Source organism: Actinomadura xylanilytica (assembly GCF_030283145.1).
In the GTDB taxonomy this organism is placed as follows: Bacteria; Actinomycetota; Actinomycetes; order Streptosporangiales; family Streptosporangiaceae; genus Spirillospora; species Spirillospora xylanilytica.
On the sequence record NZ_JASNWE010000001.1, the window covers coordinates 991,751 to 1,104,335 of the forward strand.

A 112,585-nucleotide genomic window follows, 5' to 3' on the forward strand; every position below is an offset into this window, starting at 1 on the left:
CGCTCCGGCGTTCGCCGGGGGCTCCGGCGTCCGTGCGGGAGCCGGTGCCCGCCCCTCGCGGGGTCAGGCGGAGAAGACCTCGTCGCGGGCCTGCTCCAGGGCGGCGTGCAGGGCGCCGCGCAGCACGGGGTTGCCCTCGACCTCGGTGACCGCGACGGTCGGGCGGGTCGGGCTGATGCGGCCCACGGCACGCTCTATCCGGGTCGCCAGCGGACGTCCACCGGCCCGGCCGAGCTGGCCCGACAGCACCACCAGGCCCGGGTCGAGCACGATGTTCACCGAGGTCACGCCGTAGGAGATCCGGTTGGCCAGCTCATCGAGGAACGGGCCGCCGCGGTCCTCGTCCGCGGCGGCGTCCTGGACGCACGCGACGGCGCTCGGCCCGGCGATGCCGTACTCGTGCGCCAGCGCGCGCACGGCGTCGGCGCCGACCAGTGACCCGTAGCCGCCGGCCAGGGCCGGCTTGCCCCAGGTGGTCGACTCGGTGAACCCCTCGTCCTCGGGTCCGCGGCGGGCCGCCGCCAGCGGGAGGGGCGCCCCCGGCACGGGCAGGTAGCCGATCTCCCCGGCGCCCCCGGACCGGCCGCGGTGCAGCCGGCCGCCGAGCATCACCGACAGGCCCATGCCGCGGTCGAACCACATGAGCGCGAAGTCCTCGGCGTCGCGGGCGGCGCCGTAGGCCCGCTCGGCCAGCGCCGCCAGGTTGACGTCGTTCTCGATCGTCACCGGCCGGCGCAGGTCGGTCTTGAGCGCGGCGAGCACGCCTTCATGCCAGGCCGGGAGGTCGAAGGAGAACTGGACGTCGCCGGAGCGCGGGTCGACGACGCCGGGGGTCCCGATGACGAAGGCGCTGAGCCTGGAGACCGCGACCTTGGCCGAGCGGCACGCCTTCACCACCGCGTTGTGCACCATTTTCACCGGATCGTCCGCGCCGTTAGGATCGACCGTGACCTGGGCGGCGATACAGCCCGTGATGTCGGCGACGCCGGCGGTGACCCCGTCCGGCCCCACCTCCAGGCCCGCGACGTAGGCACTCGACGGCACCACCCCGTAGAGCGCCGCGTTCGGGCCGCGGCCCCCCGCCTGCTCCCCGACGACCTCGACCAGCCCGCGCTCCTCGAGCCTGGACAGCAACTGGGAGGCGGTGACCTTCGACAACCCGGTGTGCTCGCCGATCTGGGCGCGGGTCAGCGGGCCCTGCCCGAGCAGCAGGTCCAGCGCCGACCGGTCGTTCAGCTCACGGAGCAGCCGCGGTGTTCCCGGGCGTCTGGCCATGATGCGCCCCCTCGATGTCTCAATCCGCTAACGAGCGGTTTTGTTTAGGAAAGTTTCTTGTTAGTTTACCCCCAGCGCCCCGGCCCCCACCCCGGGACGGGGGGCGCACGCAGAGCGCCGACTGGCGAGCAGGGCGCCCGCGGCCGGTGCGAGGAGGAGCCGGGCATGGCTGGACCCTAAAGGGTGCGGCCCGGCTCCGACCGCACCGCGGCCGGACGGCCACGCGAGGCGATGCCGGAAAGGATCCCCCAGTGAAGTACATCAAGATTGCGGCCGCGACGGCCGCGATCGCCCTGGCCGCCACGGCCTGCGGCGGCGGCGACGATGACGGCGACGCGGGCTCGGGCAAGGACCCCGCGCAGCTCAAGGTGTGGATGATGGGCGACGGGACCCCGGAGCAGACCAAGTTCCTGGACGGCGTCGAGACCGAGTTCAAGCAGAAGCACCCGGGCACCGACGTCCAGATCAAGTACGTGCCGTGGCCGCAGGTCGCCACCACCTTCCAGAAGGCCGCCGCCGGCGGCGAGGGCCCGGACGTGACCGAGATCGGCAACACCGACGTGCAGTCGCACGTCGAGCAGGGCAGCCTCGCCGACATCAGCGACCTGATCTCCGGATGGGCCGACGCCAAGACCCTCAACAAGGCGGCGCTGCAGAACGACCAGTCGGGCGGCAAGACCTACGCGATGCCCTGGTACGGCGGCGTCCGCGGCGTCTGGTATCGGACCGACTGGTTCCAGGACGCCGGCATCCAGCAGCCGAAGACGTGGGCCGACCTGTCCGCCGCGGCCAAGAAGCTCCAGGACGCCAAGAAGATCCCCGGGATCGGCGCGCCCAGCGACCAGACCAACGCGCTCCTCAGCTTCATCTGGGGCAACGGCGGCGAGGTGGCCTCCAAGGACGGCGGCACGTGGGCGGGCAAGCTCGACCAGCCGCAGGCCGTCGAGGCCGTGAACTTCTACACCGGCCTGGTCACCAAGGAGAAGGTCGCCCCGCAGAAGTACATCGGCAAGAACGAGCTGGAGGGCCCGCAGCGCGACTTCGCGCTCGGCAAGCTCGGGATGTACATCGACGGGAGCTGGGCGCTGAAGGAGATGAAGAAGATCTCCGCGAAGGACGCCGACAAGTGGGCGGTGTTCCCGATCCCGGCCAAGACCGGCGGCAACGCGCCGGTGATGGCGGGCGGCTCGGACGTGGCGGTCTGGAAGGACACCAAGGCCAAGAGCGCCGCGTTCGACTACATGACGGTGCTGAACAACGCCAAGAACGCCAAGGCGTGGGCCGACTACAGCGGCTTCTCGTCGATGCGCGGGGACGTGAAGTTCAGCGACCCCAAGCTGGAGATCTTCACCGAGATCGCCGGCAGCACCAAGTTCCCGCCGATCACCGCGGGCTGGGCCGAGTTCGAGCAGGCCAAGAAGGTGCTGCCGAACACGGTCAAGGCGATCATGCAGGGCAAGGCGGCCGACGGCGAGCTGAAGAAGGCCAACGAGCAGGCCAACACGCTGCTCAACCCGTGACCGCGCGGTCCGCGCCGCCCCGTACCCGCTGATCGGACTGGAGTCCATGCTCGACACCGCTCCCGCGGCGCGGAAGGCGCCGGGCCGGAGATCCTCCGGCCCGGCGCGTCCCCGCCGCCGCCCCCGCATGGGGCCGTACCTGCTGATCGCGCCGACCGTCGTCGTCATCGCCGTGCTGATGTTCTGGCCGGTGATCCAGATCGGCGTCATGGCGTTCCAGAAGGTCGGCAACCGCCAGCTTCGCGGCGAGCCCGCCGAGCAGGTGGGCACCGAGAACTTCGCCACGATCTTCAAGGACCCGTTCTTCTGGCAGACCCTGCGGCACACCGTGCTGTTCGCGCTCGTGGCGGTCTCGCTCACCCTCGTCGTCGGCACCCTGATCGGCCTGCTGCTCAACAAGCTCGGCCGGCGGATGTCCGGCTTCGTCGCCAGCGGCGTGATGGTGGCCTGGGCCACCCCGCCGGTCACCGCGGCGATCATCTTCTCCTGGCTGTTCGGCACCACCGGCGGCGTGGTCGACTGGCTGCTCGCACTGCTGCCCGACTGGCTCGTCGGCGGCGGCTGGGACGACTACAACTGGTTCGCCACGCCGCTGTCGGCCTACACGGTGCTGACGGTCTGCGTGGTCTGGCAGGCGTGCCCGTTCGTCGCGGTGTCGGTGCTGGCCGGGCTCAAGAGCATGCCGAGCGAGCTGTACGAGGCCGCGCGGGTGGACGGCTCGGGGCCCTGGCGCACGTTCTGGAGCATCACCGTGCCGATCCTCAAGCCGATCTTCCTGGTGCTGGTGGTCATGTCGATCATCTGGGACTTCAAGGTCTTCACCCAGCTGTTCGTGATGGCCGGGCTGGCCAACCGCGACTCGTTCAACCTGTCGCTGTACGCCTACTCCGAGGCGTTCGGATCGCTCAATCCCAAGCTCGGCATGGGTTCGGCGATCGCGATGGTGCTGACGGTGGTGCTGCTCATCGTCACGGCCCTGTACGTGCGGGTCATGGTGCGTCAGGGGGAGACCCGATGAGATCGCGCAGGCTCCGCAAGATCACCCTGAACGGGACCGGCGTCCTGGTCTTCCTGGCCTCGATCTTCCCGGTCTTCTGGATGGCCTCGACCGCGTTCAAGCCCAACAACGAGATCTTCAGCAGCACGCCCAAGCCGCTGCCCGCGCACCCGACCCTGGAGCACTTCGACCTGGTGCTCAACGGCGGCATCGCGGAGGTGTCGTTCTGGGCCTACTTCCGCAACAGCGCGATCCTGGCGATCGTCACCGTGCTGGTGTCGGGCCTGATGGCGCTGCTCGCGGCGACGGCGGTGGCACGGTTCCGGTTCCGGTTCCGCACCACCTTTCTGATCATGCTGCTGGTGGTGCAGATGGTGCCGTGCGAGGCGCTGGTCATCCCGCTGTTCCTGGACCTGAAGCGGCTGGAGCTGCTCGACAGCCTGCCCGGCCTGGCGATCGTCTACATCGGGTTCGCGGCGCCGTTCGCGATCTGGATGCTGCGCGGCTTCGTGGCCGCGGTCCCGAAGGAACTGGAGGAGGCGGCGGCGATCGACGGCGCCGGCCCGATCCGGACGTTCTTCACGGTGCTGCTGCCGCTGGTCGCGCCCGGCCTGGTCGCCACCAGCATCTTCTCCTTCATCACCGCGTGGAACGAGTTCATCTTCGCCTTCACCTTCCTGGACGACCAGGACAAGTACACCTTGCCGATCATGCTGCAGTTCTTCTTCGGACGCAGCGGCAACGCATGGGGGCCCATCATGGCGGCGTCGACGCTGCTGACCATTCCCGTCATCGTCTTCTTCCTGCTCGTCCAGCGCCGCATGGTGTCGGGCCTCACCGCCGGGGCGGTGAAGGGATGACCGGCGGCGAGATCTCCCGGCTGGCGCGCGGCACGCTGCTCCCCGGCTTCTCCGGCTCCACCGTCCCCCGCTGGCTCCGCGACGAGCTGGAGCAGGGCCTCGGCGGCGTCACGGTGTTCGCGCTGAACGGCAACGTGCCGAGCCCCGAGGGGCTGGCCGGGCTCACCGCCGAGATGCGCAAGTCCGGCGACCCGTTCGTCACCATCGACGAGGAGGGCGGCGACGTCACCCGCCTCGGCGGGCACCTGACCGGCAGCCCCTATCCGGGCAACGCCGCGCTCGGCGCGGTGGACGACCCGGAGCTGACCCGCCGCGTCTACCGCTCGCTCGGCGCCGAGCTGGCCGAGGTCGGGGTGAACCTCAACTTCGCCCCGTCGGTGGACGTCAACACCGCCGCCGACAACCCGGTGATCGGCACCCGCTCGTTCGGGCCGGACGCCGCGCTGGTGGCCCGGCACGCGGCGGCGGCCGTGGCCGGCACCCAGGAGGCGGGCGTGGCGGCGTGCGCCAAGCACTTCCCCGGGCACGGCGCCACCGTCGAGGACTCCCACCTCGGCGTCCCGATCGTCGACGCCGACCTGGCGCTGCTGGACCGGCGCGAGCTGGTCCCGTTCCGGGCGGCGATCGAGGCCGGCACCCGGGCGGTGATGACCGGGCACCTCAACCTGCCCCAGATCACCCACGGGGTGCCGGCCACCCTCTCCCCCGAGGCGATCACCGGGCTGCTCCGCGAGCGGCTAGGCCACCAGGGGGTGATCGTCACCGACGCGCTGGACATGCGCGGCGCGAGCGGGGCGATCGGGATCCCCGAGGCGTCGGTGCGCGCCCTGATCGCCGGGGCCGACCTGCTGTGCCTCGGCCCGCACGAGCACGCCGACACCGTCCGCGCGACGTTCGCGGCGATCGACGAGGCCGTGCGCACCGGCCGGCTCGCCCCGGAACGGCTGGCGGACGCCGCCGAGCGGACCCGGCGGCTCAAGGAGTGGCTCGCCGGGCACGGCGCCGCCAGGGTCGACCGCGCCGCCGGCCTGGACGCGGCGCGGCGCGCGCTGCGGGTGTCGGGGGCCCTGCCCGGCTGGGACGGGTCGCCCCTGGTCGTCGGGCTGGCCTCGACCGGCAACATCGCCGTCGGCCCGACCCCTTGGGGCCTGGCCCCCTGGGCGTCCGACGCCGTGCACGCCGCGGGGACGGTGGAGGAGGCGCCCGGTCTGCTGGAGCGTGCCAAGGGCCGGGGGCTGGTCATCGTGCTCCGCGACGCGCACCGGCACTCGGGCCAGCGGGCCCTGACGACGGCCCTGCTGACCGCCCGTCCGGACGCCGTCGTGGTGGAGATGGGGCTGCCCGTGTGGCGGCCCGAAGCCGCCGTCCACCTCGCGACGTACGGCGCCGCGCAGGCCAACGCCCAGGCTGCGGCGGAACTGCTCGGCCTGGCCGGGCCCGGCGGCGCGGGGGCCTGACGGGCCGGCGGCCACGGCGGCGGCCCGGAGGTTCTCGGGCCGCCGCCGTGGCGGGTTTCCGGTCATGGGGCACCCCTAAAGCCCGACCAGTCCGATCGGCAAGGGATAATAGGCGCATGCGATTGTCCGCCCGGGTCGACTACGCGCTGCGTGCCTCCGCGGAGCTGGCGGTGGCCGGAAGTCATCCGGTCACCGCGGTCCAGCTCGCCGAGGCCCAGCAGATCCCGCCCAAGTTCCTGGAGAACATCCTCGGCCAGCTGCGTCGCTCCGGGATCATCCGCAGCCAGCGCGGCCCGGAGGGGGGTTACTGGCTCGCCAAGCCGGCCGAGCAGATCTCCATGGCCGACATCATCCGCGCGATCGACGGCCCGCTGCTCGGCGTGCGGGGCGAACGGCCCGAGCATGTCGGGTACGAAGGCCCCGCGCGCTCGCTCCAGGAGGTCTGGATCGCGCTGCGCGCCAGCGAGCGCGCGATCCTCGAGCGGGTGAGCCTCGCGCACATCGCCGCGGGCGAGCTGCCCGAGCCGGTCCGCAAGCTCACCGAGGACCCCGCCGCCTGGGAAAGCCCCTCCTTCATCTGACATGCCCGAGGGCGATGTCGTCTGGCTGGCCGCCCGGCGCCTGCACGAGGCGCTCGCCGGGCGGCCCCTGACGCGTTCGGACTTCCGCGTACCGCGGCTCGCCGCCACCGACCTGCGCGGCCGGACGGTCCGCGAGGCGGTGCCGCGCGGCAAGCACCTCCTGGTGCGGGTCGAGGGCGGGTTCACCGTGCACACGCACCTGCTCATGGAGGGCCGCTGGCAGATCCGCCGGGCCGGGCCGCCGCCGCGCGACCACCGCGTCCGGCTGATCCTCGCCAACGCCGAGTGGCAGGCGGTCGGCTACTCCCTCGGCGTGGTCGAGCTGCTGCGCACCGCCGACGAGGCCGCGGCGGTCGGGCATCTCGGCCCCGACCTGCTCGACCCCGGCTGGGGGCCCGCCCTCGCCGCCGAGGCCGTGCGGAGGCTGGGCGAGCGGCCCGGCCGCGCGGTCGGCGAGGCCCTGCTCGACCAGTCCGGGCTGGCGGGCATCGGCAACGTCTACAAGGCCGAGATCCTCTTCCTGCGCGGCGTCCACCCGTGGACGCCGGTGGGCGAGGTGAACGGCCTGCCCGACCTGGTCGAGCTGTCCCACCGGCTGCTGGACGCCAACAAGGAACGCCACGGGCACGTCACCACCGGCGACCTGCGGCGCGGCCACACGCACTGGGTGTACGGACGGGCCGGACGCCCCTGCCGCCGCTGCGGCACTCCGATCCAGCGGGCCGGGCAGCCCTCCGACGCGGGCGAGCGCGTCACCTACTGGTGCCCCCGCTGCCAGCCCGCCCCCTGATCAGGCCCGCCGCCCGGCACGACCACCGCCCGTCCGCGCAGCTCGCCCTTGTCGAGCCTGGCGTAGGCGTCCTGCACCCGGTCGAGCGGGAAGAGCTCGACCTCGTTGCGGACCACGCCGCGCTCGGCGAGCGCCACGACCTCCTGGACGTCGGCGATCGTCGAGCCCTGGAAGGTGAACACCTCACCGTCGCGCGGCAGCCCGCCGAACCAGGGCCGGTCGAACGTCCCGCCGGACGCGCCGACCAGCCCGTACGCCCCGCCCGGCCGCACCGCGGCGAGCCCGGCGCGAATCGTGGCGTCGGCGCCCGCGAAGTCGAGCACCGCGTCGGCGCCGCGCCCGCCGGTCAGCTCCCGGATCTCGGCCGCGGTGGTGTCGCCGGCCCCCTCGAGCGCCTCGTCGGCGCCGAGCTCGCGGGCGAACTCCAGCCGCGCGGGGACGGGGTCGACCGCGATCACGCGCGCGGCGGTGAGGGCGCGCAGGAACTGCACGGCGAACGCGCCGAGGCCGCCCGCCCCGATCACCACCGCGACGCCGTCCGGCAGGACGCGCGGCAGGACGCGCCGCACCGCGTGATAGGCCGTCGCGCCCGCGTCGGTCAGCGGGCCGGCCGTGCGCGGGTCGAGGGTGCGCAGCGGGACGAGGTCGCGGGCGCCATCGACCAGGACGTACTCGGCCAGCCCGCCGTCGCGCCCGTACCCGCGTCCCGCGAGACCGTTCGGGCATGAGCCGTCCTGCCCGCGCACGCAGTACCAGCACGTGCCGCACGACGCGGGCGAGACGAGCGCGACCGGGTCGCCGAGCGCGAGCGGCGGCGCGCCCGTGCCGGTGCCCGTGCCCGTACCGGTGCCGATGGCCGCGATGCGGCCCGCGGTCTCGTGGCCCAGCGTGAACGGCGCGTGCCAGCCGAGGGCCCCGCCGACCTCGGCCGGCATGCCCATCATCGTGAAGTCGGAGTGGCACAGCCCGCAGCCGGCGACCTCGACCAGGATCTGGCCCGGTCCCGGCTCGGGGTCGGGCACCTCCACCAGCCGCGGTGGCCGCTGCCACTCCTCGATCCGAAACGCGCGCATCGGCCCCGCCCCTCCGGCGCGGGCCCGCCCGCGCTCTCGACCGTCGTCCCGACGGGTCGAGTATCGCGCTCAGCCGGCGGCCGGCGCCAGGACCGCCCGACCGAGGCCGGCCAGCAGGCCGGCCAGCTCGGCGAACTCCGCGGGGGCCACCGAGTAGCAGATCTGGGTGCCGTGCCGGCGGGTGGTCACCAGCCCGGCCTCGCGGAGCACCTTGAGGTGCTGGCTGATCGTCGGCTGGCTCACCCCGAACACCGCGGTGAAGTCGCAGGCGCAGGTCTCCGGCTCGACGGCGAGCCGCTGCACGATGCCGAGCCGCACGGGGTGCCCCAGGGCCCGCAGCATCGCCACGTGCCGCGCGTCGCTCTCGATCATGTTGACACTCTATCGCCCTCTCTCTATATAGTCGAAATCCTAAATAGTGAATCCCCTATATAGGAGCGGCGATGCCCGAACCAGCCGAGGGTCCGACCACGGCACCGCCCGACTCCGCCGAGGCGGCCCCCACCGAGACGGTGCTGTCCCCCCGCCACCGGGCCCTGACCATCGGCCTCACCCTCTCGGTCACGGTGGTGGCGTTCCTGTGGCTGGGCGTCACCACGGTCCTGCCGAAGGTCGCGTCCGAGCTGGACGGCCTGTCCCTGTTCGGCTGGGCCTTCACCGGCTTCATGCTGGCCAACATGGTCGGGACCGTGCTGGCGGGCCGGCTGGCCGACAGGACCGGCGCCGTCCGCCCCTATCTGATCGCGTTCGCGGTGTTCACCGCTGGGTGCGCGGCCGCCGCGGTGGCGCCGAACTGGCCGGTCCTGCTCGCGGCGCGGGCCGCCCAGGGGTTCGGCGTGGGCGGGGTGCTCACGCTGGTCTACCTCAGCGTGGGGCGCGCCTACCCCGAGCGGCTGCGGGCCAAGATGCTCGCGCTGGTGGCCTCCTGCTGGACGCTCCCGGCGCTGATCGGGCCGGTGCTGCTCGGCCGGCTGGCCGACTCCACCGACTGGCGGATCGTGTTCGCCGTCTTCATCCCGGCGGTCCCGATCGCCGCCGTCCTGACCCTGCCCGGCCTGCGCGGCCTCGGCCCGAGCGGGGCGGGCGCGGACGGCGCGGACGGCGCGGACGGCGCGGACGGCGCGGACGGCGCGGACGGCGCGGACGGCGGCCCGTCCGGCGGGGGGCGGCTGTGGGCGACGCTCGCCCTCGCCATCGGCGTCGGCGCGCTGATGGCCGGACTCGACGCGCGCGAGCCGCTCTACCTCGTCCCGCTGGTGCTGGTGGGCCTGGCGATCACGATCCCGGTGCTGCGCCGCCTGCTCCCGCCGGGCACGCTGCGGCTCCGCCGCGGCCTGCCGAGCGCGGTGGCGGTGCGCGGCCTGGTGAGCGTCGCCTACTACGGCAGCGAGGCGTTCTTCCCCCTGACGATGACCACGGTGTACGGGCTGTCCAGCACCCAGGCGGGCCTCGCCCTCGCGGTCGGCGCCATCACCTGGGTGGGCGGCGCATGGCTCCAGGCCCGCTTCGACGAGCGCGGCGGCGACCGGGGACGGCGGATGCGGGTGATGGCCGGCTTCGTGCTGCTCGTCGCGGGCCTCGGCCTGCTCGTGGCGACCGTCGCGGTGCATCCGGCGCTGCCGGTGGCGCTGGCCGCGGTCGGCTGGGGCGTCGGCGGCCTCGGCATGGGCCTGGTCTACCCGTCGGTGACCACCCTCGCGCTCGGCCAGGCCAAGGCCGGCGAGGAGGGCGCGGCCAGCGCGGGCCTCCAGCTTTCGGAGACGCTCTCGGTGGCGCTGATGACCGGACTGAGCGGCGCCGTGCTCGCCTTCGGCGTCTCGGCCGGCTGGGAGGAGGCCACCTCGTTCGCCGCGGTGTTCGGCATCGCCGTCCTGGCCTCGCTCGCCGGCATCGGCACCGGGGCGCGGACCTTGGCCGCCAAGGCGGGCTGAACGCGCCAGGGCATCTGCCCGGGCGGTCGACGCCCGTCCGGGCAGATGCCCTGGCGCCCAGGTCCCCCGGACCCGGACGGGTCGCCGCCTTGCCGGGTCGCCGGATCCTGCGCCCGTACGCCGATCCTGCGACGGCTCGCCACCCAAGTCAATTCTCGGCTTTCCTTGATGAGACCCAAGCAATACCTTGGCCGGTATGACCTTGGACGATCTACGCGTGTTCGTCGCCGTCTGCGAGTCCGGCAACCTGAGCGCCGTGGCCCGCGACCTGTCCTGTAGCCAGTCGGCCGTCAGCCAGCACGTGAAGCGGCTCGAGCGCGAGACCGGGCTCCCCCTCCTCGAACGGCTCCCCCGGGGTGTCGCCCCGACCGGGGCGGGCCGGATCCTGCACCGCGCGGCGGCCGACGGCATCGCCGGGATCGGCACCGCGCTCCGCCGGCTGGACGACCTGCGCCGGGGCGTCGGCGGCACGGTCCGGATCGCCACCGGCGCCACCACCGTCCGGCACTTCATGGCCGGGGGCGTGGCCGGCTTCCGGACCCGCCATCCCGACGCCGCGCTCCAGTTCGAGACCGCCGGGTCCAGCCGCCGCTGCCTGGAGTCCGTCCGGGCGCACGACACCGATCTGGCCTGGGTCACGATCGGCCCGCCGTTCGACGGGGTGGAGCAGCGGCCCTCCTGCGAGCTGCCGTGGGTGCTCGCCGCGCGCACCGACGACCCCATCTCGCACCGCCCGTCGATCGCGCTGGAGGACCTCGCGGGCATCCGGCACATCGAGCTGCCCCCGCACTCCACCTCGCGCCTGCACCTGGAACGGCACCTGGACCTGCACGGCGTGCGGCTCGCGTCCAGCACCAGCGTCGCCGACTGGGACACCGCCCTGCTCCTGGCCGAGCTCGGCCTCGGCCACGCGATCCTGCCCGCCCTGCCGGGCTGGAATCTCGGCATGGGCGCGGTGGTGCGGCTGGTCCCGATCCCCGGCCTCCCGCCGCTCACCGCCGGCTGGGCGGCCCGCCAGTGGGACGCGCTCACGCCCCTGGCCAGGGAGTTCGCCGACACCGTCCTCGAGCATCTCACCGGGCGGCCCGGCCGACTCGCCGACCCCGCACGTTGAGTCCCCGGCGCCCCCCGCGCAGAGTGGGGGGATGACCACCGAGGCGCCCGGGGACCTGCGCGACCGCGTCGACCGGCTGGCGGACGCGCTCGCGCGGGCCGGGCGGCTGACCGACGAGCGGTGGCGCGCGGCGCTGCACGCGGTCCCCCGGCACCTGTTCGCGCCGCCGTCGGCCCTGGTGGTGCCGGACCGGCCGCGGTACGAGAGCTTCGCGATCGACCGAGACGCCGATCCGGACGCCTGGTGGGACGCGGTCTACTCCGACGCCGCGATCGCCGCGCAGGTGGACGACGGCGCGGCGGACGGGGCCGGCACCTGGACCAGCTCGTGCTCCTCGCCGAGCGTCGTGGTGATCTTCCTGCACGCGCTGCGCCCGCTCGACCACCACCGGGTACTGGAGATCGGCACCGGGACCGGCTGGACCGCCGGGCTGCTGGCCTGGCGGCTCGGCGCGCCGAACGTGACCTCGGTGGAGATCGACGGGGCGCTGAGCGCCCGCGCCGCCGCCAACCTGGAGGCCGCGGGCTTGTCGCCGCGGCTGCTGGCGGGCGACGGCGCGGACGGCGCCCCGGACGGCGCGCCGTACGACCGGGTGCACGTGACCTGCGGGGTCGAGCGCGTCCCCGACGCGTGGGCCGGGCAGTCCAGGCCGGGCGGGGTGCTGGTGTTCCCGTGGTCGCCCGGTTGGGGCATGGGGCACGTCGCGCGGCTCACCGTCACCGGTGACGCGACGGCCACCGGACGGCTGACCGGCGCGGCGGGGTTCATGATGCTGCGCTCGCAGCGCCGCCCGTCCGGCGTGCCCGGGCCGTCCGCGGACGCCGACGCCTCGACCACCCGCCTGGACCCGCGGGCGACGCTGAGCGACTCCGCCGGCGCCGAGGTCGCGATCGCGGCGCAGGTACCGGGGGTCCGGTCGCAGATCGCGACGGCGCCGGACGGCTCGTGCCGGATCTGGGCGATCGAGAACCAGGGCGCCGACCCCGCCTGGGCCGCGGCCGACTTCGTGCCGGGCGATGGTGACCACACCGTCCTCCAGTACGGGGCCCGGCGTCTGTGGGACGAGGTGGAGGCCGCCTACTTCGCCTGGGTGTCCTGGGGACGGCCGTGCCGCGAGCGCTTCGGCCTGACGGCGGGTCCGGCCGGCCAGGCGGTCTGGCTCGACCGTCCCGCCCAGATCGTCAGGCCGCCCTAGCCGGGCGCGCGCCGGGCGGCGGGATCAGGACGGGATCAGCGGGCTCGGGCGGGACCCGTCAGGTCTGCGCCTGGAACATCCAGTGCTGCTTCTCCAGGCCGGCGGTGAGGCCGATCAGCAGGTCCTGGGTGACCGGGTCGGGCTCGTCGGTCGCCGCGATCCGCTCGCGGAACCGGCCGATGATCTGCGCGAGGGTGTCGGTGACCGCTGCGACGACCTTGTCGTCGGCGAGGTAGCCCGCCTCGAGCTGCGGCAGCGCCGTGCGGTCGGCGACCGTGCGGGCGCGGCCGTCGGGGTTGACCCCGATCGCCACGGCGCGCTCGGCCACGTCGTCGGCGCCCTGCCGGGCCAGGTCGACCACCTCGTCGAGGTGCTCGTGCACCACCTTGAAGTTGCGCCCGGTCAGGTTCCAGTGCGCCTGCTTGGCCACCAGAGAGAGGTCGATCAGGTCGACGAGGGCGCCCTGGAGCGCCTCGCCCGTGGTCTTGCGCGCCGCCTCGGTGAGCGTGCTCTTGACCGCCGCCATCAGGGGCTCCTTCCGCGTCGTTCCGGTGTGACCGTTACAACGGAGAAGGATCCCCTCCTATGCCGACCTCACTCGTGAGCCCGCGCACACCCGCGGTCTCTTTTGGGTCAAATGAGAGTCTTCGGGTCAAATGAGCGTCAGGCCGCCACCATGTCGGGCCGGAGTTCGCCGGTGATCTCCTCGGGGGTGGCCGGAATGCTCTCGGTGGTGATGCGCTCATGCTCGGGTGGCGCGCCCGCCATGACGGGCTCGTGCTGAAGCTCGGCGAGCGCCAATGAGTCGGCGACCCCGCGCAGAACGTGCGACAGCGGCACTCCCAGGGCCTTGCAGATCGAGGCGAGCAACTCCGAAGACGCCTCTTTCTGACCCCGCTCTACCTCGGAGAGATAGCCGAGGGAAACCCGTGCCGCCGCGGACACTTCACGGAGGGTGCGTCCCTGGCGCAGCCGCAGCTGCCGCAGTACGTCACCGAGCAGCTGGCGAAGCAGGACCATCGTCTCGCTCCCTCCCTCAGTTCGGACCATCTGCCGGTTCCACCGTACCCGGCCGGGCGGTGGGCGCGGCAGACCGTTGATTTCGTGTTCGCTCGGAACGTAACGCTGTAATCAGCCCGTCTCTTCCCGAACGCCTCGACCCTCGCGCGCCGCGTCGTCCACGTCAAGACCCAGCAGAGTCCGTCTAAGCAGCTCAAGGGCGTGCACGACGGTCATTCTGCGGATCACCGGGCGGATCTCGGGCCCGGCCCCGGGCACGGGGAGTCGCGGCATGGTCACCGTCAGCAGACCTCCCGGTCCGGCCACACTGGCATAAACCGTCCCAACCGAATGCCCGTCCTGGGGCTCGGGACCCGCCACACCGGTCACCGCGAGCCCGTAGGCGGCCCCGAGACGGTCCCGCACGCCCTCGGCCATGGCGGCGGCCACCTCCGGGTGCACGGCGCCGTGCTCGGCCAGCAGGGCCTCGGGGACGCCCAGCAGCCGGTGCTTCAGCTCCGTCGCGTAGGCGACCACGCCGCCCGCGTAGGTCGCCGACGAGCCGGGCATGGCGGTCAGCTCGGCGCCGATGAGCCCGCCGGTCAGCGACTCGGCCACGGCGACCGTCGCCGACCGCTCGGCCAGCAGCCGGTGCACCACCCGGTCGAGGCCCTCGGCCCCCTCCCCGTAGACCGCGTCGCCGAGGGCCGCGTGCACGCCCGCCTCAGCGTCCGCGAGGAGGGTCCGGGCGTCCGGGCCGACGGCGGTGATCCGGATCCTCACCTCGGCCGGGTCGGGCAGGTAGGCCAGCTTGACGCCGGGCATCGCCTCCACCGGCGCCAGCCGGGTGGCGATCATCGACTCCCACAGCCGGGCGGTGCGCAGCGTGCGCCGCGCGACCTCCGGCCGGCCCGCGCGGGCGGCCAGCTCCGGCAGCACCACCTCGTCCATGATGGTCCGCATCTCGAACGGGACGCCGGGCAGCGCGTAGACCACCCCGCCGGGCAGCTCCACCCGCAGCCCCGGGGCGCTGCCCGCCGTATTGCGGAGCAGGCCCGCCCCCTCGGGGACCTCGGCCATCCGCAGGGCCATCGGCTCCAACTCCAGGCCGGACGCGGCGGCCCGCTCACGCAGCCGCCGCTCCAGCGCGGCGTCGCGGATCAGCGGTACCCCGGCCGCCTTGGCCAGCGCGTCGCGGGTGAGGTCGTCGTAGGTGGGCCCGAGCCCGCCGGTGGTGATCACGGCGTCGGCCCGCTCCAGCGCGGCCCCGGCGGCTTGGACGATCACGTCCGTCTCGTCGCCGACGACCACGCTGCGGGTCACCTCGACGCCGTGATCGGCCAGCCGCCGGCCCAGCCACGCCGCGTTCCCGTTGATCGTGTCGCCGAGCAGCAGCTCGTCGCCGACGGTGAGCAGTTCGACCCGCACCGCGCCCCCTCCATCCGAACCGCCAGGACGCCGCCGAATCTACCGCTCCCGCCCCGGGCGGGAGGGGTGCTCCTCGGGCGGCCGGCGCCGCTCAGGCCGCCGGACGGTCCCGGCGGGCGCCGCGCAGGCGCCATGCCTGGACGAGGTAGTCGACGCCGGTCACGATCGTGACGACGAGCGCGGCGGCCATCAGGGCCCAGCGGACCGGGTCGAGCGGGCCGGGCAGGATGAAGAAGCCGATCGCGAAGACCTGGAGCGCCGTCTTCAGCTTGCCGCCCTTGCTGGCCGGGATCACCCCGTGCCGGATCACCACCAGGCGCAGCAGCGTGATCCCGACCTCGCGGACCAGGATCACCGCGGTCACCCACCACCACAGCTCGCCGAGGACCGACAGGCTGATCAGCGCGCCGCCGGTCAGCGCCTTGTCGGCGATCGGGTCGGCGATCTTGCCGAAGTCGGTGACCAGCCCGCGGCTGCGGGCCAGATCACCGTCAATCTTGTCGGTGATCGAGGCGATCGCGAACACCACGAACGCGGCCAGCCGCATCGCGGTGCCGTCGAGGAACAGCAGCCACACGAACACCGGGACCAGCGCGATCCGGATCAGGGTGAGGGCGTTGGCGATGTTGTAGACGCTGGGCGGGGCGGGGTGCGGGGACGGATCGGGCGGACCGGCGGCGGAGTCGGGGGTGCCGGCGGTCATGACACGTCCGCAACCAGGTCCACGCCGTCGTTGCCGGTCACCCTCGCCGTAACGATGTCGCCCAGGGCGAGCCCCTCCCCGTGCACCGTGACGGTGCCGTCGACCTCCGGGGCCTGGTGCTCGGCGCGTCCCTCGAAGCCGCCGTCCTCGCCCTTCTCCTCCAGCAGGACGCGGACCTCGGTGCCGATCCGGTCCTCGGCGCGCTGGGCGGACAGCTCCTCGGCGAGCGCGGTCAGCTCCTCGACGCGGGCGGCGACATCGGCCGGGTCGACCTTGCCGTCCAGGTGGGCGGCCTCGGTACCGTCCTCGTCGGAGTAGCCGAAGACGCCGATCGCGTCGAGCCGGGCGTCGGTGAGGAACGCGGCGAGCTCGTCGAAGTCGGCCTCGGACTCGCCCGGGAACCCCACGATGAAGTTGGACCGCACGCCCGCCTCGGGTGCCTGGGCGCGGATCTGGTCGAGCAGCTGGAGGAACCGCTCGCGGTCGCCGAACCGCCGCATCGAGCGCAGCACCGGGCCGCTGGCGTGCTGGAACGACAGGTCGAAGTAGGGCGCGACGCCGGGCGTCGCGCAGATCGCCTCGATCAGGCCCGGCCGCGTCTCGGCGGGCTGGAGGTAGCTGACCCGCACCCGCTCGATGCCGTCGACGCCCGCGAGGCCGGGGAGCAGCTTCTCCAAGGCGCGCAGGTCGCCCAGGTCCTTGCCGTAGGAGGTGGAGTTCTCGCTGACCAGCACCAGCTCGCGGACGCCGTGCCCGGCGAGCCAGCGGGCCTCCTCCAGCACCTCCGCCGGGGGCCGCGACACGTAGGCGCCGCGGAACGCGGGGATGGCGCAGAAGGTGCACCGGCGGTCGCAGCCGGACGCCAGCTTCAGCGGGGCGACCGGGCCGCCGCCGAGCCGTCGCCGCAGCACCCGCGGGCCGCTCGCCGGCGACCTCCCCTCGGGGAGGTCGCCGTGGCCGGAAACCTCGCCGTGGCCGGGAATGGACACCTGCGGCGCCGACGCGGACCGCTCGGCCGGGCTGATCGGCAGCAGGGTGCGGCGGTCGCGCGGGACGTGCGGCCGGTGCTCGCGGCCCGCCATCACGTCGTCGAGGCGGTCGCCGATCGTGCCGTAGTCGTCGAAGCTGAGCACGGCGTCGGCCTCGGGCAGCGCCTCGGCCAGCTCGGCCCCGTACCGCTCGGCCATGCAGCCTGCGGCGACGACCTTGGCGCCCGAGTCGTGCGCGGCCAGCAGCGTGTCGATGGAGTCCTTCTTGGCCGCCTCGATGAAGCCGCAGGTGTTGACCACCACCACGTCGGCGCCCTCGGAGCTGGCCGTCAGGTCCCAGCCGGCGCCCTCGATGCGGGCGGCGAGCTCTTCGGAGTCGACCTCGTTGCGGGCGCATCCGAGCGTGACGAGGGAGACCTTGCGGCGTGCAGACATGCCCCTAAGGTAATGGTCCCGGCGTCCCGGACCGACCGTGGGCCACGCCTTCGCGGCGGGTTTCAGGCGGGTTCGGGCTGGTTCAGGCGGTCTCGGGGTCGCGCGGGGTGAAGCTCAGCCGCAGCACCCGGCCGCCCTTGCCGGGCGAACCGATGTCCTTGCCGTTGACGGTGACCTTCATGCCGCCGCCGCTGCCCATCAGGATGATGAGCTTCTTGCGGGCCTTCCACTTCCGGGCGTCGCCCCGGCGGATGGTGCCGCTGAACAACGTCCGGCCCTTGTCGCCGCGCACGTTGACCCAGGTGGCGCGCTTGGCCTTGAGGCGCACCTCGACGTTCTTGCGCGGCGCCTCGACCACCGGGTCGTTCTTCTTCGGCGCGGGCGCCACGGGGTTGGCGGCGCCCGCCGGGCCCGGGGTGCCGGCCACCTGCCGGGCGGTGCGCCGCTCGGGCCCGCCTCCACCGCCGAACACCTGGACGACCCCGTAGATGACCACCAGCGCGAACGCGAGGGCCATCGCCGCGCTCCAGTTCGGCGAGCGGCGCTCGCGGAACGCGACCGGATGCTCGGGCTCGAGCGCCGAGACGGGCTGCGGCGCGCCGCCGTGCGACTCGTCGAAGTCGCGGACCAGCGGCTCGGGGTCGATGCCGATCATCCGGGAGATGTTGCGGATGTGGCCGCGGGCGTAGAAGTTGCCGCCGCACACGGAGAAGTCGTCGTTCTCCATCCCGCGGATGACGGTCTCGCGGACCCTGGTCTGAAGGCTCACCTGGGTGACCGTGAGACCGGCCCGCCGTCGCTCTCTCGCCAAGGTCTCACCGATGCTCACGCCGAGCCTCCCTTGAGAGCGACCATGCCCAACCCCACACTCCAGCGACACCAGTCTAGAAACCGCAATGCCCGCTGAGCGACAGACAACACGTTCGAAACAGGGCAAGATTGCGCATCATTCCACCATGCCCGATCCGGTCCCGCTCCGCCACGGCGGCGCGGAACGCCCCAGGTCGACCGGTACGACCGGGCGCCGCCGCGGACCGTCCAGGGGGCTCAGGAGCCGCCGCGGAGCTCGGCCAGGACCCCCGGGAGGTCGTCGGGCTTGGCGAGCACGTCGCGCGCCTTGGAGCCCTCGCTCGGCCCGACGATGTCGCGGCTCTCCATCAGGTCCATCAGCCGGCCGGCCTTGGCGAACCCCACCCGCAGCTTGCGCTGGAGCATCGAGGTGGACCCGAACTGGGTGCTGACGACCAGCTCGATCGCCTGGACGAGCAGGTCCATGTCGTCGCCGATGTCGCCGTCGATCTCCTTCTTCGGACCGGCGACGTCGGTGACGTCCTCGCGGTAGGCCGCCTCCATCTGCCCCTTGCAGTGGCCGACGATCCCGCTGATCTCCTTCTCGGCGACGAACGCGTTCTGCAACCGCATCGGCTTGCTGGCGCCCATCGGCAGGAACAGGGCGTCACCCTGCCCGACCAGCTTCTCGGCGCCGGGCTGGTCGAGGATGACCCGGCTGTCGGCCAGCGAGGACGTCGCGAACGCCAGCCGGGACGGCACGTTGGCCTTGATCAGGCCGGTCACCACGTCGACGCTCGGGCGCTGGGTGGCCAGCACCAGGTGGATGCCGGCGGCGCGGGCGAGCTGGGTGATCCGCACCACCGAGTCCTCGACGTCGCGCGGCGCGACCATCATCAGGTCGGCGAGCTCGTCGACGATCACCAGCATGTACGGGTAGGGGGTGTAGACCCGCTCGCTGCCGGGGGGCGCGGTGAGCTTGCCCGCCTGCACCGCCTTGTTGAAGTCGTCGATGTGCCGGAACCCCGAGGCGGCCAGGTCGTCGTAGCGCCGGTCCATCTCGCCGACGACCCACTCCAGCGCCTCGGCGGCCTTCTTGGGATTGGTGATGATCGGGGTGATCAGGTGCGGGATGCCCTGGTACATGGTCAGCTCGACCCGCTTGGGGTCGACCAGGATCATCCGCACCTCGTCCGGGGTGGCCCGCATCAGCACCGAGGTGATCAGGCCGTTGATGCAGGTGGACTTGCCCGCGCCGGTCGCGCCGGCGATCAGGATGTGCGGCATCTTGGCCAGGTTGGCCACCACCGTGCGGCCCTCGACGTCCTTGCCCAGCCCGACGATCATCGGGTGGTGCTCGCTGGTCGCGGCGGGCGAGCGCAGCACGTCGCCGAGGCTGACGATGTCCTTGTCGACGTTGGGGATCTCCACCCCGATCGCGGACTTGCCGGGGATCGGGGAGATGATCCGCACGTCGGCGCTCTTGACCGCGTAGGCGATGTTCTTGGTCAGCGCGGTGACCTTCTCGACCTTGACCGCCGGGCCCAGCTCGATCTCGTACCGGGTGATGGTCGGACCCCGGGTGAACCCGGTGACCTGCGCGTCGATGTCGAACTGCTCCAGCACCGCGGTGAGCGCGTTGACCACCGTGTCGTTGCCCTTGGTGCGGGCCTTGGAGACGCTGCCGGGACGCAGCATCGCCGGGTCGGGCAGCTCGTAGATCTCGCCGGACGACGACAGCGGGAGCTGCTCGGTGCGGGCCGGCGCCGGGGTCGGGTCGGGCACCTCGTGCTCGAGGTCGGGCTCGGGCTCGGGCGGCGGCGGGAAGTCGTCCTCGTCCTCCAGCGCGGTGGCCTGCGGCGGGATCTCGGCGAACGGCTCGGGGTCGAAGAGGTCGTCGGCGAGGTCGCGCTGGGGCTTGGCGCGCTTCTTCGGCCCGTCCTTCAGCAGCGGGGTGTCGTACGGCTTGGAGTGCTCGCCGACCTCCAGCCCGTCCTCGTCGCGCGGCTCGTCGCCGCCCTTGCCCCCACCCTTGCCGCGGCCCTTGCGGCGCGGTTTGGGGGCGGCGCCGGCGGCGAGCGCGTCGGGACGGTCCGGACGGCCCTGCAACGTCGCCACGGCCCACAGGTCGGTCATCCGCTCGGGGACCTTGGCGATCGGCGTCGCGGTGACGACCAGCACGCCGAAGCCCGACAGCAGGAGCAGCAGCGGCACCGCCACCCAGCCGCTGAGCGCCGCGTCGAGCGGCGCGGCGACCAGCCAGCCGATGACGCCGCCCGCGTGCCGGACCCCGTCCATGTCCTTGGCCGGGGTGGGCAGGCCCGCGGCGACGTGCAGGATGCCGAGCACGCCGACGCCGAGGGCGGTGATGCCGATGACGACGCGTCCGGTGTCCTCGTGGTGCTCGGGATGGCGCAGCGTCCGCCAGGCCAGCAGCGCCAGCAGCACCGGGAGGGCCATGGCCACCATGCCGATGCCGCCGCGCACCACCTGCTCCAGCGCGATCGTGACCACCCCGTCGGGCCGCCACCAGGTGACCGAGGCCAGCACGATCGACGCGCCGAGCAGGGCGAGGCCGAGACCGTCGCGCTGGTGCTCGGCGTCGAGGCTGCGGGCGCCGTGCCCGTAGGCGCGGAAGACCGACCCGACGCCGACCGCCGCCAGGTGGTAGAGCTTGAAGATCAGCTTGAAGAAGCCGACGATGAGCTGCGGGATCGGATCCGGCTTCTGCGGGGGGCGGCCCCGGCCGCCCGAACCCCGGCCGCTCTTGCCGCCGCCCTTCGCCCCGCCGCTCGGGCGTTTGCGCGGGGCGGGCCCCGCCGGCTTGCGAGCCGCGCCGCCCCCGGTACGCGAGGATGTGGTCTTCGCTCCCCCGGACGCACGTGTGGCCATGGTTACGAGAGTAACCAAGGAGCAGCGGCGTGCCCCGGCACGGAACCGGCGTGTTGCCAGGCAGAGGGCGAACGACCGCAAGACCACGCGAATACGGCGCGTGGCCTCGCGGTCGCCCGCGGTGGCCCGAAGGCCGCCGGCCCCTGCTGTGCCTCGGCTACACCTCGACGAGCACCGGGATGATCATCGGGCGGCGGCGGTAGTTGTCGCTCACCCACTTGCCGGCGGTGCGCCGGATGATCTGGTGAAGCTGGTGCACGTCGTTGACGCCGTCGCCGGCCGCGTCCTGGAGGGCCGCCTCCAGCCGCTCGATGACCTGGTCGAAGTCCTCGTTGACGATGCCGGCGCCACGGGCGTGGATCTCCGGCCCGGCGACCACCTTGCCGGAGCTGGAGTCGATCCCGACGACGATGGACACGAAGCCCTCCTCGCCCAGGATCCGCCGGTCCTTCAGCGAGGTCTCGGTGACCTGTCCGACCGACAGCCCGTCGACGTAGACGTACCCGGCCGGGACCGCGCCGACGATCCTGGCCTGGCCGTCGACCAGGTCGACCACCACACCGTCCTCGGCGATGACGATGTTGTCGTCGGGCACCCCGGTGAGCGCGGCCAGCTTGGCGTGCGCCCGCAGGTGCCGCCACTCGCCGTGGATCGGCATGAAGTTGCCGGGCTTGGTCATGTTGAGCACGTACAGCAGCTCGCCCGCGGAGGCGTGCCCGGACACGTGCACCAGGGCGTTGCCCTTGTGCACGATGCGGGCGCCCCAGCGGGTCAGGCCGTTGATGACCCGGTTGACCGAGGTCTCGTTGCCCGGGATCAGCGACGAGGCCAGCATCACCGTGTCGCGGTCGGTGATCCTGATCTGGTGGTCGCGGCCGGCCATCCGCGACAGCGCCGACATCGGCTCGCCCTGCGAGCCGGTGCACACCAGCACCAGCCGGTCGGCCGGGATGTCCTCCAGCTCGCGCTGCTCGACCATGATGCCCTCGGGCACGCGCAGGTAGCCGAGCTCGCGCGCGACCCCCATGTTGCGCACCATCGAGCGGCCGACGAAGCACACCTTGCGGCGGTTGGCGACGGCGGCGTCCAGCACCTGCTGCACCCGGTGGATGTGCGAGGCGAAGCAGGCGACGATGAGGCGCTCCTGCGCGGTGCGGAACACCTCGTCGATCACCGGGCCGATGTTGCGCTCGCTGGTGACGAAGCCGGGGACCTCGGCGTTGGTCGAGTCCGACATCAGCAGGTCGATGCCCTCGGCGCCGAGCCGGGCGAACCCGCCGAGGTCGGTCAGCCGGCCGTCCAGCGGGAGCTGGTCCATCTTGAAGTCGCCGGTGGCCAGGACCAGGCCCGCCGGGGTGCGCAGCGCGACCGCGAGCGCGTCCGGGATCGAGTGGTTGACCGAGAGGAACTCGGCGTCGAACGGGCCGAACGACCGCGTCTCGCCCTCGCGGACGACGTCGGTGACCGGCTTGATGCGGTGCTCGGTGAGCTTGGCCTCCAGCAGCGCCAGCGTGAGCCGCGACCCGACCAGCGGGATGTCGCGGCGTTCGCGCAGCAGGTAGGGCACGGCCCCGATGTGGTCCTCGTGGCCGTGCGTGAGGACGATCGCCTCGATGTCGTCGAGCCGATCTCGGATGTACTCGAAGTCCGGCAGGATCAGATCGATGCCCGGCTGCTCGGTTTCGGGGAAAAGCACGCCGCAGTCGACGATGAGCAGGCGTCCGCCGTACTCGAAGACCGTCATGTTGCGGCCGATCTCCCCCAGACCGCCCAGTGCGACGATGCGCAGCCCGCCTTCGGCGAGCGTGGGCGGATGCGAGAGCTCGGGGTGAGGATGGCTCACCTAGGAACCTCCGGGATGGTTACCTCCGGCACTTTGACTCCCCCAATCGTGAGGTCTTCACGCAGTCGCGCCGCGAACTCCGGCGGGGCCTCGACGAGCGGCGCGCGCAACGGGCCGCCGCCCGGAAGGCCCAGCAGGTTCAGCGCTGCCTTCACGGCGATGGCGCCCTGCGTACGGGTCATGATGGCGGCGACCACGGGCAGCAGCCGCCGATGGATCTCCAAGGCCCGCGCCTGCTCCCCGGCGCGGTACGCGTCGATCATCTCATGGAGCTCGGTGCCCACGACATGTCCGACCACGCTGACGAACCCGGCCGCCCCGACCGACAGCCAGGGCAGGTTGAGGACGTCGTCGCCCGAGTACCACACCAGGTCGGTCTCGGCCATCACCTGCGAGGCCGCGAACAGGTCGCCCTTGGCGTCCTTGACCGCGATGATCCGCGGGTGCTCGGCGAGACGGACGAGGGTCTCGGAGTGGATCGGCACCCCGGTACGGCCCGGGATGTCGTACAGCATGCTCGGCAGGCCGGTGGCGTCGGCCACCGCCGTGAAATGCCGGAGCAGGCCCTCCTGCGGAGGCTTGTTGTAATAGGGGGTGACGACCAGCAGGCCCTGCGCCCCGGCGGCCTCGGCCTGCCGGGCGAGATTCAGGGTGTGCTCGGTGTGGTTGGTCCCGGCACCGGCGATGACGACGGCGCGGTCGCCGACCGCCTCGATCACCGCGCGGAGGAGGCGCTCTTTCTCGGCGTCGCCCGTCGTCGGGGACTCACCGGTCGTGCCGTTGACCACGAGGCCGTCGTGTCGCCGCTCGTCGACCAGGTGGGTCGCGAGGCGCGCGGCTCCGTCGTAGTCGACGCCGCCGTCCGGCAGGAACGGAGTGACCATAGCGGTCAGCATCCGCCCGAACGGAGCGTCACTCGTTGTGCTGGGTGCCATGCACCGAACGGTACCGTTCCGGCCGATCGGCTTGGACCCTCAGGTCCCCTTCCGGCGGCGGATCACCGCGCCGGGCCGACGGGCGGACGCGGGGCCGGACAGGGGAGAAGCCGTCGCCACACGCTCGGGGGTACGCGTGGCGACGGCTTCCACCTCCACATCGTGGCACGCAAATCCGGCGTTACGGGGTCAGGACGGCCACTTCCCGGACTCGGTTGAATAACGCGGACGGAAGCCTCAACAGGCACACTTTCGGCCGTCCAGCCGGGCCGGCACGGAGGTATCGGCGGCGGGCCTACCCCTTCCCGCCGGGCAGCCAGCCCGCCCGATAGGCGGCCCAGTCCGCCGCGTCGGTGGTCCAGTCCGCGTAGACCCCGACCCCGTACGGGCGGGCCGGGGGACGGTCGAGCGCGTCGATCCCGCGCCGAACGCCGCGCAGCGCCCCAGGCAGGTCCTCGGCCCAGTCCATCAGCGGCCGGTAGGTGGGCACGCCCATGAACACGGTGGTCCGGTCGCCGATCAGCCGCAGCGTCCGCTCGGTGTGCCGGGCGAAGTGCCAGCCGACCAGCGACCGGGTCGGCAGCGACACGTCATAGGTCATGATCGCGACCTGGTCGCTGAGGTCGGCGACCTTGCGCAGGAAGTCATCGGTCGGACGCGGCGGGTACTTCCACTTCCCCGCGCGCGGGAGCAGCGCCTTGTAGACCGGCTGCGCGGCGTCCAGCAGGGTGGACTGCTCCAGCGCCACCGACAGCAGCCGGCCCCGCGACCGGGTCAGCTCACGAGTCCGGGCCATCAGGGTCAGGAACGCGCCGTCGTCGGGGTAGATGGGCTCGAAGTCGTAGTGGATCCCGTCGAACCCGAGGTCGAGGAAGGTCGCGTCGGTCCGCAGCACCCGGTCCCGCACGGCCGGGTCGTCGATCTGGATGACGCCCTCGCCGTCCACCGTCCGGATCTGCCCGAGATACGCCTGCGCGCGGATGCCGGGCGCGTGCGCGCGCATGGCCGCGATCAGCTTCCGGGCATTGCGGTACTTGGCGGCCGGGACGGTTCCGTCGGGCTCGAAGGGGCCCGCGTGGAAGAAGACGTCGGTGATCGCGTTGTCGCGCAGCAGCGCGCCGAGCCGGCGGTACTCGTCCTCGGTGTGCGGCTCCCCGATCCACTGGTGCCGCGCCCACAGCGCGTTCGCCTCGGTCCCCCGGGCCCGCGGCTCGGGCTGCCACCACACCCACACCCCCGCGAGCGCGAGCGCCACGAGACCGAGCACGAGGCCCACCGTCCAGCCCGTCCAGCGGAGCACCCGCCGCACTCTGATCTGCACCATTTCCCAATGATCCCGGACAGAGAGGACGAAGGCGACTCGCGCGCGCCGCCCGGCCCCGCGGGCGGGTCATGGTCGGGTACGCTCCGCGCGTCGCGCACCCGAGATCGTCCGCCCGGGGTGCACCATGCCCTTAGGCGGCTCAGAGGGCCTGACCGGCCGGTGAGGCCCGCTGCCGCGGCAGCGGGCCGCCCGTCCTAACCCCGTCACGGGGATGGAGGTCGAGCGGCCATGCGAATCCGACCGAACCGCGCCGAGACCAGGGCCTCACGGCCCGAACCGCGCCGCCGTGAGGGGCCCGACATCGAGCCCCAGCCCGTGATCAGCACACGCGCGCTGGTCATCCTGCTCGCCGCCGCCGTGGCCGCGATCGTCGCGGCCCTCTTCCCGGACGCGGCGATCCCGATCGGCGTGGGCGTCGGCGTCCTCACCCTGCTGGCCCAGATCGTCCGCGACTGAGCCGGGCCGTTGGGGCCCGCGCCCGGGGCCGGTCCGCGGCACCGGGCGCGGTTCACCACGCGGCCGGGGCCGCGGGGCCGATCAGCCCCATTCGATCTCCGCCGGCGTGACCGTGCCGCCGCCCGCGAAGCCCCACTCGATCTCCGCGGGGGTGATGGCACCGCCGCCGCCTGCCAGGCCCCATTCGGTCTCGGCCGGCGCCGCCGCGCTGCTTCCCGCCAGGCCCCATTCGGTCTCGGCGCTGGCGGGACCGGCCGCGAGCATGAGGCCGCCACCGGTGATGAGGGCGGCCACGGCGATCTTCGCTGCGGTCTTCTTCGTCGGCATCCGCTGCTCCATTCATCGACTGACTCGAAGCTAACAACGGCGATATTCAGAGTCCGTACCGAGCCGTTTATCGATCCGTTTATCCGGCGGCCGTCAGAACACGATGTGACACGCTTTGTCTCATCGGGCGCTAGTCCGCCAGGTCGCGCAAGGGAGCCGCGGGCCCGGCGCGGCGCACCCTGGCCCGCTGGGTGAGCGCCACGCAGGCGAGCACCGCGACCGCGGCCAGCGCAGTCGTCGCGTCGATCAGCTCGCCGAGGAGGATGCCCGACCACAGCAGGGTCAGCACCGGCTGGACGAGCTGGACCTGCCCGGCCCGCGCGATTCCCACCCTGGCCATCCCCGCGTACCAGGCGAAGAACCCCAGATAGGCGGAGAAGACGGCCAGGTAGCCGAATCCGAGCCCGGTCCGGACCGTCCACTGCGGATCGGTCGCCGCCATCAGCCACAGCGTCACCGGGACCGAGATCGGGGCGGTCAGCACCAGTGCCCAAGAGATGACCTGCCAGCCCGGCATGGAGTGCGCCAGCCGTCCGCCCTCGGCGTACCCGGCCGCGACGGCGAGCAGGGCCGCGACCAGCAGCAGGTCGGCGGGGGTGACCCGGCCTGCGCCGCGGACCAGCGCGAACCCGGTGACGCAGACCGCCCCCGCCCCGCTGGCCAGCCAGAACGCACCGGACGGCCGCTCCCCGGCGCGCAGCACGGCGAACACGGCGGTGGCCGCGGGGAGCAGCCCGACGACCACGGCCGAGTGCGCGGCGGACGCGCCGTGGTCCAGCGCGAGGGTGGTCAGCACCGGGAAGCCGAAGACCACTCCCGCGCCAACGACCGCGAACCCCGCCCACTGGCCGCGGCGCGGCGGGCGGGCCCGGACGGCGAGCAGCGCGGCGATCGCCAGGAGGGACGCGGCGGCGGAGCGGCCGACCCCGACGAGGTAGGGGTCGAGCCCCTCCAGCCCGGCGGCCGTGGCCGGGAGGGTGAAGGAGTAGATCAGCACGCCGAGCGCGGCGGGGGCCAGCGGGCCGAGCGCTATCGGCGGGAGGTCAGTAGCGCTATCGTAGTCTTTCATGCAAAACGATAGCAGTGTGCTCGCTCTGGCCGACCGGCTGCGCACCGAGGTCGGCCGACTGCGGCCCGGCGAGCGGCTGCCGTCCAGCCGCGCGCTGGTGGCGCTGCACCGGGTCAGCCCGGTCACGGTGACGCGGGCGCTCGGGCTGCTGGCGGCCGAGGGGCTGGTGGTGACCCGGCCCGGCAGCGGCGCGTTCGCCGCCGGACGCCCCGCGCCGCTGCCCGGCCCGGCCGACCTCGGCTGGCAGGCGGTCGCGCTCGGCGACCGCGCCGTGGCCGCGGACGCGATCGCCTGGCTGCTCACCCCGCCGCCGGAGGGCGCCATCGCGCTCAGCGGCGGCTACCTGCACCCCTCGCTCCAGCCCGTGCGGGCGATGGCCACGGCGGCCGGGCGGGCGGCCCGCAGGCCGGACGCGTGGGAGCTGCCGCCGCTCAGCGGGATCGCCGAACTGCGCGCCTGGTTCGCCCGCACGGTCGGCGGCCAGGTCGCGCCCGCCGATGTGCTGATCACCGGCGGCGGGCAGCAGTCGCTGTCGACGGTGCTGCGAGCGCTACTCCCTCCGGGAGCGCCGGTGCTGGTCGAGTCGCCGACCTACCCCGGCGCGCTCGCCACCGCGCGGGCGGCCGGGCTGCACCCGGTGCCGGTCCCGGTCGACGCCGGCGGGCTGCGCACCGGCCTGCTGACCGAGGCGTTCGCGATGACGGGCGCGCGGGTCCTGTACTGCCAGCCCACGTTCCACAATCCGACGGGCGCGGTGCTGGACGCGGGGCGCCGGACGCAGGTGCTCGCGGTGGCGCGGGCCGCGGGCGCGTTCGTGATCGAGGACGACTTCGCCCGCCACCTCGGGATCGAGCCGGGCCCGCCGCCGATGATCGCCCAGGACGGCGACGGCCGGGTGGTGCACATCGCCTCGCTCACCAAGGCGACCGCGCCGAGCCTGCGGGTGGCCGCGGTGATCGCGCGCGGCCCGGTCGCCGAACGGATCCGCGCGACCCAGCTCGTCGGGGACTTCTGCCCCGCCAGGCCGCTCCAGGAGACGCTGGTCGAGCTGGTCGGCTCCCCGGGCTGGCCGCGGCACCTGCGCGCGGTCCGGACCGCGCTGAAGTCCCGGCGGGACGCGACCCTGACCGCGCTCGCCCGCGACCTCCCCGGCCTGGAGGTGAACCGTCCGGCGGGCGGCTGCCACCTGTGGGTGCGGCTGCCGGACGGGACCGACGACGTCGAGCTGGCCGAGGCGGCGCTGCGCGCCGGGGTGCTGGTCAGCGCGGGACGCCCCTTCTTCCCCGCCGAGCCGCCCGCCCCCTACCTGCGCATCGGCTACGGGACGGCGGCCTCGGAGGCCGAACTGGCCGAAGGCGTCCGCCGCCTGGCCGCCGTCATCGGCGGGACGACCGCCTGACCCGGCGGGCGTCGGGGGGGACCGTCCGGCCTCGCGCGGGTCACTCCTTCGTGCAGAAGCAGAACTCGTTGCCCTCCGGGTCGCGCCAGACCTGGAACGGGGCCTCCGGGCGGCCGAGCGGGGCACCGGCCGGAGTCGCGCCGAGTCCGGCCGCGCGCTCCCCCGCCGCCTTGATGTCGGGGACCTCCAGATCGAGGTGCAGCCGGTTCTTGACCGCTTTGGGCTCGGGGACGAGCTGGAACGACAGCAGCGGCCCGCCGGGGCCGAGCGGTTCGAGGTCGAGCCAGTCCTCGTCGCGGTAGGTGACCCGCATCCCGAGCAGAGCGCCCCAGAACGCCGCCATCACGTCCCGGTCAGCGCAGTCGACGGCCACATTGGTGACCTTCGGCGTCAGCGTCGTCATCAAGCTCTCCTCTGGGTCGGGGACACCGGTGAAACATTATTGATGGTGTCGACGGTCGCGCAACCGGTCATACCCGGATACTGGTGTCTTACCTTGCTAGAGTTCTCATGACAGGCAGGAGAGGTGATGGCCGACACGGACCCGGCGGGCGCTGACGCCGCCGACCCCGACGCGGCCGCCCTGCTGCGCGACTTCGTCAACACCCTCGAAATCGACTGCGCCTCCGACGAGCTCGGCACGCCCACCGGGCTGGCCGGGTGGCTGGCCGGGCGCGCGCTCGTCCCGCCCCAGGCCGCCGCCACCGGGGCCGACCTGGCCGCCGCGATCGCCCTCCGCGAGGGGCTCCGCGCGGCGATGCTCGCGCACCATGGCCCGTCCTCCCCGGGACCGCCGCTCAGCGGGCTGGACGCGGCGCTGCGCGATCTGCCGCTGCGGGTCACCTTCGCCGGCGGACGGCCTGCGCTCACGCCCATCGGCGACGGCGTCCCGGCGGGACTCGCCCGGATCGCCGCCGCCATCGTGGACGCCACCGCCTCGGGAACATGGACGCGGCTGAAGGTCTGCCAGGAGGACACCTGCCTCTGGGCGTTCCTCGACACCTCCAAGAACCGCTCCCGCGCCTGGTGCTCCATGCGCGTGTGCGGCAACCGGACCAAGACCCGCGCCTACCGGGCCCGCCGCCGCACCGCACCCGGCTGATCCACGGGCTCTAGGGTGTGCGGTGATCCCGCACTCGAAAGGACGTGGACACCATGGCCGATGTGGGCGTACGGCCCGCCCGGCGCGCGGACGTCGCCGCCGTCGCCGACATCCAGGTGCGCGTCTGGCGCCAGGGCTACCGCGAACTGCTCCCCGCCGAGGTCCTCGCCGAGGTGACCGGTGAGGCCGCCCGGCGGGTATGGCGGGAGCGCTGGACCGAGGCGGTCACCGACCCGCCGAGCCCGCGCCACCGGCTGCTGGTCGCGGTGGCCGACGACCTGGTCGTCGGCCTCGCCGCGCACGCGCCCGCCGAGGACCCCGACGTCCCGGAGGCCGCCGAGCTGGTGGCGCTGCTGGTCGACCCGCTGCACGCCCGCGCCGGGCACGGCAGCCGCCTGCTGGCCGCCACCGTCGACCTGCTCCGCGACGACGGCTTCACGACCTTGATCACGTGGGCGTTCGAGAAGGACGAGGTGCTGCGCACGTTCCTCGGCTCGGCGGGCTGGGCCCCGGACGGCACCGCCCGCACCCTCGACATGGGCGAGCCCGTCCGGCAGATCCGGCTGCACACCGACATCGGCTGAGGCGGGCGGCCGGCGCCGGCACCGGCTTGACGTGGGGTCGGTGCGGGGCACCGGGACCTCGGCCTTATGTTTAAAGCCGTGCCCGAGACCCTCTCCATGACGCCGCCGGACGCGCCGGCGGCACCGTCGTCCGGCCGCCGGCGCTGGCTGGGCATGGTCGTCATCAGCCTCGGCGTCTCGCTGATCGTCGTGGACGCCACCATCGTCGGGGTGCTGCTCCCCCAGATCATCGGCGGGCTCGATCTGACCAGCACCGGCGCCGAGTGGGTGACCTCGGTCTACGCGCTGGTGTTCGCGGCGCTGCTCATCCCGTTCGGGCGGGCCGGCGACCTGTTCGGGCGGCGCCGGCTGTTCCTGCTCGGCGTGGTCGTCTTCACGCTGGCCAGCGGCTGCGCGGCGTTCTCCGGGAGCGGGTCCGCGCTGATCGGGTCGCGGGCGCTCCAGGGCGTCGGCGCCTCGATGATCATGCCGGCCACGCTGTCCACGGTGAACGCGCTGTTCACCGGACGGGACCGGGCCGTCGCCTTCGGCATCTGGGGCTCGCTGATCAGCGGCATGGCCGCGCTCGGCCCGCTGATCGGCGGGGCGGTCGCGACCGGCGGCGGCTGGCGCTGGGCGTTCGGGATCAACCTGCCGCTCGGCGCCGCGCTGGTCATCGGCGCGCTGGCGCTGATGCCCGAGACCCGCGAGGACCGCGGCCCGCGCGCCCGCCGCGCGGTCCGCGAGATCGACTGGACCGGCTCGGCGCTGTCCGCGCTCGGCCTCGGCGCGCTCGTGTGCGGGCTGATCGAGGGCCAGACCTACGGCTGGTGGGCCCCGACGCGGCAGTTCTCCCTGGCCGGCCTCGACTGGCCGTCCGGCGGGCCGTCCCCGGTCCCGGTCGTGCTCGCGGTCGGCGTGCTGCTGCTGGCCGGCCTGATCGCCGTCGAGCGGGCGCGGGCCGCGGCGGGACGTCCGGTGCTGCTCGACCTGACCCTGTTCCGGATTCCCAACTTCCGGCACGGCAACCTGGCCTCGTCCCTGATCAACGTGGGCGAGCTCGGCCTGCTGTTCGTGCTGCCGCTGTTCCTGCTCGGCGTGCACGGCACCTCGCCGCTCCAGATCAGCGTGGCGATCCTCCCGCTGGCGATCGGCGCGTTCCTCACCGGCGGATACGCGGGCAGGCTCGCCAACAAGCGCGGCGCGCACCGGGTCGTGCAGATCGGCATGGTGCTGGAGGTCGCCGCGGTCGTCGCGATCGGGCTCACCGTCACCGCGACCACCACCGGGTTCGGGCTCGCGCCCTGGATGCTGCTGTACGGGCTCGGCCTCGGCCTGACCTCCGCGCAGCTCACCAACGTCTCGCTCGCCGACGTCCCGCCCGCGCAGGCCGGCCAGGCGTCCGGCACCCAGTCGACGGCCCGGCAGGTCGGCGCGGCGCTCGGCATCGCGCTGATCGGCACGGTGTTCGCGACCGGGCTCGGGCACGCGATGACCGACCGGCTCGCCGGCACCGCGCTGCCGCCGGCCCGGCAGGCCGCCGTCGCGCACGAGCTGCGGGAGAGCGCCGGGACCTACGGCCGCGAGCTGCACCGCTCCCCCGCGACCGCCGTCGAGGCGCGGGCGGCCGACGAGAGCCTTGCGGTCGCCACCCGGCGCGGCGCGCTGACCACCGCCGCGATCCTGGCGCTCGGGCTGGCGATGTCGCTGCGGCTGCGCCCCTCAGCGCCCGCCCCGGCCCCGGCCGCCACCCGGGAACCCACGCGGGCGTCCGCCCCCGGCCCCGCGCCCACGCCCGCACCCACGCCCGACCAGTGATCGCCATCGGGGAGAATCGGAGGCGTAGTCCCCTGTCGTCCCAAGAGAAGAACCGGTAACCAGTGGCCACGCTCTCCCAATGGGTCGCCGGATCCCGGCCCCGGACCCTGCCGACCTCCCTCGTCCCCGTCGTCACCGGTACCGGCGTCGCGATCGGCGCCGGCCACGCGAACTGGTGGCGCGCCGTGCTCGCCGCGCTGGTCGCGCTCATCCTCCAGATCGGCGTCAACTACTCCAACGACTACAGCGACGGCGTCCGCGGCACCGACGAGGACCGGGTCGGCCCGCTGCGCCTGGTCGGGTCGGGGGCGGCCAGGCCCAAGCAGGTGCTGGCGGCGGCGCTCGGCAGCTTCCTGGTCGCGGCGGTCGCCGGGCTGGTCCTGGCGGCGGTGACCTCCTGGTGGCTGCTGCTGGTGGGCGCGTTCGCGATCCTGGCCGCCTGGTTCTACACCGGCGGCAAGAACCCGTACGGCTACCGGGCGCTCGGCGAGATCTCGGTGTTCGTCTTCTTCGGCCTGGTCGCCGTGGTCGGCACGGTCTACGTGCAGGCCGAGGGGATTCCGTGGGAGGCGTGGGCGGCGGCCGTGCCGATCGGGCTGCTGGCCTGCGCGCTGCTGGTCGCCAACAACCTGCGCGACATCCCCACCGACCGGGTCTCCGGCAAGCGCACCCTCGCGGTGCTGCTCGGCGACCCGTGGACCCGGATCCTGTACGCGGCGTGCGCGGCGCTGCCGTTCATGATGGTGCTGGCCCTCTCCGCCCCGCACCCGTGGGCGCTGCTGGCGCTGCTGGCGGCGCCGCTCTCGGTGCCGCCGACCCAGAAGGTGCTGCGCGGCGCGTCCGGGCCCGACCTGATCCCGGTGCTCGGCGAGACCGGCCGCCTCCAGATCGCCTACGGCGTCCTGCTCGCGGTCGGTCTCGCCCTCTGACCTGGAACGACCAGCCTGAAACGACCGGCTACAAGGACGGCGCCGTCCGGCCCGCTCCCGGCCGCCGCTCGGCGAGGAGGAAGGCGCCCGTGAGCGCCATCACGAGCCCGGCGATCAGGCCCACGAGCATGCTGAGGCCCGCGAGCGGAGAGGACTCGGCGTCGAAGACGTCGGAGGCGCCCAGTTGCAGGGTGAGCGTGTAGAGCGACCTGGTGAAGAGGGCGCCCGCGCCGACCCAGGCGGCGACCATCGGCTTCCAGAACCGTCCGCCGCGCCGGTTGACCAGCGCCAGCAGCCCGGCGATCCCGACGAGCGCGAGCAGCCCGTACACGCCCTCGATGGTCTGCTGTGCGGCGTTCCGCTCGCCCGCCTCGCCGTCAGGAAGGCCGGACGTGCCGCCGAACGCCCAGAAGAGGCGCACCCCGGCGTACAGGAGGACGGGGGCGACCATGACGTGGGTCAGGAGCCGCTGCACGTGATGGGTCGCTCCGGCGGGCGTTTCCCCGACGCGCTGCGTGAAGACGTCCGCCCAGCGGTCCCGCGCGTACAGCGTGAAGGCGGCGAGCAGCCCGATGCCCTGGAGCGTGAATCCGCCGTACACGATCGCGTACACCCAGCCCTGGAGGCCGTTGTCGTCCCCGGTGATCGGGGTCGACGAGGTGAGCGTCTGGACGACGGTGCCCAGCGGCACTCCGAGCGCGATCGGCAGGAGCAGCCCGGTGGCCGTCCAGATCGGGGCGAGGACGAGCCACGCCGGGATCCGCCGCCCCCACGGGAAGGTGAACGCGAGCACCACCAGCACGGCCACCGCGTCCATCCCCAGGGTGACCACGTTGCCCACGTAGCGGGCGGACTCCCCGGCCGACTCGGTGTCGTTCCAGCCGACCGTGCTGCCCGACAGCCAGAGGATCTTCAAGAAGAGGTAGGGGACGCAGGCGGCGATGGTGGCCGCGCACATGGCCAGGCGGCCCCGGCCCGGACGGCGTCCGGGCGCCGGACGGCGTTCGCGGGCCGGACCGGCCGCCCGCGCCGGGAGGTGCTGATCTGAAACGGTCATGCCGCCAACGATGGCCCGCACCCCCCGCGCGCCACCTCCCGCTACGGAGGGATCTCCTCCCTCCCGGGAGGGAGGGTCAGGCCAGGGCCCAGTCGATCTCGGGCTGGCCGGCGTCGGCGAGGGCCTTGTCGACCGCGCTGAACGGCCGGGTGCCGAAGAACTTCTTGGCGCTGAGCGGGCTCGGGTGCGCCGACTCGATCACCGCGTGCTGCGGGCCGGTGATCAGCCGGGCCTTCTTGCGCGCGTAGGCGCCCCAGAGCACGAAGACCACCCGCTCGCTCTTGTCGTTCAGGGCCCGGATCGCGGCGTCGGTGAAGTCCTCCCAGCCGTGACCGGCGTGCGAGCCGGCATCGCCCGCCCGCACGGTCAGCACCGCGTTGAGCAGCAGCACGCCCTGGTCGGCCCACGGGGTCAGGTCGCCGGCCTTGGCGGCGGGCACCTCCAGGTCGGCGGCCAGTTCCTTGTAGATGTTGCGCAGCGACGGGGGCAGCCGCACGCCGTCGCGCACGCTGAAGCTGAGCCCGTGCGCCTGGCCCGGCCCGTGGTAGGGGTCCTGGCCGAGGATCAGCACCCGCGCCCGGTCGTAGGGACAGTGCCGGAACGCGTTGAAAAGGTCCTCGCGCGGCGGGTAGACCGTCTCGGCGTCGTACTCCCCTCCCACGAAGGCGCCCAAGGCGGCGGTCGCGGGGGGATCGAGCAGCGGGTCGAGCCGGTCCCTCCAGTCGCCGGGCAGCAGTTCCATCAGGTCGAGGGACATCGTTGAGCCTCCGGGGAAGTGATCTCCAGCTACCGGAGACCCTAGCGGCGGGCACTGACACGCCAGCGCCGAATCCCCGGAGCGAACCACTACCGACTCTAGGATGAGGCCATATGCCCGACTCTCCCCGTTGGTTCCGCCTCAGCGCGTGCGCGTCCCTCGCCCTGCTCGGCCTCGGCGCCGCCGTCCAGGGGTGCGGCCGTCCCGCCGGGCCGGTCACGCTGCGGGTGCTGGCCGGCTCGTCGCTGACCGAGGCGTTCGGCGAGATCGGCATGGCCTACGAGCAGGAGCACCGCGGCGTGAAGGTGCGCTCCGCCTTCGGCGGCTCGCAGGAGATGACCGCGCGGCTGGCCGGCCGCGAGCCCGCCGACGTGCTGGTCACCTCCGACGTGCCCGCGATGGACGGGGCCGAGGGGTACCTGACCGGGCCGCGGCCGATCGTCGCGCACAACTCGCTGACGATCGCGGTCGCGCCGGGCGACCCCCGCCGGATCCGGGGCCTGGCCGACCTGGTCCGCCCCGGGCTGCGGGTCGTCGTCGGCGCCCCCACCGTGCCGGTCGGACGCTACGCGCGGCAGATCTTCGCCCGCGCCGGGCTGACCGTCCAGTGGGGGGTGGAGGAGATCAGCGCGCGGGCGGTCCTGGACCGGGTGCGCGCGGGCGAGGCCGACGCGGGGCTGGTCTTCATCACCGACCTGCGGTCGGCGGGCGCCGCGGCCGGAAGCGTCCCGATCCCCGCGGCCCAGAACGTCACCGCGGCCTATCCCGCCGCCGCGGTGAAGGACGGCGACCACACCGAGGCCGCGGAGACCTTCGTGACCTGGCTGACCTCGCCGGCGGCGGTCCGGCTGTTCCACAAGTACGGCTTCGCCACCCCGGCCGCGCCGCCCGCGGGCGCCCCGCGGTAGCCGCGCCCCCGCGCCCGCACGTTTTCCCGGCCCCGCCGCCGGGAAGATCTTGACCACTCCGGTCGGGGGGCCGTGGTGAGGCGTACGGGGGAGATCAGACGTGCCGTCCAAGCGACCGACGCGGCCCGACGGCCGCCAGTCGGTGCCGCCGCGCAACGACCCTGAGCACCCCTGGCGCGCCGAGGGCGTCCCGGACCGGGCCGACGGCGGCGACGGCGGCGAGGCCCCCCGCCGCGGCGGCGGGTTCAGGCCCGGCCGCAACAGCTACGTCTTCTGGCTGCTCCTGCTCACGGTATTCGTGGTCAGCTACCTGTCGATGCACCTCACCGGCAAGCAGGAGACGGTGACCGTGCCCTACACCGCGTTCACCGAACAGGTGGCGAACGGGAACGTCAAGGACGTCTACACCAAGGGCTCGCAGATCCAGGGCGACCTCATCAAGCCGCAGCAGGTCCCCGGCCAGGACAACAAGGCCAAGACCTACTCCGCGTTCGAGACGCTGCGCCCCACCTTCGCCGACGACAAGATCTTCTCCCTCATGGTCAGCAAGGGCGTCCAGGTCGAGGCCAAGCCGGTCACCCAGAACCGCAGCCTGCTCGCCAACCTGCTGCTGTCGCTGCTGCCGGTCCTGCTGTTCGTCGGGCTGTGGATCGCCGCGCTGGTCTGGCTCCAGCGCCGGATGAAGCGCGGCGGCGGGGGCGGTCTGATGGGCGGCTTCGGCCGCTCCCCCAAGCCCGTCACGCCGGACGAGAAGCGCGCCACCTTCGCCGACGTCGCCGGCATCGACGAGGTCGAGGCGGAGCTGAGCGAGGTCGTCGACTTCCTCAAGGACCCCGCCAAATACCGCAGGCTCGGCGCCCGCGCGCCCCGCGGCGTGCTGCTCACCGGCGCGCCCGGCACCGGCAAGACGCTGCTCGCCCGCGCGGTCGCCGGCGAGGCCGACGTGCCGTTCTACTCGGCGGCGGCCTCGGAGTTCATCGAGATGGTCGTCGGCGTCGGCGCCGCCCGCGTCCGCGAGCTGTTCACCGAGGCGCGCAAGACCGCGCCGTCCATCATCTTCATCGACGAGCTCGACACCATCGGCCGGGTCCGCGGCGGCGGCGCGGGCATGGGCGGGCACGACGAGCGCGAGCAGACCCTCAACCAGATCCTCACCGAGATGGACGGCTTCTCCGGCTCGGAGGGCGTGGTGGTGATGGCCGCGACGAACCGTCCGGACGTGCTCGACCCGGCGTTGCTGCGTCCCGGCCGGTTCGACCGCCAGGTCGCCGTCTCGCCCCCGGACCTGGACGGGCGCGTCGCGATCCTCCGGGTGCACACCCGCGACGTGCCGCTCGCCGGGGACGCCGACCTCACCGGGGTCGCCAAGATGACCCCCGGGATGACCGGCGCGGAGCTGGCCAACCTGGTCAACGAGGCCGCGCTGCTCGCGGTCAAGCGCGGCAAGGACGCGGTCGACATGGCCGACTTCCACTCGGCGCTGGAGAAGGTGCAGCTCGGCACCCGCCGCTCCCTGGTCATGCCGCCGGAGGAGCGGCGCCGCACGTCCTACCACGAGTCCGGGCACGCGCTGATCGGCATGCTGCACCCCGGCGCCGACCCCGTCCGCAAGATCACCATCGTCCCGCACGGCCGCGCGCTCGGCGTCACCCTGTCCACCCCCGAGGGCGACCGGTACGCCTTCGACGAGGACTACCTGCGCGGCCGGGTGATCGGCGCGCTCGGCGGCATGGCGGCCGAGGAGCTGGTCTTCGGCGTCGTCACCACCGGCTCCGAGAGCGACCTGGAGCAGGTCACCAGGATCGCGCGCGGCATGGTCGGCCGCTGGGGCATGTCGGCCCGCATCGGCCCGCTGTCGGTCCTGCCCGCCGAGGGCTCCGACCCCCTCGGCCAGTACGCCGCGCAGGGCACCCTGGACGCCGTGGACGAGGAGACCCGCCGCATCGTCGACGACTGCTATGCCGAGGCGCTGCGGATGCTGGGCGCCAACCGCGACAAGCTGGAGTCCCTCGCCGCCTCCCTGCTGGAGCACGAGACCCTCGACGAGACCGCCGCCTACGCCGCCGCCGGCATCCCCCGCATGTCCAAGGACGCCTGACCGCCACGAGCCCGCCGTACCCGCAGCACGCGCCCCTCCGCCGCACGGGACGGCCGGCAGTCCCCCGAGCGGCCGCGGCCCCGGGCCGGAACACCGGTTCTGGGTACCCTCAGCAGGGACGGTCTCTACGATGACGGGAGCTGATCGTGAGGGAGGAGTCACCTGACGTGACCATCGTTGCCGAGGGGCGCTACCACTACGAGCTCCCCGACACTCCCTACAACCTGTGGATGCGCGACGAGCTCTTCGAGGTCCTCAGGCTCCCTCACGACGGAACCCGAGTCGAGATCATCGGTGGGGAGATCGTCGTGTCGCCAGGACCCGACTACGCGCACAACGCCATCGTGCAGGATGTTCAACGCGCGATGTTCGCCGCAGAGGTACTCGATCCCTCCTTCCCCTGGCGCGCGGTCCAGACACAGGACCTGAACCTCAGCGACATCCACGACGGCTACATCCCCGACCTCTGCGTGCTGGACGAGGAGACCGACCGGCAGGCACGGGAGGCGCAGCTCAAGAAGGTCCTCCCCCGGCATCTCGAACTCGTCGTCGAGGTGACCTCTCCGTCCAACGCCGGCGACGATCGTCGGCCGGGGCTCCGCCGTTCGACCCCCACCAAGTGGAACGGCTACGCCCGCGTCGGCATCCCCTTCTACCTCCTGGTCGATCGGCAGCCCAGCCTCTCCCAGACGGTCCTGTTCTCCGATCCGATCATCGAGTCCGGTGAGTACCGGCACCAGACGACCTGGGACTTCGGCGAAGCGATCCGGCTCCCCGATCCGTTCGGCTTCGAGATCCTCACGGCCGAATGGGAACCCTGGACCAGGACGGCGGGATGAAGAGATCCCCTCGGCGCAAGGACGTCGCCGGCGTGTTCTCGTTCGAGGTGCACCCGCCGCACGCGCGCTTCCGCCGCTAGAGCTCGGCGGACGGGAGCGCGCCGGCCTCGCACATCGCCGCGCAGTCGTCGGCGGCTCTGAGCACGTCGATGACGGCCGGGGGCGGGGACGCGTACACCGTGAGGTAGTCCGACTCGCCCAGCGCGGGATCCGGGACGTGGGCGAGCCGGTCCTCGGAGGCGGAGAACTCCACGCCGCCGCCGCGCGGGTCGAGCCGGACCCAGCGGTCGTCGACCAGGATCGCGGTGAGTCCGTGCAGGACGAAGCCGTCGCCCGCGCGCAGCCGCTGGTAGGACAGGCCCGCCTGGACGCCCGCGGCGCGGAGCAGCGCGACGTAGGCGTGCGACTTGGCGTAGCAGAGACCCGTCCCCTCCCGGAGGACGTCGGAGGCGCGCCAGGTGACCCGGCGGTCGCCGGTGTCGCCCGAGTGGGCGATCTCATCCCGGACGTAGGCGAACGCCTCCTCGGCGAACGCGACGTCGTCGCCGTTGCGCAGCCGCGCGGCGGTCGCCTGGACGAGCGGATGCTCGATGTCGATCACCTCGCAGGCGGCGAGGTAGTCCCAGGGCTCCGCGGCGAACTCCATCGTTCCTCCCTCTGACGGTCGGCCCACGGTAGCCCAGCGCGGTCAGCGCTTGATCCGTCCCCGCAGCGCCAGCACCGCCATGCCGAACAGGACGGGGGCCGCCAGTCGCAGCAGGATCTCGATCCACTCGCCGGCGGGCGTGAGCTTCTGCTCAGGGCCGCGAAGAATCGAGATGGCCGCCCGCATGGTGTAGCGCAGCGAGCCGGCGAACCCCATGTGCGTCTTCGGCGGGTATCCCCAGGCCTGGAGCGCGGCGGCGGCGAGGAGGAACAGGACGGCGAGCGCCGCGAACGCCCTCCACGCGCGCAGCCCGTACCCGGAGACGGCCCAGTACATCCACAGGAGAAGGTGCTCTCCCCGAGTCGCGGCCCAGCCGCGCCACCAGCGTTGCTCAAAACGGCTCCGCGCCAGCAGGAACTGCCCGTACCGGCGCATCTCCATCTCGCCGTAGTAGAAGTCGGCGGCGCCGACCTCGTCCCTGGCCTCGGCGCAGCCCTTCCGTAGGGCCCGGTACACCTGCTCGACCTCGCTGCTGCTCTCCGGTACCTCGGACGCGCCGGACAGTGGCCAGCGCCGGCGCCCGGACCTCGGCCCCCAGGTCGCGCGGAGCAGGTGCTCGTCGCGGATGATGAACCGCCGGGTCAGCCAGAAGCTGGGCGGCGCGATGTCGAACGTATTGTGTCCCTCGATCCTGAGCCGGTCGAGGTTGTGCGCGCCCGCCAGGCGGCACTCCGACATCCGCGTGTACGAGACGGTGAGCTGCGCGACGTCGGTGCCTGCGAGGGACATGATCCGCGGCCAGGCGGGACGGTCGTCGGGGTCACGCGGCCCGACCATGGACGCGCCGCCGAACTCGGTGTCGGCCAGCTCGACCTCCACACCGGTGTGGACCTCCGGCCACACGGCGGACTCCGGGACCGCGCGTCCCGGCGTGGTGCCGGCCAGGATGCGCACGCCGCCGAGGAAGCGGGTCCGGTCGCAGCGGATCCGGCCGGCCGTCACCTCCAGCCGCAGCCGCTGCTCGAAGTCGGCCATGCTCAGGTCGAGCTCGCCGGCGGTGATGTGCCCGAGATGGGAGGTGGCGCGGAAGGTCGTCCTCTTCAGGACGAGCGCACCCGTCACGGCCAGGTCGCGCGTCAGCGGCCCGTCCTCGAAGACCGCGCCGGTGAACACCGCGTCGCCTCGTACTGTCGCGCCGCGGAGGTTGACGAAGTCCTCGAACACCGCGCCGTAGAAGCTCGCACCGCTCTGGAAGGCGGCTCCGGTGAAGAGGACACGGCCCTTGAACACGCAGCCGGTGAAGTCGGCCCCACCGTCGAACACGCACGCGGAGAAGTCGGCGGGACCGTCGAAGACGTGACCCCGGAAGTCCGCGTTCTCGAAGGTCTGCCCGGAATGATGGTGTTCGTCGGGGGCCACCCGCGCACCCTAGAACGCCGCTCGCGGCGCGGGCAAGGGCCGCCCGTCAGAGGCCGAGGAGGGACTCGATGCCGACGGTGAGGCGGTTCGGGAGGACGGCGACCTTGCGGAGCGACAGCAGGACGCCGGGCATGAACGACTCGCGGTTCATCGAGTCGTGCCGGAGGGTGAAGATCTCGCCGTGCCCGCCGAGCAGCACCTCCTGGTGCGCGATGAGGCCGGCGAGCCGCACCGAGTGCACCCGGACGCCGTCGACGTCGGTGCCGCGCGCGCCGTCGAGCTCGGACGTGGTCGCGTCCGGGGACGGGGCGGTGCCGGCCTCGGCGCGGGCGGCGGCGACCAGCTCGGCGGTGCGGAACGCGGTGCCGCTCGGGGCGTCGGCCTTGTTCGGGTGGTGCAGCTCGACGATCTCGACGGACTCGAAGAACGGCGCCGCCTTCTGCGCGAAGCTCATCATCAGGACGGCGCCGATGCCGAAGTTGGGGGCGATCAGCACGTTCCCCGCGGGCGCCACGGCCTGCCAGCCGCGCACCGTCTCCAGCCGGGACGGGTCGAAGCCGCTGGTGCCGACGACGGCGTGCAGGCCGTGCTCGACGCACCAGCGCAGGTTGTCCATGACCACGCCGGGGTGGGTGAAGTCGACGACGGCCTCGGCCGCGGTGAGTGCGTCCAACGTGTCGCCCTGGTCGACGGCGGCGACCAGCTCCAGGTCTCCGGCGGCGTCCACGGCACGGCACACCTCGGCCCCCATCCGGCCCCGCGCGCCCAGCACCCCGACCTTGATCACGTAATCCTCCAGCCCTCGACGTCGCGATGACCCTATCGCGGCCCCCGGGCGCGGCCTCGGCCGGTCAGTACCTGCGGCGACGATCCGCGCTGAAGCGGTCGCCCTCGGAGACGAACAGGTTCAGCAGCCAGCTCACGATGCCGATGATGATCGCCCCCCAGAACGCCGGCCAGAACCACTCGACGTGGAACGGCAGGTCCAGTTGCCCGGCCGCCCAGCTGGTCAGCAGCAGCAGCGCCGCGTTCACCACCAGCGCGAACAGGCCGAGCGTCAGGACGTAGAACGCGCAGCCGAGCACCTGGATGAACGGTTTGAGCACCGCGTTTACGAGGCCGAAGATCACCGCGACGGCGAGCAGCGTCAGCGCCTGCCTGTCCCAGCTCCCGGCGGTGACGTCGATGCCGCTGACCAGCACGGTCGCCACCCACAGCGCCACCGCCGAGATGACGATCCGGAGGAGGATCTTCATGCCGTGCCTCTACCCGACCAGTGACGCCGTGTAACCGGACGGGCGCGCGGGGGCGTCAGAGGGTGAAGTCGCGGTCGCCGAACGGGCCGATGACGGTGAGGGCCTGCGGGGCGGTCAGCACCTCCCGGGCCACCTCGGCGATGTCGTCCGGGGTGACGGCCTCGATACGGGCGAGGACCTCGTCGACCGGGAGCAGCGACTCGTACACCAGCTCGCTCTTACCGATGCGGCTCATCCGCGACCCGGTGTCCTCCAGGCCGAGCACCATGCCGCCGCGCAGCTGCCCCTTGCCCCGCTCCAGCTCCTCGTCGGTGAGGCCGCCCTCGGCGACCTTGGCCACCTCTTCGCGGCAGATCGCCAGGACCTCGTCGGCCTTGCCGGGCTGGCAGCCCGCGTAGACGCCGAAGACGCCGGAGTCGGCGTACTGCGAGGTGTAGCTGTAGACCGAGTACGCGAGGCCGCGCTTCTCCCTGATCTCCTGGAACAGCCGCGACGACATCCCGCCGCCCAGCGCCGCGTTGAGCACGCCGAGCGCGAACCGGCGGTCGTCGGTGCGCGGGACGCCGGCGCCACCGAGGATCACGTGCGCCTGCTCGGTGTCCTTGTCGATGACCTTGACCGTCGGGGACATCGGGACCGGCGCGCCGCCCACCCGGGGCGGGGCGGGCTCGGCGTCGCCGGCCAGGTGGCCCTCGAACGCGCGCGCGACCAGCCGGACGACCTCGTCGTGGTCGATGTTGCCGGCCGCCGCGACGACCAGGTTGGGCGCGGTGTAGTGCTCGCGGTAGTAGGCGTGGATCCGGTCCCGGGACAGCGCGTTGATCGACTCGACCGTGCCGAGGATCGGGCGGCCGAGCGGGGTGTCGCCGTACAGCGCGAGGGCGAACTCGTCGTGGATCAGGTCGCCGGGGTCGTCGTCGCGCATGTGGATCTCTTCGAGGATCACCCCGCGCTCGGCCTCGACGTCCTCGGGACGGTTGACCGACCCGGCGACCATGTCCGACACCACGTCCACCGCGAGCGGCAGGTCGGTGTCGAGCACCCGCGCGTAATAGCAGGTGTACTCCTTGGAGGTGAACGCGTTGAGGTCGCCGCCGACCGCGTCGATCGCCGCGGAGATCTCCAGCGCGGACCGCTTGCCGGTGCCCTTGAACAGCACGTGCTCCAGGTAGTGGCTGGCGCCCGCGTCGGCGGGGAACTCGTCGCGGGAGCCGATCCCGGCCCACACGCCGAACGCGGCCGAGCGCACCGTCGGCAGCGCCTCGGTGATCACCCGCAGGCCGCCGGGCAGCACCGTCCGCCGCACCGTGCCGCCGCCCGCGGCGTCGCCCGCGGCGGTCTCGGGGCTCCGCCGGGCCCCGCCCGGACCACGGGAGGGGAGGGCGCGGGTCGGGTGGATCCTGCCGGGCCGCTGGGGCCTCACCGGCAACGTCACGGGTCGCTCGCAATCTTCTCGGGGCTGGAATGGGGCCGGCCGGCCTGCCCTCCGCGGGCAGGCCGGCCGGTATCACCGTGCACGGGTCAGGAGTTGCGCTGGCCACCGTCGTCGGTGCGGCGGGTACGGCGGCGGCGGGGGGCGCGCTTCTCGCCGCCCTCGGAGCCGTCGTCGTCGCCGTCGGAGCCGGCCGCGGGGGCCGCCGAGGCCGCGGGGGCGTCGTCGCCGTCGCCCTTGTCGGCCTCCTTCTCCACCACCTCGACCGGGACCAGCGAGAGCTTGCCGCGCTGGTCGATCTCGGTGACCTCGACCTGGATCTTCTGGCCGACGCTGATGACGTCCTCGACGTTCTCGATCCGGGCGCCGCCGTGCAGCTTGCGGATCTGCGAGACGTGCAGCAGGCCGTCCTTGCCGGGCAGCAGCGACACGAACGCACCGAACGTGGTGGTCTTGACGACCGTGCCGAGGTAGCGCTCCCCGACCTCGGGCATGTGCGGGTTGGCGATCGCGTTGATCGCCTGCCGCGCGGCCTCGGCGGACGGGCCGTCGGTGGCGCCGACGTAGATCGTGCCGTCGTCCTCGATGGTGATGTCGGCGCCGGTGTCGTCCTGGATCGAGTTGATCATCTTGCCCTTGGGGCCGATGACCTCGCCGATCTTGTCCACCGGGACCTTGATGGTAATGATCCGCGGCGCGTTCGGGCTCATCTCGGCCGGGGCCTCGATGGCCTCCTGCATGACGTCCAGGATCGCCAGCCGGGCGCCCTTGGCCTGCTTGAGCGCGGCGGCCAGGACCGAGGCCGGGATGCCGTCGAGCTTGGTGTCGAGCTGGAGCGCGGTGATCACGTCACGGGTGCCGGCGACCTTGAAGTCCATGTCGCCGAACGCGTCCTCGGCACCGAGGATGTCGGTCAGCGTGACGTACTCGCCGCCCTCGTTGATCAGGCCCATCGCGATGCCCGCCACCATCTGCCGCAGCGGGACGCCCGCGTCCAGCAGTGACATGGTGGACGCGCAGACCGAGCCCATCGAGGTGGACCCGTTGGAGCCGAGCGCCTCCGACACCTGCCGGATCGCGTACGGGAACTCCTCGCGGGTCGGCAGCACCGGGATCAGGGCGCGCTCGGCGAGCGCGCCGTGGCCGATCTCGCGGCGCTTGGGCGACCCGACCCGGCCGGTCTCGCCGGTCGAGTAGGGCGGGAAGTTGTAGTTGTGCATGTAGCGCTTGGTGCGCTCGGGGTTGAGCGTGTCGATCGTCTGCTCCATCCGGAGCATGTTGAGCGTGGTCACGCCCAGGATCTGCGTCTCGCCCCGCTCGAACAGCGCCGAGCCGTGCACCCGCGGGATCACGTGCGCCTCGGCGGAGAGCTGCCGGATGTCCTTGAGCCCGCGGCCGTCGATGCGCAGCCCGTCGCGGACGACCCGCTCGCGGACCAGCTTCTTGGTGACCGCGCGGAACGCCGCGGAGATCTCCTTCTCGCGGCCCTCGAACGCGGCGGCGAGCTTCTCGGCGGCGCCCGCCTTGAGCTCGTCGAGCCGGGCCTCGCGCTCCTGCTTGCCGGCGATGGTCAGCGCCTGCGCCAGGTCGTCGCCCACCTCGGCGGTGACCGCGGCGAGCACGTCGTCCTGGTAGTCCAGGAAGAGCGGGTACTCGCGGGTGGGCTTGGCCGCCACCGCGGCCAGGTCGCTCTGCGCCTTGCACAGCACCTTGATGAACGGCTTGGCCGCCTCGAGGCCCTCGGCCACCGTCTCCTCGGTGGGCGCGACCGCGCCCTCGCCGACGAGCCGGATGGTGTCGCGGGTCGACTCGGCCTCGACCATCATGATCGCGACGTCGCCGTCCTCGAGCACCCGGCCGGCGACCACCATGTCGAAGGTGGCCTTCTCCAGCTCGGGGTGGGTCGGGAAGCCGATCCAGCGGCCCTCGATCAGCGCGACGCGGACGCCGCCGATCGGGCCGGAGAAGGGCAGGCCGGCCAGCTGGGTGGACATCGACGCGGCGTTGATCGCCACCACGTCGTACAGGTGGTCGGGGTTGAGCGCCATGATCGTCTCGACGACCTGGATCTCGTTGCGCAGGCCCTTGGTGAACGACGGGCGCAGCGGCCGGTCGATCAGCCGGCAGGTGAGGATCGCGTCCTCGGAGGGACGGCCCTCGCGGCGGAAGAACGAGCCGGGGATCCGCCCGGCCGCGTACATCCGCTCCTCGACGTCGACGGTCAGCGGGAAGAAGTCCAGGTTCTCCTTGGGCTTCTTGGACGCGGTCGTCGCCGACAGCACCATCGTCTCGTCGTCGAGGTAGGCGACGGCCGAGCCGGCCGCCTGCCGGGCCACGCGGCCCGTCTCGAAGCGGATGGTGCGGGTGCCGAACGGGCCGTTGTCGATCACGGCCTCGGTGGTCTGCGCTCCGTCGATGCGCACGGCTTCTGTCACGGGAAAACCTCCATGGGTTCCATCGGCCTCGCGGCCGTCTCCCGTGCTGTCACGCAATGCCGGTCTTCGATCGAAGCGCCCGGATCCGCGGGGCCCGCCGCGACGGCGGGAGGCGATCCGGAGGCCACTACCGAGGACCGGCCGCACCAGCGGTGTCCGCGAGGCTTCTGTTCGTCTATCGGAAAATATGCGAGAGGGAGTGGCTCGCCCGAGCCACTCCCTCACCGTGCTAGCGGCGCAGACCGAGTCGTTCGATCAGCTTCCGGTAGCGGCTGATGTCCTTGTTGCTGAGGTACTTCAGGAGCCGGCGACGACGGCCGACCAGCAGCAGCAGGCCGCGGCGGCTGTGGTGGTCGTGCTTGTGCTCCTTGAGGTGCTCGGTGAGGTCGTTGATCCGCCGGGTCAGCAGCGCGACCTGGACTTCCGGGGAACCGGTGTCACCCTCAGTGGTCGCATACTCGGCGATGATCTTGTTTTTGGTGGCGGTGTCGAGCGACACGAGGCTCCTTCAGTGAGATCGTCACCCGCAGATCCCGGCCCGTGGGCACTCGGGTCCACATGGTGCGTTGGGGAATCGTGGCGGGGCCGCATGAGGGTGCAGCCCGCCGAGCCGGGGCCCTTCCCGGCGACTATTCACCGTACCATGCCAGAAAGCCACCCGGTCACGAAGCGGAACGTGCCGTGACCTCACGGTATACGCCCCTGCGGCCCGTTTCACACGGTCCGCTCGGTGCGCCCGGCACCCCGGCCCGGACCGGCCCGATCGCCCCGGATCGGCCGCCGCGGGCCGCGCCGGCCGGCCCGGTCAGCCGGAGGTGAGCGCGCGGGCGCGGTCGACGTCGCGGCGCATCTCGGTGATCAGCGCGTCGATCGAGTCGAACTTCAGGGTGTCGCGGATGCGGTCCTGGAAGTCGACGCCCATGTGCTCGCCGTAGAGGTCGAGGTCGTCGCGGTCGAGCGCGTACGCCTCGACGGTCCGCTCGTCGCCGCCCTCGAAGGTGGGGTTGGTGCCGATGGAGATCGCCGCGGGCCAGCGGAAGCCGGGGTAGCGGTCGGAGTCGCCGACCAGCCAGCCGGCGTAGACGCCGTCGGCGGGGATCGCGGTGTGCGGCAGCGTCTCCAGGTTGGCGGTGGGGAAGCCGAGCGCCCGGCCCCGCTGGTGGCCGCGGACGACGACGCCCTCGACGCGGTGCGGGCGGCCGAGCGCGAGCGCGGCGGCCTCGACCGCGCCGGCGCCCAGCCGCTCGCGGATGTAGGTGGAGGAGATCGTGTCGCCGTTGGCGACCAGCGGCATGCCCTCGGCGGTGAAGTCGTACTTCTCGCCGAGCTCCTGGAGCAGCGGCAGGTCGCCCTTCGCCTTGTGCCCGAAGCGGAAGTCCTCGCCGACGATCACATGCGCCGCGTGCAGCCGGTCGACCAGCACCGACTGGACGAACTCGTCCGGCGGCACCTTCGACAGCCCGAGGGTGAACGGCACGACCACCACGGCGTCGGTGCCGAGCCCCTCCAGCAGCTCGATCCGGCGCTTGGTGGTGGCCAGCAGCGGCGGATGGGTGCCGGGGCGGACGACCTCGTCGGGGTGCGGGTCGAAGGTGATCACCACCGAGCGCAGGCCGCGGCGGCGGGCCTCTTCGGCGGCGGCGCCCACGATCCGCTGGTGGCCGCGGTGCACACCGTCGAACACCCCGATGGTGACCACTGATCGGCCCCAGTCGGCCGGAACCTCGTCGAGGCCATGCCAGCGCCGCACCATGCTCTCCCTGCGTAGACCTGCCTGCTCGTCGTGCCTGTCCCCAAGCCTGCCATGTGCCGCGGGGCGGGGTGACCGAGGGGGCTGCCGTTCAGGGGCCCTTCGGAACCGGCGCTCGCGCATGACCGTCCGCGCAGAGTCTACGTGTCGGTAGCCGGCATGCCCCGGAGCGGGGCACGGGCAGGGGCGCGCGGGCGCGCGTCCTGCCGGGCGGCCGGCTCAGACGGACTGGTACACGACGAGCGAGACCGCGATGTACTGCATGACGTACGCGGCGAGCGTGAACGAGTGGAACACCTCGTGGAACCCGAACCAGCGAGGTGACGGGTCGGGCCGCTTGAGCCCGTAGACCACTCCCCCGACGCTGTAGCAGACGCCGCCCAGCGCGACCAGCGTGCAGGCCACCACCCCGGCGCCGGAGAGGAACTGCGGCATGAAGAACACCGCGACCCAGCCCAGCACGATGTAGAGCGAGACGTACAGCCAGCGCGGGGCGCCGATCCAGGCGGTCCGGAAGACCACTCCGGCGATCGCGCCCGTCCACACCACGGCCAGCACCGCGACGCGGACGCCGCCGTCCAGGGCCACCACCGCGAACGGGGTGTAGGTGCCGGCGATGATCAGGTAGATGTTGGCGTGGTCGAAGCGGCGCAGCACCTCGATCACCCTGATCGAGCGCTGCCGGTGGTAGGTCCCCGAGATCCCGAACAGCAGCGCCGAGGTGGCCACGTACAGCGCCGAGGCCAGCCGCGCGGACGTGCTCGGCCCGAGCGCGACCAGGACCAGTCCGGCCACCAGCACGGCGGGGAAGGCACCGAGGTGCAGCCAGCCGCGCAGATGGGGACGGTCCGGGGGCGCGGTCACCGGGGGGTGGGATCGCACTGTCGCCATGGACGCCTCCTCAGTTAACCTACGGTCTCGTAGGTTACGCGACCGTAGGTTAGAGCGCACCCCCCTCCGCCGTGACTCTCACCACCCGTCCCGGCGGGGTGTCCTAGGGCACGAAGACGGCGAGGGGCCTGGCGGCGCCGTCCCGCTCCTCGACCAGGGCGAGAAGGGTCCCGTCGGGCGCGAACACGCCCACGGGGCCCGGCCCCTGCCCCGCCGCGGCCAGCCGGCCGCCATGCGCGATCTTGCGGGCGTCGTCCTCGGACACGTCCCGGCGCGGGAAGGCGGCGCCGACCGCCTCGGCGATCGGCACGATCTCCAGGTTCCCGGCGAGCTGCTCGATCGTGCGGGCCAGGCCCAGGTCGTACGGCCCCACCCGGGTGCGGCGCAGGCGGGTGAGGTGTCCGCCGCAGCCGAGCCCGGCGCCGAGGTCGCGGGCGAGCGCGCGGATGTAGGTGCCGGAGGTGCAGGCGATGGAGGCGTCCACGTCGATCACCTCGCCGTCGCGCCGGACGTCGGTCACGGTGAACTCGCGCACGGTCACCGGACGGGCCTTGAGCTCGACCTCCTCGCCCTTGCGGGCCATCTTGTAGGCCCGCTCGCCGTTCACCTTGATCGCGCTGACCTGCGGCGGCACCTGCTGGATCGGCCCGGTCAGCGCGGCGATCCCCGCGTGCAGCGCGGCGTCCGTGACCGCCGCGGCGGAGGCCGTCGCGATCACCTCGCCCTCGGCGTCGTCGGTGTTGGTGGTCAGGCCCAGCCTGATCGTGGCGTCGTAGCCCTTCTCGGTCAGCGCGAGGTGGCCGAGCAGCCGGGTGGCCTTGTCGACCCCGATCACCAGCACACCGGTCGCCATCGGGTCGAGCGTGCCGGCGTGCCCGACCCGGCGGGTCCCGGCGAGCCGGCGGAGCTTGCCGACGACGTCGTGCGAGGTCCAGTCGGCCGGCTTGTCGACGATGACGAGTCCCGATGTCACAGCGTGCTCTCCGAGTCTTCGGTGGTCAGGTGCGCCCTACAGCCCGGGGTCGGCGGGCCGGTCCTGGACGGGCGCCTCGTCCTCCGGCCCGCGCAGGGCGGCGCGCAGCCGGTCGATGATGGCGATGGGCTCGCCGGACGCGGTGAACGCCGCGGCGCTGTCGTGCCCGCCGCCGCCGAGCTCGACGCAGGCCCGGCCGACGTCCACCGCGCCCTTGGAGCGGGTGGAGACGTACCAGTCGCCCGCGTCGTTCTCCTTGCAGACGACCGCGACCTCGGCCTCATCGGTGCGGCGGAGCTGGTCGATGACGCCCTCGAGCTGGTCGTAGGGGACGTCGCGGGCGTCCCGGTCGGTGCGCGCGATCGTCGTCCAGACCAGGCCGCGCCCGCCCGCCGCGTCGCGTTCGAGCCGGGCCCGCGCCAGCGCCCCCGCCAGGACCTGGAGGTATCCGAACGGCGCCCGGTCCCACAGCTCGCGGCTGACCGCATCGGCGCGCACGCCCGCGGCCAGCAGCCGTCCGGCCAGGTCGTGCACCTCCGGGGTGGTGCACGGGTACTTGAACGAGCCGGTGTCACTGGCGAGCCCCGCGTACAGGCCCTGCGCGATGTCGCGGTCGAGCGGGACGCCGAGCCGCCGGATCAGCTCGTCGACCAGCACCGCGGTCGCCGCGGCGTCCGGGTCGACCAGCCGCACCGCGCCGAACCCGGTGTTGGAGGCGTGGTGGTCGACGACGATGAGCGCCTCGGCCCGGCCCGCCCGCTCGGCCAGCGAGCCGAGCCGCGCGGCGCCGGCCGCGTCGAGCGCGATCATCAGCGTCGGCGCGGCGGGCATCCGCTGGGGCTCGACCAGCAGGTCCTGGCCGGGCAGGAAGCGCAGGATGCCCGGGACGGTGAACGGCTCGCCGAACGAGGCCAGGCAGCGCTTGCCGAGCGCGGTCAGCGCCTGGCCGAGGGCCAGCATCGAGCCGAGCGCGTCCCCGTCGGGGGCCACGTGGCAGACCAGCGAGACCTCGTCGGCCGCGGAGATCAGCTCCAGCGCCCGGTTCCAGTCGGCCCCGGACGGCCACGACGCCCCGACCGGGGCCGCCGCGTCCGGTCCCGGGCCGGGTCCGCCGCCGGCCGCGTCCGACGTGATGGACGCGGCCGTCGGGGCGGGCCCCGCCGGCTTCGGGTGCTCGGCCCGGCGGGCGGCGTGCGCCACCGCCCCGCCGGATCCGGCGCGGCCCCGTCCGCCCGCGGCACGCGGGACGACGTCGTGGCCGGTCGCGGTGTGCCCGCCCGCGTCGCGCGGCGCGCGCTGTGCGGGCCGGCCGGGCCGCCCGGCGCCCGGCGTCTCGCCGCGGCCCTGTGACCCGCTCACGATGACGCGCGTCCCGCCTCGCCGTCCCGGCCGCCCGGCTCGGCAGGGGCCTCCTCATCGCCGGACTCGTCGGGCTCGCGATAGGGGTTGGCGTCGCCGGCCGGCTCGGCCCCCTGGGCCGCCTTGGCGACCTCGGCGTCCCTGGCCCGCGCCTGGGCGAGCAGGTCGTCGATGTGCGCCACGTTCTCCATCAGGGAGTCCAGGATGAAGGTGAGGCTCGGCGTATGCCGGACCCCGGTCTGCCGGCCCACCTCCGAGCGGATGACCCCCTTGGCGCTCTCCAGCGCCGCGGCGGTCTCCGCGCGCTCGGTGTCGGACCCGTACACCGTGTAGTACACGGTCGCGTCCCGCAGGTCGTTGGTGATGCGGGTGTCCGTCACGGTCACGAAGCCGAGCCGCGGGTCCTTGACCCGCCGCTCCAGCATCTCCGCCACGATCTGCTGGATGCGGTCGGCGAGCTTGCGCGCGCGAGCTGCGTCCACCATGATCGCACTCCCTTTCTATGGTCCTCGCGAGGACATCAGTCCTCGTCGTTGAAGAGCCGCTGCCGCGCGGACAGCAGTTCGATCTCCGGGCGCCCGGCCACGAGGTTCTCGCACTTGCCGAGCACCTCGGTGCAGTTGGCCGCGGTGCCCGCCACCACGGCCACCCCGATCTCCGCCCTGCGGTGCAGGTCGTTGTCGCCGGTCTCGGCGACGGCGACGGCGGGGAACCGCCGCTGCACCTCGGCGAGGATGGGCCGGACGACCGATCGCTTCTGTTTCAGTGAACGGACGTCGCCCAGCAGCAGGTCGAGAGTCAGCGCCCCCACGTACACCTATCGATCACCTCGTGATTCTTGAAGATGGAACGACGGCGGAGAGCCGGCGTGTTCCCGGACCGCGCGGCTCGGCCGGCGGGACGGGCGGGGGGCGGGACGGACCGCCGTGTTCCGCCCCCGACATGACATGACGCCAGGCTGGAGATCCGCCTGGCGTCATGTCACTGGTTCTCAAGGTGGGCGGCCGTGCGGCCCGGCCCCGGGGAGCCGGGGCCGCGCGGCCGTGTCCGTGCCTTTAGTCGCGGGGCTTCTCCCGCATCTCGAAGCACTCGATGACGTCATCGATCTTGATGTCGTTGTACCCGACCCCGATACCGCACTCGAAGCCCTCGCGGACCTCGGTCGCGTCGTCCTTGAAGCGGCGCAGCGAGGACACCGTGAGGTTGTCCGACACCACGACGCCGTCGCGGACGAGCCGCGCCTTGGCGTTGCGCTGGATGATCCCCGAGGTGACCATCGAGCCGGCCACGTTGCCGATCTTCGGAACCTTGAAGATCTCGCGGACCTGCGCGGTGCCGAGCTGGGCCTCTTCGAACTCCGGCTTGAGCATGCCCTTGAGGGCCGCCTCGACCTCTTCGATCGCCTGGTAGATGACCGAGTAGTACCGGATGTCGACGCCTTCGCGGTCGGCCAGCTCCTGCGCGTTGCGCTCAGGCCGCACGTTGAAGCCGATGATGACCGCGCCCTCGGACGCCAGCGACAGGTTGACGTCGTCCTGCGTGATCGCACCGACACCGCGCCGGATGACCCGCAGGCTGACCTCGTCGCCCACATCGATCTTGAGGAGCGAGTCCTCCAGGGCCTCGACCGAGCCGGACACGTCGCCCTTGAGGATGAGCAGCAGCTCGTCCCGCTCGCCCCGCTCGAGGTCCTTGAACAGCTCCTCGAGGGAGCTGCTCTTGCGGCTGCGCAGCAACTCGGCGTTGCGCTTGCGCGCGGTCCGCTTGTCGGCGATCTGGCGCGCCACCCGGTCGTCCTCGACGACCAGGAAGTTGTCGCCCGCGCCCGGCACGGCGGTCAGGCCGAGCACCAGCACCGGACGGGACGGGCCCGCCTCGTCGACGTTGTCGCCGTTCTCGTCGAGCATCGCCCGGACGCGGCCGTGGGCCACGCCGCAGACGATCGAGTCGCCGATCTGGAGCGTGCCGCGCTGCACCAGCACGGTCGCCACGGCGCCCCGGCCCTTGTCGAGGTGCGCCTCGATGGCGGACCCCTGCGCGGGCATGTCGGGGTTGGCCTTGAGCTCGAGCTCGGCGTCGGCGGTCAGCACGATCGACTCGAGCAGCCCGTCGATGTTGATGCCCTCGCGGGCGGACACGTCGACGAACTGGGTCGTGCCGCCGAACTCCTCGGCGACCAGCCCGTACTCGGTGAGCTGGGAACGCACCCGCTGCGGGTCCGCGCCCTCCTTGTCGATCTTGTTGACCGCGACCACGATCGGCACCCCGGCCGCGGTCGCGTGGTCGATCGCCTCGGTGGTCTGCGGCTTGACGCCGTCGTCGGCCGCGACCACCAGCACCACCAGGTCGGTGGTGTCGGCACCGCGGGCGCGCATGGCGGTGAACGCCTCGTGGCCCGGGGTGTCGATGAAGGTGATCTTGCGGTCCTCGCCGTCCACCACGGTCTCGACCTGGTAGGCACCGATGTGCTGGGTGATGCCGCCGGCCTCGCCCGCGACCACGTTGGCGTTGCGGATCGCGTCCAGCAGCCTGGTCTTACCGTGGTCGACGTGACCCATGACGGTCACCACCGGCGGACGGGACACGAGGTTCTCCTCGCCGCCCTCGTCCTCGCCGTAGTCGATGTCGAACGACTCCAGCAGCGCGCGGTCCTCGTCCTCGGGACTGACCACGTGCACGTCGAAGTCGAGCTCGACGCCGAGCAGCTTCAGGGTGTCCTCGGTGACCGACTGGGTCGCGGTGACCATCTCGCCGAGGTGCATCATGATCGCCACGAGCGACGCCGGGTTGGCGCCGATCTTCTCGGCGAAGTCGGTCAGCGTGGCGCCCTGCGGCAGCCGGATGGGCTTGCCGTGACCGCGCGGCGCCTGGATGCCGCCGGCGGCGGGCGCCTGCATCTGGTCGAACTCTTGACGCCTCTGCTTCTTGGACTTGCGACCGCGCGTCGGCCGCCCGCCGGGACGCCCGAAGGCCCCCTGCGTGCCGCCGCGGCCACGGCCGCCGCCACCGGGACGGGGGCCGAAGCCACCGCCGGGACGACCGCCGCCGCCGGCGCGCGGGGCGCCGAAGCCGCCACCGCCACCGGGACGACCGGCACCACCGGGACGACCGCCGCCGCCACCGCCACCGGGACGACCGCCGCCACCGGGGCCGCGTCCGCCGCCGCCACCGCCGCCGGGTCCGCCGCGCCCAGGGGCGCCCGCGGGCCGGGACGAGGGCATGTTCATCGGGCTCGGACGAGGTCCGCCGCCACCGCCGCCGGCGGGCCGGGGCGGCATACCGCCCGGGCTCGGACGGGGGCCGCCCGCACCGGGGGCGCCGCCGGGACGGCCGCCCGCCGCGGGACGCGGGGGACGGTCACGGTCGCCGCCGCTGGGGCGGTCGCCGGGACCGGCCGGACGCGGGCCGGGACGCGGGCCCGGCTTGGGCGACTGGCCCATGCCGGTGTTGGTCGAGCTGAACGGGTTGTTGCCCGGACGCGGCCCGCCGGGGCCCCGGCCTCCGCCGCCACCACCCTGCTGGCGCGGGCCGGGGCGCGGGCCCGGCTTGGGCGAGCGCGGACCGGGCTTGGGGCCGGGACCGGCCGGAGCCGCGGGCGCGCCGGAGGAACCGGCGGGCGGGGCGCTCGGAGCGCTCGGGGCCTGTGCCGCGGGGGCGGCCGGAGCCGCCGGGGCCGCGGGCGGCGCGACCGGGGTGCTCGGCGCCGGCGGCACGGGCGGGCGCGGACCCGGCCGCGGACCGCTCGGGCCACCCTGGCCACCGGGTGCGGCCGGAACACCGGCCGGACCGCCGGGGCCCGGCTTGGGCGCGGGCGGACGCGGTGCGGCCGGCCTGGGGGCGCCGCCTGGGCGGGCGCCCTCTCCGCCGCCACCGCCGCCGGACGGACCCGGACGCGGCCCGGACGGACCGGGACGCGGGGCGGACGGGCGCTTGGGCCCGCCCTTCTTCTCCCCCGGCTTACCGGAGGACGAGTTGGAAAAAGCATCTGTCAGCCTGCGAACGACCGGCGCCTCGATGGTGGAGGACGCAGAACGTACGAACTCACCCATCTCCTGGAGCTTGGCCATGACGACCTTGCTCTCTACGCCGAACTCCTTGGCGAGTTCGTAAACCCGGACCTTGGCCACTGCACTCCCTACTCGGTCCGGGGGTGCGGCCTCCGGACCGTCGCTAACGTGCCGTACTCATTGCGGCGTGCTCATGGCGTGCTCATCGAGCGCTCATAGCAATCTCGACCTGCTTCCGACTAGACGTCGCTTACCGGTGTTCCATCCTGCTGCCGCGCGGCCTGCGTAGCAAGCCGCGCCCGCAGCGCTTCGCCATCGAGCGGCCCCGCCAGGCGGAAGGCCCGGGGGAACGCCCGACGTCGCTCTGCGAGCTCGAGGCATCCCAGGTCGGGGTGCACATGTGCGCCCCGGCCCGGCAGCCGCCCACGGGGATCGGGGACGATGACGCCCTCGATCACCACCAGGCGCAGCAGGTCGGACTTGGCCGTGCGAGCCCGGCAGCCCACGCACATGCGTAGCGGGGCCGCCCGGCCACGTGAATCGAGTCTACCGCGCCGAAGCGTCGGCGGGACCTGTCGCATGCTCTCCTGACGTAGAAGATCCGGATTCGTCGGGTTCGGTGGCCTTTGCCGGCCTGGTCCCGGCGGCTCCCGCGGGCTCGGTGTCGGACCGGATATCGATCCGCCACCCGGTCAGCCGGGCGGCCAGCCGGGCGTTCTGGCCCTCCTTGCCGATGGCCAGGGAGAGCTGGTAGTCGGGCACGATCACCCGTGCGACCCGGGCCTCGGCGTCGATCACCTCGACGCTGGTGACCCGGGCCGGGGACAGCGCGTTGCCGACGAACTCGGCCGGGTCGTCCGACCAGTCGACGATGTCGATCTTCTCGCCGTGCAGCTCGGCCATCACGTTGCGGACCCGGCTGCCGAGCGGGCCGATGCAGGCGCCCTTGGCGTTCACCCCGGGCTTGCGCGAGCGCACCGCGATCTTGGTGCGGTGGCCGGCCTCGCGGGCGATCGCCGAGATCTCCACGGTGCCGTCGGCGATCTCGGGGACCTCCAGCGCGAACAGCTTGCGCACCAGGTTGGGGTGGGTGCGGGAGAGCTGCACCGACGGGCCGCGGTGGCCCTTGCGGACCTGCACGACGTAGGCGCGGAGCCGCTCGCCGTGCTCGTACCGCTCGCCGGGCACCTGCTCCTGTGGCGGCAGCACGGCCTCGATCTTGCCGAGGTCGACCAGCACGTTCCGCGGGTCGTTGCCCTGCTGGATGATGCCGGAGACGATGTCGCCCTCGCGGCCGGCGTACTCGCCGAAGGTCAGCTCGTCCTCGGCGTCGCGCAGCCGCTGGAGAATGACCTGCTTGGCGGTCGTCGCCGCGATGCGCCCGAACCCGGTGGGCGTGTCGTCGTACTCGCGGAGGGCCTCGCCCTCCTCGTCGGTCTCGGTCGCCCAGACGGTGACGTGCCCGCTCCGCCGGTCGAGCTCGACCCGGGCCTTGGTCGCGGCGCCCTCCGTGCGGTGGTAGGCGATCAGCAAGGCGTCTTCGATGGCCTTCACCGCCACCTCGAGCGAGATGTCCTTCTCGCTCTCGAGACTGCGCAGCGCAGTCATGTCGATGTCCACGAGGTTCCCCCCTCTAGTCCGGCTGAGCCGGAGAACGCGTTTGGTCGGCCTCGTCGGCGGGGCCCGTCGCGTCCGCCATGGGGCGGAACTCCACCTGCACCCGGCCGCGTCCCAGGTCGCCGCGGCCGAACCGGCGCCGGGCGGTGGCCGGTTCACCGGACTTCGGCCCGCCCCGGTGCGGCCCGCCGGACTTCGGGCCGCTCTTGCCGCCGGGGCCCTTCTCGCCGGAGCCCTTGCCGCCGGGGCCCTTGCCGCCGGAGCCCTTACCCCGGCGCTTGTCGACCACGTCGATGACGATGGTCTCGTCGTCCGCGGACACCACGCGGCCCTCGATCTGCCCGCCCTCGGTCAGCGGGGCGACGACCAGCCGGCCGACGGCGCGGCGCCAGTGCCTCGGCTCGGTGAGGGGACGGTCGACGCCGGGCGAGGACACTTCGAGCACGTACGACGCCGTGCCCATGGTCCCGGCCCCGTCGAGCAGTTCCGAGGCCGTCCGGCTCAGCGTGGTGATGTCGTCGAGGGAGACCCCGTCGTCACCGTCCACGATGATCCGCACCAGCCGGCGGCGCCCGGCCGGGCGCACGTCGATCTCCTCGAGGTCGAGGCCGAGCTCGGCCACCGCCGGGGCGAGCAGCCCGGTCAGTGCCTCGATGGCCTCTTCCCTGGTCGGCGCGCTCATGGTCGCACTCCGTTCACCGGGGCTGTGCGGCCCCGCTGAGCGCGGCCACCAGTGGACTCCTCGCTCATGGGACCTCCTCCGTGTTCGTGCTGAAATCGCCGCGTGTCCGTTGCCCCTTCAAGACTATCGACAGCCGGACACCCCAACGGTCTTTCGAAGAGCTCACCGGCGTGCCGGATATGGAATGCTTGAGCAGGGCCGACGGGTGGACGATCACCGCGGCGGCCGGCCACCGCGCCACCAGGCACGCCACCGGGTGAGGAGACACGCTTGCCACAGGCCAGGACGGGCAGGGTCTCGCGGCGCGCGGTCCTGGGCGGGACGCTCACCCTCCCGCTGCTGGCGGGCTGCGCGGCCGAGGCGGCGGCGCCGCGCACCGGGGTGCCCGCACTGGTCGGCGCGATCGCGTCCGAGCAGGACCTGATCGCCTCGTACGAGGCCGCACGGGCCGCGCACGCGTCGCTGGCCGGGCGCATCGATCCCGTTCTCGCCCGGCACCGCGAGCATCTGGCGGTGCTGCGGCGGCACTACGTCCCCGGGTCGGGCGAGCGCGCGGACGAGGGTGGCGCGATCCCGCCGCCGCGTCCGCAGAAGATCCCCGCCGCACCGCGGGAGGCCCTCGCGGTGCTGCGGCAGGCCGAGACCAAGGCGGCGACCGCGCGGGTGGCCGACGCGGGCAAGGTCGATCCGGCGCTGGCCCAGCTCCTCGCCAGCATCGGCGCCTGCGAGGCCGGGCACGCCGCGGCACTGGTGGGGGCGCCATGAGGCGCACGGTGAACGCTCTCCAGGACGCGTTGAGGGCCGAGCACGCGGCCGTCTACGGTTACGGCGTGCTGGGCGCGCGGCTGCGCGGCCCTCTCCAGCAGACGGCGAAGACCCACTGGGACGCGCACCGGCTCCAGCGCGACGATCTGGTCGCGCGGCTCACCGGCCAGGGCGCCCGGCCCGAGGCCGCCGCGCCCGTCTACCGGCTCCCGGTCAAGGTCACGTCGGCGCGCACCGCCGCCGAGCTCGCCGCCGCCCTGGAGCAGGACCTGGTCGGCGCGTACGTGGGACTGGCCGGTGCCGCCGATCCGGCGCTCCGCTCGTTCGCGGCGCACGCCATGCAGCGGGCGATGATCCGTTCGGTGCGCTGGCTCTCGAGCGCGGGGCGCCCGCTTCCCGGCGAGGCGTTCCCCGGGCTCCCGCAGAGCGCGCTCTCCCCCAAGGCGGCCCCCGGAGAGCGAGTGACCCCCGGCACGTGAGGGAACGGTGCGGTCCGGGCCGCCTGACTCCCGTCGGTCACTCTTCGACGTCCACGCCGAACGAGCGGGCCAGGCCGTCCAGCCCGAAGTCGTAGCCCTGCCCGACCGCGCGCAGGCGCCATGAGGGCCCCCGCCGGTAGAGCTCGCCGAGCAGCAGGGTGCGCTCGGTGGTCGCGGCGTCCACGGTGGCCTGGGCGACGGGCGTGCCGCCGCCGGCCGGGCCCGCGACGATCTCGATCGGGCCGAGGTCGCCGAAGCGCACCGCGCCGTCGATCGCCGCCGCCACCGTGACCCTGCGGACGGCCGCCGGCAGCGCGGCCAGGTCGATCGCGACGGTCTGCTCGGCCGGCCCGTCGGTCGACAGCCGCACCGCCCCGTCCGATGTCTCGGGCGCCCCGTAGAAGACCATGTCCTCGTCGCACGCCACCTGGCCGTCTTCGTCCACGAGGAAGGCGACGACGTCGACCTCGCACGAGGCCGCCTGGGCCCAGGCGGCGGTGACCGTCCAGCGCGCCGTGTCCGGGGTGACCGGGAGGTCGATCACCGCTCCCCTGGGCAGCACCACCGGCGCGGCCCGCCGGGCGGACGCGGTGGGGAGGCCGAGCCGGTCGGGCGCATCGAGCCACGCCGGGTCGCGGACCGGGAGTTCGAGCGCGACGATCCGGGCCATCCGGCGGTCGTCCCGCGCGCCGCGGAGCGCCAGCACGTCGGTGACGGTGGCCGAGAGGTTCACCGCGGCGGCGCCGCCGAGGGCGACGACGCGGGTCCGCGCGGCCACCGCCTCGGGGTGCGTCCCGCCGAGGACCAGCACCCGCCGGGAGCCGAGCGGCCCGGCCGGCGGGCGCCGCTTCGCCGCCGGGGCCGGGACCGGTCCCCCGCCCTCCGCGCCCCGCACCGGCTCGTGCGGGGTGCCCGGCCGGACGTCGCCGAGCAGCCGGGCGAACTCGCGCTCGCCGATGACCGGGACGCCTTCGGCCGCCGCCCGGCGCGCCTTGGCCGAACCGGAGCCGGCGTCGTCGGCGACGAGCACGCTGGTGTGCCGGCTGACCGAGCCCATCACGTTCAGCCCGGCCGCGACGGCCCGCGCCACCAGCTCCTCGCGCGGGGTCGCGGTCGGGCCCGTGACGGCGATCTTCATGCCCTGCACGAGCGGGCCGCCGGACGGCAGCCGTCCGGGGCTCAGGAACGCACATCGCTGCTTGGGGATCCGCGGCGGGTGGCCGCCGGCCGCGCGGGGCGGGCAGGCGACCAGCGGGAGCGGCAGGCCGAGCGCGCTCGCGGCGGCCAGCGAGCCGCGCAGGACGCCCGCGAGCGCCTTGGCGTCCTCCAGCGCGTCATGGGCGCGGAAGAGCCCGGCGCCGTAGTGCGCGGCCAGCGTGCCGAGCCGCAGATCGGGGGTCGGCGGGGCCAGCCGGCGGTTCAGCGTGAGCGTGCACAGCCGCCGCTCGACGGGCAGGGTCAGGCCCGCGCGGGCGAACTCCCCGGCGAGGAACCCGTAGTCGAACTGGGCGTTGTGCGCCACCATCACCCGTCCGCGGAGCAGCTCGGCGACGCGCCCGGCGACCTGCTCGAACTGGGGCGCGCCGCGCAGCCGCTCGGCGGTGAGGCCGTGGACGTGCACGGGCCCGGGGTCGCAGCCGGGATCGAGGAGCGTGGTGTACTCCGCCTCCGGCGTGCCGTCCGGCCCGGCCGTGAGCACCGCCAGGGACAGCACCCGGTCGCGCTCCGCGCGGAGACCGGAGGTCTCGACATCGACGAAGGCCCAGTCGTGGCGGTAACCGGAGGCCGGGCGCGGGGCGGAGGCGACCCTGGACGTCAGCATGGCGGCAGGTTAACCACGGCCAGGGCGGGCCGCGCCCGGATACCTGGCGGCCTGCCCACATGCGGTCAGATCGGAGGGGCCGGCGGGGTCGGTGGCGGAGTCAGGAGCGCCGTGCCCCCGCGGGTGGGGGCCTGCACGGCCTTGGGGTCGTAACCATCGTGGCGCGCCGGACGATGATCCCGGTATGTGGTGATCCGTTCCGGAGGGCGCGACCGGGACGTCCAGGATCCGGGCTTGAAGGATGTAGGGAGTCCCGAATGCGCAAGAGCGTCGCGGCCCTAGCAGGGGCCGTCGTGCTCGCCGCCGCCGGACCGGCGGTGGCCGAGGGGTCCACCCCCATCCCGGACGGGCCGGGAAGGGGACTGGTGCCGGGCTATGTCGGCGCGCCCGCCACCCCGCGCCCGCTCGCGGGCAGGCCCGTCCCCGCCAACCCGCATCAGGGGCCGGTCGGAACCTCGTCCATGCACGCCGACAGCTACGCCTCCGACACCTACCCGTTCTCAGGGCCGCTCGGCCGCAACCCGCAGGTGCTGAACGAGGCGAAGGGCGGCGGGCTGCTGCCGGGGCTGTGCTCCACGGTGACGTTCGCCAAGAAGTCCGGGCTCATCGTCGCGCAGTGCACGCGCGGGCAGAACTTCATGCTGCGCCTGATCGACCCGGTGACGCTCAAGGACCTGGCGACGTACGAGCTGCCGCCGCGTCCGTCGACCGTGCAGGCCGCGTTCTCTGGGAGCCTGGACAAGGTCCTCACCGACACCTCCGGCGGCGCCTACTACTACCTCGACCCGCAGGACCGGGCGGTCCTGGCCGACTCGGCGTTCCATCTGCGGCGCTTCGCCCACGAGAGGGGCCCGGACGGGAAGTGGCGGTTCACCGTCACCGACGACTGGGACCTCAGCGGCGACCTCCCGCACGACTGCGCCACCTGGACCGCCCCGTGGCCCAAGGGCGAGTGCGACCCGATCACCGCCGTGGGGCCCGACTGGGGCGGGCTGATCTGGTGGATCACGCGGAACGGCCGGATCGGGACCGTCGATCCGGACACCGGGACCGTGCGGCAGAGCAGGCTGCCCGGAGAGGCGATCCAGAACTCCTTCGCCGCCGCCGAGGACGGCCTGTCCGTCGTGTCCGACCACGCGCTCTACAGGATGCGGGCGGCGGGGGACGGCACGCCGGAGGTCGTCTGGCGCACCCCCTACGACCGGGGCACCGGGCGCAAGCCCGGCCAGATCGACCAGGGGTCGGGGACGACGCCCACGTTCTTCGGCGACGGGTACGTGGCGATCACCGACAACGCCGACGACCGGATGCACGTGCTCGTGCAACGGCGCTCGGACGGAAAGCTGCTCTGCAAGGTGCCGGTCTTCGGGAGCGGCGCCAGTGCCACCGACAACTCCCTGATCGGGTACGGCCGCAGCCTCTTCGTGGAGAACAACTACGGCTACCGCAACTTCCTCGAGCTGCCGCCCGGCGGCTCATCGGTGGGCGGCGCGAGCCGGATCGACGTCGACCCGGGCGGGAAGGGCTGCACGACCACCTGGACGAGCAAGGAGCGGTCGCCGTCGACGGTCGCCAAGGTGTCGGTCCCGGCCGGGCTGCTGTACCTGTACACCAAGGAGAAGCGCGAGGACCTCATCGACGCCTGGTACCTCACCGCCGTCGACGTGCACACCGGCCGGACGGTCTACAAGGTCCTCACCGGGACCGGGAAGTGGTTCGACAACAACTGGGCGCCGGTCACCCTCGGCCCGGACGGCACCGCCTATGTCGGGGTGCTCGGCGGCCTGGTGGCCGTCCGCGACCGCGAGTAGGCCACCGGGACACCGGGAAGGTCCCCTGACGTCGGCATTCCGACCTCTGGAGGGGGCCATGACCGGACCGAAGCCCGGAGACGGCGAGGACCGCGACAGGCGGGACAACAGCGACGACATGGGCGACGACGACCAGGCCGAGGAGGTCGCGCTGACGGAGGAGTACGTCGAGGACCCGCCCGACGACCTGGTCATCGACGACCCGGACGCCGGTGAGATCGGCATCTCCGAATACGAGCGGCGCAGGAGCCGGAAGGGCTCGGGCCCCTGGCCGGAGCCGAACGACCCGGCCGAGGCCGACGCGGTCAAGCCCACCGACTGGCCCTGACCGCACGGCCGGTAGGTCGGGTCGGGTCGGGTCGGGAGAAGGAACGGCGGCGCCCGCACGGTCCGGAAGGGCCGTGGGGCGCCGTCGGCGTTTCAGCGCACCACCCGCATGGGCCCGGACGTCACGCCCCCCCGACGCTGAACCCGCCGGTGAGCGGGCTCTTGGGTTCCCAGGCGAGACCGCCGGGCCCCGGCGCGGTCGGCCGCGGGGGCCGGACGACCGACGCGGCAGGGTCGATTTTGCGATTCCGGTGCACAAGTCAGGGAATGCCATTACCCGGGGTCCGGTTGCGCTTGGTGGACCAGTTTGGGAGGTGGCCCGGCCATGAACGGTGCGCGCACGGTGCCCTCGCCCGCGCTCGCCCCTCCCCCGCCCTCATTGGACGTCCCCGATATTCCCGGGATCTCCGCCCATTCGTCCGCCGCTGACATCGCGCAGGGGGACACGCCGCGAGGCGCCTGGTGGCGCAGGCGGCGCGGGCTGATCGTCCAGTGGGGGATGCTGCTGGCCGCCGTGGCGGCGCTGCCGCTCTTCCACGACCAGCTCCCCGACCCCGGCGCCCTGTGGAGCGCCGCGACCCACGCCGAGCCGCTCTGGCTGATCATGGTGGTGCTGGGCGAGGCGCTGTCGATGGCCTCGTTCGCCCGGCTCCAGCGGCGGCTGCTGCGGATCGGCGGGCTGCGGATCCCGGTCCGCCGGGCGTTCGCGATCACCTATGCGAGCAACGCGCTGTCCACCACGCTGCCGGCGGGCCCGGCGGTCAGCGTCGTCTACACCTTCCGGCAGTTCCGCCGCAGCGGCGCGTCAGCGCAGCTCGCCACGGCGGTGATCCTGGCCGGCGGGGTGATCACCACGACCGCCTACACCGTGGTCGGCCTGCTGGCGCTGGTGGCCGAGCCGCACGCGCGCGGCCCGGCACTGCTGGCGCTGGCCGTCCCGTTCGCCCTGGTCCTGCTGCTGGTGCCCGCGCTGCGTTGGGCGCCCGCACGCGCACTGCTGGCCGCGCCGCTGCGGCGGGTGTGGCGGACCGCGATGGCGCACCGGCGGGTCGCCCCATACGCCGAGCGCCTGCACGAGGGCCTCGCGCTGCTGCGGCCGAACCGCCGCGACTTGGGCATGCTGGTCATGCTGGCCCTGTTCAACTGGGTGTTCGACATCCTGGCGCTGCTCGCCGCGGCGCGGGCCGTCGGCATCGACGTCGACCCGCACGGCGTGGCGCTGGCCTACTTCGCCGCGCAGGCGGCGGGCAGCCTGCTGCCGCTGCTGCCGGGCGGCATCGGCGCGATCGAGAGCAGCATGGCCGCGGCGCTGGTCGCCTTCGGCGCGACGCTGACGCCGGCCGCCGCCGCCGTGGGCCTCTACCGGCTCGTGTCGTACTGGGTGGTCGTCGCGGTCGGCTGGATCGCCTGGGCCGGCCTGCATGAGGGCCCGCGCCTCTCGGCGGGCACCAAGCGCCGGCTCGCCGGCGCCGGACGGGCCCTGCTCGACGGGTTCGGCGCCGCCGCGTGCCTGACGCCCTACTCGACGTTCCCGGCCGGCACGCCCGCCGAGGCTCCGCGCAACTGACCGGCGCCCCGGCGCCGCCGGGACCGAACCACTGAGCCGTACCGCTCGCCCGTCCGCGACTTGTTGCGACGGGCGGCCTCCTGCTAATCTCCCAAGCGAGCGCTTGGTCATACACTACACGGAGGCTCGATGACGTCCCTACGGGTCAGCCTTGGCTACGAACTTGAGGTGCGCGGCCGTTCCCGCGAGGTCGAACGGCAGGCGTTCGAGAACGTGATGGACCAGGTCGTCCTGGCCGACGGGCTCGGCTTCGACACCGCCTGGTTCGTCGAGCACCACTTCACCCGGGGCTTCTCGCACTCCTCCGCACCCGATCTCGTCCTGGCCGGGATCTCCCAGCGGACCGAGCGGATCCACCTCGGCCTCGGCGTGGTGCTGCTGCCCTTCCAGTCCCCGATCCGCACCGCCGAACGCGTCGCGACCCTGGACGTGATCTCCGGCGGACGGGTCGAGTTCGGCACCGGACGCGGCGCCTCGCCGCTCGAGTACCAGGCGTTCCAGCGCCCCTTCGAGCAGTCCCGCAAGCTCTGGGAGGAGTCGCTGGAGGCCGTCCTGGCGATCTGGAACGCCGACGGGCAGCCGGTCACCAGGTCCGGCGAGTTCTTCGAGGTGCCCGACGTCGCGGTCTACCCGCGGCCGGTGCAGGAGCCGCACCCGCCGGTGTGGGTCGCCTCCACCTCCCTGGACGGCTACCTCGCCGCCGCCAAGCAGGGCTACAACCTGCTCGGCATGACGATGCTCAAGGGCCTGGACGACGTCGCCGCCGACATCGCCAAGTACAAGGAGTGCCTGGCCGACAACGGCTTCGACCCGGACTCCCGGCGGATCGCCCTGATGATCCCCTGGCATGTCGCGCCGACCCAGCAGGAGGCCGTCGACCGCGCCGCCGACCCCGTCCTGTGGTACCTGCGCCGGCAGATCAACCTGGTCGCGCCGCCCGACTACACCGACGCCCGGCACGCCACCCACCGCGTCCTCGGGCAGCAGGCCGTCGGGATGCCGCCGGAGGAGGCGATGGGCATCCTGCGCGAGCAGACCATGGTCGTGATCGACGACGTCGAGGGCTCCCGCAAGGCGGTCGAGCGGATCGAGGCGGCCGGCGCCACCGACCTGATCCTCCAGGTCCAGGTCGGCGGGCTCGGCCACGGGCACGTCTGCGACTCGATGAAGCTGTTCATGCAGGAGGTCGCCAAGTGACCTCCTGGATCACGCGGGCCGCGTTCCCCGCCGGACGCGGGGCGGAAGGGCTGCTGGCCGTGTCCGCCGAGGCCGACCTGGTGGCGCCGCTCGGCGCCGCCGACCGGGCCGCCGCGCGCGAACTGACCGCCGAGACCCTGCGCGCCGCCGGCCTCGGCGCCTCCGACCGGGTCGTCGTCGCGCTCAACGGCGACGGCGAGCCCACCGGGCCGCTGATCGCCCAGGCCGCCGCCGAGGTCGGCACGGCCGCCGCGTCGGTCGGCGCCCGCGGCCGGATGCGGCTGCACGCGGCGCTGGAGGCCACCGGCGCCACCGCCTTGGTCACCACCCCGTCCGGCGCGATGGACTTCCTGGCCCGGCTGCACCTGGAGTTCCTGCTCGACCCGCTCGACCTGGAGCTGCGGCACATCCTGCTGGTCGGCGAGATCCCCTCGCCCAACACCTACGCGCAGCTCGCGAGCGAGTTCGAGGCGTCGGTGCGGGAGCTGTACGCCGACCCGTTCCTCGGCGTCCCGATCGCGCAGCGCGCCCCGTCCGACGAGGCGCTCACCCCGGTGCGGGAGGGCCTGCTCGGGCTCGCCCCGGCGGACAAGGACGCGCCGCTGGACGCCCCGTACGGCGAGGGCCTGGCGGAGATCGTCGTCACGCCCGGATGGCACTCCGGGCTCGGCGGCGCCACGCTGCGCACCGGCCACGCCGTCCGGCTGTCCGGCGGCGAACGGGCCGTGCCCGCGCCCGCGCACACCGTCGGCGAGCACGTGCTGATCAGGGGCCGCTGGGTCTCGGTTCCCAAGATCGCCGCGGCGCTCACCCGGATCGACGGGCTCAGCCGCTGGGACCTGCGGATCCGGCGCGAGGGCACGCTCGACGCCGCCGCGCTGCACGTCACCTTCACCCGGGACACCCTGGTCAAGAACCCGATGTGGAAGGCGCGGATCGCGCAGGCCCTGTACGCGCTGACGCCCGTCTCGATCGACGTGGTGGTCGAGCCCGAGGTCGGCGAGGACCGCGCGGCCGGGACCGTCACCGACGAGCGAGGCCACCACCTCGGCAGGGACCGCGCCCGGCTGACCTGACCGGCGCGGGACGCGGATCGCGGGGACCGGATGCGGATCGTCCAGGAGGAGCACGCGATGGAATTGCAGCCCGTCCCCGGCTGGGGGACGATCCCGCGGATGCTGCGGGACCAGGCGGAGGGCCACGGGCCGCTGGACGCCGTGGTCGCCGGGGACACCCGGCTGACGCTGGCGGACCTCGCGGCCGGGGCCGGCGAGACCGCGCGGGCGCTGATGGCGCTCGGCGTCGCGCGCGGCGACCGGGTGGCGGTCTGGGCGCCCAACAGCCCCGAGTGGGTCATCGCCGCGTTCGGGATCTGGGACGCCGGGGCGATCATCGCGCCACTGTCCACCCGGTTCAAGGGCCTGGAGGCGGCCGACCTGCTCGGCAAGGTCGGCGCGAAGGTGCTGCTGGTCGCCGAGGGCTTCATGGGCACCTCCCACCTCGGGATGCTCGCGGGCGCCGCCGGCGGTCCCGCGGACGGCCGCCCGCACTCGGGCCTGCCGGACCTTGAGCACGTCGTCGTGCTCGGCGACGAGCCCGCCCCGTCCCGTCCCGGGGTGCTGTCGTGGGCGGGGTTCATCGCGGCCGGAGCCGCCGTCACCCGCGACGACGCCGAGGAGCGGGCCCGCTCGGTCGACCCGGACGACATCGCGTCGATCATGGCGACGTCCGGCACGACCGGGACGCCCAAGGGCGTCATGCTGCACCACTCCCAGCTTCTGCGCGGCTACTGGGACTGGGCCGAGCTCGTCACGCTCGGCGAGGGCGACCGCTACCCGATCATCGCGCCGTTCTCGCACGGCTTCGGGATCAACGCCGGGCTGCTGGCGTGCGTGCTGCGCCGCGCCACGATGATGCCGATCGCGCTGTTCCAGCCGGACGAGCTGATGGACCTGATCGAGCGCAACAGGGTCAGCGTCCTGGCCGGCGCGCCGCCGATGTTCTTCAAGATCCTGGACGAGCTCGACGGCGCCCGCGCCGGAGCGGGCACGGCCGCGGGCGGCACGACCGGGGCCGGCACGGAGGACGCGGCGGGGGCGTCCCCCCGGAGGCGGTACGACGTGTCCTCGCTGCGGGTGGCGATCTGCGGGGCGGCGGCGGTGCCGCCGGAGCTGATCCGCCGGCTGGCCGACCGGGTCGGGCTGGAGCGGATGATCAACGCGTACGGGCTGATGGAGGGCACGGTCGTGTCGATGACCCGGCCCGGCGACCCGGTCGAGGTGATCGCCGCCACCACCGGCCGCGCCGTGCCCGGGGTGACGGTGCGCATCGTCGGCGCCGACGGGGGCGACCTCCCGGTGGGCGAGCCGGGCGAGATCCTGATCGGCGGATACGGCGTGATGCGCGGCTACTGGCGCGACCCGGAGCGGACGGCCGAGGCCGTCGACGGCGAGGGCTGGCTGCACACCGGCGACATCGGCACGCTCGACGACGCCGGCAACCTGGCCATCGTGGACCGCAAGAAGGAGATGTTCATCGTCTCCGGCTTCAACGCCTACCCGGCCGAGATCGAGGGTCTGCTCCTGCGCTGCCCGCTGGTCGGCCAGGTCGGGGTCATCGGCGTCCCGGACGAGCGGCAGGGCGAGGTCGGCTGGGCCTACGTCGTCCCCCCGCCGAACGTGACGGCCGATCCGGACGCCGTCATCGCGTGGGCGCGGGACAACATGTCCAACTACAAGGTCCCGCGCCGGGTCGTGCTGCTCGACGCGCTGCCGGTGAACGCCAACGGCAAGCTCGACAAGCCGTCCCTGCACGCGCGGGCCACCGCCGAGGCCGCGGCCGGGACCCGCTAGCCGCACCCCCGCCGGCGGGACCCGCTAGCCCGCCGGACGCCACTGGACCAGGGTGGTCTCCTCGTCGAAGTCCACGAAGACGGCCTCGACGGGGAGCCCGGGGCGGAGACCGGCGACGTCGCCGCCGGTGAGGTTGCCGTACATCAGCAGGTCGTCGCCCTGCTCCGCGCCGTCGTCCAGCCGGACGAGCAGGACCGGGAACGGGACCTCGTCGGCCATCGACCGCATGAAGACCTGGTGGTTGACGACCCAGCTGTAGACGCGGCCGGTTCCCCGGGCCGGCACCCACGCGTACGCGCGGGAGCGGCAGCGGTTGCAGACCGTCCGGGCCGGGAAGCGGAGCGTGCCGCAGCCGTCGCAGCGCTGGACGGTCAGCTCGTGCCGCCGTACCGCCTCCCACCAGGGCGCGGAGTCGCGGTCGGGTTCCGGCCTCGGACGCTGTGCCAGGCTCACGGGTCGCTCCTCAGGATCAGCGCCGAGGTACCGGCGAGGACGTATCCGGGCTGCGCCGTCGACAGCGCGACCTCGGCGCCCGGGACCTGCCGGTCGCCCGCGGTGCCGCGCAACTGGGCGACGGCCTCGGCGATGTGGTTGATGCCGTGCACGTACCCCTCCGACAGGAAGCCGCCGTGCGTGTTCACCGGCAGCTCGCCGCCGGGGAGGATCGCGCCGGACTCGATGTACGGGCCGCCCTCGCCCTTGGCGCAGAAGCCGTAGTCCTCCAGCTGGACGAGGACGGAGTAGGTGAAGCAGTCGTAGATCTCCGCCACGTCCACCTCGCCCGGCCCGACGCCCGCCATCGCGTACAGCCGCGGCGCCAGCCGGGCCGCCTCGGTGACGGTGAAGTCGGTGCCGTCCACACCGCTGCCCGCGCCGGAGAAGAGGCTGTCGCCGCCGCCCCACGCCGCGCCCGAGATCAGCACCGGGGGGTGCGCGAGGTCGCGGGCGCGCTCCCTCGAGGTGACGACGATCGCGCAGGCCCCGTCGGTCTCCAGGCAGCAGTCGAGCAGGCGCAGCGGCTCGGCGATCCAGCGGGACGCCAGGTAGTCGTCCAGGGTGATCGGGTCGCGCTTCAGCGCCCTCGGGTTCCTGACGGCGCTGGCGCGCTGCCCGACGGCGACGCGGCCGAGCTGCTCGTGCGTGGTGCCGTAGGCGTTCATGTGCGCCCGCGCGAACATGGCGAACTGCTGCGGCGGGGCGAAGTAGCCGTACGGCGCCTGGTACTGGGTGTCGAAGAGCGGCGCGGGACCACGGCCGGTGCCGCCCATGCGGAACTCCGACCGGGCGTTGATGGCGCGGTAGCAGACGACCGTCTCGGCGACGCCCGCGGCGACCGCCATCGCGGCCTGGCCGACCACCGAGTGCGAGACGCTGCCGCCGCCGAACTGGTCGAGGTACCAGGACACCTCGGGCACGCCGAGCGCGGGCGCGACCACCCAGGGCGGCGTGGAGTCGCCGACCCGGTGGGTGGCCAGGGCGTCGACGTCGTCCACGGTGAGGCCGGCGTCGTCCAGCGCGGCGAGGATCGCGTCGACCGCCAGGGTGAGCGTCGACACCCCCGAGTCCTTGCTGAACGGGGTGTAGCCGACACCGGCGACCGCGGTCCGGTCGCGGAAGGTCCCCACGCGCTGTCCTCCTCGCCTCGCGCCCGCGCCGACTCAACCGAGCAAGCGCTTGTCCACGACTCTAGGCGGCCCCCCGTGCGCGCGTCAACGACGCCGTACCGGCCGGCGACTCCGCCGGGTCGCCGCCGCACCGTCCGCCGCATCGGTCCTTGGACGGAGACCTGACCGGGACCTTCGATGGAGATAGTCAGATTTGGGAATGAGCATGCCTGATCAGGGGCTTTAGTTGACATGCACGGTCGGGCGCCCCGGAGCGGCTTGACACCTCGAATCGCCCCGCCCTATCGTCCAAGCAAGCGCTTGGCTAAGAGAAGGGACGGGTCAGATGGCCGACAATGCCACCGCAGCAGCCGCCGCGATCGTGCGCGACTCGGCCGAAGGACCCTCCGGCCAGGGAATGGAACGCCGCATGCACCGATCGCCCCACGGCTCCCCCGCGACTCCGGTCACCGACATCGACGGCGCCCGGTTCCGCACGGTCCTCGGCAGGTTCGCGACCGGGGTGGTCGCGATCACCGCGATCGACGCCGAGACCGGCCGCCCGACGGGCCTGGCCGCCAACTCCTTCACCTCGGTGTCGCTGGAACCGCCGCTGGTGGCCTTCTGCGTGGCGCACACCAGCAGCACCTGGCCGAGGCTGCGCCCGGCCGAGCGGCTGTGCGTCAACATCCTGAGCGAGCCGCAGCTCGAGGTCTGCAAGCGGCTGGCCATCAAGGGCGGCGACAAGTTCGCCGGCATCGACTGGTCCGGGTCGCCCGGCGGCAGCCCCGTCATCGAGGGGGCGCTCGCCTGGATCGAGTGCTCGGTCGAGCAGGAGCACGTCGCCGGCGACCACGTGATCGTGGTGGCGCGCGTGCACGCCCTCGACAAGCACCATGAGGGCGAGCCCCTGCTGTTCTACAAGGGCGGATACGGCCGCTTCGACGGCTGAGCCCGTCCGCGGCCCGGACCGCCGGCGCCCCTCCCCCGCCGTCCCGGTCAGGAGACGGGCGTGTTCTCCGGGGCGCGCAGCCGTGCCAGCACCTGCACCGGGTCGGCGAGCACCTCGGCGAACGCGAACTCCGCGGCCCCCACCAGCGTGCTGTCGTCGCCGAGTTCGGCGGTGCGGAGCCGGACCTTCTCGCGCGGCGCGGCCAGCGCGCCGGTCGCCAGCATGCTGCGGACCTGCGCGGCGGAGCCGAGGTAGACGTCGCGCAGCGTCCCGCCGAAGACGACCAGGCCCGGGTTGAAGATGTTGACCAGGTTGGCGACGCCCAGCCCGAGCCAGGTGCCGACCCGGTGCAGCGCCTCGCGCGCCACGATGTCGCCGCGGTCGGCGGCGTCGACGACGGCGCGCACCGCCGCGCGGCCGTCGGGGTGCGCGCCCTCCTCGCGCTCGGCGTGCGCGAGGAGCGTGCGCTCGCCCACCTCGGCCTCCAGGCAGCCCTTCGAGCCGCAGGAGCAGAGCCGCCCGCCGGGGTTGACGACCATGTGCCCGATCTCGCCGCCGAAGCCCTGCTCGCCGCCGAGCAGCCGGCCGCCGACGATGATGCCGCCGCCGACGCCCACGTCGCCGTGCAGGTAGATCAGATTGTCGCAGCCGACGCCGGCGCCGCGCTCGTGCTCGGCGAGCGCGCCGAGGTCGGCGTCGTTGCAGATCGAGACGGTCAGGCCGAGGCCGAGCCGGCGGGACAGGGTGTCGCCGAGCGACATCTCGCCCATGTCCAGGTTGGGGCCGAACATGATCGTGTCGTCGGCCCGGCGGACGATGCCGGGGAAGGCCGCCGCGGCGCCCACGCAGACCGCGGCGGGCCCGGCCTTGCGCACCAGCGACCGGGCCGCGGCGGCGAGCGCGCCGACCAGCTCGCCGGGCTCGGCGTCGCGGTCGCGGGTGCCCTCGCGGCGGTCCATGATCTCGCCGCCCAGCCCGACCCGCGCGACCACCAGCCGGTCGACGCCGACGTCGAAGGCCAGCACGTAGACCCGGGTCGACTCGGGCCGGACCACCAGCGACGGGCGGCCGGCCCGCCGCCCCGGCTTGCGCGGCAGCTCCTCGCGGACCAGCCCGGCGGCGGTGAGGTCGGCGGTCAGCGCCATGATCGTGCTGCGGTTGAGGCCGAGCGACTCGGCCAGCGTCGCCCGCGACGCCGGGCCGCGCAGATGGACGAAGCGCAGCAGCGTGCCGAGGTTGTGCCGCCGGATGTCCTCCTGGGACGGGCCGCCCTTCATCGGCGCAGCCCGAGGCCGCCGCCGGTCCCGGAGGTGATCAGCTCGACCACCTGCCGGTGCGTGACATCGGCGGTGCGCACCTGGGCGACCATCCGGCCGAGGTACAGCGCGGCGATCCGGTCGGAGACCGCGAACACGTCGTTCATGTTGTGCGAGATCAGCACGACCGCCAGGCCCCGGTCGGCGAGCCGCCGGACCAGCTCCAGCACCTGCTGGGTCTGCGCGACGCCGAGCGCGGCGGCGGGCTCGTCGAGGACCACCAGCCTGCTGTCCCACAGCACGGCGCGGGCGATCGCGACGGTCTGCCGCTGCCCGCCGGACAGGTTGGAGATGCGCTGCCGCACCGACCCCATGGTGCGGACCGACAGGCCGGACAGCGTCTCGGCCGCCAGTGCCTCCATCGCCGCCTCGTCGAGCGTCAGGCCGCGGCGGCGCTCGCGGCCGAGGAAGAGGTTCTGCACGATGTCGAGGTTCTCGCACAGCGCCAGGTCCTGGTGCACGATCTCGATGCCGAGCGCCGCCGCGTCGCGCGGGTTGCCGACCCGGGCCGGACGGCCCTCGAAGCGGTACTCGCCGCGGTCGTGGGGGTGGATGCCGCCGATGCACTTGACCAGGGTGGTCTTGCCCGCCCCGTTGTCGCCGACGAGCGCGGTGACCTCGCCCGGGTACGCGGTGAAGCACACGTCGTGCAGGACCTTGACGGAACCGTAGCTCTTCTCGATGCCCCGCAGGTCGAGGACGGGCGTCACCGACATGCCGAGGGGCTCCCACCGTGCCACGTCGACCGCCTCCGATCCGGGGGACCGCCCCCGGACCCCCACCGGGCGGCCGGGTGCTTCTCGCTCCGCCGCGGTCCGGCCGGCACTGCGCGTCGAGCGCTGGTGGCTGGTGAGCGTATCAGCAGCGTTCCCCGCCCGGAAACGGGCGAGGGCCGGGGAGCCGACGGCGCGCGCCATCGGCTCGCCGGCCTCCCCGGCGGTGCTCACCGGCCGGCGGCCGACCGCCGCCGGCGGGCCAGCGCGTCGATGCTCGCGGCGAGCAGCAGCACCGCCCCGGTGATCAGGAAGTTGAGGTAGGCCTTGGTGCCGAGCAGCCCGAGGCCGTTCTCGATGATGGCGATGACCAGCCCGCCGAACACCGCGTCGCGGGCCTTGCCGCGCCCGCCGAACAGGCTCGTCCCGCCGATGACCGCGGCGCCCACCGCGTACAGCAGGGTGTTCCCGCCGCCCGAGTCGGGGGTGACCGAGTTGAGCCGGGACGCGGCCACGATGCCGCTGATCGCGGCGAACCCGGAGGCGATCATGAAGACCGAGACCCGGATCCGGGTGACGTTGATGCCGGCCCGGCGGGCGGCCTCGGCGTTGCCGCCGACCGCGTAGACGTGCCGGCCGTAGGGGGTGCGGGCCAGCACGAACGTGCAGGCGATGAGCAGGACGCCGACCAGCGGCACGCCCCACGGGATGCCGGCCAGCGTGACGAACGGGCTCGGCGCCCGGTCCAGGCTCAGCAGGTAGGTGCCGGCCAGCAGCACGACGGCGACGGTGGCCGACTGCGCGACCACCAGCTCGATCGGGCGCGCCACCAGCTCGCGGGACCGCTGCCGCCGCCAGCGCGCGAGCTGGACGGCCGCGTAGCCCGCCGCGCAGATCCCGGCGAGCGTCCACCCGGCCCAGACCGGCATGTTCTTGTTGGCCAGCGCCACGATCACGTCGTCGCGGACCGGAACGGTGCCGCCGTCGCCGATCAGCCTCAGCGTGAGGCCCTGGAGGCCGAGGAACAGCGCGAGCGTGACGACGAACGACGGTATCCGGACGACCGCGACCAGCCACCCGATGCCGGTGCCGATCACGATCCCGATCGCGACCGCCGTGATCACCGCGACGTACCAGGGCTGGCCGGAGTCGGCGATGAGCTTGGCCATCACCGCCGCGCTGACGCCGCTGGCCACACCGGCGGACAGGTCGATCTCGCCCAGCAGCAGCACGAACACCAGGCCCATCGCCAGGATGGTGATCGGCAGCGCCTGGGTGAACAGGTTGGCGATGTTGCCCTTGCTGAGGAACGTGTCGGGCCGCAGCGCGGTGAACAGCACGACCAGCGAGACCAGGCCCAGGATCGCCGGCAGCGCGCCCAGCTCGCCGGACCGCACCCGGCCCCAGTAGTCCGCGATCGCCGACCGCGCGTCGTGGTCGCGCCGGTCGATGGCGAAGTCCGAGTCCGCCAGGCGCACGGCGGCCTCCTTGCCCTCGGGGATGTCGGTGGACACCTCGGCCCCCTTCAGATGCTCTCGGCGGCGGTCGTCGGCGCGAGGCCGAGATCACCGGAACGGCCGGCGGTGATGAGCTCCACGACCTGGCCGTGGGTGACCTCGGCGCGCCGCACCACCGCGGCGACCCGGCCAAGGTAGAGGGCGGTGATGCGATCGGCCACCTCGAACACGTCGTTCATGTTGTGCGAGATGAGCCCGACCGCGTGCCCGGTGTCGGCGAGCCGCCGGACCAGGTCCAGCACCTGCCGGGTCTGCTGGACGCCGAGTGCGGCGGTGGGCTCGTCCAGGATGACGACCTTGGACTCCCACAGCGCCGCCTTGGCGATCGCGACGGTCTGCCGCTGCCCGCCGGACAGGCTGGCCACCTGCTGCCGGACGGACTTGACGGTGCGGACCGACAGGCGCGCGAGGGTCTGCCGGGCCGCCTCCTCCATCGAGTCCTCGTCGAGCACCAGGCCGTTGCGGCGCTCGCGGCCGAGGAACATGTTCTGCACGATGTCCAGGTTGTCGGCCAGCGCGAGGTCCTGGTACACCACCTCGATGCCGAGTTCGGCGGCGTCGCGCGGCCCGCCGATCTGCACCGGCCGGCCCTCGAACTCGATCGTGCCCGAGTCGGTCGGGTGGATGCCGGCGATGCACTTGATCAGGGTCGACTTGCCCGCGCCGTTGTCGCCGACCAGGGCCATCACCTCGCCCTGGCGCAGGGTGAAGTCGACGTCGTGCAGCACGTGCACGGGCCCGAAGCTCTTGTTGAGCCCGGTCAGGGCGAGGACGGGGTCACCGTTTTCTGCCACGAGTTTCCCTTCCGCGGTACCACCGGCCGGTGGCGGGTCCCGGGCGGGGAACGCCACCGCGGGACGGGACCCGCCACGCGGGCCGGCGAGGGGTCGTCACTTGATGCCGGCGGCCTTGCACTTGGCCGCGTAGGCGCCCTTGCACAGCTCGGAGGACTTCACGAAGCCGTCCTCGACGACCTGCTTGACGTTCTCCTTGTCGATGCCGATGGGGTTGAGCAGCACCGAGGGCACGTCCCGCTTGCCCTGGGGGTCGTTGGTGGTGCCGTTGGTCTCGCCCTTCTCGCCCTTCAGCAGCGCGAGGGCGAGCCTGGCGACGGCGTCGGCCTCCTGCTTGACCGGCTTGTAGACCGTCATGCACTGGGAGCCGTCCAGGATGTTCTGGAGGCCCTGCGCACTGCCGTCCTGGCCGGTGACCGCGACCTTGCCGGCCTCGCCGTTCTTCTTGATGATCGACACCGCGGAGTTGCCGACGGTGTCGTTGGCGGCCAGCACGCCGTCGATCTTCCCGTGCTGCTCGGTCCACATCTGCTCGAAGATCGTCGCGGCCTTGTCCGGCTTCCAGTCCGGCACCGCCTGCTCGGCGACCTTCTTGTAGGAGGTGACCTTGTCCAGGATGTTGTGCGCGCCCTTGGCGAACAGGGTGGCGTTGTTGTCGGTGGGCGCGCCGTTGAGGTAGACGATGTTGGCCGGCTTGTCGCCCAGGCACTTCTGGAGGCCCTTGCCGAGCTCCTCGCCGACCTTCACGTTGTCGAAGGAGACGTAGTAGTCGGCGACGCCGTTCAGGGTCAGCCGGTCGTAGTCGATCGTCTTGACGCCCTGCGTCTGCGCCTTGCGCTGCACCGCGGCGGCCGAGTTGGAGTCGAGCCCGTCCACGATCAGGACCGTGACGCCATTGGTGATCATCTGATCGGCGATCGTCTGGAACCGCTGGGTGGAGCCCTCGGCGTTCTGGATGTCGTACTGGACGCCTGCGGTCTTGAACGACTGCTCCAGGAACGGCCGGTCGAAGCTCTCGTAGCGGACTGAGGAGGTGGTGTCGGGCAGGATCACGCCGATCTTGCCCTTGGCCGAGCCGGACTTCGCATCGTCGCCGTCGCCCCCGCACGCGGCGAGGGTGAGCACGGCCGCGGCCGACACCGCGGTGAGGCTGAGGATCCCCTTGCGCATTTGCCCGGGTCCTTTCTGGGGGGTGTGGCCGCGTCCACGGCCAGGGGGGGTTCCGCGCCGCGGTGACCAGGATCACGAAGCCGGCGGCGCGAATGTTGTGTCCCGCAACTTATGTCGGAGCCCGGCGGCGCACCAGACCCGCGGCACAGTGAATTTGTTGTTAGCGGTAACAATCGCGTAACGCGCTATCAACCAGGAGGAAACTCCGGGACGGGACCGACATCCCCGCACCGCGCGACGACGGCGGACGCTCCCCGGCCGGCGCGCGCGACGCGGTCATATGTTCGGGGAGCCAACATTCGGAGCCGACCCGACCCGAGGATGGCCTGGGGAGCCGGGGAAGCGGGGGGAAGTGGGGGGAGCAGGGGGAAACCCGGGAGCGGGGCGCGACAGGGCGCGGCAGGGCCGGGCGGGGCACGCGACGTGATCATGCAGGACGTCCCCCGGAGTGCGCCGGGGACCGTGCTGCATGATCACGCCGGTCAGTGGGCGGCGAGGACCAGCGCGACCCGGTCGGCCGCGATGGTGACGTCGTCGGCCGCCGCGATGCGCTCGGCCCACGACCACCAGTACCACCAGCCGTCCGCGCCCTGCTCCGCCAGGATGTTCTCCGTAAGGGCGGACGCGTCCGGGTTCATCACGTGCAAACTGGGCGCCTGGCCGCGGGGCAGGGTGAGGCGCACTTTGAAGCCCCGCCCGGCCAGTTCGTCGCCGAGCTCCTCCAGATATTCGATCCGCGTCTTGGTGGACGCGGCGGTTCCCGTATCGTCAGGCGTCATCTCGTGTCCTATGGATTACGTGTGGCCCGACGAGCACTCAGCCTCCCTTGTCGCAGGGCGTCTTGCAAGCACTTCGAGCAGGTCAGCGGCGGGCTCATCACGCTGTGCCACGGGCCTTCGGGCCGGATCGGCGACGCCCGCGGCACCATTCGGGATATCTTGCGCTCAGTCGACACATAGGGATTTTGGGGGCAGTGATGGCGGCGAGTGCGGGGCCCGATCCGGATCGGCCCGTCGAGTTGACCCGGCCCGATCAGCAGCTCCCCCGCCGGGTCGAGCCTGCCTCACCTCCCCCGACCGACCCGCCCCCACCTGCGGTTTCGCCCCTCCCCGAGGCGATCGACGAGACCGTGCCCGAGGCCATGTCCGTGCCCGAGGTCGAGGCCGAGACCAAAGCCGTGCCCATGCCCGAGGCCGAGACCGAGACCGAGACCGAGGTTTCGGTCGGGCCCCCGTCCGAGCCCGCGGCCGAGCCTCCGACCTTGGCCGTGCCCGTGCCCGCGCCGTCCATCCCGGAGAAAGCGGCCGGGCCGCCCGCCGCACCTCCCGCACCGCCCGCGCGCGCGCCGTCCGTCCGGACGGGTGGCGGCGGCTCGACCTGGCATCGCCTCCATCTTCCGATCGGCGCGTTCCTCATCGCCTACGGCGTGACGGTGCTGCTCACCGCCGCGCTCACCTGGGGCGACCGGCGCGCGGAGCTGGAGGACTACTTCAGCTCCGGGGCGGCGGGCCCCGCGCTCATGCTGGTCAAGGCGGCCGAGGCGCTGCTCGTGCTGGCCGCCCTGGCGGCGGTGCTGCGCCGCCGCGACGTGTGGCTGGTGCCGCCGCTCGCCGGCTGGATGGCCGGATTCGCGATGTTCTCCGTACTGGACGTGCTCGGCGGCGATCTCACCCGGCTCCTGGAGCACTGCGCCTACCTCGTGGGGTTCGTCGCCCTGCTGTTCCTGGCGTACGGGCTCAGCGCGAAGGTCCAGGTCGCCCGCGCCGCGCCCGGACCCGGCGGGACGGGGCCGGGCGGCGGGCTGACCCGCACCCAGGAGTTCGCGCTGTCGGCGATCAGCCGCCTGCAACGCGGCGGCGACGCCGCGTCCGCCCCCTCGCCCGCGTCCGCGACGCCGCCGCCGCGGCCCTGAGCCCGCCGGGCGCCGCGCGTCAACGTGGGCGGCGGCACCGGCCCGGCGGCGACCTTGGCAGGTGTTGCTGTTGGTGAACGAGGTGCGCGGTGCGAGCTTGGGCCACATGAGAGCCCGAAATCTGGCGTGGTCGGTGCTGCTGGCCGCGTCCCTGGCGGTACCGGCGTCCGCCGCGACGTCCGCCGCCGCGCAGGCCACGGCCGCCGCCCCCGGCTGCGACCCCACGCAGACCACCCCCATCTACCGTGGCAAGGTCCCTTCCCCCGAGAAGATCCTCGGTTTCGAACTCGGTGAGCGGCAGGCGACCGCGGCCGAGTCGGACCGCTACCTCGAGGCCGTCGCGGCCACGAGCGAGCGCGTCGTGTCCGGCACGCTCGCCACGACCGCGCAGGGCCGTCCGCTCAAGTACGCGATCGCCGGCCGTCCCGGGCTGCTGACCAAGGCGGGGCTCGCGGGCGTCCGGCGCGACGCCGCGCGGCTCCGCGACCCGCGCACCCCCGCGAACCTGGCCCGGCGGATCACCGCGCGCGGCGTGCCGATCCTGTGGATCAACGGCAACGTGCACGGGAACGAGCCGAGCGGCACCGACGCGGCGCTGAAGGTGCTGCGCGACCTCGGCGACCGCGCCGACTGCGCGGCGGCGAAGGTGCTGGACAACGCGCTCGTCATCGTCCTGCCCACGCAGAACCCGGACGGGCGGCAGGCGCGGACCAGGCAGAACGCCTACGGCTTCGACATGAACCGGGACTGGTTCGCGCGCACCCAGCCCGAGACCGACGGCAAGCTCGCGATGCTGAACCAGTACCCGCCGGCGCTCTACATCGACGCGCACGAGATGGGCGGGACGTCGTTCTTCTTCCCGCCGAACGCCGACCCGATCTACCACGAGACGCCCGAGCAGGCGGTCGGCTGGATCAACGACATGTACGGCGCGCCGATGGCCGCCGAGTTCACACGGCAGGGCATCGACTTCTTCAACCGCGACACCTACGACCTCTTCTACCAGGGGTACGGCGACACGGTCCCGACCAGCGCGTTCCACGCCGCCGGGATGACGTACGAGAAGGGCGGCGACAGCCCGTACCCGGAACGGGTGAAGGAGCAGTACCTCACCCAGTGGGTGTCGCTGTCGTCGGCGGCCCGCAACCGGACGAAGATCCTGACCGAGTGGCGGCAGATGACCGTCGACGCCTACGAGCAGGGCAGGGCGGGACGGCTGGAGCCCAACCAGATCTACAACCCGCCGAACCAGGTCGACCGGCCGGTACCCGACCGGAAGGTCCGGCACTACTTCCTGAGGGACGACGACCCGGCCAAACGCGCCGAGGTCCGGACGGTGGTGCGGCGGCTGCAACGCATGGGCGTGAACGTCGAACGGCTCGTACGGCCGCTGAACGTTCCCGACTACAAGGCGTACGGGCAGGCGGAAGGGAAGGCGACGCTGCCCGCCGGGACGTACTGGATCTCCATGGCGCAGGGGCAGAAGCACTGGATCCAGGCGATGCTGAACGAGGACTCCTACACGCCGTTCCCCTACTTCTATGACGTGACGGCCTGGAGCATGCCGCTGCTGGCGAACGTGTCCGGCGGCTCGTCCGGGGCCGAACTGCGTCCGAGGGCCGCCGGCGTGCCGGCACTGCCGGCCGAACGTGCCGGGCACGGCGGCAAGGCGCCGAAGGTCGGCGTCCTCCAGCTCTCGGCGACCTCGTCCAGCGCCGTCCAGTCGGCCGGCTGGCTGCGGAGCCGCCTCGACCGCGACTGGAGGATGCCGTTCACGCCCCTGAGCCCGGCCGACGTGGCCGCGGGCAAGCTGGCGGGGGTCCAGGTGCTCCTCACGCCGAACGGGCCCGCGTCGGCGGCCTACGACGCGCTCGGCGACGCCGGGCGCCGGGCGCTCCAGCAGTGGACGCGGGACGGCGGCCGTTACGTCGGCTGGCAGGGCGGCACGCAGCTCGCGGCGCGGCTCGGGCTGACGGCCGCGACGCTCAGCGAGCCCGCCTCCGACATCCCGGGCACGATGTTCCGGGTGAAGGTGGACGGCGGCAGCCCGCTCGCCAAGGGCGTGGGCGGCTCGGCCTGGAACTTCACCTCGTACGACCCGGTGATGCGGGCGTCCAGCGGGGTCGCGGTGTCCTACCCGGCGGCGGACTCGCCCGAGTGGTTCGTGTCCGGTTTCGAGAAGGGCGCGTCCGAACTCGGCGGAACGGCGGCGGTCGTCGACCAGCCTGTCGGGAAGGGCCGCTCGGTGCTGTTCGCGGCCGAGCCCAACTTCCGGGCGTTCAGCGACGGCACCGCCAAGCTGCTCTACAACGCGATCCTCGGCCCGGACCCCGAGCACACCTCGCCGCTGTCGGTGCGGGCACTGGCGGGGGCGGCGGAGCAGGCCGCCGGGCTGCCGTCCTACGAGTCGCCGATCCGCGTCTCGGTGCAGGCCGCCGACGCCGCCAGGGCGGCGGCGGTGCTCCGCTCGGCCGGCGCGAAGTGGGCCGAACGGCGCAGTGGCGGGACGGTGCACTACGTCATCGACAACCCGGACGGTCTCCCGGCCGACCAGCACCCGTTCGCGGGCCGGCTCCCGTCCCTCATCCGCAAGGCCGGGATCACCCCCGTGGCGGTGACCCTGCCCTGACTTCGCCCATCCCCGTGCCGCCCGTCCCGTGCCGCCCGTCCCGGACCCGGGAGGGGCGGCACGGGCCGTTCAGCGGACGACCCAGGCGATCGCGGTCATGGTGCCCGGCGGCACCTCGGTGAAGCCGCCGTCGCGGACGGCGATCGTGGCGTGCTCGACGCAGCGCCGCCACGGGACGTCCCGGACCAGGTGCACCCGCAGGCCGCCGCCGGTCCACGCGTCCAGGTCGGGCCGCGACGCCTCGCGCAGCAGCAACTGCGCGGCGTGCCCGCACTGCGCCGCCGCCTTGCCCGTGGTGATCGTCACCTCGGGGTTGAGCGCGAGCGCCGCGTACGGCGGCTCGGGCGGCGGGCCGGCCGGGGCGTCGTCGGCGAGGTCGAGCCCGGCGACCTGGAGCCTGGCCAGCGGGGGCGGCACGTCCGCCACCGGACCCGGCACGAACGCGCGCACCTCCGCGCCGTCGTGCTCGACGGTCACGCCGGGGAACGCCTGCGCCTCGGGCCACCGCACGCCCCGGGCGCGCCGCGTCACCTTCCGGATGCGCCGTGCCTCCCATTCCCGGATCGCTGCGCGCCACTGCCCGGGACGCTCCCCGTCCGGTTCGCCCGCGGCGGGCTCGGCGGTCTCCGCGGGCTCGGCGGCCTGCGGGGCTTCGGGCTCGGGCCCGGTGGCGCGCGGGTCGGTGAGCAGCCGTGCCACCGCCATCGCCGCCGCCTCGCAGACCGCGCCGTGGCCGGGTGGATCGGCCTTCTCGGCGCGTACCACTAGCTGCATCGCCCAGGGCGGGTCGTCGAGAGGGTCGTAGTCAGGTCGCACGCCTGGAGTATTCCACCCGCAATCTCTGCGCCCGCACGCGACTTTCCCGAGGCGGATGTGGGTAATGCAACTCTTATCGCCCCCCGGACGTCTGACCCGGTGCGCGTGGTCGGCCGTGGGACGGCTCCGCCGGAGGGGGCGGGGGGACGCGGCGCGAGAGGTCGGCTCGGAGGTCGCCGGTGACCAGAGGTGCCTGGAGCAACTCCATCCCCGGGATCGGCACGTTCTTCGTCGGCATCGACGTCGCGCCGGGCCGCTACCGGTGCGACGACGGCAAGGGCGGCTGGTGGGTCCGGTTCACCGGACCCGGCGGCGGCGACCCGGTCGGCTCGTGGCCGCTGCCGGCCGGGCCCGTCGAGATCGAGATCACCGCCACCGACTTCGCCTTCGAGACGCACGTCGGCGCGTACTGGCGGCGGATCGCGCCGGCCCACCCGGCCGGCGCCACGCCGCGCGCCGAGCTGCGGCCGGTCGCCGACCCGGCGCTGCGGGCCGAGCTCGACACCATCGTCGCGCGGCGCCGCCCGCTGGTGTGGCTGGCGCCGCTGACCGTGCTCGGCCTCGGGCTGATCGGCTCGCCGCTGCTCGGCTCGCTGTGGCTGCTCGGGCTGGCGATGCTCGCCGTGCTGATCGCACTCGGCACCCCGTCGGTCTCGCTCGACCTGCGGCGGGCCCGCGAGCTCCAGCGCCGCCGCGACCGCTACCTCACCCCCGAGGACTTCGACGGCCCCGCCCGCGAGCTGCTCGGCCGCGCCCAGGCCGCCGTCGACGCCGTGCGCGACTCCGAGGTCAACCGGGAGGGCCTGCTCGACTCGGTCGACAACGCGGTCACGCTGCCCCGCCAGGAGTGGGAGATCGCGCAGGTGCTCGCCAAGCAGTCGCGGCTGCGCGGCGAGCAGGAGGAGATCTCCGGTTCCGCCGGACTGCCGGAGGTCGAGGCGGCGCTGCTCCCGCTGCGGGAGAAGCTCGACGCCTCCGTCGCCGCGCTGACCCGCCGGGTGGAGGCCCTCGAACGCTACGCCGAGCGGACCTGTTCGGCCGACGAGGCGCTCCGGGCCCACCGCTACCTGGAGACGATCGCCGAACGGGCGCACGAGTACGACGAGCTGCTCGCCGACACCGTCCGCGACGATCTGGCGCTGCCCGCGATCGAGCGGCTCACCGAGCAGAGCGACGAGCTCGTCCGCACACTCCGCGCCCGCCTGGCCGAGGCCGCCGAGGCGGGCGGGGCCGTGCTCCCCCTGGCCCCGGCCCCGTCCCCGCCGCCGGACGCCGAGAGCCCACCGGCCGACTGATCCCGCGCACAACGTCGCGTCCCAGCACGTCATGGCATCGGCCGGCACCCGTCTCCACGCCGAGCCGCGACCGGCTGAAATACCACGGCATCACCTGGTCCCGGCCCGGCCGGTCCGAGGCGCCGTGAACTCCATCGGCCTCTTCGGGAAACACCTAGGGGACGGACGGTTCGTGGCCGCTGGAGGAAGGGTGTCCGGGCCGGCCCCGCTCCCGCTTGGGAAGTCGGGCTCGGACCGCGAGACGCCCGAGCGTGAAAGTTATCGAATCGGTTTTGAAATGTAGCCGTTCTGTGTAATATGCCGCCAAACGATCTTGTGGCGGTGTCCTGGATTCGTCCGGGCGCCGCCAGAACGGGGAGCACATGAAGCGCAAGCAGTTGGCCCTCACCCTGGCCTCCGCCGGGGCGATGCTGGTGGGCACGGCCTCCGCCGCGGCGGCGGCCCCCGTCGCCCCCGCGGCCCCCGCGGCCCCCGCCGCCTCCTCGTCAGCGACCGGGGGCGACGCGCACGTGATGATCACGTCGTTCCAGTACAAGAGCAAGCAGACGGGCAAGTGCCTGGACACGAGGAAGGACGCCGGGAACGCGGCCGTCCGGCAGGTCGACTGCCACCCGCGCAAGCACAAGGACATCAGGCACCAGCTCTGGGTCCTCGAGAACGACGGCACCTTCCGCAGCTCCGTCAACGACAAGAACTGCCTGACCGTCTACGGCACCGCCGCCGTTGTCATGCGCAAGTGCGGCGCCGGCAAGACCCAGCAGTGGAAGTGGACCGGCGGCGCCACCGGGAAGCTGAAGAACCCGGCCAAGAACAAGTGCCTGTCCACCTACCCGGGATCGACCTACTTCCGTATCGACCCGTGCGGGACCGGCGGGAACAAGCGCGTCTGGAAGCACGTCTGATCAGCCGCACCTCCATGCCGTAGACCGTGACCGCTCCCAGGGCGGTGGTCCCGGACCTCGCGCTTTCGTGACCTCTCCCGCGCCGGTACATGGAGGCAGACGCACGGCCGGTGTCCAGGGCGCGCCTCAGCTGTCGCGCAAGCGCGGTACCTGGCCGGTGAGGCGAAGCCGGAGACAAGCCTCACCGGCCAGGTGGCGAAGCAATGTCGCGCTCGCCCGAGCACGGTCGGCGTCCGAGCCGCCAGGCGAGGACGCCGACCGGGATTGAAAGACGAACTAGCCGACCAGGGCCCGGACCTGGGACGGGGAGCTGAAGACCTCGGCGCGCATGCCGACCTCGCGGGCGGCGATCACGTTGCGTTCGGAGTCGTCGAAGAACAGCACGTCGGCGGGGGCGACGCCGAGGCGTTCGGCGCAGATCTCGTACGCGCGCGGGTCGGGCTTGGCCACCCCGATCCGGCAGGAGTAGGTCAGCGCGTCGAAGCGGCTCAGCCAGGCGCCGTGCCGGGCCTCGAAACGGGGCAGCAGGTCGGAGATGGTGTTGGACAGAAGGCCGAGGGTGCGGCCCCGGCCGGCCAGTTCGGTGACGAGCTCGACCATCCGGCCGTCCACCTCGCACCAGCTCTCCAGGTCGGCCTCGATGAGCGCGGGCACGTCGGCGAAGGCGGCGCCGGCCCGTCCGGCGACGGCCGCCCAGTACGCTGCGCTCTCCTGGCCGGCGTCGTAGGCGGGCCGGCAGGCCCAGTAGGCGTCCCAGAACGGGGCGCCGGAGAGACCGGCGAGCCCCTCGATCCGGGCGATCGCCGCCGGGGTCTGGGTCCGGGCGATGACTCCGTACAGATCGAAAACGATCACATCTGCCATGTCCCCGACCCTACGCAGGCCCGGGGAATGCCGCCGACCAGGCGGCCGAACCTGGAACAAGCGCTTGTTGCACCGCGTAACCTGTTGTCAGCGCGTCGGGTCGAGCAAGCGGTTGGGCGCGCACGGCATAATGAGAGGGTGACGACCACGAGCGCCAATTCAGGACGACCCAGGACCCGCACCGCTGGTGAGGGCGGGGCCCGCCGCCGCGGCAAGGGCTCGCCCGCCCTCGCCTCGGAACGGCGTGAGCACCTGATCAGGCTCGCGGCCGACCTCTTCGCCGAGAAGGGCTTCCAGGCCACGACGGTGCGCAACATCGCCGACGAGGCGGGCATCCTCTCCGGCAGCCTCTACCACCACTTCGACTCCAAGGAGTCGATCGTCGACGAGATCCTCGCGGGCTTCTTCCGCGAGATCATGTCGGCCTACCAGTCGGTCATCGACGAGGGCAAGAACCCGCGCGAGACCATCGCCGGCCTGATCCGCATCGCGTTCGGCACCCTGGAGCCGCACCGCGCCGCGATCACTGTGATGCAGAACGACTGGAACTACCTCAAGGACATGGACCGCTTCGCCTACCTCACCGACTCCGAGGACAAGGTGGAGAAGATGTGGGTCGACACGATCAAGGCGGGCCAGCGCGACGGCCTGTTCCGCGACGACATCGACCCCAAGCTCACCTACCGGATGATCCGCGACACGGTGTGGGTGGCGGTGCGCTGGTTCAAGCCGGGCGGCCGGCTGAACGCGAGCGGCCTCGCCGAGCACTACCTCAAGGTCATGTTCGACGGCATCAACACGCACTGAGCCCTCCGCCGCCGCACGGCCCGTCCGGCACGGGTCGTGCGCCGCGGCGCCGGCGACGGGACGCCGCGCGGTCCGGTGCAGCGTGTGCCCGGACGAGCGGCCGAACGCAGACGCCGTCCGGCCTGGTCAGAACCGTCCCCGCGGGTCTCCCGACGCGTCCGGGCCCCGTAACGACGCCCGGCAGTCCATAGTGTCATTAGTCACACTTTACCGATCCGGGGTGACGCTTTGGGCTGTGAGGACGCTGTTACCGAAGAGAACAACGGGGGGAGGGCGACATGACGGCTCAGCGAGACGCCGCCGGTCGTGAGGAACCGACGCCCGAGGCGTTGCGGGCCCGGACGGTGCAGGGGCTCCAGGAGCAGTTCCCGGGGGTGCGCGTCTGGTTCGGGCGGGCCACCGGTTCGTGGTGGGCGCTGGTCCCTTCGCGCGGCGGGCCGCGCCTGGTGGAGGCGCCCACGCCGGAGGGACTGCGCACATCGATCATCGGCGCCCGCTCCGGGTGACCGGCGCCCGTCCGCGGGCGGACGCTCAGGCGGCGGTGAGGATGGCGGCGCTGCCGTAGCTGCCACCGAATCCGGTGCACAGCGCCACGCCCGCCCCGCGCACCTGGTTGGTCCCGGCGCCGCGCAGTTGCCGGACGGCTTCGGCGACGTTGTTGAGCCCGTGCACGTACCCCTCCGACAGCAGCCCGCCGTGCGGGTTGACGGGGAAGCGCCCGTTCCAGGTGATCTCCTGTGCGCGCAGGACGGCGCCGAGGTCCTCGCGCGGCACCAGGCCGAAGTCTTCGAGCTGCCGGGGCACCAGCCACCCGTAGGCGTCGTACAGCAGCGACACGTCGACGTGCTCGGGCTTCATCCCGGCGGCCTCGTACAGCGGGCCGGCCAGGTAGGACGAGAAGAGGCGGGTGACGTCGGCGGCCTTGTCCATGGTGGACGCGCCGGGCCCGCCGCCGCGCACGACGGCGTGGATCCGGGGCGCGTCCGGGACGCGGTCCGCCCTGGTGACGACCAGGGCGCAGGCCCCGTCGGTCTCCTGGCAGCAGTCCATCCGGCGCAGCGGGGAGGCCACCATGGGGCTGGCGAGGTAGGTCGCCATGTCGAGGCGTTCCCGCCGGAGCGCGCGCGGGTTGCGGACGGCGTGCGCGCGCGACTGCGCGACGATCGCGTGGGTGTGCACCTCGTCCAGCCCGGCGTCGTGCAGGTAGCGCTGCCCGGCGAGGGCGAACTGGTGGACGGGCCCGGCCATGCCGTACGGGTGGGTGAACTGCTCCTCGGTCCCCTCCCCCAGCTTGAGTCCGAGGGCGTTCATCCGCTTCCCGGACCGGCCGTTGAGCGCCCGGTAGACCAGCACGTTCTCGGCCAGGCCCGCGTCGACGAGCATCGCGGCGTCGGCGAGGATCGACGCGCTCTGCGTGCCGCCGCCGTAGATCTCGTTGTGCCAGCCGACCTCGGGGAGCCGCAGCTCCCGGGCCAGGTAGAGCACGGGAGCGGAGTCGTTGAGGTGGTAGCTGAGGATCGCGTCCGGGCGGTCGATCCCCGCGTCGGCGAGGGCGGCGCGGGAGGCCTCGGCGGCGAGCTGGAGCTCGGTCCGGCCCGACTCGCGGGTCAGGGCGGTCATCCCGACGCCCGCGACGGCCGCCTTCCCGGAGAAGCCCTGCCGTCCGGAGAAGCCCTGTCTGCCGCCCACGTGGCCCCTCTCCGCCCGTCCCCGGGAATGGTGCCGCCCGCCAAGGATGGGGCGCGATCCATCCTCGGCGGGCGGCGTCTGTGAGGCCGGGCCGGTCCGGCGGTGCCGCCGCCCGGCCGCTGCCGTCGGAGCCGAAACTAACGCGAAAATCTGTCACACACAAGCGCTTGCTCGGTAATCATCCGCCGCCGCTCCCCGCTCGCCGGGCCGCCCTCGCACCGTCCGGCGGGCCCGGAGCGCGACGGCCTGGGACGCCGCGCCTACAAGGCGTACTGGACGGCCGCGCGCTCGGCCACGATCGGCGTGATGCACTCGTCGATGACCGCCCGGTGCGCCGGATGGTCGCGGTAGGCGAGGTACCCGTCGCGATCGGCGAAGTCGGCGACCACCACGAAGTCGTGGTTGCCGGGATTGACGCCCGCGTCGGCGCCGGCGGCGTAGGCCCGGATCTCCGGGATCACGCCGGGCAGGGCGCCGAGCCGGGCCGCGACCTCGTCCTGCTGACCGGTGGTCGTCCCCTCGGACCAGACGAACATCACCACGTGCCGGAATCCGCTCATAGATCAAACTTAGCCCCGGCGGCGGCACCGGGGGGCCGCGGCTCGCGCGCAGGACGCGGTCAGACGTCGCCGAGCTCGGCGGCGACGGTCGCGCCCAGCTCCCAGCAGGACTCCAGGTCGGCCTTGCCCGGCTCGCCGGTGATCGCGAGCGGGGGCCGGACCGCGCGCCATCTCAGCCCGGTGGTGATCGACTCGAGCGCGCGCACGGCGCCGGTGGCGTCGTTGTTGCCGTGCAGGTAGGCCCCGAACGGACGGCGCGCGGTCTCGTCGAGGCACGGGTAGTAGACCTGGTCGAAGAAGTGCTTGAGCGCCCCGGAGAGGTAGCCGAGGTTGACCGGGGAGCCGAGCAGGTAGCCGTCGGCCGCCAGCACGTCGACCGGCGAGGCGGTCAGGGCGGCCCGCGCCTCGACCCGCACGCCCTCGACCTCGTCGGTCCCGGCCCCCGCGCGCACGGCCTCGTACATCGCGCGCAGCGACGGCGAGGGCGTGTGATGGACGATCAGCAGCGTCTTCATCACGTTCGAGTCTAGGCCGACCGGACGGGATTTGGCCGGGTATGGCCGCCGCGACCGGCGGGTAGTGAACAGACGATCACCTCGGCCCCACCCCGCGCCCGTAGTCTGAAGATAAGGCAATGTCCAACGAAGGCCACACATAACGTCCGAATCGGGGAATGAGTTCCAACGGATCATGGTTGTGATCTCAGCGGAGGTGTCCTCGTGGAATCAGCTGAACCGGCCGGACCCGTCTGGCCGTTCGCGTGGGTCACCGCGGCCGTGGCCGGCCTGCTGGCCGTCCCGGCGGTGCCGAACACGCCCGGCTGGCTGGACCGGCTGTCGCTGCTGGTGACGGGGCGTCCGCTCGCTCCCGCGCACGCCGTGGTGCTCGCGCTCGCGCTGGCCCTGGTCGCGCGGGGGGTCCTGCTGCGCCGCCACGCCGCCTGGCTCGGGCTCAACGTGCTGGTCACGATGGGACTCCTCGCGGTGGTCACCGGCGACGACGCGCTGTGGCGGCTGCCGCTGCTGATCGCGGCGTTCGGCGTGGTCTGGCTGCGCCGGGCCGCCTTCCCCGTCCGCCCGCACCACGAGCGGGTCCGGACCGCGCTGCGCACCGGCGCCATCCTGGTGATCGGCGCGGTGCTCGGGTCGATCGTCCTCGGCGGGGTCTCGATCCGGTCGGTCGGGCACGACGTGGCCGCCGGGCTCGGCTCGTTCGGCTCGCTCGACGGCCCCGGCTGGCTGCCGACGGTGCTCGGGCTGGTCGGCGGCGCTGGCCTGCTGGTCCTGCTGGTCACACTGCTGGCGCCCGATCCGGCGCCGCCGCCCGGGGACGAGGACGAGCGGCGGCGCGTCGCCGGGCTCGTCGCGCACCCCGCGTCCGACACCCTCGCCCCGTTCGCACTGCGCCGCGACAAGAGCTACGTGTTCAGCCCGGACGGCGGGGCCGCGATCGGCTACCGGGTGCTGTTCGGCGTCGCGGTCGCGGGCGGCGACCCGGTAGGCGACCCGCGCTCCCATGACCGGGCGGTCACCGCGTTCCTGGACCTGTGCCGCCGCACCGGGTGGCGTCCCGCCGTCCTCGGCGCGAGCGCCGGGCTGCTGCCGGCCTGGGGAGGGCTGCGGTCGTTCGGCTTCGGCGACGAGGTGTACGTCGAGCCCGCCGAGTTCGACCTGTCCGGACGGCAGATGCGCAACGTGCGGCAGGCCGTCAAGCGGACCCGGAACGCGGGCGTGACCTCGGAGATCGTCCCCGAGCGGGAACTGCCGCCGGACCTGCGCGAGAAGCTCCTGGAGGTGGCCGCGCGCTCGCTCGGCGGCGCCGCCGAGCGCGGCTTCTCAATGAACCTGGATGAGCTGCTGACCGGCTACCACCCCGGCTCGCTGGTCGCGGTGGCCTATGACGCGGGCGGCGCGCCGATCGCCTTCCAGCGGTACGCGATGGCCGGCGAGGGCATCAGCCTGGACGCGATGCGGCGGGCGCCGGGCGGGCCGAACGGGGTGAACGAGCGGCTGATCGTCGAGATGATCGAGTACGCCCGCACGACCTCCGCCGGGGTGGTGTCGCTCAATTTCGCCGCGTTCCGCGAGCTGCTGGACTCGGCCGAGCGGCGTCCGCTGGAGCGGGCCGGCTACCGGGCGCTGCACCTGCTCGACCCGCTGATCGCGGTCGAGTCGCTGTACCTGTTCGACAAGAAGTTCCGGCCCGCCTACCGGCCGCGCTCGGTGGTGTTCCGGTCCTGGTTCGACATCGCGTGGCTGGCCGCGGCGCTGCTCACGCTGGAGTTCGGCCGGACCCGCGCGCCCGTCGCGGCCGAGGAGGCCGTCACCGAGCCCGCCGGCCACCTCGGGCGTCCCTGACCGCGGGCGCCGCCCGCGTCCCGCCCGCCCGTCCGCCGCGCTTCCGCCGCGCTCATCCCCTCCTTCTCAGCCGGGCCTCCGAGCCCCGGACCGTCCGGTCCGGGGCTCGCCGCGCGTGCCCGGGTGCCCGGGTGCCGGGAACCTGTTAGTCTTCCCAAGCGAGCGCTTGGTACGTAATGATGGGTGGGCGATATGACACGGCGAGGGCACGGCGTGCACCCGCCGGGGCCCGGTGAAGAAGGAGCCGTACACGTGGCTGACCGCCCGATGAAATTCTCGACGTTCCACCTCTTCCACCAGTTCGCGGGGCAGTCCCCGCGGGAGGTGTACGACTACCAGATCGAGATCGTCGAGCTCCTGGAGGAGCTCGGCTTCGATGGGGTGTGGGTCGCCGAGCACCACTTCCGGGACTACGGTGCCGTCCCCAACACCTTCAACCTGCTGTCCAACCTCGCGGCCCGCACCGAACGGCTGCGCCTCGGCACCGGCATCGTGGTCCTCCCCCTGCACAACCCGATCCACGTGGCCGAGGAGGCCGCGATGGTGGACCTGCTGTCGGGGGGACGGCTGGAGGTCGGCATCGGCCGCGGCTACCAGAGCATCGAGTTCGAGAACTTCGGGCTCGACCTGGCCGAGGCCCGCGACCGGTTCAACGAGTGCCTGGACATGCTCATCGGCCTGTGGACCCAGGACAACTTCGAGTACAAGGGCCGGTTCTACGAGACCAAGCACCCGCTCTCGCTGACGCCCCGGCCGGTGCAGCGCCCGCACCCGCCGCTGCACGTCGCCGCGGTGAGCCCGGAGACCGTCGAGCTGTACGCGGCGCGCGGGCTGCCGATCCTGGCCGACCCCGCCGCCCCGTTCAAGAAGATCGCCAAGGCCGCGGAGACCTGGCACGCCACCGCCGCCGCCAACGGCGTCGACAGCGCCGACGTGGAGCTGATCGCCAGCCGCTCGGTCTACGTCGCGCCGACGATCGAGCAGGCCCGCGAGGACCAGGCCCGGTTCGAGGCCGGCTTCGACCGGTCCCGGATCTTCAACGTGCAGAGCGCGCCGATCGACCCCGCCACCGGCCAGGCCGCCAAGGGCTTCGAGTTCTACCAGGACCGCTACCTCAAGGGCGGCTCGGTCGACAACGAGTTCCGCTGGAACCAGCTCGAGGTCATCGGCGACCCCGAGCGGGTCGTCTCCCAGATCAAGACCATCCAGGAGATGGGCTACGGCAACCTGATGTGCGACTTCGGCTCCACCCGGCCGATCCCGCTGGACGAGATGAAGAAGGTCCTGCGGTTCTTCGCGGCGGAGGTCATGCCCGCCTTCCGCTGACCCGGTCCGTCCGGGGCCACCTCACCCCCCCTGCGCAAGGAGGCGCGATGCCGTCGATCCACGGTCTCACTCTCGGGGACGTCCTCAGCGAGCACCGGCGCGGCCGGCCGCTCGGCACCGCCGTCGTGGACGGTCCCGTCCGGCTGACCTACCCCGAGCTCGGCGACCGGGTCGACCGCCTCGCGGGCGCGCTCGCCGCCGACGGCGTCGGGACCAGCGACCGGGTGCTGTGGCTCGGCCAGAACTCGTTCCGCGTGCTGGAACTGCTGCTCGCCTGCGGACGGCTCGGCGCGGTGTTCTGCCCGGCCAACTGGCGGCAGACCGCCGACGAGCTGGCCCACATCCTGGACGATCTGACCCCTCGCGTCGTCGTCTGGGAGGCGTCGGAGGCCGTGGAGAAAGCGCGCGGCCAGGTCACCCTGGACGCCCGCTGGATCGGGTCGGGCGAGGAGTACGAGGCGTACGCCGCCGCGGGCACGCCCGCCGCCGAGACCGCGGCCGACGCGGACGCGCCCGTCCTGGCGATGTACACCGCCGCGTTCGACGGCCGTCCGAACGCGGCGCTGCTGAGCCATTCCGCCCTGGTCGCGCACAGCATGGCGCTGCTGCACGTCCGGCAGATGGAGGACGGGTTCGCGTTCCTGGCGTGCGGGCCGCTGTTCCACGTGGGCACGATGATGTTCACGCTGGCGACCTTCCAGCTCGGCGGCAAGCTGGTGTTCACCCCGGCGTACGAGCCGGGCGAGGTGTGCCGGCTGATCGACGCCGAGAAGTGCACGCAGGCGTTCCTGTTCGGCCCGATGATCGACGGCCTGGTCGAGGCCAACGCCGGCGGCGCGCACGACCTGTCCTCGCTGCGGTTCGTGTCGCACTCCCCCGCCTGGGACGCGATGATCACGGTGGACGACAGCCCGTGGTGCGCGTCCGGGATGGGCGGGTACGGGCAGACCGAGGTGGGCGGCATGCTCACCTTCCTCGGTCTCGGCATGGGCGGCGCGGGCGGCGCGGGCCGGCCGTCCCCCCTCGTGCACGTGCGGCTGCTCGGCCCGGCCGGCGAGGAGGTCCCGGCGGGCGAGGTGGGCGAGATCTGCGCGCGCGGTCTCAGCCTGTTCTCCGGCTACTGGAACCGGCCCGAGCTGAACGCGGCGAAGGCCGCCGGCGGCTGGCACCACACCGGCGACCTCGGCCGCCGCGAGCCGGACGGCACCCTCACCTTCATCGGCCCCCGGCTGCGCATGATCAAGTCGGCGAACGAGAACATCTACCCCGCCGAGGTCGAGCGCGCCCTCAGGACCCACCCGGCCGTCGCCGACGCCGCCGTCATCGGCGTCCCCGACGACCGCTTCGGCCAGTCCCCCAAGGCGGTCGTGGTCCTGAAGGACGGCGCGGCGGCCACCGCCGACGAGATCATCGAGCACGTCCGCGCCGAGATCGCCTCGTACAAGAAGCCCCGCGAGGTCGCGTTCACGGACGCGATCCCGAAGAAGGGCTACACCCCCGACTACGACGCCCTGGACGCCGCCCACGGCGGCGGCGCCTACCCCGGCACCTGACGCACGACGGGCCCGTCCGGTCGGGGGCTCGGCCATCTGGCTGGGCGGGCTTGCGCCGGTGGCGGCGTGCGGTTCGGGTCAGTGGGCCTCGCAGAGGGCGGTGGTGAGGGCGGCGTTCAGGTCGTCGTCCTGGGCTTCGGTGCCGCCGGGGTTCAGGTTCGCCATGACGGTGGCGCGGCGGCCGTCGGTGGTGGCGCCGGCAACGGTGGTGAAGCCGATCATGTCGCCGTCGTGGCCCCAGTAGTGACCGCCGCACGGCAGGGGGGTCCGCTGGAGGCCGAGGCCGTACTCGTCGCCCGAGGCGCGTCCGGTCGGGACCGTCGTCATCATCGCGCGCATCTGCGGGCGCTTCAGCAGCCTGCCGCGGACCAAGGCGGCCAGGAAGCGGTTCAGGTCGTCGGCGGTGGACACCATGTTCCCGCCCCCGGCCGCCACCGAGGGGTTGAGGCGGGTGAGGTCGAGGGGCGCGCCGGGCCCGGGGCGCACGTAACCCCGGGCGTGCGGCTCGGGCAGGTCTGGGGCGTCGCCGGGCACGGAGGTGCCGCTCAGGTTCAGCGGGCGCAGGACGCGCCGCTCGATCTCCTCGCCGTACGGGCGGCCGGTGGTCTTCTCGATGAGCATCGACGCCAGGAGGTAGTTGGTGTTGGAGTACGACCAGCCCTTCCCGGGCGGGAACAGCCTCGGGTGCGCCGTCGCGATGGCGAGCAGGTCCTCCCGCTCGTGGTGGTCGAGAGGGTGCTCGATGACCCGCTGCGGCGTCAGGTAGGCCAGGTAGTCGGGCAGGCCGCTGGTGTGCTGGAGGAGCTGCCGGACGGTGACGCCGGCGACGCCGCGGACGCCGGGCAGGTAGCGCTCGACCGGGGCGTCGAGCGCCACCGCGTCCTCGCCCGCGAGCTGGAGGACCACGGTGGCGACGAACGGCTTGGTGATGCTGCCGATCCGCCAGTGGCCGTCCGCCGGGACGGGCGTGCCCGCCCCGACGTCGCCGAGGCCGCTGGTGACGACGGTGCGGCGGCGCGCGCCCTCGGCCGCCGCCAGGGCGCCGGGCGCGCCGTCGGCGGCGGTGAGGCGGTCCACCAACTGCCGGAGGCTCGGGCGTTCGGCCGCCGCGCCGGGCGCCGCCGTCGCCATCACGGTGACACCCGCGAGGCCGGTCGCGACGATCGTTCTGCGGAACATGCGTTTCCCCTTTCCATGCCGGAGACCGTCACGGTAGAAGGGGCCGGGCCGGACGGGCGTCGGCCTCGGGTGGCGCTCTTCCCCTCCCTCCTGCGGGTTAGGGGCGGGCGGTCAGAGGACGGCGAGGGGGTTGACCGGACTGGCGGTGCCGCCTTCGATCTTGAGGGGGGCGGCGATGAACAGGAAGTCGGTGCGGCCGGTCTCGGCGAGCTCCTCCAGCCAGAGCATCTCGATCAGGTGGATCCCGTGCCGCCACAGGAAGATCATGTGCAGGTCGTCGGCGAGGTCCTCGTCGGCGAGCTGGTGCTCGTTCAGGCCGCCGATCGCGGCGTTGTCGCTGGCCACCACCGACACGTCGCGCCCGGCCAGCCAGCGGCCGGCGTCCGCGTCCAGGCCCGGCTGGCCGGCCCAGTAGGCGTCCGGGCCGTCCTGCCAGGTCAGCGGCCAGCCGGTGCGGACGATCGCGACGTCGCCGGGGCGGACGTCCAGGTCCGCCGCCTCCAGGTCGGCGACCCCGACGCGGTCGGTGGCCGACAGGTGCTCCACGCCGCGCAGGCGCGGCACGTCGAACAGCACGCCGCGGGCGACGACGGGGCCCGCCTTGTCGATGCCGCAGCGGCCCGCCCCGTAGGAGCGGACACGGGCGGCGGGATGGCCGTTGTACAGCTCGTCGCCCGACCACATGTGGCAGAGCGCGTCCATGTGGGTCGTGGTGCCGTGCGGCGTGACGATCAGGGCGTCGTCGGCCATCTTCAGGCCCGCGCCGATCGCCCGCGTCCCGGCCGCGTAGTCGCCGCCGTCCACCGACATGAAGTGCTGCGGCAGCGGCCGGCCCTTCAGGTGCGGGACGGTCGTCGGCGCGGGCGAGGAGGTGGCGCCCCGGATCGGCAGCGCCAGGCTCAGCGGCCGGCCCTCGCGGACGCAGCCCGCCGCCGCCACCACCGTCTCGGGGGTGAGCAGGTTGAGGGCGCCGCGCTCGTCGGCGGCACCCCAGCGTCCCCAGTTCCCGTTCTCATCGAGCATCATTCGGTACGTACCTCCTCTGAAAGGACCGCGCATGAGCACAGTGCAGGGCCATTGCGATCCGGCCTTCTCCGCCGTCCGGGACGTCTTCGAGCAGAACTTCGCCGACGGCCTCGAGCTGGGCGCGGCGGTGTCCGTCTACGCCGGTGACCGCAAGGTCGTCGACCTGTGGGGCGGCGTGGCCGACCGCCGGTCCGGGCGGGAGTGGCTCGCGGACACGCCGTGCTTCGGGTTCTCCTGCACCAAGGCCGTGACCGCGACCGCCGCGCTGCTGCTCGCCGAACGCGGCGCCTTCGAGGTGGACGGGCCGGTGACCGCCTGGTGGCCGGAGTACGGCGTCGAGGGCAAGGACGGCACGACCGCCGCGCACCTGCTGTCGCACCAGGCCGGGCTGCCCGCGTTCGCCCGGCCGGTGCCCGCCCAGGACGCGGCCGACGCCCCGGCGCGGGCGGCGGAACTGGCCGCGCAGGCACCCGAGTGGACGCCCGGCGAGGCGCACGGCTACCACGCGCTCACCTTCGGGTGGCTGGCCGGCGAGATCGTCCGGCGGCACGCGGGCCGGACGGTCGGCGCGTTCGTCCGCGAGGAGTTCGCGAAGGGCCTGGACCTGTGGGTCGGTGCCCCGGACGACGTCATCGACCGGGCCGCGAAGCTCTCGGCGGGCCGCCGCGTCCCGTCCGGCGGCGCCGACTCTCCCAAGGCCGTGCCGGACGACAACGTCCTGGAACGGCTCGCAGGCGCCTATGTCGACCGGGACAGCCCGTTCAACCGGTCGATCAACAACCCGCACCCGGGCAAGGGCGGCTACAACAACCCGGTGGTGCTGCGCGCCGGATGGCCCGCGGCGGGGATGCTCGCGACGGCGGCGTCCTTCGGCGCGTTCTACCGGGACCTGGTCGCGGGACGGATCCTGCGGCCGGACACGCTGCGCGGCGCGATCGAGCCGCGGGTCGCGGGGCCCGACCGGACGATGCTGGTCGACAGCTCGTTCGGGCTCGGCTACATGCGCCCCTCGACGACGTTCTTCACGCCCCCGGCGGGCCGCGGCACCGCGTTCGGGCACACCGGCGCGGGCGGCTCGATCGGCCTCGGCGACACCGAGGCCGGGGTGGCGCTGGCCTACCTGCCCAACATGATGGGCGACCAGCTCTCCGGCGACCTGCGCGCCTACCGCCTCACCGAGGCCGTCTACGCCTCCCTCGGCTGAGCCGCCGCCGTCCCGGGGGCCCGCCCCCGGGACCTCGCGCCGGGCCGTCACTGCATCGTGATCCCACCGCTGACCGAGACCGTCTGGCCGGTGACGTAGCCGGCCCGGTCGGTGCAGAGGAAGGCCACGAGGCCGGCGATGTCGTCGGGGCGGCCGATGCGGCGCAGCGGGATCTGCTTGGCGAGCTTGTCGAGCAGCCCGGGGTGCGCGTCCGCGACCGTCCGCACCATGGGGGTGTCGGTCGGCCCGGGGCAGACGACGTTGCTGGTGACGCCGCCCCGCGCGGCCTCCCGGGCGAGGGTCTTGGCCAGCCCGAACAGGCCGGACTTGGTGGCGGCGTAGGCGCCCTCGCCGCCGGAGCCCGCGCGGGCCCCGTCGGACGAGACGAAGACCAGCCGGCCCCAGCCGCGCCCGGTCATGCCGGGCAGCAGCGCCCGGGTGAGCTGCATCGGGGCGCGCAGGTTGACCTGCCACATCAGGTCCCAGTTCGCCGGGTCGCTCTCGGTGAACGGCTCGACGATGCTGATCCCGGCGTTGTGCACGAGCACGTCCACCGGGCCGACCGCGGCGCAGAACCGGTCGATGTCGGCGTGGTCGGCGAGGTCCACGCGGCGCGCGGTGCCGCCGGTCTCCTTCGCCGCGTCCCGCGCGGCGGGCAGGTCGCGGTCGGCGATCACCACGCGGGCGCCGAGCCCGGCGAGGTCGGCGCAGATCGCCCGGCCGATGCCGCCGGCGCCTCCGGTGACCACCGCGGTGCGGCCCGAGAGGTCCATTCCGTCCATGCGTGACGCCCCTTCCTCAGCTTTCCCCGCCGCGCCAGGCGGTGGCCAGCTTCCCGCTGGTGGTGCGCGCGGCGAGCAGGCTGATGGTGTTGGCCATGACGGCGTCACCGTACTCGGCGGGCGTCCCGGCGACGGCGTCGGTCAGGACGACGGCGCGGTAGCCGAGGTTGACGGCCTCCAGGCACAGCCCGGGGATGCCGAGGTTGAGGGACAGGCCGGCGGCGACGACGGTCCGTACGCCGAGCGACCGCAGGGTCTGGTCCAGGGACGTCCCGGTGAACGGGGAGAACCCGTGGTAGCGGCGGGACTCCAGGTCGCCGGGGCCGCGCAGCTCGGGCAGCACCTCGACGGCGCCGGTGCCCTCCAGCATGTGCCCGGGGTCCTTGAGCAGCCCCTTGATGAACGGGCAGTTGCCGGTATGGCTGCCCGCGCGGTCGGCGCGGAACGCGGCGGTGCACTGCACCACCGGCACCCCCGCGGCTCGGGCGGCGGCCAGGGCGCGGGCGGTGTTGGCCACCACGCCGCGGTCGTCGCAGGTCTGCACCAGCTCGGGGAACTTGGCCAGGTCGCCGGCCACGCCGCGCTGCATCTCCATCACCAGCAGCGCGGTGTGCCCGGGGGCGGCCAGTTCGGCAAGATCGATCGCCACGGGAATCAATCTAGCACTTGCTTGGGAAGGTTCGCCGGGCCGTACCGGGGGCGATACCGTGGCCGGTCAGGAGGTGGGCCCATGGAGGTGGCGGACCTGCATCCGTGGCCGGCGACGCCGGCCGAGGCGGAGGCGATCCAGGACCGGCTGCGGCCGATGCTCGATCTGCGCGGCCCCGGGCCGCGGGCGCCGGGCACGATCGCCGGGCTGGACGTCTCGTACGCGGGCGACGGCGGCGGCACCGGCGTCCGGCTCGCGGCGGCCGTGGTCGTCCTCGACGCCGGGTCGCTGGAGGTGCTGGAGGAGTCGGTCGTCCCGGGCACCGCCGCGTTCCCGTACGTGCCGGGGCTGTTCGCGTTCCGCGAGCTGCCCGCGCTGGTCGAGGCGCTGCGGCGGCTGACCATCACGCCCGACCTGCTGGTCTGCGACGGCTACGGCCTCGCGCACCCGCGCCGGTTCGGGCTGGCGTGCCATCTCGGCGTGCTCACCGGGCTGCCGACGATCGGGGTGGCCAAGACCGGCTTCATCGGCTCCTACGACCCACCGGGCCGGCGCCGCGGCGACGCGAGCCCGCTGCACGAGGGCGGCGAGGTCGTCGGGCGGGTGCTGTGCACCCGCACCGGGGTCAAGCCGGTGTTCGTGTCCGTCGGGCACCGCGTCGACCTCGACACCGCCTGCGCCCACGCGCTCACGCTCACCCCCCGGTACCGGCTCCCCGAGACGACCCGCCAGGCCGACCGCCTGTCCCGAGCCGCCCTGGCCCGCTGACGCCGGGCGGCCCGGCGGTGGTCACGCGAACAGGACGAGGGAGCGGGCAGCGGCGCCCGCGCGGACCCGTCCGACCGCGTCGTCGAGGCCGTCGAGCGTCACCCGCTCCCCCGCCATGCGCTCCAGGTCGAGCCGGCCCGCCCGGTACAGGTCGACCAGGCGGGGCAGGTCGCGGTCGGGCATGGCGTCGCCGCCCTGGGTGCCCATCAGACGGCGGTGCCCCGACAGCAGGTCCGGCGGGATGCCGATCATCCGGTCCAGCGGCGGGATGCCGACCATGACGGCGGTGCCGCCGGGGCAGGTCGCGGCGAGCGCCCGGGCCGGCACGGCGGTGCTGCCGGTGGCGTCGAAGGCGTAGTCGACGCCACCGGGGACCAGGTCGGCCACCCGCCGCGTCAGATCGTCCGCCACGATGGTGTGGGTGGCGCCCAGCTCCTTGGCCAGGGTCAGCTTGGCCTCCAGCAGGTCGGCGGCGATGATCTCGGTGGCGCCGGCCACGGCCGCGCCCTGGATCACGCTGAGCCCGACTCCGCCGCAGCCGACGACCAGCACGCTGGAGCCGGGCTCGACGCGGGCGGTGTTGAACACCGCGCCGACGCCGGTCACCACCCCGCACGCGGTGAGGGCGAGCAGGTCGAGCGGCAGGTCGCGGGCGACCGGGACGCACATCCGCTCGCGCACGACCGCGTACTCGGCGAACGCGCCGATGCCGATGTAGGGCCGCACCTCCGCGCCGCCGCCGGGGCCCGGACCGCCGGCGCCGTCCGCGAGGCGCAGGCGGGTGCCGCCGTCCGCGGTCAGCCCGTCGATCGCGGCCAGCCTGGACGGGTCGGTGCAGAGCTGGGGCCGTCCCCTGCCGCAGTTGCGGCAGAGGCCGCACGGGCCGTTCATCGCGATGATCACATGGTCGCCGGGCGCGACCGCGGTGACGCCGGGCCCGACCGCGTCGACCACGCCCGCCGCCTCGTGCCCGAGGATGCACGGCAGGCTCCGGACGGTGGCGCTGCCGCCCGCCATCGCCCGCACGTCGGAGCCGCAGATGCCGGACGCGGCCACCCGCACCCGCACCTCGGCGTACGCGGGCTCGGCGACGTGGACGTTGGTGACCTCCAGTGGGGCTCCGTACTCGCGCAGCACCGCCGCTCTCATCCGCATGGGATCGGTCCTCCGTTCCCGGCCGTCACGGCCGTCACCATTCGACGTGCAGGCTCTGCAAGGCCCGGACGAGCAGGCTCTTGCCGTAGGAGAACTCCTGCCCGGCGGCCAGGCGCAGATCGGGGAGCCGGACGGTGAGCCGTTCCAGCGCGATCCCGAGTTGCAGGCGGCCGAGCGCGGCGCCCACGCAGTGGTGGATGCCGTGCCCGAAGGCCATGTGGTCGCGCGCGTTGGGCCGCCTGACGTCGAACCGCTCGGGGTCCTCGAACACCGCAGGGTCGTGCGCGGCCGACGCGGCGTGCAGCAGGACGTGGGCTCCCGCCGGGAGGGTGACGCCGTGCAGCTCGACGTCGCGGGCCATGGTCCGGAAGGACCCCTGCCCGGCGCCGTCGATGCGCAGCGACTCCTCCACCGCGTTCGGGATCAGGCCGGGATCGGCGCGGACGTCCTCCCAGCGGTCCCGCTCCCGCAGCAGCCGGTACACGACCGCGGTGATCCCGTTCGGGACGGTGTCGTTGCCGCCGAGCAGCAGCGCGCTGATCGTCTCGACCACCTCGCGGTGCGACAGGCCCTCGGGTCCGGCGTCGATCAGCCCCGCCATCAGGCTGGCGAAGTCGTCGCGGGGCCGCCGCCTGCGGTCGCTGACCAGCGCGTCGACGTAGCCGAGGTACTCCAGGAACCGTCCGGCGAGCACGCGCTGGCGCTCGACCGGCTGCGGGGACAGGAAGAGCTGGAACCAGGTGTGCACCCCGGCGCGCACCTCCTCCTCGTCCTGGCGGGGGACCCCGATGAAGTGCGCCATCAGCCGCGCGGACGGGCGGTGCGCGATCGTGTCGGTCAGGTCGGCCCGGCCCCGCGGCGCCGCCTCGTCCAGCACCGCGTCCATCTCGGCGGCGAAGGTCTCGCCCAGGCGGGCGACGGCGCGGGGGGTGAACGCCCTGGAGATCGCCTGCCGCATCCGGGTGTGCTTGGGCGGGTCGACGTTGGCCGAGAAGTTGTCCAGGAACGACTCGTGCTCACCGAGCGTCTCGCGGACCTCGGGGGCGAGCATCCGGTTCATCGTGAGCGCGCCGACGCTGGAGAACGACCGGGGATCGCGGTAGGCGTCCCGCACGTCCTCGTACCGCGTGATCACCCAGGCCCGCAGGTGCGGGCTCCAGAAGACCGGCTGCTCCTCGCGCAGCCGGCGCAGGAACGGGTACGGGTCGGTGATGTACCAGTCGGCGGTGATGTCGAAGTCCATGATGGAACCGGAGACGGTCACGGGTGTCCCTTCGGCTGGGATGCGGCTGCCGGCCGCGGGCGAGGCGGGAGCGGCCCCGCCGTCGGTCTAGAGCTTGCGGAAGCGGGCCGCGGGGTGCCGTTCGGGCAGCCGGGCGCCCGCGCCGGACAGCTTCTCGCGCAGCGTCCCCGGCGCGTACCGGTCGCGCATGAGGCCGCGCGCCCGCAGCACCGGGGTCAGGTGCTCGGCGAAGTCCTCGAAGGTGCCCGGGGTGATCACCACGGTGACGTTGAAGCCGCCGACGCCGGCCGCCGCCCACCGCTCCAGTTGGTCGGCGATCTGGTCCGGGGTGCCGACCACCCGGGTGCTGACCAGCAGCTTGGCCATGTCGCCCCAGGTGCGGGCGCCGGGCGGGGCGCCCTCGATCATGGCGCGGAAGACGCCCTCCATGTTGACGTCGTTCTTGATCACCTCGGTGAGCGGGGTGGCCGGGTCGATGACGCTGAAGTCCTTGCCGACGTTGCCGCTGACGTGCGCGAGGAACGCGTCGTCGCTCAGGTACTCCTCGAACTCGGCGTTGAGCCGGTGCGCCTCCTCCTCGGTGCTCCCGACGACCAGCGACAGCCCCTGGACGAACGTGACGTCGCCCGCCGCGCGGCCCGCGGCGACGGCGCGCTCGCGCACCTTCGACACCGCGACCTCGGCCGAGCTCGGGTCGGGGACGATGATGAAGGTGCCCTCGGCGTGCCGTCCGGCGAAGGTCCGCCCGGCCTCCGACGAGCCGGCCTGGAACAGCACCGGGGTGCGCTGCGGGGAGGGCTCGGCGAGGTGCGGCCCGGCGACCTTGTAGCGCTCGCCGCGGTGGTCGATGGAGTGCACCCGGGCCGGATCGGTGTAGATGCCGCGCTCGGCGTCGCGCAGCACCGCGCCGTCCTCCCAGCTCCCCTCCCAGAGCTTGTAGACGACCTCCATGTACTCCTCGGCCCACGCGTAGCGGTCCTGGAGCGCGATCGCGGTGTCGCTGTTGAAGTTGCGGGCGGCGGACGGCTGGAACGAGGTCACGATGTTCCAGGCGACCCGGCCGCCGGTCAGGTGGTCCAGCGTGGACACCCGGCGGGCGAACTCGAACGGGTGGGCCTGCTGCACCGAGCTGGTGAAGGCGAACCCGAGGTCCTCGGTGGCGTGCGCCAGGGCGGGGATCAGCACCGACGGGTCGCCGTTGGGGATCTGCACCGCCTCGCGGACGGTGGTCTCCCGGCCGCCCTGGTAGCCCTCGTAGACGCCGACGGTGTCGGCGAAGAACAGGGTGTCGAAGCCGGCGCGCTCCACCAGCCTGGCGAGGTCGACCCAACCGCCGAGGTCGGTGTAGTCGACATGTCTCCCCTCGGGATGCCGCCACAGACCGTGGTTGATGAACGACACACAGTTCATGGTGAAGGCGTGGAACTGTAGTGGACGCGGCATCGCGGGCGCTCCCATCGAGTCACGGACGCTGGCGAGCACACACGCTAGGCCGCGCCGGACGACTCGATTTAAAAATGACAGGAAGCTGCAAACCGTTTCAGTATCAGGTGGCACAGAATGCCATTGAGAGAAGAATGTATCGACCTGCGGCGCACGGCTTTCACAGCGGCCCCCCCGCTGACCTCGAACACATCCGGACCCAGGGTGCATAGGTCGGGTTCGGCGAGGGTCAGGCCGGTGATGTCATCGAGGTCTGTCCTGTTCAAAGCCTGTTTCAGGGGCGCGTGAAACGACTTTTCCGGAGCCTCGAACTCGAGCGATCACCGATGGTCACAATGGAATCACGCGACGCCACCTTTCAGTGAAATGGTTAATGCGAGGTAAAATGTGCGAGCAGCGGATAACGCTGTGTAGAACTTGTTCTATTGTGTGCCTCTGATACCGCCTGTCAGGGATGTCGGGAGTTGCAGTGAAGCATGTCACGTTCGACCGCCCCTCTCCGCTGTGCCGGCCAGATCGGCAGCTGAACAGGATGGCCCTGGCGGCGGCCGGGGTCCCGGCCCCGCCCGCCGCGCCGGCCCCCGGGTCGCCGACGCGGGCCGAGCACCACCAGGGGACCGGCTGGCCTGCCGAGATCGAACGCCTCTTCGCTCAGGTCCAGTCCAAGGCCTTCTTCATGGCGGCCGGTACGCCAGTCTCCGACGAGCACCGGCGGCGCGGGACCGCTCTGCTCCGGCGGCTGGCCGGGCAGGGCCGCCGCGTGCGCGTCCTCTACAGCACCGAGGCCGTGGAGGACCGCGCTCCAAGCGTCCTCGGCGAGGCGGTCGCGGCCGGCGCGGAGATCCGCGTCTCCGACGCCAAACTGTGCAACGTGCTGCTCCTGGACGGGACGATCGCCGTGCTGTGGAGCGCCGACGTGCACGGCCGCTACTCCGCGCTGGTCGTCCGGGATCCGGTGCAGATCTCCATGCTGTGCCGGCTGTGCACCGCCGCGTGGGAGGGCGCGCGCGACCTGGCCCTGCACACCTGCTTCCACGACGGCCGGATGGGCGAGGTCGCGCAGGCCGTGCTGGTGAAGCTGAGCGCCGGGATGACCGACGAGATCGCGGCCCGCCAGCTCGAGGTGTCGGTGCGCACCTACCGGCGGTACGTGGCCGAGATCATGCAGCGGCTCGGCGCCGAGTCGCGCTTCCAGGCGGGCGTCCGGGCCGCCTCCCTGGGCCTCGTGCCCGCCGGCTGACCGCCCGGCCGAGCGGGCCGGGAGGGCGCGCGGGCCGACGGGACCGTGCGGCGGCGGCGGGGACGCAGGCGGCATCGGGTCACTCGCCGACCCGGCGCGTCCCGCGGATTCCGGCGACCACCGCCACCGCGCCGAGCAGCGCGAGCAGCGTGGCCACCAGGAACGCCGACCGCACGCCGTGGGTGAACACCGCGTCGGGGCCGCCGTGCTCGCCCCGTCCGGCCAGGCCGAACGCGGTGACCAGGACGGACATCCCGATCGCGCCGCCGAGCTGCTGCGTCACCGTCACCAGCCCGGACGCGGCGCCGGTGTCGGCCGGGGCCACGCCCTCCAGCGCGAGCATCGTCAGCACCACGAAGGCGATGCCCATCCCGAGCCCGCCCAGCACCAGCGGGGCGACGATGCCGGTGAGGTAGCCGGTCTCCGAGGAGACCCTCGACAGCCACAGCATCCCGGCCGCGAGGGCCAGCGCGGCGCCGACCGTGGGCCACCGGCGGCCGAACCGCTCGACCAGCTTGGGCGCGACCCGGGTGGCGACCAGCATCGCGACGGCGATCGGGACGAACGCCAGCCCGGCGCGCAGCGCGCTGTAGCCGAGGATCTTCTGGAGGAACTGGGTGAGGAAGAAGAACATCCCCATCATGCTCCCGTTGATGCACATCCGGGCCAGGTAGGCGGTGGAGCGGCCCCGGTCGGCGAACAGCCGCAGCGGCGTGATCGGCTGCGCGGCCCGGGCCTCCGTCAGCGCGAACGCGGCGAGCAGCAGCACGGCGGCGGCGAGCGCGACCATGCCGCGGGGGTCGCTCCACCCGTCGGCGGCCACCTGGATCAGCGCGTACGCCAGGGCGGCGATGCCGAGGGTGGAGGTCAGCGCGCCGGCGCCGTCGAAGCGCCCGGTGTGGCGCGCGGTCTCCTTGATGTAGCGGGGCGCGGCCAGCAGGACGGCGATGCCGAGCGGGATGTTGATGAAGAAGACCCAGCGCCACGACAGCCACGAGGTGAACAGCCCGCCGACGATCATCCCGACCGCCCAGCCGATGCTGGAGACGGCGGCGTAGACGGCCAGCGCGCGGGTCCGCCGCTCCCCCTCGAACGTCCCGGCGACCAGGGCGAGCGCGGCCGGCGAGGCGAACGCGGCGGCGACGCCCTGCACCGTCCGCGCCACCAGCAGCAGCCACGGTTCGCCGGCGATCCCGCAGACCAGCGAGGCCACGGTGAAGACCGCGACGCCGCCGAGGAACACGGTGCGGCGGCCGAGGATGTCGCCGGCCCGGCCGCCGAGCAGCATCAGCCCGCCGAAGGCCAGCACGTAGGTGTTCATCACCCACGACAGCGAGGTGGCGCTGAAGTGCAGGCCGCTCTGGATCTGCGGCAGCGCGATGGTGACGACGGTGTTGTCGAGCACCATCATCAGCTGGCACGCCACGATCACGGTGAGCGTCACGCCCGAGTCGTACCGGCGGGGGGACGCGACCGTCCTCGGCTCCGCGGAGATGGAGTCTGTCATGATGGATTTCTCCCGGTCGGAACGGAGAGAGCGGGTGCGGCGAAGCTAAACGGGGACGGTCCCCGGTTAGCCGCCACGATACGGGGACGGTCCCCGGTTATGCAACGGCAGTGGAGGGCGAGGCCATGACCCGGCCGATGCGGGCGGACGCGCGGCGCAACTACGAGCGCCTCATCTCCACCGCGCGGGCCGCGTTCCTGGAGCACGGCACCGACGCCTCGCTCGACGACATCGCCAAGCGCGCGGGCGTCGGCTCGGGCACGCTCTACCGCCACTTCCCGACCCGCGACGACCTGCTGCACGCCGTGCTGGAGGACTGGATCGAGGGACTGCTCGGCCAGGCCCGCGACCTCGTCGAGAGCGACTCCCCCGCCGACGCGCTGGCCACCTGGCTGCGCACCTACCTGGCCGGGGTCTCCACCCAGAAGGGCACCTCGACCGTGCTCATCGGCGTCATGTCCTCACCGTGGGGCGCCACCAGCCTCGGCGGCTCCTCGGCGGCGATCTGCGAGGCCACCGAGCGGCTGCTCACCCGGGCCCAGGCCACCGGCCGCGTCCGCCCCGACGTCGACGCGCGCGACGTGGTCCGGATCGCCAACGCGGTCGGGATCGCCGCCGAGCGCACGGCCGCGCCCGCCGAGAACGCCTCCCGGATGCTGTCGGTCTTCCTCGACGGCCTGCGCCACGCCCCCGGCCCGGACGACCCCCCGCTCTGACCCGCCCCCGGGATCGGTGCTGTCAGCTTCCTGTCACGTCGGCGCCGGAGCCGCGACGCGTGCTTAACGTGATCGTCGGCACCGCCACGACGCGACCTGGGAGGCCCGATCACCCATGGGCAGGCGACCCCCCGTCCCGCTCGCCGCGGGCGTCGGCGTGGGCCTCGGCCTGGCGCTCGCCGCGACCGGCTGCGGCGTGGACGCCTTCGCCGGGCCGCGGTCCGGCGGTCCCGGCACGCTGACCTTCGCGGTCAACGCCGAGCCGTCGACCTGCCTGGACCCGCACCAGGCCTCCACCGACACCGCCGCGCTGTTCACCCGCCCGGTGCTGGACTCGCTGGTGTCGATGGACGCGCGCGGCGCGATCCACCCGTGGCTGGCCCGGTCCTGGCGGGTCTCGGCCGACCAGCGGACCTACACCTTCGAGCTGCGCGGCGATGTGCGCTTCTCCGACGGGACCAGGTTCGACGCCGCCGCCGTGCGCGCCAACCTCGACCACGTGGCCGCGCCCGCGACCAAGTCGCAGCTCGCGATCGGGTTCCTCGGGCCGTACGCCGGGTCGACCGCGGTCGACGCCGACACCGTCCAGGTGCGGCTGCGCGAGCCGTACGCGCCGCTGCTGTCGGCCCTGTCGACCGCCTACCTCGGCATCGAGTCGCCCGCCTCGATCGCGCGGGGCCAGGACGGGCTGTGCACCAGGGTCGTCGGCACCGGCCCGTTCACCATGCGGCCCTACGTCGTCCAGCAGGGTGTGGACTACCGCCGCAACCCCGGCTACCGGTGGGCGCCGCCGACCGCCGCGCACCAGGGCCCGGCCCGGCTGTCCCGGCTGCGGATCCGGGTGATCCCCGAGGACTCGGTGCGCCTCGGCGGCCTCCAGAGCGGCCAGTTCGACGCCATCGCGAGCGTGCCGCCGGTGACGGTGCGGCGCGTCCGGGCCGACCCCCGGCTGGCGGTGCTGGCGCGGCAGTCGCCCGGCGGCAACTACGCCTACTACCCCAACACCTCCCGCGGCCCGTTCTCGGACGTGCGGGTGCGGCGGGCGTTCCGCGCCGGCATCGACTTCCCGACGATCGTGGAGCGGCTGTACTTCGGGGTCTTCCAGCCCGCCGCGAGCCCGCTGTCGCCCAGCACGGCGGGCTTCGACGGGTCGGTCCGGCCGCGGTACGACCCGGCCGAGGCGGCCCGGCTGCTGGACGAGGCGGGCTACACCGGACGCGACGCGCAGGGCTACCGGACCAAGGACGGGCGGACGCTCGCGCTGCGCTGGAACTTCATCAAGGCCGTCGCGCGGGAGCAGCGCGACGTCCTCGGCGCCCAGGTGCAGGCGGCGGCCCGCCGCGCCGGGTTCCGCCTGGACATCGACAACACCCCCGTGGGCGAGGCGATCCAGCATTACAACAAGGGCGAGTACGACATGGGCGACACGAGCTGGCAGCGCGCCGACGCCGATATCCTGCGGTCGCTGTTCAGCACCGCCACCATCGCGTCCCCCGGCGCGTACGGGATGAACTACCCGCGCTACTCCACCCCCGACACCGACCGGTGGCTCGAGGGCGCCCTGGCCGAGCCGGACCCGGCCGAGCGCGCCGCGCTCTACGCCCAGGTGCAGCGGAAGGTGACCGACGACGCCGCGGTGTTCCCCGTCTACGTGTTCAACTACGTGCTCGGGGTGCAGCGCAGCGTGCAGGGCGTCCAGTGGGAGCCGCAGGGGTTCCCGCTCTTCTACGACGCGTGGATCCGGTCATGAGGGCGCGGGCCGCGGGGGCGCGGCTCGGGCTCGCGGTGGTGGTGCTGTGGGGTGCGGTGACGGTCGGGTTCGCCGCGCTCCAGCTCATGGACGGCGGCACCCTCGACCTCATCCTCGGCACCTCGTCCCAGGCGACCCCCGAGGTGCGGCGGCAGATCATCGCCGACTACGGGCTGGACCGCTCCGTCCCCGAGCAGTACGCCACCTACCTGTGGCACGTGCTGCACGGCGACCTCGGGCGCTCCTACCAGCTCCGCGTCCCGGTGAGCGAGGCGATCGGCGACCAGCTCCCGGCCACGCTGGCGCTGACCTCCTGCGCGCTGGCCCTCGCGGTGGTGGTCGCGGTCGTGGTCGCCCTGCTCACCGCGCACCGCGCCCCCTGGCTGCGCGGCGGGTTCGCGGCGACCGAGACCGTCGCCCTGTCGGTGCCGCAGTTCTGGTTCGGCACCCTGCTGCTGATCGTCTTCTCGTTCACGCTGCGGCTGTTCCCGGCGGCGGGCGGGCTGGCGCTGCCCGCGGTCGCGCTCGCGGTGACCCCGGCCGGGATGCTCGCGCAGGTGCTGCGCAAGGGACTGGAGGACGCGCTGGACGAGCCGTTCGTGGTGACCGCGCGGGCGCGCGGGCTCGGCGACGGCGCGGTGCGGCTCCGGCACGCGCTCCGGCACGCGCTGCTGCCGGCGGTGACGCTCACCGGCTGGCTGATCGGCACCACGCTCGGCGGCGCCGTCGTGGTGGAGCAGGTCTTCTCCCGGCCCGGGATCGGGCGGCTGACGCTCACCGCCGTGACCAACAAGGACATGCCGGTGGTGATGGGCGTCGTGCTCGTCGCGGCCCTGGTGTACGTGACGTGCTCGCTGGCCGTGGACGTCCTGTACCGCCTGATCGATCCCCGGCTCCGGACGGAGGCCGCCGCATGACCGCCCTTCCTCCCCCGTCCCGGCGCCCGCGGGTGCGGGCGGGCCTGTGGCTCGGCGCGGCCGTGCTGGCCGCGCTGGTCCTGGTCGCGCTCGTGCCCAGTCTGCTCGCCCCGCACTCGCCGACCGAGGCCGATCCGCTGCGCACGCTGCTGCCGCCGGGCGCGCACCACCCGCTCGGCACCGACCAGAACGGCCGCGACGTGCTCAGCCGGATGGTGCACGGGGCCCGGCCGTCGCTGCTCAGCGGCCTCGGCGCGTCCGGGCTCGCGCTGCTCGGCGGCACCGCGCTCGGGCTGCTGGCGGCGCGCGGCGGACGGGTCGCCGACCAGGTCGTCACCCGGGGGCTGGACGTGTTCATGGCGATCCCCGGCCTGCTGCTGGCGCTGCTGGTGATCGCCGTCGCCGGGCCCGGCACGCTCAACGTGGTCCTCGCCGTCGCGGTGCTGACCATGCCGGTGTACGCCCGCATCGTCCGCGCGCAGATCCTCCAGATCAGCCGCTCGGGATACGTGGAGGGCGCGGTGACGCTGGGGGTGCGCCCGGCGGCCATCGTGTGGCGGCACGTGCTGCCGAACGCGCTGGGCCCGGTGCTGGTGCTGGCCACGCTGGGGGTCGGGTCGGCGATCGGGGCCGGTTCGACGCTGAGCTTCCTCGGCCTCGGGCCGCGCCCGCCCGCGCCGGAGTGGGGCGCGATGCTCGCCGACAGCCGCGGCTACTACGCGGTCGCGTGGTGGACGGCGGTCTTCCCCGGCGTCGCCATCACCGGCAGCGTGCTGGCGATCACCGTCGTGGGCCGGCATCTCCAGCGCCGGGTGGAAGGGAGGCGGGTGCCATGACCGGGCCCCTGGTGGAGGCGCGCGGCCTGCGGATCGGCTTCGGCGCCGAGCGGGCCGTGCGGGAGGTGTCGTTCCGGATCGAGCCGGGCGAGTGCGTGGCGTTCGTCGGCGAGTCGGGGTCGGGCAAGAGCGTGACCGCGCGGAGCCTGGTCGGGCTGGCCGGGCCCGGGGCCGACGTGCGGGCCGAGCGGCTGGTCGTCGGCGGGACGGACGTGCGGCGGCTGCCCGAGCGGCGGTGGCGGTCGATCCGCGGCGGCGTGGTCGGGCTGGTGCTCCAGGACGCGCTGGTCTCCCTGGACCCGCTGCGGCCCGTCGGCGCCGAGATCGCCGAGACGCTGCGGCGGCACCGCGCCGCGCCGCGCGGGCGGGTGCGCGAGCGCACGATCGAGCTGCTGGCGACCGTCGGCGTCCCCGAACCCGGGCTGCGCGCGCGGCAGCGCCCGCACCAGCTCTCGGGCGGGCTGCGGCAGCGCGCGCTGATCGCCTCGGCGATCGCCGCGGACCCGGCGCTGCTCATCGCCGACGAGCCCACCACCGCGCTGGACGTGACCGTCCAGGCGCAGATCCTGGACCTGCTCGCCGAGCGCAAGCGGGCGGGCACCGCGCTGCTGCTGATCAGCCACGACCTCGCGGTGGTGGCGCGGCTCGCCGACCGGGTGCACGTCATGAAGGACGGCGCGTTCGTCGAGGAGGGACCGGTCCGGGAAGTGCTGCGCGCGCCGCGGCACCCGTACACGCGGACGCTGCTGGCGGCGATCCCGTCCGAGCGCACCCGCGGCTCCCGCCTCACCGTGACCGCCGAGCCCGGCCCCGCCGCCGCGTCCGCCCCCGGTCCTGCGCCGGGCCGGGAGGCCGCGCGGAAGGTGGTGGTCGAGGCGGACGGGCTGGTCAAGGCGTTCGGCGACCGCCGGGCGGTGGACGAGGTGTCCTTCCGGCTGCACGCGGGCGAGACGCTCGGGATTGTCGGGGAGTCGGGATCGGGCAAGACCACCGTGGCGCGGCTCGTCCTCGGCCTGGTGCCGCCGGACGGCGGCGAGGTCCGGCTGGACGGGGCGCCGTGGAGCGCGCTCTCCGAAAGCGGTCGGCGGCCCCGGCGGCGGGAGATCCAGCTCGTGCACCAGGATCCGCTCAGCTCGTTCGACCCCCGGCTGACGGTGCGGCGGCTGCTCAACGAGGCGCTGCGCGACGGCGGGCCGTCGCGGGCGACGCTGCTCGATCAGGTGAGGCTCTCCCCGGCGCTGCTGGACCGGCGGCCCAGGGAGCTGTCCGGCGGGCAGCGGCAGCGGCTGGCGATCGCCCGCGCGCTCGCGCCGTCCCCGCGGGTGCTGGTCTGCGACGAGCCGGTCTCGGCGCTGGACGTGTCGGTGCAGGCGCAGGTGCTGGACCTGCTCGCCGACCTCCAGGCCCGTCTCGGGGTGGCGTACCTGTTCGTCTCGCACCACCTGGGAGTGGTCCACCACCTGAGCGACCGGGTGCTGGTGATGCGCGGCGGACGGGTGGTGGAGGCGGGCCCGGTGGGACGCGTCCTGACCAGGCCGGCCACCGCCTACACCCGCGAGCTGGTCGCGGCTATCCCCCGGCTGGACGGGGCGGACGCTGGCGAGCCGGTGGCGTGACCGTGGAACCGCTGCGGATCGTGGTGGTCGGCGCCGGGCCCGGCGGCACCGTGATGGCCGGGCGGCTGGCCGCCAACGCGCCGGACCTGGTCGGCGACCGTCCGCTGGAGCTGCACCTGGTCGACCCGTACCCGCCGGGCGGCGGCCGGGTGTGGCGGCGGGAGCAGTCCCGGCTGCTGTGGATGAACTCCCAGGCCCGCGAGATCACCATGTTCACCGACGACACCGTCCGGATGGAGGGGCCGGTGCGGCCCGGGCCGTCCATCGTGGAGTGGGGGGCGGCCCGGGGCCGGCCGATGGACCCGGCGCACTTCCCGTCCCGGCGGGAGCAGAACGCCTACCTGGGATGGTGCTTCGAGCAGGTCGCCGAGACCGCCCCGGCGAACGTCCGGGTGCGGGTGCACCGGGCGACCGCCGTCGACCTCACCGAGTCCGGCGACCGGCAGTTCGTCCGGCTGGCCGGCAGGGGCGCGGGGGCGGGGGCGGTTCTGGCGGCGGACGCGGTGCTGCTCGTCCAGGGGTCGCTGCACACCGAGCCCGACCCCGCGCAGCGCGGGCTCGCCGCGTACGCGGGCGAGCACGGGCTGATGTACGTGCCGCCGCACTACGCGGCCGACGCGGACCTGGACGCGGTGCCGGCGGGCGAGCCGGTCGTCATGCGCGGCATGGGCCTGACGTTCGTCGACGACATGGCGCTGCTGGCCGAGGGGCGCGGCGGCCGGTTCGAGCCCGGTCCGGGCGGCGCGCTCACCTACCGGCCGTCCGGCCGCGAGCCGGTCATGTACCCGGGGTCGCGGCGCGGCGTCCCGTACCTGTCCAAGATCACCTATGCGCGGGACGGCGTGCCGCGCCCCGCGCCCCGCTACCTGACGCCCGGGACGGCCGAGGCCCTCTACGCGCGGTCCGGACCGCTCGACCTCGAACGGGACCTGTGGCCCCTGGCCGCCAAGGAGCTGGGGCACTTCTACTACCACCGGCTGTTCACCGCGCACCCCGAGCGGACGTCGCGGAGCTGGGCCTCGTTCCTGGCCGCCTACGACGGACTCGTCTGGGACGGCCCGGAACGGGCGGCGCTGGTGGCCGCCTCGGTCCCCGGCGAGGGCGACCGGCTGGACGTCCGGGCGCTGCTCGACCCCGCGTCCGGCCTGCGGTTCGGCGCGTCCGGGGGCGCTGCCGGGGGCGCGCCCGAGGAGCTGCGACGGTGGCTGCGCGGCTATATCGCGGGCAACGCGGCCAGGCACTCCGACCCGTCCCACAGCGCCGACCTCGCCCTGCTCGACGGGCTGCTGACGGTGTTCGGGGTGATCCTCGGGCTGATCGACCGCGGCCTGCTGTCGGCGCGCTCGCACGCTGAGGAGCTGTTCGAGTGGTTCCAGAGCGTGTTCAGCTACTGCACCAGCGGCCCGCCGCCGCGGCGGCTGCGGGAGCTGGAGGCGCTGTCGCGCGCCGGGATCGTCCGGTTCATGGGGCCTGGGCTGAGGGTGGAGGCGCGCGACGGCGTGTTCGCCGCGTCCGGCACCCATGTGCCCGAGCCCGTGCGCGCGCGGGTGCTGATCGATTCCCGGCAGCCGTCGGCGAGCCTCGCGCGCGTCCGCGACCCGCTGCTGCGCGGGCTGTACGAGCGGGGCGAGGCCACCGCCGAGACCCTCGTCGGCGCGGACGGGACGCCTTACCCGCTGGGCCGGCTCGCGGTGCGGGGCCACCGGCTGGTGGACGCGCGCGGGCGGGCCCATCCGCGCCGGTACGCGCTGGGCGCGCGGGTGGGCCAGGGCCTGCTGATGGCGGGGTTCAACCGGCCGCGCGCGAACGGCTCGTCCTTCCGCACCGCCGATGCGCTGGCCCGGACGATCCTCACCGGCCTGCGCCGATGACCTTCTCGAAGCACGCCGAGTAGCTCAGCCGGTCGTAGGGCGGGAAGACGGGGATCGGGGTGTAGCCCGCCCGCTCGTAGAGCCGCACGGCCTCCGGCTGCCGGTCGCCCGTCTGGAGGACGATCCGCGCCGCGCCGAGGTCGCGGGCCGCCTCGTCCGCCGCCGCCA

Annotated in this window: 103 protein-coding genes (1 of these 103 only partly in view); 45 read left to right on the forward strand and 58 right to left on the reverse strand. The window is 73.5% G+C overall.

What is annotated here, in order from left to right; all coding sequences use genetic code 11:
- Nucleotides 1–63: 63 nt before the first annotated feature.
- A complete protein-coding gene (locus QP090_RS04645; RefSeq protein ID WP_285937199.1) occupies nucleotides 64–1,275 on the reverse strand; it encodes an ROK family transcriptional regulator in 1,212 nt (403 codons plus the stop codon).
- Between the two features lie 251 nt (nucleotides 1,276–1,526).
- On the opposite strand from QP090_RS04645, the gene QP090_RS04650 reads away from it, so the two are divergent.
- The 6 genes from QP090_RS04650 (at nucleotide 1,527) to QP090_RS04675 (ending at nucleotide 7,480) form a co-directional block, all read left to right on the forward strand.
- Nucleotides 1,527–2,795, forward strand: coding sequence for an extracellular solute-binding protein (locus tag QP090_RS04650; protein WP_285937200.1), 1,269 nt, complete (start codon nucleotides 1,527–1,529; stop codon nucleotides 2,793–2,795).
- Between the two features lie 46 nt (nucleotides 2,796–2,841).
- Nucleotides 2,842–3,813 carry a carbohydrate ABC transporter permease gene (locus QP090_RS04655; protein WP_285937201.1) on the forward strand — a complete coding sequence of 324 codons (972 nt, stop codon included), beginning with the start codon at nucleotides 2,842–2,844 and terminating at the stop codon, nucleotides 3,811–3,813.
- Nucleotides 3,810–4,652: a carbohydrate ABC transporter permease gene (locus QP090_RS04660; RefSeq protein WP_285937202.1), complete on the forward strand. Its 843-nt coding sequence runs from the start codon at nucleotides 3,810–3,812 to the stop codon at nucleotides 4,650–4,652. The genes QP090_RS04655 and QP090_RS04660 overlap by 4 nt, the downstream gene beginning before the upstream one ends.
- Nucleotides 4,649–6,109 (forward strand): glycoside hydrolase family 3 protein, encoded by a 1,461-nt coding sequence (locus QP090_RS04665; RefSeq protein ID WP_285937203.1) that lies wholly within the window; start codon nucleotides 4,649–4,651, stop codon nucleotides 6,107–6,109. The genes QP090_RS04660 and QP090_RS04665 overlap by 4 nt, the downstream gene beginning before the upstream one ends.
- A gap of 116 nt (nucleotides 6,110–6,225) precedes the next feature.
- Complete coding sequence (locus tag QP090_RS04670; RefSeq protein ID WP_285937204.1) at nucleotides 6,226–6,690, forward strand: RrF2 family transcriptional regulator; 465 nt, start codon at nucleotides 6,226–6,228, stop codon at nucleotides 6,688–6,690.
- Between the two features lies 1 nt (nucleotide 6,691).
- Nucleotides 6,692–7,480, forward strand: a complete 789-nt coding sequence (locus tag QP090_RS04675) for a DNA-formamidopyrimidine glycosylase family protein (RefSeq protein ID WP_285937205.1) — start codon at nucleotides 6,692–6,694, stop codon at nucleotides 7,478–7,480.
- Here the strand turns inward: QP090_RS04675 and QP090_RS04680 are convergent.
- Nucleotides 7,447–8,553, reverse strand: a complete 1,107-nt coding sequence (locus QP090_RS04680; RefSeq protein WP_285937206.1) for an NAD(P)-dependent alcohol dehydrogenase — start codon at nucleotides 8,551–8,553, stop codon at nucleotides 7,447–7,449. The two genes, QP090_RS04675 and QP090_RS04680, sit on opposite strands and share 34 nt — an antisense overlap.
- A gap of 69 nt (nucleotides 8,554–8,622) precedes the next feature.
- Nucleotides 8,623–8,925: an ArsR/SmtB family transcription factor gene (locus QP090_RS04685; RefSeq protein ID WP_285937207.1), complete on the reverse strand. Its 303-nt coding sequence runs from the start codon at nucleotides 8,923–8,925 to the stop codon at nucleotides 8,623–8,625.
- A 71-nt stretch (nucleotides 8,926–8,996) separates the two neighbouring features.
- Between QP090_RS04685 and QP090_RS04690 the strand changes: the two genes are divergently transcribed.
- From QP090_RS04690 to QP090_RS04700, 3 genes are all read left to right on the forward strand, one after another.
- Nucleotides 8,997–10,484 carry an MFS transporter gene (locus QP090_RS04690; RefSeq protein ID WP_285937208.1) on the forward strand — a complete coding sequence of 496 codons (1,488 nt, stop codon included), beginning with the start codon at nucleotides 8,997–8,999 and terminating at the stop codon, nucleotides 10,482–10,484.
- Between the two features lie 196 nt (nucleotides 10,485–10,680).
- The gene (locus QP090_RS04695; RefSeq protein ID WP_285937209.1) at nucleotides 10,681–11,598 is read left to right on the forward strand and encodes a LysR family transcriptional regulator; all 918 of its coding nucleotides are present in this window, start codon (nucleotides 10,681–10,683) and stop codon (nucleotides 11,596–11,598) included.
- 31 nt (nucleotides 11,599–11,629) lie between these two features.
- On the forward strand, nucleotides 11,630–12,793 hold the full coding sequence (locus tag QP090_RS04700) for a methyltransferase domain-containing protein (protein ID WP_285937210.1): 1,164 nt from the start codon (nucleotides 11,630–11,632) through the stop codon (nucleotides 12,791–12,793).
- A gap of 58 nt (nucleotides 12,794–12,851) precedes the next feature.
- Here QP090_RS04700 and QP090_RS04705 read toward each other — a convergent pair whose 3' ends face one another.
- The 10 genes from QP090_RS04705 to QP090_RS04750 all read right to left on the reverse strand — a co-directional run bounded on the left by QP090_RS04705 (nucleotide 12,852) and on the right by QP090_RS04750 (nucleotide 25,130).
- Nucleotides 12,852–13,319 (reverse strand): Dps family protein, encoded by a 468-nt coding sequence (locus QP090_RS04705; protein WP_285937211.1) that lies wholly within the window; start codon nucleotides 13,317–13,319, stop codon nucleotides 12,852–12,854.
- 137 nt (nucleotides 13,320–13,456) lie between these two features.
- Nucleotides 13,457–13,813, reverse strand: coding sequence for a helix-turn-helix domain-containing protein (locus QP090_RS04710; protein WP_285937212.1), 357 nt, complete (start codon nucleotides 13,811–13,813; stop codon nucleotides 13,457–13,459).
- 111 nt (nucleotides 13,814–13,924) lie between these two features.
- On the reverse strand, nucleotides 13,925–15,220 hold the full coding sequence (locus QP090_RS04715) for a CinA family nicotinamide mononucleotide deamidase-related protein (RefSeq protein ID WP_285937213.1): 1,296 nt from the start codon (nucleotides 15,218–15,220) through the stop codon (nucleotides 13,925–13,927).
- Nucleotides 15,221–15,311: 91 nt separating this feature from the next.
- Nucleotides 15,312–15,923 (reverse strand): CDP-diacylglycerol--glycerol-3-phosphate 3-phosphatidyltransferase, encoded by a 612-nt coding sequence (gene pgsA / locus QP090_RS04720; protein WP_285937214.1) that lies wholly within the window; start codon nucleotides 15,921–15,923, stop codon nucleotides 15,312–15,314.
- Entirely contained in the window at nucleotides 15,920–17,347 is a 1,428-nt protein-coding gene (rimO, locus tag QP090_RS04725) for a 30S ribosomal protein S12 methylthiotransferase RimO (protein WP_285937215.1), read from the reverse strand. The genes pgsA and rimO overlap by 4 nt, the downstream gene beginning before the upstream one ends.
- Nucleotides 17,348–17,429: 82 nt before the next feature.
- Entirely contained in the window at nucleotides 17,430–18,227 is a 798-nt protein-coding gene (locus QP090_RS04730; protein ID WP_349666472.1) for a helix-turn-helix domain-containing protein, read from the reverse strand.
- Nucleotides 18,228–18,394: 167 nt separating this feature from the next.
- Nucleotides 18,395–21,028, reverse strand: a complete 2,634-nt coding sequence (locus tag QP090_RS04735; protein WP_285937218.1) for a DNA translocase FtsK — start codon at nucleotides 21,026–21,028, stop codon at nucleotides 18,395–18,397.
- A gap of 157 nt (nucleotides 21,029–21,185) precedes the next feature.
- Nucleotides 21,186–22,871: a ribonuclease J gene (locus QP090_RS04740; RefSeq protein WP_285937219.1), complete on the reverse strand. Its 1,686-nt coding sequence runs from the start codon at nucleotides 22,869–22,871 to the stop codon at nucleotides 21,186–21,188.
- A complete protein-coding gene (gene dapA / locus QP090_RS04745; protein WP_285937220.1) occupies nucleotides 22,868–23,806 on the reverse strand; it encodes a 4-hydroxy-tetrahydrodipicolinate synthase in 939 nt (312 codons plus the stop codon). Before dapA ends, QP090_RS04740 begins: the two co-directional genes overlap by 4 nt.
- Nucleotides 23,807–24,101: 295 nt before the next feature.
- Nucleotides 24,102–25,130 (reverse strand): glycoside hydrolase family 18 protein, encoded by a 1,029-nt coding sequence (locus QP090_RS04750; RefSeq protein WP_285937221.1) that lies wholly within the window; start codon nucleotides 25,128–25,130, stop codon nucleotides 24,102–24,104.
- Nucleotides 25,131–25,358: 228 nt separating this feature from the next.
- Between QP090_RS04750 and QP090_RS04755 the strand changes: the two genes are divergently transcribed.
- Nucleotides 25,359–25,586, forward strand: a complete 228-nt coding sequence (locus QP090_RS04755) for a hypothetical protein (RefSeq protein ID WP_285937222.1) — start codon at nucleotides 25,359–25,361, stop codon at nucleotides 25,584–25,586.
- Nucleotides 25,587–25,667: 81 nt separating this feature from the next.
- On the opposite strand, the gene QP090_RS04760 is transcribed toward QP090_RS04755, so the two are convergent.
- Complete coding sequence (locus QP090_RS04760) at nucleotides 25,668–25,925, reverse strand: hypothetical protein (protein ID WP_285937223.1); 258 nt, start codon at nucleotides 25,923–25,925, stop codon at nucleotides 25,668–25,670.
- A gap of 118 nt (nucleotides 25,926–26,043) precedes the next feature.
- Complete coding sequence (locus QP090_RS04765; RefSeq protein ID WP_285937224.1) at nucleotides 26,044–26,982, reverse strand: DMT family transporter; 939 nt, start codon at nucleotides 26,980–26,982, stop codon at nucleotides 26,044–26,046.
- Here QP090_RS04765 and QP090_RS04770 point away from each other — a divergent pair.
- On the forward strand, nucleotides 26,981–28,381 hold the full coding sequence (locus QP090_RS04770; protein WP_285937225.1) for an aminotransferase-like domain-containing protein: 1,401 nt from the start codon (nucleotides 26,981–26,983) through the stop codon (nucleotides 28,379–28,381). The two genes, QP090_RS04765 and QP090_RS04770, sit on opposite strands and share 2 nt — an antisense overlap.
- 40 nt (nucleotides 28,382–28,421) lie before the next feature.
- Here the strand turns inward: QP090_RS04770 and QP090_RS04775 are convergent, their stop codons facing one another.
- The gene (locus QP090_RS04775) at nucleotides 28,422–28,784 is read right to left on the reverse strand and encodes a VOC family protein (RefSeq protein WP_285937226.1); all 363 of its coding nucleotides are present in this window, start codon (nucleotides 28,782–28,784) and stop codon (nucleotides 28,422–28,424) included.
- Between the two features lie 126 nt (nucleotides 28,785–28,910).
- Between QP090_RS04775 and QP090_RS04780 the strand changes: the two genes are divergently transcribed.
- The 4 genes from QP090_RS04780 to QP090_RS04795 all read left to right on the forward strand — a co-directional run bounded on the left by QP090_RS04780 (nucleotide 28,911) and on the right by QP090_RS04795 (nucleotide 32,793).
- Nucleotides 28,911–29,483 carry a CGNR zinc finger domain-containing protein gene (locus QP090_RS04780; protein WP_285937227.1) on the forward strand — a complete coding sequence of 191 codons (573 nt, stop codon included), beginning with the start codon at nucleotides 28,911–28,913 and terminating at the stop codon, nucleotides 29,481–29,483.
- Nucleotides 29,484–29,536: 53 nt separating this feature from the next.
- Nucleotides 29,537–30,067: a GNAT family N-acetyltransferase gene (locus tag QP090_RS04785; RefSeq protein WP_285937228.1), complete on the forward strand. Its 531-nt coding sequence runs from the start codon at nucleotides 29,537–29,539 to the stop codon at nucleotides 30,065–30,067.
- A gap of 78 nt (nucleotides 30,068–30,145) precedes the next feature.
- Nucleotides 30,146–31,864, forward strand: coding sequence for an MFS transporter (locus QP090_RS04790; protein WP_285937229.1), 1,719 nt, complete (start codon nucleotides 30,146–30,148; stop codon nucleotides 31,862–31,864).
- Between the two features lie 62 nt (nucleotides 31,865–31,926).
- On the forward strand, nucleotides 31,927–32,793 hold the full coding sequence (locus QP090_RS04795) for a 1,4-dihydroxy-2-naphthoate polyprenyltransferase (RefSeq protein WP_285937230.1): 867 nt from the start codon (nucleotides 31,927–31,929) through the stop codon (nucleotides 32,791–32,793).
- A 28-nt stretch (nucleotides 32,794–32,821) separates the two neighbouring features.
- Here QP090_RS04795 and QP090_RS04800 read toward each other — a convergent pair whose 3' ends face one another.
- A complete protein-coding gene (locus QP090_RS04800) occupies nucleotides 32,822–33,850 on the reverse strand; it encodes a hypothetical protein (RefSeq protein WP_285937231.1) in 1,029 nt (342 codons plus the stop codon).
- Nucleotides 33,851–33,926: 76 nt separating this feature from the next.
- Nucleotides 33,927–34,607, reverse strand: coding sequence for a uracil-DNA glycosylase (locus QP090_RS04805; RefSeq protein ID WP_285937232.1), 681 nt, complete (start codon nucleotides 34,605–34,607; stop codon nucleotides 33,927–33,929).
- Nucleotides 34,608–34,720: 113 nt separating this feature from the next.
- On the opposite strand from QP090_RS04805, the gene modA reads away from it, so the two are divergent.
- The 3 genes from modA (at nucleotide 34,721) to QP090_RS04820 (ending at nucleotide 38,452) form a co-directional block, all read left to right on the forward strand.
- On the forward strand, nucleotides 34,721–35,515 hold the full coding sequence (gene modA, locus QP090_RS04810) for a molybdate ABC transporter substrate-binding protein (RefSeq protein WP_285937233.1): 795 nt from the start codon (nucleotides 34,721–34,723) through the stop codon (nucleotides 35,513–35,515).
- Between the two features lie 100 nt (nucleotides 35,516–35,615).
- Entirely contained in the window at nucleotides 35,616–37,613 is a 1,998-nt protein-coding gene (gene ftsH, locus QP090_RS04815) for an ATP-dependent zinc metalloprotease FtsH (protein WP_285937234.1), read from the forward strand.
- A 167-nt stretch (nucleotides 37,614–37,780) separates the two neighbouring features.
- Entirely contained in the window at nucleotides 37,781–38,452 is a 672-nt protein-coding gene (locus tag QP090_RS04820) for a Uma2 family endonuclease (RefSeq protein ID WP_285937235.1), read from the forward strand.
- Between the two features lie 76 nt (nucleotides 38,453–38,528).
- On the opposite strand, the gene QP090_RS04825 is transcribed toward QP090_RS04820, so the two are convergent.
- From QP090_RS04825 to rimP, 17 genes are all read right to left on the reverse strand, one after another.
- Complete coding sequence (locus QP090_RS04825) at nucleotides 38,529–39,098, reverse strand: transglutaminase-like domain-containing protein (protein ID WP_285937236.1); 570 nt, start codon at nucleotides 39,096–39,098, stop codon at nucleotides 38,529–38,531.
- Nucleotides 39,099–39,140: 42 nt separating this feature from the next.
- Nucleotides 39,141–40,517, reverse strand: a complete 1,377-nt coding sequence (locus QP090_RS04830; RefSeq protein WP_285937237.1) for a pentapeptide repeat-containing protein — start codon at nucleotides 40,515–40,517, stop codon at nucleotides 39,141–39,143.
- A 46-nt stretch (nucleotides 40,518–40,563) separates the two neighbouring features.
- A complete protein-coding gene (gene dapB, locus QP090_RS04835; protein WP_285937238.1) occupies nucleotides 40,564–41,304 on the reverse strand; it encodes a 4-hydroxy-tetrahydrodipicolinate reductase in 741 nt (246 codons plus the stop codon).
- Nucleotides 41,305–41,368: 64 nt separating this feature from the next.
- Nucleotides 41,369–41,773, reverse strand: a complete 405-nt coding sequence (locus tag QP090_RS04840) for a phage holin family protein (RefSeq protein WP_285937239.1) — start codon at nucleotides 41,771–41,773, stop codon at nucleotides 41,369–41,371.
- Nucleotides 41,774–41,828: 55 nt separating this feature from the next.
- Nucleotides 41,829–43,079, reverse strand: a complete 1,251-nt coding sequence (locus QP090_RS04845) for a M16 family metallopeptidase (protein ID WP_285938576.1) — start codon at nucleotides 43,077–43,079, stop codon at nucleotides 41,829–41,831.
- A gap of 215 nt (nucleotides 43,080–43,294) precedes the next feature.
- Nucleotides 43,295–45,640: a polyribonucleotide nucleotidyltransferase gene (locus QP090_RS04850; RefSeq protein WP_432763009.1), complete on the reverse strand. Its 2,346-nt coding sequence runs from the start codon at nucleotides 45,638–45,640 to the stop codon at nucleotides 43,295–43,297.
- Nucleotides 45,641–45,869: 229 nt separating this feature from the next.
- Entirely contained in the window at nucleotides 45,870–46,139 is a 270-nt protein-coding gene (gene rpsO / locus QP090_RS04855; protein WP_285937240.1) for a 30S ribosomal protein S15, read from the reverse strand.
- A 306-nt stretch (nucleotides 46,140–46,445) separates the two neighbouring features.
- Nucleotides 46,446–47,390, reverse strand: a complete 945-nt coding sequence (locus tag QP090_RS04860) for a bifunctional riboflavin kinase/FAD synthetase (RefSeq protein ID WP_285937242.1) — start codon at nucleotides 47,388–47,390, stop codon at nucleotides 46,446–46,448.
- 219 nt (nucleotides 47,391–47,609) lie between these two features.
- On the reverse strand, nucleotides 47,610–48,281 hold the full coding sequence (trhA, locus tag QP090_RS04865; protein WP_285937243.1) for a PAQR family membrane homeostasis protein TrhA: 672 nt from the start codon (nucleotides 48,279–48,281) through the stop codon (nucleotides 47,610–47,612).
- Between the two features lie 103 nt (nucleotides 48,282–48,384).
- Nucleotides 48,385–49,254, reverse strand: coding sequence for a tRNA pseudouridine(55) synthase TruB (truB, locus tag QP090_RS04870; RefSeq protein WP_285937244.1), 870 nt, complete (start codon nucleotides 49,252–49,254; stop codon nucleotides 48,385–48,387).
- 36 nt (nucleotides 49,255–49,290) lie between these two features.
- Nucleotides 49,291–50,613: a DHH family phosphoesterase gene (locus tag QP090_RS04875; RefSeq protein ID WP_285937245.1), complete on the reverse strand. Its 1,323-nt coding sequence runs from the start codon at nucleotides 50,611–50,613 to the stop codon at nucleotides 49,291–49,293.
- A complete protein-coding gene (gene rbfA / locus QP090_RS04880) occupies nucleotides 50,610–51,098 on the reverse strand; it encodes a 30S ribosome-binding factor RbfA (protein ID WP_285937246.1) in 489 nt (162 codons plus the stop codon). The genes QP090_RS04875 and rbfA overlap by 4 nt, the downstream gene beginning before the upstream one ends.
- A gap of 35 nt (nucleotides 51,099–51,133) precedes the next feature.
- Nucleotides 51,134–51,430 carry a DUF503 domain-containing protein gene (locus QP090_RS04885; RefSeq protein WP_285937247.1) on the reverse strand — a complete coding sequence of 99 codons (297 nt, stop codon included), beginning with the start codon at nucleotides 51,428–51,430 and terminating at the stop codon, nucleotides 51,134–51,136.
- 238 nt (nucleotides 51,431–51,668) lie between these two features.
- Complete coding sequence (gene infB / locus QP090_RS04890) at nucleotides 51,669–54,740, reverse strand: translation initiation factor IF-2 (RefSeq protein WP_285937248.1); 3,072 nt, start codon at nucleotides 54,738–54,740, stop codon at nucleotides 51,669–51,671.
- A gap of 119 nt (nucleotides 54,741–54,859) precedes the next feature.
- Nucleotides 54,860–55,201 (reverse strand): YlxR family protein, encoded by a 342-nt coding sequence (locus tag QP090_RS04895; RefSeq protein WP_349666473.1) that lies wholly within the window; start codon nucleotides 55,199–55,201, stop codon nucleotides 54,860–54,862.
- On the reverse strand, nucleotides 55,167–56,228 hold the full coding sequence (gene nusA, locus QP090_RS04900; protein WP_285938579.1) for a transcription termination factor NusA: 1,062 nt from the start codon (nucleotides 56,226–56,228) through the stop codon (nucleotides 55,167–55,169). The genes QP090_RS04895 and nusA overlap by 35 nt, the downstream gene beginning before the upstream one ends.
- A gap of 25 nt (nucleotides 56,229–56,253) precedes the next feature.
- Nucleotides 56,254–56,919 carry a ribosome maturation factor RimP gene (gene rimP / locus QP090_RS04905; RefSeq protein ID WP_329519956.1) on the reverse strand — a complete coding sequence of 222 codons (666 nt, stop codon included), beginning with the start codon at nucleotides 56,917–56,919 and terminating at the stop codon, nucleotides 56,254–56,256.
- 270 nt (nucleotides 56,920–57,189) lie between these two features.
- Between rimP and QP090_RS04910 the strand changes: the two genes are divergently transcribed.
- Nucleotides 57,190–57,684 (forward strand): hypothetical protein, encoded by a 495-nt coding sequence (locus QP090_RS04910; protein WP_285937250.1) that lies wholly within the window; start codon nucleotides 57,190–57,192, stop codon nucleotides 57,682–57,684.
- The gene (locus QP090_RS04915) at nucleotides 57,681–58,163 is read left to right on the forward strand and encodes a ferritin-like domain-containing protein (protein ID WP_285937251.1); all 483 of its coding nucleotides are present in this window, start codon (nucleotides 57,681–57,683) and stop codon (nucleotides 58,161–58,163) included. The genes QP090_RS04910 and QP090_RS04915 overlap by 4 nt, the downstream gene beginning before the upstream one ends.
- Before the next feature lie 37 nt (nucleotides 58,164–58,200).
- Here QP090_RS04915 and QP090_RS04920 read toward each other — a convergent pair whose 3' ends face one another.
- Nucleotides 58,201–59,985: a TerD family protein gene (locus tag QP090_RS04920; RefSeq protein WP_285937252.1), complete on the reverse strand. Its 1,785-nt coding sequence runs from the start codon at nucleotides 59,983–59,985 to the stop codon at nucleotides 58,201–58,203.
- Between the two features lie 257 nt (nucleotides 59,986–60,242).
- Between QP090_RS04920 and QP090_RS04925 the strand changes: the two genes are divergently transcribed.
- The 6 genes from QP090_RS04925 to QP090_RS04950 all read left to right on the forward strand — a co-directional run bounded on the left by QP090_RS04925 (nucleotide 60,243) and on the right by QP090_RS04950 (nucleotide 67,739).
- The gene (locus QP090_RS04925; protein ID WP_285937253.1) at nucleotides 60,243–61,796 is read left to right on the forward strand and encodes an NHL repeat-containing protein; all 1,554 of its coding nucleotides are present in this window, start codon (nucleotides 60,243–60,245) and stop codon (nucleotides 61,794–61,796) included.
- A 58-nt stretch (nucleotides 61,797–61,854) separates the two neighbouring features.
- Nucleotides 61,855–62,124, forward strand: a complete 270-nt coding sequence (locus tag QP090_RS04930; RefSeq protein ID WP_285937254.1) for a hypothetical protein — start codon at nucleotides 61,855–61,857, stop codon at nucleotides 62,122–62,124.
- A gap of 324 nt (nucleotides 62,125–62,448) precedes the next feature.
- Nucleotides 62,449–63,690 carry a lysylphosphatidylglycerol synthase transmembrane domain-containing protein gene (locus QP090_RS04935; protein WP_285937255.1) on the forward strand — a complete coding sequence of 414 codons (1,242 nt, stop codon included), beginning with the start codon at nucleotides 62,449–62,451 and terminating at the stop codon, nucleotides 63,688–63,690.
- Between the two features lie 129 nt (nucleotides 63,691–63,819).
- Nucleotides 63,820–64,887: an LLM class flavin-dependent oxidoreductase gene (locus QP090_RS04940; RefSeq protein ID WP_285937256.1), complete on the forward strand. Its 1,068-nt coding sequence runs from the start codon at nucleotides 63,820–63,822 to the stop codon at nucleotides 64,885–64,887.
- Nucleotides 64,884–65,963, forward strand: a complete 1,080-nt coding sequence (locus tag QP090_RS04945; protein ID WP_285937257.1) for a phenylacetate--CoA ligase family protein — start codon at nucleotides 64,884–64,886, stop codon at nucleotides 65,961–65,963. The genes QP090_RS04940 and QP090_RS04945 overlap by 4 nt, the downstream gene beginning before the upstream one ends.
- 57 nt (nucleotides 65,964–66,020) lie before the next feature.
- Nucleotides 66,021–67,739, forward strand: coding sequence for an AMP-binding protein (locus QP090_RS04950; RefSeq protein WP_285937258.1), 1,719 nt, complete (start codon nucleotides 66,021–66,023; stop codon nucleotides 67,737–67,739).
- Between the two features lie 24 nt (nucleotides 67,740–67,763).
- Here QP090_RS04950 and QP090_RS04955 read toward each other — a convergent pair whose 3' ends face one another.
- Both QP090_RS04955 and QP090_RS04960 read right to left on the reverse strand, forming a co-directional pair.
- Complete coding sequence (locus QP090_RS04955; protein ID WP_285937259.1) at nucleotides 67,764–68,192, reverse strand: Zn-ribbon domain-containing OB-fold protein; 429 nt, start codon at nucleotides 68,190–68,192, stop codon at nucleotides 67,764–67,766.
- Entirely contained in the window at nucleotides 68,189–69,364 is a 1,176-nt protein-coding gene (locus QP090_RS04960; RefSeq protein WP_285937260.1) for a thiolase C-terminal domain-containing protein, read from the reverse strand. Before QP090_RS04960 ends, QP090_RS04955 begins: the two co-directional genes overlap by 4 nt.
- Before the next feature lie 409 nt (nucleotides 69,365–69,773).
- On the opposite strand from QP090_RS04960, the gene QP090_RS04965 reads away from it, so the two are divergent.
- The gene (locus QP090_RS04965; RefSeq protein ID WP_285937261.1) at nucleotides 69,774–70,295 is read left to right on the forward strand and encodes a flavin reductase family protein; all 522 of its coding nucleotides are present in this window, start codon (nucleotides 69,774–69,776) and stop codon (nucleotides 70,293–70,295) included.
- Between the two features lie 47 nt (nucleotides 70,296–70,342).
- Here QP090_RS04965 and QP090_RS04970 read toward each other — a convergent pair whose 3' ends face one another.
- The 6 genes from QP090_RS04970 to QP090_RS04995 all read right to left on the reverse strand — a co-directional run bounded on the left by QP090_RS04970 (nucleotide 70,343) and on the right by QP090_RS04995 (nucleotide 76,584).
- The gene (locus QP090_RS04970; protein ID WP_285937262.1) at nucleotides 70,343–71,572 is read right to left on the reverse strand and encodes an ROK family transcriptional regulator; all 1,230 of its coding nucleotides are present in this window, start codon (nucleotides 71,570–71,572) and stop codon (nucleotides 70,343–70,345) included.
- Complete coding sequence (locus tag QP090_RS04975) at nucleotides 71,569–72,327, reverse strand: ATP-binding cassette domain-containing protein (protein ID WP_285938580.1); 759 nt, start codon at nucleotides 72,325–72,327, stop codon at nucleotides 71,569–71,571. The genes QP090_RS04970 and QP090_RS04975 overlap by 4 nt, the downstream gene beginning before the upstream one ends.
- A gap of 227 nt (nucleotides 72,328–72,554) precedes the next feature.
- Complete coding sequence (locus QP090_RS04980; protein WP_285937263.1) at nucleotides 72,555–73,838, reverse strand: sugar ABC transporter permease; 1,284 nt, start codon at nucleotides 73,836–73,838, stop codon at nucleotides 72,555–72,557.
- Between the two features lie 11 nt (nucleotides 73,839–73,849).
- On the reverse strand, nucleotides 73,850–74,635 hold the full coding sequence (locus QP090_RS04985; RefSeq protein ID WP_285937264.1) for an ATP-binding cassette domain-containing protein: 786 nt from the start codon (nucleotides 74,633–74,635) through the stop codon (nucleotides 73,850–73,852).
- Between the two features lie 96 nt (nucleotides 74,636–74,731).
- Nucleotides 74,732–75,805: a sugar ABC transporter substrate-binding protein gene (locus tag QP090_RS04990; protein WP_285937265.1), complete on the reverse strand. Its 1,074-nt coding sequence runs from the start codon at nucleotides 75,803–75,805 to the stop codon at nucleotides 74,732–74,734.
- A gap of 482 nt (nucleotides 75,806–76,287) precedes the next feature.
- On the reverse strand, nucleotides 76,288–76,584 hold the full coding sequence (locus tag QP090_RS04995; RefSeq protein ID WP_285937266.1) for a hypothetical protein: 297 nt from the start codon (nucleotides 76,582–76,584) through the stop codon (nucleotides 76,288–76,290).
- Nucleotides 76,585–76,946: 362 nt separating this feature from the next.
- Here QP090_RS04995 and QP090_RS05000 point away from each other — a divergent pair, with 362 nt between their 5' ends.
- Together QP090_RS05000 and QP090_RS05005 are read left to right on the forward strand one after the other, a co-directional pair.
- Nucleotides 76,947–77,717 carry a hypothetical protein gene (locus QP090_RS05000; RefSeq protein ID WP_285937267.1) on the forward strand — a complete coding sequence of 257 codons (771 nt, stop codon included), beginning with the start codon at nucleotides 76,947–76,949 and terminating at the stop codon, nucleotides 77,715–77,717.
- 106 nt (nucleotides 77,718–77,823) lie between these two features.
- Entirely contained in the window at nucleotides 77,824–80,346 is a 2,523-nt protein-coding gene (locus QP090_RS05005; protein WP_285937268.1) for a M14 family zinc carboxypeptidase, read from the forward strand.
- A gap of 69 nt (nucleotides 80,347–80,415) precedes the next feature.
- Here the strand turns inward: QP090_RS05005 and QP090_RS05010 are convergent, their stop codons facing one another.
- Complete coding sequence (locus QP090_RS05010) at nucleotides 80,416–81,162, reverse strand: hypothetical protein (protein WP_285937269.1); 747 nt, start codon at nucleotides 81,160–81,162, stop codon at nucleotides 80,416–80,418.
- Between the two features lie 179 nt (nucleotides 81,163–81,341).
- Here QP090_RS05010 and QP090_RS05015 point away from each other — a divergent pair, with 179 nt between their 5' ends.
- Both QP090_RS05015 and QP090_RS05020 read left to right on the forward strand, forming a co-directional pair.
- Nucleotides 81,342–82,457 carry an Rv1352/Rv1906c domain-containing protein gene (locus QP090_RS05015; RefSeq protein ID WP_285937270.1) on the forward strand — a complete coding sequence of 372 codons (1,116 nt, stop codon included), beginning with the start codon at nucleotides 81,342–81,344 and terminating at the stop codon, nucleotides 82,455–82,457.
- A gap of 362 nt (nucleotides 82,458–82,819) precedes the next feature.
- Nucleotides 82,820–83,359, forward strand: coding sequence for an RICIN domain-containing protein (locus QP090_RS05020; RefSeq protein ID WP_285937271.1), 540 nt, complete (start codon nucleotides 82,820–82,822; stop codon nucleotides 83,357–83,359).
- A 276-nt stretch (nucleotides 83,360–83,635) separates the two neighbouring features.
- Here QP090_RS05020 and QP090_RS05025 read toward each other — a convergent pair whose 3' ends face one another.
- Entirely contained in the window at nucleotides 83,636–84,223 is a 588-nt protein-coding gene (locus tag QP090_RS05025) for an HAD family hydrolase (protein WP_285937273.1), read from the reverse strand.
- Nucleotides 84,224–84,361: 138 nt separating this feature from the next.
- On the opposite strand from QP090_RS05025, the gene QP090_RS05030 reads away from it, so the two are divergent.
- Both QP090_RS05030 and QP090_RS05035 read left to right on the forward strand, forming a co-directional pair.
- Nucleotides 84,362–85,030: a TetR/AcrR family transcriptional regulator gene (locus tag QP090_RS05030; RefSeq protein WP_285937274.1), complete on the forward strand. Its 669-nt coding sequence runs from the start codon at nucleotides 84,362–84,364 to the stop codon at nucleotides 85,028–85,030.
- A gap of 278 nt (nucleotides 85,031–85,308) precedes the next feature.
- Complete coding sequence (locus QP090_RS05035; protein ID WP_285937275.1) at nucleotides 85,309–85,536, forward strand: hypothetical protein; 228 nt, start codon at nucleotides 85,309–85,311, stop codon at nucleotides 85,534–85,536.
- 25 nt (nucleotides 85,537–85,561) lie between these two features.
- On the opposite strand, the gene QP090_RS05040 is transcribed toward QP090_RS05035, so the two are convergent.
- From QP090_RS05040 to QP090_RS05050, 3 genes are all read right to left on the reverse strand, one after another.
- Nucleotides 85,562–86,650, reverse strand: coding sequence for a thiolase C-terminal domain-containing protein (locus tag QP090_RS05040; protein WP_285938581.1), 1,089 nt, complete (start codon nucleotides 86,648–86,650; stop codon nucleotides 85,562–85,564).
- 329 nt (nucleotides 86,651–86,979) lie between these two features.
- Complete coding sequence (locus QP090_RS05045) at nucleotides 86,980–87,279, reverse strand: Dabb family protein (RefSeq protein ID WP_285937276.1); 300 nt, start codon at nucleotides 87,277–87,279, stop codon at nucleotides 86,980–86,982.
- A 59-nt stretch (nucleotides 87,280–87,338) separates the two neighbouring features.
- Complete coding sequence (locus tag QP090_RS05050; RefSeq protein WP_285937277.1) at nucleotides 87,339–87,794, reverse strand: flavodoxin family protein; 456 nt, start codon at nucleotides 87,792–87,794, stop codon at nucleotides 87,339–87,341.
- A gap of 204 nt (nucleotides 87,795–87,998) precedes the next feature.
- Between QP090_RS05050 and QP090_RS05055 the strand changes: the two genes are divergently transcribed.
- The 3 genes from QP090_RS05055 to QP090_RS05065 all read left to right on the forward strand — a co-directional run bounded on the left by QP090_RS05055 (nucleotide 87,999) and on the right by QP090_RS05065 (nucleotide 92,515).
- Nucleotides 87,999–89,636, forward strand: a complete 1,638-nt coding sequence (locus tag QP090_RS05055) for a bifunctional lysylphosphatidylglycerol flippase/synthetase MprF (RefSeq protein ID WP_285937278.1) — start codon at nucleotides 87,999–88,001, stop codon at nucleotides 89,634–89,636.
- A gap of 267 nt (nucleotides 89,637–89,903) precedes the next feature.
- Nucleotides 89,904–90,962: an LLM class flavin-dependent oxidoreductase gene (locus QP090_RS05060; RefSeq protein WP_285938582.1), complete on the forward strand. Its 1,059-nt coding sequence runs from the start codon at nucleotides 89,904–89,906 to the stop codon at nucleotides 90,960–90,962.
- A gap of 47 nt (nucleotides 90,963–91,009) precedes the next feature.
- Complete coding sequence (locus tag QP090_RS05065; RefSeq protein WP_285937279.1) at nucleotides 91,010–92,515, forward strand: AMP-binding protein; 1,506 nt, start codon at nucleotides 91,010–91,012, stop codon at nucleotides 92,513–92,515.
- A gap of 78 nt (nucleotides 92,516–92,593) precedes the next feature.
- On the opposite strand, the gene QP090_RS05070 is transcribed toward QP090_RS05065, so the two are convergent.
- Together QP090_RS05070 and QP090_RS05075 are read right to left on the reverse strand one after the other, a co-directional pair.
- The gene (locus QP090_RS05070; RefSeq protein ID WP_285937280.1) at nucleotides 92,594–93,694 is read right to left on the reverse strand and encodes a serine hydrolase domain-containing protein; all 1,101 of its coding nucleotides are present in this window, start codon (nucleotides 93,692–93,694) and stop codon (nucleotides 92,594–92,596) included.
- Nucleotides 93,695–93,805: 111 nt separating this feature from the next.
- On the reverse strand, nucleotides 93,806–94,717 hold the full coding sequence (locus QP090_RS05075; protein WP_285938583.1) for a cyclase family protein: 912 nt from the start codon (nucleotides 94,715–94,717) through the stop codon (nucleotides 93,806–93,808).
- A 34-nt stretch (nucleotides 94,718–94,751) separates the two neighbouring features.
- On the opposite strand from QP090_RS05075, the gene QP090_RS05080 reads away from it, so the two are divergent.
- The gene (locus tag QP090_RS05080; RefSeq protein ID WP_285937281.1) at nucleotides 94,752–95,924 is read left to right on the forward strand and encodes a serine hydrolase domain-containing protein; all 1,173 of its coding nucleotides are present in this window, start codon (nucleotides 94,752–94,754) and stop codon (nucleotides 95,922–95,924) included.
- A 47-nt stretch (nucleotides 95,925–95,971) separates the two neighbouring features.
- Here the strand turns inward: QP090_RS05080 and QP090_RS05085 are convergent, their stop codons facing one another.
- Nucleotides 95,972–96,706, reverse strand: coding sequence for an SDR family NAD(P)-dependent oxidoreductase (locus tag QP090_RS05085; protein WP_285937283.1), 735 nt, complete (start codon nucleotides 96,704–96,706; stop codon nucleotides 95,972–95,974).
- Nucleotides 96,707–96,722: 16 nt separating this feature from the next.
- Nucleotides 96,723–97,355: an isochorismatase family protein gene (locus tag QP090_RS05090; RefSeq protein ID WP_285937284.1), complete on the reverse strand. Its 633-nt coding sequence runs from the start codon at nucleotides 97,353–97,355 to the stop codon at nucleotides 96,723–96,725.
- Between the two features lie 81 nt (nucleotides 97,356–97,436).
- Here QP090_RS05090 and QP090_RS05095 point away from each other — a divergent pair, with 81 nt between their 5' ends.
- On the forward strand, nucleotides 97,437–98,123 hold the full coding sequence (locus QP090_RS05095) for an endonuclease V (protein ID WP_285937285.1): 687 nt from the start codon (nucleotides 97,437–97,439) through the stop codon (nucleotides 98,121–98,123).
- Between the two features lie 21 nt (nucleotides 98,124–98,144).
- Here QP090_RS05095 and QP090_RS05100 read toward each other — a convergent pair whose 3' ends face one another.
- From QP090_RS05100 to QP090_RS05110, 3 genes are all read right to left on the reverse strand, one after another.
- On the reverse strand, nucleotides 98,145–99,278 hold the full coding sequence (locus QP090_RS05100) for an alcohol dehydrogenase catalytic domain-containing protein (protein WP_285937286.1): 1,134 nt from the start codon (nucleotides 99,276–99,278) through the stop codon (nucleotides 98,145–98,147).
- A gap of 34 nt (nucleotides 99,279–99,312) precedes the next feature.
- Nucleotides 99,313–100,542 (reverse strand): cytochrome P450, encoded by a 1,230-nt coding sequence (locus tag QP090_RS05105; protein ID WP_285937287.1) that lies wholly within the window; start codon nucleotides 100,540–100,542, stop codon nucleotides 99,313–99,315.
- Nucleotides 100,543–100,608: 66 nt separating this feature from the next.
- Nucleotides 100,609–102,174: an NtaA/DmoA family FMN-dependent monooxygenase gene (locus QP090_RS05110; RefSeq protein WP_349666474.1), complete on the reverse strand. Its 1,566-nt coding sequence runs from the start codon at nucleotides 102,172–102,174 to the stop codon at nucleotides 100,609–100,611.
- A gap of 259 nt (nucleotides 102,175–102,433) precedes the next feature.
- Between QP090_RS05110 and QP090_RS05115 the strand changes: the two genes are divergently transcribed.
- The gene (locus QP090_RS05115) at nucleotides 102,434–103,204 is read left to right on the forward strand and encodes a helix-turn-helix transcriptional regulator (RefSeq protein ID WP_285937288.1); all 771 of its coding nucleotides are present in this window, start codon (nucleotides 102,434–102,436) and stop codon (nucleotides 103,202–103,204) included.
- Nucleotides 103,205–103,283: 79 nt separating this feature from the next.
- Here the strand turns inward: QP090_RS05115 and QP090_RS05120 are convergent, their stop codons facing one another.
- Nucleotides 103,284–104,711, reverse strand: a complete 1,428-nt coding sequence (locus tag QP090_RS05120; RefSeq protein WP_285937289.1) for an MFS transporter — start codon at nucleotides 104,709–104,711, stop codon at nucleotides 103,284–103,286.
- Between the two features lie 125 nt (nucleotides 104,712–104,836).
- Between QP090_RS05120 and QP090_RS05125 the strand changes: the two genes are divergently transcribed.
- From QP090_RS05125 to QP090_RS05150, 6 genes are all read left to right on the forward strand, one after another.
- A complete protein-coding gene (locus QP090_RS05125) occupies nucleotides 104,837–105,427 on the forward strand; it encodes a TetR/AcrR family transcriptional regulator (RefSeq protein ID WP_285937290.1) in 591 nt (196 codons plus the stop codon).
- Nucleotides 105,428–105,542: 115 nt separating this feature from the next.
- Nucleotides 105,543–107,177, forward strand: coding sequence for an ABC transporter substrate-binding protein (locus QP090_RS05130; protein ID WP_285937291.1), 1,635 nt, complete (start codon nucleotides 105,543–105,545; stop codon nucleotides 107,175–107,177).
- Nucleotides 107,174–108,094, forward strand: coding sequence for an ABC transporter permease (locus QP090_RS05135; protein ID WP_285937292.1), 921 nt, complete (start codon nucleotides 107,174–107,176; stop codon nucleotides 108,092–108,094). Before QP090_RS05130 ends, QP090_RS05135 begins: the two co-directional genes overlap by 4 nt.
- Nucleotides 108,091–108,930: an ABC transporter permease gene (locus QP090_RS05140; RefSeq protein ID WP_285937293.1), complete on the forward strand. Its 840-nt coding sequence runs from the start codon at nucleotides 108,091–108,093 to the stop codon at nucleotides 108,928–108,930. The genes QP090_RS05135 and QP090_RS05140 overlap by 4 nt, the downstream gene beginning before the upstream one ends.
- A complete protein-coding gene (locus tag QP090_RS05145; protein ID WP_285937294.1) occupies nucleotides 108,927–110,546 on the forward strand; it encodes a dipeptide ABC transporter ATP-binding protein in 1,620 nt (539 codons plus the stop codon). The genes QP090_RS05140 and QP090_RS05145 overlap by 4 nt, the downstream gene beginning before the upstream one ends.
- Nucleotides 110,543–112,417, forward strand: a complete 1,875-nt coding sequence (locus tag QP090_RS05150; protein ID WP_285937295.1) for an FAD/NAD(P)-binding protein — start codon at nucleotides 110,543–110,545, stop codon at nucleotides 112,415–112,417. The genes QP090_RS05145 and QP090_RS05150 overlap by 4 nt, the downstream gene beginning before the upstream one ends.
- Here the strand turns inward: QP090_RS05150 and QP090_RS05155 are convergent.
- A protein-coding gene (locus QP090_RS05155; RefSeq protein ID WP_285937296.1) for a GNAT family N-acetyltransferase crosses the window boundary here: on the reverse strand, nucleotides 112,398–112,585 show its end. The gene runs 292 nt beyond the window's last position; 188 of the gene's 480 nt are visible here — the last part of the coding sequence; the start codon falls outside the window, past its right edge; the stop codon is at nucleotides 112,398–112,400. The two genes, QP090_RS05150 and QP090_RS05155, sit on opposite strands and share 20 nt — an antisense overlap.

What these genes read in the sequence shown, in the direction of transcription:
- QP090_RS04990 (WP_285937265.1), bottom strand. Translation starts at nt 75,805, where the DNA reads ATGCGCAAGGGGATCCTCAGCCTCACCGCGGTGTCGGCCGCGGCCGTG.
- pgsA (WP_285937214.1), bottom strand. Translation starts at nt 15,923, where the DNA reads ATGACCGCCGGCACCCCCGACTCCGCCGCCGGTCCGCCCGATCCGTCC.
- rimP (WP_329519956.1), bottom strand. Translation starts at nt 56,919, where the DNA reads ATGAGCGCGCCGACCAGGGAAGAGGCCATCGAGGCACTGACCGGGCTG.
- QP090_RS04675 (WP_285937205.1), top strand. Translation starts at nt 6,692, where the DNA reads ATGCCCGAGGGCGATGTCGTCTGGCTGGCCGCCCGGCGCCTGCACGAG.
- QP090_RS05020 (WP_285937271.1), top strand. Translation starts at nt 82,820, where the DNA reads ATGAAGCGCAAGCAGTTGGCCCTCACCCTGGCCTCCGCCGGGGCGATG.
- QP090_RS04805 (WP_285937232.1), bottom strand. Translation starts at nt 34,607, where the DNA reads ATGTCCCTCGACCTGATGGAACTGCTGCCCGGCGACTGGAGGGACCGG.
- QP090_RS05075 (WP_285938583.1), bottom strand. Translation starts at nt 94,717, where the DNA reads ATGCTCGATGAGAACGGGAACTGGGGACGCTGGGGTGCCGCCGACGAG.
- rbfA (WP_285937246.1), bottom strand. Translation starts at nt 51,098, where the DNA reads ATGGTGGACGCAGCTCGCGCGCGCAAGCTCGCCGACCGCATCCAGCAG.
- QP090_RS04665 (WP_285937203.1), top strand. Translation starts at nt 4,649, where the DNA reads ATGACCGGCGGCGAGATCTCCCGGCTGGCGCGCGGCACGCTGCTCCCC.
- QP090_RS04930 (WP_285937254.1), top strand. Translation starts at nt 61,855, where the DNA reads ATGACCGGACCGAAGCCCGGAGACGGCGAGGACCGCGACAGGCGGGAC.
- QP090_RS05085 (WP_285937283.1), bottom strand. Translation starts at nt 96,706, where the DNA reads ATGGACGGAATGGACCTCTCGGGCCGCACCGCGGTGGTCACCGGAGGC.
- QP090_RS05095 (WP_285937285.1), top strand. Translation starts at nt 97,437, where the DNA reads ATGGAGGTGGCGGACCTGCATCCGTGGCCGGCGACGCCGGCCGAGGCG.
- QP090_RS04975 (WP_285938580.1), bottom strand. Translation starts at nt 72,327, where the DNA reads ATGTCGGTGACGCCCGTCCTCGACCTGCGGGGCATCGAGAAGAGCTAC.
- QP090_RS05005 (WP_285937268.1), top strand. Translation starts at nt 77,824, where the DNA reads ATGAGAGCCCGAAATCTGGCGTGGTCGGTGCTGCTGGCCGCGTCCCTG.
- QP090_RS04735 (WP_285937218.1), bottom strand. Translation starts at nt 21,028, where the DNA reads ATGGCCACACGTGCGTCCGGGGGAGCGAAGACCACATCCTCGCGTACC.
- QP090_RS04995 (WP_285937266.1), bottom strand. Translation starts at nt 76,584, where the DNA reads ATGACGCCTGACGATACGGGAACCGCCGCGTCCACCAAGACGCGGATC.
- QP090_RS04710 (WP_285937212.1), bottom strand. Translation starts at nt 13,813, where the DNA reads ATGGTCCTGCTTCGCCAGCTGCTCGGTGACGTACTGCGGCAGCTGCGG.
- QP090_RS05110 (WP_349666474.1), bottom strand. Translation starts at nt 102,174, where the DNA reads ATGCACCCTGGGTCCGGATGTGTTCGAGGTCAGCGGGGGGGCCGCTGT.
- QP090_RS04685 (WP_285937207.1), bottom strand. Translation starts at nt 8,925, where the DNA reads ATGATCGAGAGCGACGCGCGGCACGTGGCGATGCTGCGGGCCCTGGGG.
- QP090_RS05125 (WP_285937290.1), top strand. Translation starts at nt 104,837, where the DNA reads ATGACCCGGCCGATGCGGGCGGACGCGCGGCGCAACTACGAGCGCCTC.
- QP090_RS04970 (WP_285937262.1), bottom strand. Translation starts at nt 71,572, where the DNA reads ATGAAGGGCGGCCCGTCCCAGGAGGACATCCGGCGGCACAACCTCGGC.
- trhA (WP_285937243.1), bottom strand. Translation starts at nt 48,281, where the DNA reads ATGGCGACAGTGCGATCCCACCCCCCGGTGACCGCGCCCCCGGACCGT.
- QP090_RS04935 (WP_285937255.1), top strand. Translation starts at nt 62,449, where the DNA reads ATGAACGGTGCGCGCACGGTGCCCTCGCCCGCGCTCGCCCCTCCCCCG.
- QP090_RS05035 (WP_285937275.1), top strand. Translation starts at nt 85,309, where the DNA reads ATGACGGCTCAGCGAGACGCCGCCGGTCGTGAGGAACCGACGCCCGAG.
- QP090_RS04695 (WP_285937209.1), top strand. Translation starts at nt 10,681, where the DNA reads ATGACCTTGGACGATCTACGCGTGTTCGTCGCCGTCTGCGAGTCCGGC.
- QP090_RS04785 (WP_285937228.1), top strand. Translation starts at nt 29,537, where the DNA reads ATGGCCGATGTGGGCGTACGGCCCGCCCGGCGCGCGGACGTCGCCGCC.
- QP090_RS05120 (WP_285937289.1), bottom strand. Translation starts at nt 104,711, where the DNA reads ATGACAGACTCCATCTCCGCGGAGCCGAGGACGGTCGCGTCCCCCCGC.
- QP090_RS04690 (WP_285937208.1), top strand. Translation starts at nt 8,997, where the DNA reads ATGCCCGAACCAGCCGAGGGTCCGACCACGGCACCGCCCGACTCCGCC.
- QP090_RS05140 (WP_285937293.1), top strand. Translation starts at nt 108,091, where the DNA reads ATGACCGCCCTTCCTCCCCCGTCCCGGCGCCCGCGGGTGCGGGCGGGC.
- QP090_RS04770 (WP_285937225.1), top strand. Translation starts at nt 26,981, where the DNA reads ATGCAAAACGATAGCAGTGTGCTCGCTCTGGCCGACCGGCTGCGCACC.
- QP090_RS05080 (WP_285937281.1), top strand. Translation starts at nt 94,752, where the DNA reads ATGAGCACAGTGCAGGGCCATTGCGATCCGGCCTTCTCCGCCGTCCGG.
- QP090_RS04645 (WP_285937199.1), bottom strand. Translation starts at nt 1,275, where the DNA reads ATGGCCAGACGCCCGGGAACACCGCGGCTGCTCCGTGAGCTGAACGAC.
- QP090_RS05025 (WP_285937273.1), bottom strand. Translation starts at nt 84,223, where the DNA reads ATGGCAGATGTGATCGTTTTCGATCTGTACGGAGTCATCGCCCGGACC.
- QP090_RS04915 (WP_285937251.1), top strand. Translation starts at nt 57,681, where the DNA reads ATGAGGCGCACGGTGAACGCTCTCCAGGACGCGTTGAGGGCCGAGCAC.
- QP090_RS05100 (WP_285937286.1), bottom strand. Translation starts at nt 99,278, where the DNA reads ATGCGGATGAGAGCGGCGGTGCTGCGCGAGTACGGAGCCCCACTGGAG.
- QP090_RS04750 (WP_285937221.1), bottom strand. Translation starts at nt 25,130, where the DNA reads ATGGTGCAGATCAGAGTGCGGCGGGTGCTCCGCTGGACGGGCTGGACG.
- QP090_RS04670 (WP_285937204.1), top strand. Translation starts at nt 6,226, where the DNA reads ATGCGATTGTCCGCCCGGGTCGACTACGCGCTGCGTGCCTCCGCGGAG.
- QP090_RS04655 (WP_285937201.1), top strand. Translation starts at nt 2,842, where the DNA reads ATGCTCGACACCGCTCCCGCGGCGCGGAAGGCGCCGGGCCGGAGATCC.
- QP090_RS05130 (WP_285937291.1), top strand. Translation starts at nt 105,543, where the DNA reads ATGGGCAGGCGACCCCCCGTCCCGCTCGCCGCGGGCGTCGGCGTGGGC.
- QP090_RS04765 (WP_285937224.1), bottom strand. Translation starts at nt 26,982, where the DNA reads ATGAAAGACTACGATAGCGCTACTGACCTCCCGCCGATAGCGCTCGGC.
- QP090_RS05070 (WP_285937280.1), bottom strand. Translation starts at nt 93,694, where the DNA reads ATGTTCCGCAGAACGATCGTCGCGACCGGCCTCGCGGGTGTCACCGTG.
- QP090_RS04965 (WP_285937261.1), top strand. Translation starts at nt 69,774, where the DNA reads ATGCACCGATCGCCCCACGGCTCCCCCGCGACTCCGGTCACCGACATC.
- QP090_RS04755 (WP_285937222.1), top strand. Translation starts at nt 25,359, where the DNA reads ATGCGAATCCGACCGAACCGCGCCGAGACCAGGGCCTCACGGCCCGAA.
- dapA (WP_285937220.1), bottom strand. Translation starts at nt 23,806, where the DNA reads ATGGCACCCAGCACAACGAGTGACGCTCCGTTCGGGCGGATGCTGACC.
- QP090_RS04760 (WP_285937223.1), bottom strand. Translation starts at nt 25,925, where the DNA reads ATGGAGCAGCGGATGCCGACGAAGAAGACCGCAGCGAAGATCGCCGTG.
- QP090_RS05000 (WP_285937267.1), top strand. Translation starts at nt 76,947, where the DNA reads ATGTCCGTGCCCGAGGTCGAGGCCGAGACCAAAGCCGTGCCCATGCCC.
- QP090_RS05040 (WP_285938581.1), bottom strand. Translation starts at nt 86,650, where the DNA reads ATGACCGCCCTGACCCGCGAGTCGGGCCGGACCGAGCTCCAGCTCGCC.
- QP090_RS05050 (WP_285937277.1), bottom strand. Translation starts at nt 87,794, where the DNA reads ATGAAGACGCTGCTGATCGTCCATCACACGCCCTCGCCGTCGCTGCGC.
- QP090_RS04660 (WP_285937202.1), top strand. Translation starts at nt 3,810, where the DNA reads ATGAGATCGCGCAGGCTCCGCAAGATCACCCTGAACGGGACCGGCGTC.
- QP090_RS04920 (WP_285937252.1), bottom strand. Translation starts at nt 59,985, where the DNA reads ATGCTGACGTCCAGGGTCGCCTCCGCCCCGCGCCCGGCCTCCGGTTAC.
- QP090_RS05135 (WP_285937292.1), top strand. Translation starts at nt 107,174, where the DNA reads ATGAGGGCGCGGGCCGCGGGGGCGCGGCTCGGGCTCGCGGTGGTGGTG.
- QP090_RS04825 (WP_285937236.1), bottom strand. Translation starts at nt 39,098, where the DNA reads ATGGAGTTCGCCGCGGAGCCCTGGGACTACCTCGCCGCCTGCGAGGTG.
- QP090_RS04925 (WP_285937253.1), top strand. Translation starts at nt 60,243, where the DNA reads ATGCGCAAGAGCGTCGCGGCCCTAGCAGGGGCCGTCGTGCTCGCCGCC.
- QP090_RS04680 (WP_285937206.1), bottom strand. Translation starts at nt 8,553, where the DNA reads ATGCGCGCGTTTCGGATCGAGGAGTGGCAGCGGCCACCGCGGCTGGTG.
- nusA (WP_285938579.1), bottom strand. Translation starts at nt 56,228, where the DNA reads ATGACTGCGCTGCGCAGTCTCGAGAGCGAGAAGGACATCTCGCTCGAG.
- QP090_RS04800 (WP_285937231.1), bottom strand. Translation starts at nt 33,850, where the DNA reads ATGACCGTTTCAGATCAGCACCTCCCGGCGCGGGCGGCCGGTCCGGCC.
- QP090_RS04940 (WP_285937256.1), top strand. Translation starts at nt 63,820, where the DNA reads ATGACGTCCCTACGGGTCAGCCTTGGCTACGAACTTGAGGTGCGCGGC.
- QP090_RS04700 (WP_285937210.1), top strand. Translation starts at nt 11,630, where the DNA reads ATGACCACCGAGGCGCCCGGGGACCTGCGCGACCGCGTCGACCGGCTG.
- QP090_RS04780 (WP_285937227.1), top strand. Translation starts at nt 28,911, where the DNA reads ATGGCCGACACGGACCCGGCGGGCGCTGACGCCGCCGACCCCGACGCG.
- modA (WP_285937233.1), top strand. Translation starts at nt 34,721, where the DNA reads ATGCCCGACTCTCCCCGTTGGTTCCGCCTCAGCGCGTGCGCGTCCCTC.
- QP090_RS04950 (WP_285937258.1), top strand. Translation starts at nt 66,021, where the DNA reads ATGGAATTGCAGCCCGTCCCCGGCTGGGGGACGATCCCGCGGATGCTG.
- rimO (WP_285937215.1), bottom strand. Translation starts at nt 17,347, where the DNA reads ATGTCTGCACGCCGCAAGGTCTCCCTCGTCACGCTCGGATGCGCCCGC.
- QP090_RS04895 (WP_349666473.1), bottom strand. Translation starts at nt 55,201, where the DNA reads ATGCGACAGGTCCCGCCGACGCTTCGGCGCGGTAGACTCGATTCACGT.
- QP090_RS05060 (WP_285938582.1), top strand. Translation starts at nt 89,904, where the DNA reads ATGAAATTCTCGACGTTCCACCTCTTCCACCAGTTCGCGGGGCAGTCC.
- QP090_RS05045 (WP_285937276.1), bottom strand. Translation starts at nt 87,279, where the DNA reads ATGAGCGGATTCCGGCACGTGGTGATGTTCGTCTGGTCCGAGGGGACG.
- QP090_RS04705 (WP_285937211.1), bottom strand. Translation starts at nt 13,319, where the DNA reads ATGGCGGCGGTCAAGAGCACGCTCACCGAGGCGGCGCGCAAGACCACG.
- QP090_RS04775 (WP_285937226.1), bottom strand. Translation starts at nt 28,784, where the DNA reads ATGACGACGCTGACGCCGAAGGTCACCAATGTGGCCGTCGACTGCGCT.
- QP090_RS05065 (WP_285937279.1), top strand. Translation starts at nt 91,010, where the DNA reads ATGCCGTCGATCCACGGTCTCACTCTCGGGGACGTCCTCAGCGAGCAC.
- QP090_RS04840 (WP_285937239.1), bottom strand. Translation starts at nt 41,773, where the DNA reads ATGAAGATCCTCCTCCGGATCGTCATCTCGGCGGTGGCGCTGTGGGTG.
- QP090_RS05145 (WP_285937294.1), top strand. Translation starts at nt 108,927, where the DNA reads ATGACCGGGCCCCTGGTGGAGGCGCGCGGCCTGCGGATCGGCTTCGGC.